Annotated in this window: 115 protein-coding genes (2 of these 115 running past the window's edge); 43 read left to right on the top strand and 72 right to left on the bottom strand. The window is 63.1% G+C overall.

The window, feature by feature from the left end; genetic code table 11:
* The 28 genes from urtB to FQV27_RS13245 form a co-directional block, all read right to left on the bottom strand.
* On the bottom strand, window positions 1-85 hold the beginning of the coding sequence (gene urtB, locus FQV27_RS13380) for an urea ABC transporter permease subunit UrtB (protein ID WP_147099359.1). 1,817 nt of this gene lie to the left of the window's left edge; 85 of the gene's 1,902 nt are visible here — the first part of the coding sequence; the start codon lies at window positions 83-85; its stop codon lies beyond the left edge, outside the window.
* 54 nt (window positions 86-139) lie between these two features.
* Window positions 140-1,423 carry an urea ABC transporter substrate-binding protein gene (urtA, locus tag FQV27_RS13375; RefSeq protein WP_147099356.1) on the bottom strand — a complete coding sequence of 428 codons (1,284 nt, stop codon included), beginning with the start codon at window positions 1,421-1,423 and terminating at the stop codon, window positions 140-142.
* Window positions 1,424-1,708: 285 nt separating this feature from the next.
* A complete protein-coding gene (ureG, locus tag FQV27_RS13370) occupies window positions 1,709-2,326 on the bottom strand; it encodes an urease accessory protein UreG (RefSeq protein ID WP_147099354.1) in 618 nt (205 codons plus the stop codon).
* On the bottom strand, window positions 2,323-2,994 hold the full coding sequence (locus FQV27_RS13365; RefSeq protein ID WP_147099353.1) for an urease accessory protein UreF: 672 nt from the start codon (window positions 2,992-2,994) through the stop codon (window positions 2,323-2,325). Before FQV27_RS13365 ends, ureG begins: the two co-directional genes overlap by 4 nt.
* Window positions 2,966-3,433 (bottom strand): urease accessory protein UreE, encoded by a 468-nt coding sequence (locus tag FQV27_RS13360; protein ID WP_147099351.1) that lies wholly within the window; start codon window positions 3,431-3,433, stop codon window positions 2,966-2,968. Before FQV27_RS13360 ends, FQV27_RS13365 begins: the two co-directional genes overlap by 29 nt.
* Window positions 3,434-3,445: 12 nt before the next feature.
* Window positions 3,446-5,149: an urease subunit alpha gene (ureC, locus tag FQV27_RS13355; RefSeq protein WP_147099348.1), complete on the bottom strand. Its 1,704-nt coding sequence runs from the start codon at window positions 5,147-5,149 to the stop codon at window positions 3,446-3,448.
* A complete protein-coding gene (locus FQV27_RS13350; protein ID WP_147099347.1) occupies window positions 5,149-5,454 on the bottom strand; it encodes an urease subunit beta in 306 nt (101 codons plus the stop codon). The genes ureC and FQV27_RS13350 overlap by 1 nt, the downstream gene beginning before the upstream one ends.
* Before the next feature lies 1 nt (window position 5,455).
* Complete coding sequence (locus FQV27_RS13345) at window positions 5,456-6,007, bottom strand: HupE/UreJ family protein (protein ID WP_147099345.1); 552 nt, start codon at window positions 6,005-6,007, stop codon at window positions 5,456-5,458.
* Window positions 6,008-6,015: 8 nt separating this feature from the next.
* Window positions 6,016-6,318 carry an urease subunit gamma gene (locus FQV27_RS13340; protein ID WP_147099342.1) on the bottom strand — a complete coding sequence of 101 codons (303 nt, stop codon included), beginning with the start codon at window positions 6,316-6,318 and terminating at the stop codon, window positions 6,016-6,018.
* A 9-nt stretch (window positions 6,319-6,327) separates the two neighbouring features.
* Window positions 6,328-7,131, bottom strand: coding sequence for an urease accessory protein UreD (locus tag FQV27_RS13335; RefSeq protein ID WP_147099340.1), 804 nt, complete (start codon window positions 7,129-7,131; stop codon window positions 6,328-6,330).
* Window positions 7,132-7,281: 150 nt separating this feature from the next.
* A complete protein-coding gene (locus FQV27_RS13330; protein ID WP_147099338.1) occupies window positions 7,282-7,950 on the bottom strand; it encodes a DUF2848 domain-containing protein in 669 nt (222 codons plus the stop codon).
* Window positions 7,951-7,965: 15 nt separating this feature from the next.
* Complete coding sequence (locus tag FQV27_RS13325) at window positions 7,966-9,249, bottom strand: TRAP transporter large permease (RefSeq protein WP_147099336.1); 1,284 nt, start codon at window positions 9,247-9,249, stop codon at window positions 7,966-7,968.
* The gene (locus FQV27_RS13320) at window positions 9,246-9,791 is read right to left on the bottom strand and encodes a TRAP transporter small permease subunit (RefSeq protein ID WP_147099334.1); all 546 of its coding nucleotides are present in this window, start codon (window positions 9,789-9,791) and stop codon (window positions 9,246-9,248) included. The genes FQV27_RS13325 and FQV27_RS13320 overlap by 4 nt, the downstream gene beginning before the upstream one ends.
* A 26-nt stretch (window positions 9,792-9,817) precedes the next feature.
* Window positions 9,818-10,852 carry a TRAP transporter substrate-binding protein gene (locus FQV27_RS13315; RefSeq protein ID WP_147099332.1) on the bottom strand — a complete coding sequence of 345 codons (1,035 nt, stop codon included), beginning with the start codon at window positions 10,850-10,852 and terminating at the stop codon, window positions 9,818-9,820.
* Window positions 10,853-10,870: 18 nt separating this feature from the next.
* Window positions 10,871-11,695: a putative hydro-lyase gene (locus FQV27_RS13310; RefSeq protein WP_246133104.1), complete on the bottom strand. Its 825-nt coding sequence runs from the start codon at window positions 11,693-11,695 to the stop codon at window positions 10,871-10,873.
* A 91-nt stretch (window positions 11,696-11,786) separates the two neighbouring features.
* Window positions 11,787-12,668: a LysR family transcriptional regulator gene (locus FQV27_RS13305; RefSeq protein ID WP_147099330.1), complete on the bottom strand. Its 882-nt coding sequence runs from the start codon at window positions 12,666-12,668 to the stop codon at window positions 11,787-11,789.
* A gap of 51 nt (window positions 12,669-12,719) precedes the next feature.
* Window positions 12,720-14,063 (bottom strand): alpha,alpha-trehalose-phosphate synthase (UDP-forming), encoded by a 1,344-nt coding sequence (locus tag FQV27_RS13300; protein WP_147099328.1) that lies wholly within the window; start codon window positions 14,061-14,063, stop codon window positions 12,720-12,722.
* A 12-nt stretch (window positions 14,064-14,075) separates the two neighbouring features.
* Window positions 14,076-14,798 carry a trehalose-phosphatase gene (otsB, locus tag FQV27_RS13295; RefSeq protein ID WP_147099326.1) on the bottom strand — a complete coding sequence of 241 codons (723 nt, stop codon included), beginning with the start codon at window positions 14,796-14,798 and terminating at the stop codon, window positions 14,076-14,078.
* 93 nt (window positions 14,799-14,891) lie between these two features.
* A complete protein-coding gene (locus FQV27_RS13290; RefSeq protein WP_147099324.1) occupies window positions 14,892-15,179 on the bottom strand; it encodes a DUF1330 domain-containing protein in 288 nt (95 codons plus the stop codon).
* 49 nt (window positions 15,180-15,228) lie between these two features.
* Window positions 15,229-16,212 carry an ABC transporter substrate-binding protein gene (locus FQV27_RS13285; protein WP_147099322.1) on the bottom strand — a complete coding sequence of 328 codons (984 nt, stop codon included), beginning with the start codon at window positions 16,210-16,212 and terminating at the stop codon, window positions 15,229-15,231.
* A 35-nt stretch (window positions 16,213-16,247) separates the two neighbouring features.
* Window positions 16,248-17,084, bottom strand: coding sequence for an ABC transporter permease (locus tag FQV27_RS13280; protein WP_377768729.1), 837 nt, complete (start codon window positions 17,082-17,084; stop codon window positions 16,248-16,250).
* Window positions 17,081-17,944, bottom strand: coding sequence for an ABC transporter permease (locus FQV27_RS13275; protein ID WP_147099319.1), 864 nt, complete (start codon window positions 17,942-17,944; stop codon window positions 17,081-17,083). The genes FQV27_RS13280 and FQV27_RS13275 overlap by 4 nt, the downstream gene beginning before the upstream one ends.
* Complete coding sequence (locus tag FQV27_RS13270) at window positions 17,941-18,405, bottom strand: GNAT family N-acetyltransferase (protein ID WP_147099317.1); 465 nt, start codon at window positions 18,403-18,405, stop codon at window positions 17,941-17,943. Before FQV27_RS13270 ends, FQV27_RS13275 begins: the two co-directional genes overlap by 4 nt.
* 87 nt (window positions 18,406-18,492) lie before the next feature.
* On the bottom strand, window positions 18,493-19,281 hold the full coding sequence (locus FQV27_RS13265) for an ABC transporter ATP-binding protein (RefSeq protein WP_147099314.1): 789 nt from the start codon (window positions 19,279-19,281) through the stop codon (window positions 18,493-18,495).
* Window positions 19,278-19,700 (bottom strand): VOC family protein, encoded by a 423-nt coding sequence (locus FQV27_RS13260; RefSeq protein WP_377768730.1) that lies wholly within the window; start codon window positions 19,698-19,700, stop codon window positions 19,278-19,280. The genes FQV27_RS13265 and FQV27_RS13260 overlap by 4 nt, the downstream gene beginning before the upstream one ends.
* Window positions 19,700-21,151 (bottom strand): dihydropyrimidinase, encoded by a 1,452-nt coding sequence (gene hydA, locus FQV27_RS13255; RefSeq protein WP_147099312.1) that lies wholly within the window; start codon window positions 21,149-21,151, stop codon window positions 19,700-19,702. The genes FQV27_RS13260 and hydA overlap by 1 nt, the downstream gene beginning before the upstream one ends.
* A 22-nt stretch (window positions 21,152-21,173) precedes the next feature.
* On the bottom strand, window positions 21,174-21,545 hold the full coding sequence (locus tag FQV27_RS13250) for a hypothetical protein (RefSeq protein ID WP_147099310.1): 372 nt from the start codon (window positions 21,543-21,545) through the stop codon (window positions 21,174-21,176).
* The gene (locus tag FQV27_RS13245; protein WP_147099309.1) at window positions 21,542-22,786 is read right to left on the bottom strand and encodes a Zn-dependent hydrolase; all 1,245 of its coding nucleotides are present in this window, start codon (window positions 22,784-22,786) and stop codon (window positions 21,542-21,544) included. The genes FQV27_RS13250 and FQV27_RS13245 overlap by 4 nt, the downstream gene beginning before the upstream one ends.
* Before the next feature lie 96 nt (window positions 22,787-22,882).
* On the opposite strand from FQV27_RS13245, the gene FQV27_RS13240 reads away from it, so the two are divergent.
* On the top strand, window positions 22,883-23,494 hold the full coding sequence (locus FQV27_RS13240; protein ID WP_147099307.1) for a TetR family transcriptional regulator C-terminal domain-containing protein: 612 nt from the start codon (window positions 22,883-22,885) through the stop codon (window positions 23,492-23,494).
* Between the two features lie 14 nt (window positions 23,495-23,508).
* On the opposite strand, the gene preA is transcribed toward FQV27_RS13240, so the two are convergent.
* Together preA and FQV27_RS13230 are read right to left on the bottom strand one after the other, a co-directional pair.
* Window positions 23,509-24,807, bottom strand: coding sequence for an NAD-dependent dihydropyrimidine dehydrogenase subunit PreA (gene preA / locus FQV27_RS13235; RefSeq protein WP_147099305.1), 1,299 nt, complete (start codon window positions 24,805-24,807; stop codon window positions 23,509-23,511).
* Window positions 24,800-26,140: an NAD(P)-dependent oxidoreductase gene (locus FQV27_RS13230; protein ID WP_147099302.1), complete on the bottom strand. Its 1,341-nt coding sequence runs from the start codon at window positions 26,138-26,140 to the stop codon at window positions 24,800-24,802. Before FQV27_RS13230 ends, preA begins: the two co-directional genes overlap by 8 nt.
* Window positions 26,141-26,383: 243 nt before the next feature.
* On the opposite strand from FQV27_RS13230, the gene FQV27_RS13225 reads away from it, so the two are divergent.
* Window positions 26,384-28,462 carry a 3-hydroxyacyl-CoA dehydrogenase NAD-binding domain-containing protein gene (locus tag FQV27_RS13225; RefSeq protein WP_147099300.1) on the top strand — a complete coding sequence of 693 codons (2,079 nt, stop codon included), beginning with the start codon at window positions 26,384-26,386 and terminating at the stop codon, window positions 28,460-28,462.
* Between the two features lie 3 nt (window positions 28,463-28,465).
* On the opposite strand, the gene FQV27_RS13220 is transcribed toward FQV27_RS13225, so the two are convergent.
* The 8 genes from FQV27_RS13220 to pobA are packed head-to-tail and all read right to left on the bottom strand — an operon-like array spanning window position 28,466 to window position 35,073.
* Entirely contained in the window at window positions 28,466-29,200 is a 735-nt protein-coding gene (locus FQV27_RS13220; protein ID WP_147099298.1) for a sulfite exporter TauE/SafE family protein, read from the bottom strand.
* A 2-nt stretch (window positions 29,201-29,202) separates the two neighbouring features.
* Window positions 29,203-30,498 carry a lyase family protein gene (locus FQV27_RS13215; protein WP_147099296.1) on the bottom strand — a complete coding sequence of 432 codons (1,296 nt, stop codon included), beginning with the start codon at window positions 30,496-30,498 and terminating at the stop codon, window positions 29,203-29,205.
* Complete coding sequence (locus tag FQV27_RS13210; RefSeq protein ID WP_147099294.1) at window positions 30,498-31,337, bottom strand: 3-oxoadipate:acetyl-CoA acetyltransferase; 840 nt, start codon at window positions 31,335-31,337, stop codon at window positions 30,498-30,500. The genes FQV27_RS13215 and FQV27_RS13210 overlap by 1 nt, the downstream gene beginning before the upstream one ends.
* Complete coding sequence (locus tag FQV27_RS13205; RefSeq protein WP_147099291.1) at window positions 31,330-32,022, bottom strand: protocatechuate 3,4-dioxygenase subunit alpha; 693 nt, start codon at window positions 32,020-32,022, stop codon at window positions 31,330-31,332. Before FQV27_RS13205 ends, FQV27_RS13210 begins: the two co-directional genes overlap by 8 nt.
* Before the next feature lies 1 nt (window position 32,023).
* A complete protein-coding gene (pcaH, locus tag FQV27_RS13200) occupies window positions 32,024-32,746 on the bottom strand; it encodes a protocatechuate 3,4-dioxygenase subunit beta (protein WP_147099289.1) in 723 nt (240 codons plus the stop codon).
* Window positions 32,743-33,123, bottom strand: a complete 381-nt coding sequence (gene pcaC / locus FQV27_RS13195; RefSeq protein ID WP_147099286.1) for a 4-carboxymuconolactone decarboxylase — start codon at window positions 33,121-33,123, stop codon at window positions 32,743-32,745. The genes pcaH and pcaC overlap by 4 nt, the downstream gene beginning before the upstream one ends.
* Window positions 33,116-33,904 (bottom strand): 3-oxoadipate enol-lactonase, encoded by a 789-nt coding sequence (gene pcaD, locus FQV27_RS13190; RefSeq protein ID WP_147099283.1) that lies wholly within the window; start codon window positions 33,902-33,904, stop codon window positions 33,116-33,118. The genes pcaC and pcaD overlap by 8 nt, the downstream gene beginning before the upstream one ends.
* Window positions 33,904-35,073 (bottom strand): 4-hydroxybenzoate 3-monooxygenase, encoded by a 1,170-nt coding sequence (gene pobA / locus FQV27_RS13185; protein ID WP_147099281.1) that lies wholly within the window; start codon window positions 35,071-35,073, stop codon window positions 33,904-33,906. The genes pcaD and pobA overlap by 1 nt, the downstream gene beginning before the upstream one ends.
* Before the next feature lie 89 nt (window positions 35,074-35,162).
* On the opposite strand from pobA, the gene pcaQ reads away from it, so the two are divergent.
* The 3 genes from pcaQ (at window position 35,163) to FQV27_RS13170 (ending at window position 38,361) form a co-directional block, all read left to right on the top strand.
* A complete protein-coding gene (pcaQ, locus tag FQV27_RS13180) occupies window positions 35,163-36,080 on the top strand; it encodes a pca operon transcription factor PcaQ (RefSeq protein WP_147099278.1) in 918 nt (305 codons plus the stop codon).
* Between the two features lie 122 nt (window positions 36,081-36,202).
* Window positions 36,203-36,832: a glutathione S-transferase family protein gene (locus FQV27_RS13175; protein ID WP_147099274.1), complete on the top strand. Its 630-nt coding sequence runs from the start codon at window positions 36,203-36,205 to the stop codon at window positions 36,830-36,832.
* A 2-nt stretch (window positions 36,833-36,834) separates the two neighbouring features.
* Window positions 36,835-38,361, top strand: a complete 1,527-nt coding sequence (locus FQV27_RS13170; RefSeq protein WP_147099271.1) for a VOC family protein — start codon at window positions 36,835-36,837, stop codon at window positions 38,359-38,361.
* Window positions 38,362-38,412: 51 nt separating this feature from the next.
* Here the strand turns inward: FQV27_RS13170 and FQV27_RS13165 are convergent, their stop codons facing one another.
* From FQV27_RS13165 to FQV27_RS13155, 3 genes are all read right to left on the bottom strand, one after another.
* Window positions 38,413-38,949: an NADPH-dependent FMN reductase gene (locus FQV27_RS13165; protein ID WP_147099267.1), complete on the bottom strand. Its 537-nt coding sequence runs from the start codon at window positions 38,947-38,949 to the stop codon at window positions 38,413-38,415.
* A gap of 166 nt (window positions 38,950-39,115) precedes the next feature.
* Entirely contained in the window at window positions 39,116-40,306 is a 1,191-nt protein-coding gene (locus FQV27_RS13160; RefSeq protein ID WP_147099264.1) for an MFS transporter, read from the bottom strand.
* Window positions 40,307-40,335: 29 nt separating this feature from the next.
* Window positions 40,336-41,160 carry an aldo/keto reductase gene (locus tag FQV27_RS13155; RefSeq protein ID WP_147099262.1) on the bottom strand — a complete coding sequence of 275 codons (825 nt, stop codon included), beginning with the start codon at window positions 41,158-41,160 and terminating at the stop codon, window positions 40,336-40,338.
* Between the two features lie 129 nt (window positions 41,161-41,289).
* On the opposite strand from FQV27_RS13155, the gene FQV27_RS13150 reads away from it, so the two are divergent.
* On the top strand, window positions 41,290-42,189 hold the full coding sequence (locus FQV27_RS13150; RefSeq protein ID WP_147099259.1) for a LysR family transcriptional regulator: 900 nt from the start codon (window positions 41,290-41,292) through the stop codon (window positions 42,187-42,189).
* A gap of 12 nt (window positions 42,190-42,201) precedes the next feature.
* Here FQV27_RS13150 and FQV27_RS13145 read toward each other — a convergent pair whose 3' ends face one another.
* Both FQV27_RS13145 and FQV27_RS13140 read right to left on the bottom strand, forming a co-directional pair.
* Window positions 42,202-42,858 carry a YggS family pyridoxal phosphate-dependent enzyme gene (locus FQV27_RS13145; RefSeq protein ID WP_147099257.1) on the bottom strand — a complete coding sequence of 219 codons (657 nt, stop codon included), beginning with the start codon at window positions 42,856-42,858 and terminating at the stop codon, window positions 42,202-42,204.
* 68 nt (window positions 42,859-42,926) lie between these two features.
* Window positions 42,927-43,934, bottom strand: coding sequence for a porin (locus FQV27_RS13140; RefSeq protein ID WP_186827304.1), 1,008 nt, complete (start codon window positions 43,932-43,934; stop codon window positions 42,927-42,929).
* A 298-nt stretch (window positions 43,935-44,232) separates the two neighbouring features.
* On the opposite strand from FQV27_RS13140, the gene FQV27_RS13135 reads away from it, so the two are divergent.
* The 5 genes from FQV27_RS13135 to FQV27_RS13115 all read left to right on the top strand — a co-directional run bounded on the left by FQV27_RS13135 (window position 44,233) and on the right by FQV27_RS13115 (window position 50,030).
* Window positions 44,233-44,706 (top strand): DUF3576 domain-containing protein, encoded by a 474-nt coding sequence (locus FQV27_RS13135; protein WP_147099253.1) that lies wholly within the window; start codon window positions 44,233-44,235, stop codon window positions 44,704-44,706.
* 67 nt (window positions 44,707-44,773) lie between these two features.
* A complete protein-coding gene (leuS, locus tag FQV27_RS13130) occupies window positions 44,774-47,311 on the top strand; it encodes a leucine--tRNA ligase (RefSeq protein ID WP_147099251.1) in 2,538 nt (845 codons plus the stop codon).
* The gene (gene lptE / locus FQV27_RS13125; protein WP_147099249.1) at window positions 47,298-47,783 is read left to right on the top strand and encodes an LPS assembly lipoprotein LptE; all 486 of its coding nucleotides are present in this window, start codon (window positions 47,298-47,300) and stop codon (window positions 47,781-47,783) included. Before leuS ends, lptE begins: the two co-directional genes overlap by 14 nt.
* Window positions 47,784-47,793: 10 nt before the next feature.
* Window positions 47,794-48,822, top strand: coding sequence for a DNA polymerase III subunit delta (gene holA / locus FQV27_RS13120; RefSeq protein ID WP_147099246.1), 1,029 nt, complete (start codon window positions 47,794-47,796; stop codon window positions 48,820-48,822).
* Window positions 48,819-50,030 carry a TIGR03862 family flavoprotein gene (locus FQV27_RS13115; protein ID WP_147099244.1) on the top strand — a complete coding sequence of 404 codons (1,212 nt, stop codon included), beginning with the start codon at window positions 48,819-48,821 and terminating at the stop codon, window positions 50,028-50,030. Before holA ends, FQV27_RS13115 begins: the two co-directional genes overlap by 4 nt.
* Here the strand turns inward: FQV27_RS13115 and FQV27_RS13110 are convergent.
* Window positions 50,006-50,593 (bottom strand): glutathione S-transferase family protein, encoded by a 588-nt coding sequence (locus FQV27_RS13110; RefSeq protein WP_147099242.1) that lies wholly within the window; start codon window positions 50,591-50,593, stop codon window positions 50,006-50,008. The genes FQV27_RS13115 and FQV27_RS13110 overlap by 25 nt on opposite strands.
* Before the next feature lie 124 nt (window positions 50,594-50,717).
* On the opposite strand from FQV27_RS13110, the gene FQV27_RS13105 reads away from it, so the two are divergent.
* On the top strand, window positions 50,718-51,959 hold the full coding sequence (locus tag FQV27_RS13105) for an MFS transporter (protein ID WP_147099240.1): 1,242 nt from the start codon (window positions 50,718-50,720) through the stop codon (window positions 51,957-51,959).
* A gap of 64 nt (window positions 51,960-52,023) precedes the next feature.
* On the opposite strand, the gene FQV27_RS13100 is transcribed toward FQV27_RS13105, so the two are convergent.
* Complete coding sequence (locus FQV27_RS13100) at window positions 52,024-52,464, bottom strand: PaaI family thioesterase (RefSeq protein WP_147099238.1); 441 nt, start codon at window positions 52,462-52,464, stop codon at window positions 52,024-52,026.
* A 101-nt stretch (window positions 52,465-52,565) separates the two neighbouring features.
* On the opposite strand from FQV27_RS13100, the gene FQV27_RS13095 reads away from it, so the two are divergent.
* Window positions 52,566-53,252, top strand: coding sequence for an RluA family pseudouridine synthase (locus FQV27_RS13095; RefSeq protein ID WP_147099236.1), 687 nt, complete (start codon window positions 52,566-52,568; stop codon window positions 53,250-53,252).
* A gap of 68 nt (window positions 53,253-53,320) precedes the next feature.
* Entirely contained in the window at window positions 53,321-54,715 is a 1,395-nt protein-coding gene (locus FQV27_RS13090) for an L-serine ammonia-lyase (protein WP_147099234.1), read from the top strand.
* A gap of 6 nt (window positions 54,716-54,721) precedes the next feature.
* Here FQV27_RS13090 and FQV27_RS13085 read toward each other — a convergent pair whose 3' ends face one another.
* Entirely contained in the window at window positions 54,722-55,117 is a 396-nt protein-coding gene (locus tag FQV27_RS13085; RefSeq protein ID WP_147099231.1) for a hypothetical protein, read from the bottom strand.
* A gap of 10 nt (window positions 55,118-55,127) precedes the next feature.
* Window positions 55,128-55,442, bottom strand: a complete 315-nt coding sequence (locus tag FQV27_RS13080; protein ID WP_147099229.1) for a hypothetical protein — start codon at window positions 55,440-55,442, stop codon at window positions 55,128-55,130.
* 298 nt (window positions 55,443-55,740) lie between these two features.
* On the opposite strand from FQV27_RS13080, the gene lepB reads away from it, so the two are divergent.
* Genes lepB through FQV27_RS13060 form a run of 4 tightly spaced genes read left to right on the top strand, consistent with a single transcriptional unit; the run spans window position 55,741 to window position 58,453 of the window.
* Window positions 55,741-56,529, top strand: a complete 789-nt coding sequence (lepB, locus tag FQV27_RS13075; protein WP_147099227.1) for a signal peptidase I — start codon at window positions 55,741-55,743, stop codon at window positions 56,527-56,529.
* Window positions 56,526-57,206: a ribonuclease III gene (gene rnc / locus FQV27_RS13070; RefSeq protein ID WP_147099225.1), complete on the top strand. Its 681-nt coding sequence runs from the start codon at window positions 56,526-56,528 to the stop codon at window positions 57,204-57,206. The genes lepB and rnc overlap by 4 nt, the downstream gene beginning before the upstream one ends.
* A 4-nt stretch (window positions 57,207-57,210) precedes the next feature.
* Complete coding sequence (era, locus tag FQV27_RS13065) at window positions 57,211-58,125, top strand: GTPase Era (protein WP_147099223.1); 915 nt, start codon at window positions 57,211-57,213, stop codon at window positions 58,123-58,125.
* On the top strand, window positions 58,118-58,453 hold the full coding sequence (locus FQV27_RS13060) for a DUF1491 family protein (RefSeq protein ID WP_147099221.1): 336 nt from the start codon (window positions 58,118-58,120) through the stop codon (window positions 58,451-58,453). Before era ends, FQV27_RS13060 begins: the two co-directional genes overlap by 8 nt.
* 172 nt (window positions 58,454-58,625) lie before the next feature.
* Here FQV27_RS13060 and FQV27_RS13055 read toward each other — a convergent pair whose 3' ends face one another.
* The gene (locus FQV27_RS13055) at window positions 58,626-59,024 is read right to left on the bottom strand and encodes a pore-forming ESAT-6 family protein (RefSeq protein WP_246133103.1); all 399 of its coding nucleotides are present in this window, start codon (window positions 59,022-59,024) and stop codon (window positions 58,626-58,628) included.
* Window positions 59,025-59,181: 157 nt separating this feature from the next.
* On the opposite strand from FQV27_RS13055, the gene rarD reads away from it, so the two are divergent.
* A complete protein-coding gene (gene rarD, locus FQV27_RS13050) occupies window positions 59,182-60,114 on the top strand; it encodes an EamA family transporter RarD (protein ID WP_147099219.1) in 933 nt (310 codons plus the stop codon).
* An 8-nt stretch (window positions 60,115-60,122) separates the two neighbouring features.
* On the opposite strand, the gene acpS is transcribed toward rarD, so the two are convergent.
* The 6 genes from acpS to FQV27_RS13020 form a co-directional block, all read right to left on the bottom strand.
* Window positions 60,123-60,530: a holo-ACP synthase gene (gene acpS / locus FQV27_RS13045; RefSeq protein ID WP_147099217.1), complete on the bottom strand. Its 408-nt coding sequence runs from the start codon at window positions 60,528-60,530 to the stop codon at window positions 60,123-60,125.
* Window positions 60,527-61,015, bottom strand: coding sequence for a hypothetical protein (locus FQV27_RS13040; protein WP_147099215.1), 489 nt, complete (start codon window positions 61,013-61,015; stop codon window positions 60,527-60,529). Before FQV27_RS13040 ends, acpS begins: the two co-directional genes overlap by 4 nt.
* Complete coding sequence (locus FQV27_RS13035; RefSeq protein WP_147099213.1) at window positions 61,012-61,746, bottom strand: pyridoxine 5'-phosphate synthase; 735 nt, start codon at window positions 61,744-61,746, stop codon at window positions 61,012-61,014. Before FQV27_RS13035 ends, FQV27_RS13040 begins: the two co-directional genes overlap by 4 nt.
* A 20-nt stretch (window positions 61,747-61,766) precedes the next feature.
* Entirely contained in the window at window positions 61,767-62,600 is an 834-nt protein-coding gene (locus FQV27_RS13030; RefSeq protein ID WP_147099211.1) for a 4-(cytidine 5'-diphospho)-2-C-methyl-D-erythritol kinase, read from the bottom strand.
* Entirely contained in the window at window positions 62,597-64,516 is a 1,920-nt protein-coding gene (locus FQV27_RS13025) for a tetratricopeptide repeat protein (RefSeq protein ID WP_147099209.1), read from the bottom strand. The genes FQV27_RS13030 and FQV27_RS13025 overlap by 4 nt, the downstream gene beginning before the upstream one ends.
* A gap of 91 nt (window positions 64,517-64,607) precedes the next feature.
* The gene (locus FQV27_RS13020; RefSeq protein WP_147099207.1) at window positions 64,608-66,266 is read right to left on the bottom strand and encodes an electron transfer flavoprotein-ubiquinone oxidoreductase; all 1,659 of its coding nucleotides are present in this window, start codon (window positions 66,264-66,266) and stop codon (window positions 64,608-64,610) included.
* Window positions 66,267-66,572: 306 nt separating this feature from the next.
* Here FQV27_RS13020 and greA point away from each other — a divergent pair, with 306 nt between their 5' ends.
* The 4 genes from greA to FQV27_RS13000 all read left to right on the top strand — a co-directional run bounded on the left by greA (window position 66,573) and on the right by FQV27_RS13000 (window position 69,206).
* On the top strand, window positions 66,573-67,043 hold the full coding sequence (gene greA / locus FQV27_RS13015) for a transcription elongation factor GreA (protein ID WP_147099205.1): 471 nt from the start codon (window positions 66,573-66,575) through the stop codon (window positions 67,041-67,043).
* On the top strand, window positions 67,043-67,990 hold the full coding sequence (locus FQV27_RS13010; protein ID WP_147099204.1) for a hypothetical protein: 948 nt from the start codon (window positions 67,043-67,045) through the stop codon (window positions 67,988-67,990). The genes greA and FQV27_RS13010 overlap by 1 nt, the downstream gene beginning before the upstream one ends.
* Before the next feature lie 110 nt (window positions 67,991-68,100).
* Complete coding sequence (locus FQV27_RS13005) at window positions 68,101-68,883, top strand: AzlC family ABC transporter permease (protein WP_147099202.1); 783 nt, start codon at window positions 68,101-68,103, stop codon at window positions 68,881-68,883.
* Complete coding sequence (locus FQV27_RS13000) at window positions 68,880-69,206, top strand: AzlD domain-containing protein (protein ID WP_147099200.1); 327 nt, start codon at window positions 68,880-68,882, stop codon at window positions 69,204-69,206. The genes FQV27_RS13005 and FQV27_RS13000 overlap by 4 nt, the downstream gene beginning before the upstream one ends.
* On the opposite strand, the gene FQV27_RS12995 is transcribed toward FQV27_RS13000, so the two are convergent.
* The 4 genes from FQV27_RS12995 to FQV27_RS12980 are packed head-to-tail and all read right to left on the bottom strand — an operon-like array spanning window position 69,194 to window position 72,808.
* Window positions 69,194-69,829, bottom strand: coding sequence for a hypothetical protein (locus tag FQV27_RS12995; RefSeq protein WP_147099198.1), 636 nt, complete (start codon window positions 69,827-69,829; stop codon window positions 69,194-69,196). The genes FQV27_RS13000 and FQV27_RS12995 overlap by 13 nt on opposite strands.
* Window positions 69,829-70,020, bottom strand: coding sequence for an aa3-type cytochrome c oxidase subunit IV (locus tag FQV27_RS12990; protein WP_147099196.1), 192 nt, complete (start codon window positions 70,018-70,020; stop codon window positions 69,829-69,831). The genes FQV27_RS12995 and FQV27_RS12990 overlap by 1 nt, the downstream gene beginning before the upstream one ends.
* Window positions 70,021-70,077: 57 nt before the next feature.
* Window positions 70,078-71,142, bottom strand: coding sequence for an MBL fold metallo-hydrolase (locus FQV27_RS12985; protein WP_147099194.1), 1,065 nt, complete (start codon window positions 71,140-71,142; stop codon window positions 70,078-70,080).
* The gene (locus tag FQV27_RS12980; protein ID WP_147099192.1) at window positions 71,120-72,808 is read right to left on the bottom strand and encodes an acyl-CoA dehydrogenase family protein; all 1,689 of its coding nucleotides are present in this window, start codon (window positions 72,806-72,808) and stop codon (window positions 71,120-71,122) included. Before FQV27_RS12980 ends, FQV27_RS12985 begins: the two co-directional genes overlap by 23 nt.
* Window positions 72,809-72,952: 144 nt before the next feature.
* On the opposite strand from FQV27_RS12980, the gene FQV27_RS12975 reads away from it, so the two are divergent.
* The gene (locus tag FQV27_RS12975; protein ID WP_147099190.1) at window positions 72,953-73,906 is read left to right on the top strand and encodes an L-threonylcarbamoyladenylate synthase; all 954 of its coding nucleotides are present in this window, start codon (window positions 72,953-72,955) and stop codon (window positions 73,904-73,906) included.
* An 82-nt stretch (window positions 73,907-73,988) separates the two neighbouring features.
* Here FQV27_RS12975 and FQV27_RS12970 read toward each other — a convergent pair whose 3' ends face one another.
* Complete coding sequence (locus tag FQV27_RS12970) at window positions 73,989-74,552, bottom strand: YqgE/AlgH family protein (RefSeq protein WP_147099188.1); 564 nt, start codon at window positions 74,550-74,552, stop codon at window positions 73,989-73,991.
* Window positions 74,553-74,666: 114 nt separating this feature from the next.
* Here FQV27_RS12970 and FQV27_RS12965 point away from each other — a divergent pair, with 114 nt between their 5' ends.
* Window positions 74,667-75,440, top strand: coding sequence for a protein-disulfide reductase DsbD domain-containing protein (locus FQV27_RS12965; protein ID WP_147099186.1), 774 nt, complete (start codon window positions 74,667-74,669; stop codon window positions 75,438-75,440).
* A gap of 4 nt (window positions 75,441-75,444) precedes the next feature.
* Here the strand turns inward: FQV27_RS12965 and argF are convergent, their stop codons facing one another.
* The 5 genes from argF to FQV27_RS12940 all read right to left on the bottom strand — a co-directional run bounded on the left by argF (window position 75,445) and on the right by FQV27_RS12940 (window position 79,496).
* Window positions 75,445-76,371 (bottom strand): ornithine carbamoyltransferase, encoded by a 927-nt coding sequence (argF, locus tag FQV27_RS12960; RefSeq protein ID WP_147099184.1) that lies wholly within the window; start codon window positions 76,369-76,371, stop codon window positions 75,445-75,447.
* A gap of 100 nt (window positions 76,372-76,471) precedes the next feature.
* Window positions 76,472-76,948 (bottom strand): GNAT family N-acetyltransferase, encoded by a 477-nt coding sequence (locus FQV27_RS12955; protein ID WP_186827303.1) that lies wholly within the window; start codon window positions 76,946-76,948, stop codon window positions 76,472-76,474.
* Window positions 76,941-78,119, bottom strand: coding sequence for an aspartate aminotransferase family protein (locus FQV27_RS12950; RefSeq protein WP_147099180.1), 1,179 nt, complete (start codon window positions 78,117-78,119; stop codon window positions 76,941-76,943). The genes FQV27_RS12955 and FQV27_RS12950 overlap by 8 nt, the downstream gene beginning before the upstream one ends.
* A gap of 166 nt (window positions 78,120-78,285) precedes the next feature.
* Window positions 78,286-78,681, bottom strand: coding sequence for a VOC family protein (locus FQV27_RS12945; protein WP_147099178.1), 396 nt, complete (start codon window positions 78,679-78,681; stop codon window positions 78,286-78,288).
* The gene (locus FQV27_RS12940; RefSeq protein ID WP_246133102.1) at window positions 78,678-79,496 is read right to left on the bottom strand and encodes an ABC transporter permease; all 819 of its coding nucleotides are present in this window, start codon (window positions 79,494-79,496) and stop codon (window positions 78,678-78,680) included. Before FQV27_RS12940 ends, FQV27_RS12945 begins: the two co-directional genes overlap by 4 nt.
* A 109-nt stretch (window positions 79,497-79,605) precedes the next feature.
* Here FQV27_RS12940 and FQV27_RS12935 point away from each other — a divergent pair, with 109 nt between their 5' ends.
* From FQV27_RS12935 to FQV27_RS12925, 3 genes are read left to right on the top strand one after another with little or no spacing between them, the layout of a single operon-like run.
* Window positions 79,606-80,235: a GcrA family cell cycle regulator gene (locus tag FQV27_RS12935; protein WP_147099176.1), complete on the top strand. Its 630-nt coding sequence runs from the start codon at window positions 79,606-79,608 to the stop codon at window positions 80,233-80,235.
* Window positions 80,235-80,747, top strand: coding sequence for a DUF2478 domain-containing protein (locus FQV27_RS12930; protein ID WP_147099173.1), 513 nt, complete (start codon window positions 80,235-80,237; stop codon window positions 80,745-80,747). Before FQV27_RS12935 ends, FQV27_RS12930 begins: the two co-directional genes overlap by 1 nt.
* Window positions 80,744-80,989 carry a sulfurtransferase TusA family protein gene (locus FQV27_RS12925; RefSeq protein ID WP_147099171.1) on the top strand — a complete coding sequence of 82 codons (246 nt, stop codon included), beginning with the start codon at window positions 80,744-80,746 and terminating at the stop codon, window positions 80,987-80,989. Before FQV27_RS12930 ends, FQV27_RS12925 begins: the two co-directional genes overlap by 4 nt.
* Window positions 80,990-80,998: 9 nt before the next feature.
* On the opposite strand, the gene FQV27_RS12920 is transcribed toward FQV27_RS12925, so the two are convergent.
* From FQV27_RS12920 to FQV27_RS12905, 4 genes are read right to left on the bottom strand one after another with little or no spacing between them, the layout of a single operon-like run.
* A complete protein-coding gene (locus FQV27_RS12920; protein WP_147099169.1) occupies window positions 80,999-83,278 on the bottom strand; it encodes an NADP-dependent malic enzyme in 2,280 nt (759 codons plus the stop codon).
* 53 nt (window positions 83,279-83,331) lie between these two features.
* Entirely contained in the window at window positions 83,332-86,388 is a 3,057-nt protein-coding gene (locus tag FQV27_RS12915; protein WP_147099167.1) for an efflux RND transporter permease subunit, read from the bottom strand.
* Entirely contained in the window at window positions 86,388-87,539 is a 1,152-nt protein-coding gene (locus FQV27_RS12910; RefSeq protein WP_147099165.1) for an efflux RND transporter periplasmic adaptor subunit, read from the bottom strand. Before FQV27_RS12910 ends, FQV27_RS12915 begins: the two co-directional genes overlap by 1 nt.
* Entirely contained in the window at window positions 87,536-88,606 is a 1,071-nt protein-coding gene (locus FQV27_RS12905; protein WP_246133101.1) for an efflux RND transporter periplasmic adaptor subunit, read from the bottom strand. The genes FQV27_RS12910 and FQV27_RS12905 overlap by 4 nt, the downstream gene beginning before the upstream one ends.
* 261 nt (window positions 88,607-88,867) lie before the next feature.
* On the opposite strand from FQV27_RS12905, the gene arfB reads away from it, so the two are divergent.
* The 6 genes from arfB (at window position 88,868) to FQV27_RS12875 (ending at window position 94,569) form a co-directional block, all read left to right on the top strand.
* Complete coding sequence (arfB, locus tag FQV27_RS12900; RefSeq protein ID WP_147099163.1) at window positions 88,868-89,293, top strand: alternative ribosome rescue aminoacyl-tRNA hydrolase ArfB; 426 nt, start codon at window positions 88,868-88,870, stop codon at window positions 89,291-89,293.
* Window positions 89,283-89,756 (top strand): NUDIX hydrolase, encoded by a 474-nt coding sequence (locus FQV27_RS12895; protein ID WP_246133100.1) that lies wholly within the window; start codon window positions 89,283-89,285, stop codon window positions 89,754-89,756. The genes arfB and FQV27_RS12895 overlap by 11 nt, the downstream gene beginning before the upstream one ends.
* A gap of 63 nt (window positions 89,757-89,819) precedes the next feature.
* On the top strand, window positions 89,820-91,253 hold the full coding sequence (locus FQV27_RS12890; protein ID WP_147099161.1) for an inorganic phosphate transporter: 1,434 nt from the start codon (window positions 89,820-89,822) through the stop codon (window positions 91,251-91,253).
* Between the two features lie 80 nt (window positions 91,254-91,333).
* Window positions 91,334-91,876, top strand: coding sequence for a L,D-transpeptidase family protein (locus FQV27_RS12885; protein ID WP_147099159.1), 543 nt, complete (start codon window positions 91,334-91,336; stop codon window positions 91,874-91,876).
* A 150-nt stretch (window positions 91,877-92,026) separates the two neighbouring features.
* Complete coding sequence (locus FQV27_RS12880) at window positions 92,027-93,409, top strand: bifunctional enoyl-CoA hydratase/phosphate acetyltransferase (protein WP_147099157.1); 1,383 nt, start codon at window positions 92,027-92,029, stop codon at window positions 93,407-93,409.
* Entirely contained in the window at window positions 93,406-94,569 is a 1,164-nt protein-coding gene (locus FQV27_RS12875; protein WP_147099154.1) for an acetate/propionate family kinase, read from the top strand. The genes FQV27_RS12880 and FQV27_RS12875 overlap by 4 nt, the downstream gene beginning before the upstream one ends.
* 18 nt (window positions 94,570-94,587) lie before the next feature.
* Here the strand turns inward: FQV27_RS12875 and dnaJ are convergent, their stop codons facing one another.
* The 3 genes from dnaJ to FQV27_RS12860 all read right to left on the bottom strand — a co-directional run bounded on the left by dnaJ (window position 94,588) and on the right by FQV27_RS12860 (window position 98,690).
* Window positions 94,588-95,754 (bottom strand): molecular chaperone DnaJ, encoded by a 1,167-nt coding sequence (dnaJ, locus tag FQV27_RS12870; protein WP_147099152.1) that lies wholly within the window; start codon window positions 95,752-95,754, stop codon window positions 94,588-94,590.
* A gap of 68 nt (window positions 95,755-95,822) precedes the next feature.
* Window positions 95,823-97,736: a molecular chaperone DnaK gene (dnaK, locus tag FQV27_RS12865; RefSeq protein ID WP_147099150.1), complete on the bottom strand. Its 1,914-nt coding sequence runs from the start codon at window positions 97,734-97,736 to the stop codon at window positions 95,823-95,825.
* Window positions 97,737-97,937: 201 nt separating this feature from the next.
* The gene (locus FQV27_RS12860; protein ID WP_246133099.1) at window positions 97,938-98,690 is read right to left on the bottom strand and encodes an ABC transporter permease; all 753 of its coding nucleotides are present in this window, start codon (window positions 98,688-98,690) and stop codon (window positions 97,938-97,940) included.
* A gap of 204 nt (window positions 98,691-98,894) precedes the next feature.
* Here FQV27_RS12860 and cysQ point away from each other — a divergent pair, with 204 nt between their 5' ends.
* The 9 genes from cysQ (at window position 98,895) to FQV27_RS12815 (ending at window position 109,032) form a co-directional block, all read left to right on the top strand.
* Window positions 98,895-99,698: a 3'(2'),5'-bisphosphate nucleotidase CysQ gene (gene cysQ, locus FQV27_RS12855; RefSeq protein ID WP_147099146.1), complete on the top strand. Its 804-nt coding sequence runs from the start codon at window positions 98,895-98,897 to the stop codon at window positions 99,696-99,698.
* Window positions 99,698-100,498 carry a 3-deoxy-manno-octulosonate cytidylyltransferase gene (locus FQV27_RS12850; protein WP_147099144.1) on the top strand — a complete coding sequence of 267 codons (801 nt, stop codon included), beginning with the start codon at window positions 99,698-99,700 and terminating at the stop codon, window positions 100,496-100,498. The genes cysQ and FQV27_RS12850 overlap by 1 nt, the downstream gene beginning before the upstream one ends.
* Window positions 100,495-101,706: a glycosyltransferase family 2 protein gene (locus FQV27_RS12845; protein ID WP_147099142.1), complete on the top strand. Its 1,212-nt coding sequence runs from the start codon at window positions 100,495-100,497 to the stop codon at window positions 101,704-101,706. Before FQV27_RS12850 ends, FQV27_RS12845 begins: the two co-directional genes overlap by 4 nt.
* Window positions 101,707-101,804: 98 nt before the next feature.
* A complete protein-coding gene (locus FQV27_RS12840) occupies window positions 101,805-102,698 on the top strand; it encodes a UTP--glucose-1-phosphate uridylyltransferase (protein WP_147099140.1) in 894 nt (297 codons plus the stop codon).
* Window positions 102,698-103,702 (top strand): UDP-glucose 4-epimerase GalE, encoded by a 1,005-nt coding sequence (gene galE / locus FQV27_RS12835; RefSeq protein WP_147099138.1) that lies wholly within the window; start codon window positions 102,698-102,700, stop codon window positions 103,700-103,702. The genes FQV27_RS12840 and galE overlap by 1 nt, the downstream gene beginning before the upstream one ends.
* A complete protein-coding gene (locus tag FQV27_RS12830; protein WP_147099136.1) occupies window positions 103,692-104,969 on the top strand; it encodes a glycosyltransferase family 4 protein in 1,278 nt (425 codons plus the stop codon). The genes galE and FQV27_RS12830 overlap by 11 nt, the downstream gene beginning before the upstream one ends.
* Window positions 104,947-105,972, top strand: a complete 1,026-nt coding sequence (locus FQV27_RS12825) for a glycosyltransferase family 2 protein (RefSeq protein WP_246133098.1) — start codon at window positions 104,947-104,949, stop codon at window positions 105,970-105,972. The genes FQV27_RS12830 and FQV27_RS12825 overlap by 23 nt, the downstream gene beginning before the upstream one ends.
* Window positions 105,969-107,648, top strand: coding sequence for a DUF5927 domain-containing protein (locus FQV27_RS12820; RefSeq protein ID WP_147099133.1), 1,680 nt, complete (start codon window positions 105,969-105,971; stop codon window positions 107,646-107,648). The genes FQV27_RS12825 and FQV27_RS12820 overlap by 4 nt, the downstream gene beginning before the upstream one ends.
* Window positions 107,641-109,032: a hypothetical protein gene (locus FQV27_RS12815; RefSeq protein WP_147099131.1), complete on the top strand. Its 1,392-nt coding sequence runs from the start codon at window positions 107,641-107,643 to the stop codon at window positions 109,030-109,032. Before FQV27_RS12820 ends, FQV27_RS12815 begins: the two co-directional genes overlap by 8 nt.
* A gap of 12 nt (window positions 109,033-109,044) precedes the next feature.
* Here FQV27_RS12815 and FQV27_RS12810 read toward each other — a convergent pair whose 3' ends face one another.
* Window positions 109,045-109,762, bottom strand: the 3' portion of a protein-coding gene (locus FQV27_RS12810) for an alpha/beta fold hydrolase (protein ID WP_147099129.1). Its footprint extends 263 nt past the window's final position; the window shows 718 of its 981 coding nt (coding positions 264-981); its start codon lies beyond the right edge, outside the window; the stop codon is at window positions 109,045-109,047.

Raw genomic sequence — 109,762 nt, 5'->3', positions numbered from 1 at the left:
GATTGGCATCAAGCACCGATTGCAGATCCTGCGCCCATGCAGGCGCGGCGATCAGCAGAAGAAGGCAGAAAAGCAGTCGGCGCATGGCGGCCCTTTCGGTTCAGGTCGGTCGGGGCAGCACGAGGCCGCCCCGCGCCGGTCAGTAGTTCGACTGCAGCTGCACGCAGCTGTTCGTGTCGGTGTTGAACATGCCGCATTCCTTGCCCGGCCAGTCGGCATCCAGCACGGCCGATTCCGGCAGGAAGTCGGTCCATGCATCGCCCGGAACCGGATCGGTCTCGCTGACGATGTCAAACTGGCCGTCATCGCGGATTTCACCGATCAGGACCGGCTTGGTCAGGTGGTGGTTCGGCAGGACCGTCGCCATGGTGCCGGTCAGGTTCGGCACCTCGACACCCACGATCGCATCCAGCACGGCGTCGGTGTCGGTGCTGCCCGCCTTTTCAACCGCCGCAACCCATGCGTTGAAGCCGATCATCGTGGCTTCCATCGGGTCGTTGGTCACGCGCTTGTCGTCGCCGGTGAACTTGTGCCATTCCTCGATGAAGGCGGCGTTTTCAGGCGTATCGGCGCTTTCGAAGTAATTCCAGGCGGCCAGATGCCCGACAAGGTTCGCGGTATCCAGACCCGAAAGCTCTTCCTCGCCCACGGAAAAGGCCATGACCGGAATGTCATCGGCGGACACGCCCGCCGCTGCGAGCTCCTTGTAGAAGCCCACATTCGCATCGCCATTGATGGTGGATACCACGCCGACCTTCTTGCCGTCCTTGCCAAGCGCCACGACGTCGGCCACGATCTTCGACCAGTCGGAATGACCGAACGGCGTGTAGTTCACGAAAATGTCGTCCTGCGTGGTGCCGTTATCCTTCAGATAGGCTTCCAGAATTGTGTTCGTGGTGCGCGGATAGACATAATCCGTGCCCAGAAGCGCCCATTTCTCGACGCCCAGTTCGTCACGCATGTAATCCACCGCCGGGATCGCCTGCTGGTTCGGGGCGGCACCGGTATAGATGACGTTCTTCGACGATTCTTCGCCCTCGTACTGAACCGGATAGAACAGCAGCCCGTTCAACTCCTCGATCACCGGCAGCACCGATTTGCGGCTGACGCTGGTCCAGCAACCGAAGATCGCATCGACACCCTGATCGGAAATCAGCTCGCGCGCCTTTTCGGCGAACAAGGGCCAGTCCGAGGCCGGATCGACGACCACCGCCTCGATCTGCTTGCCCAGAACGCCGCCCTTGGCGTTCTGCTGTTCGACCATCATCAGGACAGTGTCCTTCAGCGTGGTTTCCGAAATCGCCATTGTGCCAGACAGTGAATGCAGCACGCCGATCTTGATCGTGTCGTCCTGCGCCCATGCGCTGCCGGCCAGCAGCAGACCCAGCGCCGAGCCTGCCATTATTGATTTCAAACCCGTCATCTTCTTCCCTTTCGGGCCGCACCGATCTGCCCGCTTCCGGCCGGGCCGCAGCGGTGGTAAATGGTGACGGCAACATTGTTGCACCCGTGCGGCGGCATCGTTTCCAAGGCGTTTGGCCGTCGCACACTTCCAGCCACTTCGGGCCGTTCGCATCTGCAGAAAAACGGCTGCCGCGCTTTCAGGCAATCATGCGAGGCGGGTTCGACCCTGCCGTCCTTTCAATTGGCGTCAAATTGGCCAGACTGGCGCGACTTTGCCTGAAATATCGGCATTCGCCGCGCGAAGTCAGGCCCGAGGGGTCAGCCCGCCCTCTCGGATGATGAATTCCGCGACATCTGCCGCGCCTTTGGCCTGCCGCAGCGCAGCCATGACGACCGGGCGCGTCCCGCGCGCGGTTTTCGCATCGCTTTCAAGCAGTTCCGCATCGACGCCGACATAGGGCGCAAGATCGGTCTTGTTCACGACCAGCAGATCGGACCGTGCCAGCCCCGGCCCTTTCTTGCGCGGAATGTCCTGCCCGGCCGCCGTGTCGATCACATAGATCGTCAGATCGGCCAGTTCCGGGCTGAAGGTCGCGGCCAGATTGTCGCCGCCTGATTCGATCAGCACCAGATCCAGATCCGGCAGCTTTTCGTTCAGGTCGGCAATCGCGGCCAGATTGATGCTGGCATCCTCGCGAATCGCGGTATGGGGGCAGCCGCCGGTTTCGACGCCGCGAACGCGGTCCTGCGGCAGAACCTGCGCGCGCATCAGCGCCTCGGCATCCTCGCGGGTATAGATGTCGTTCGTCACCACCGCCATCGACAGGCGCGGGGCCAGCAGGCGGGAAAGTTCGATGGTCAGCGTGGTCTTGCCGGCACCGACGGGACCGCCGATGCCAACGCGAAGGGGGCCGTTCTTCATGTGCGGAATATCCTGACTGTCATTGTTTCGTGTCGCATCTGGGCAATTTCCGCGCCAATGGCACAGCCGCCCAGATCGTCTTCGGTCGCGTCCGCAGCCAATGCCGAAAGGCGCAGGATCACGGGCGACAGGCTGGCAAGGATGCGCTGACCTTCGGCCTGTCCCAATGGCATGAACCGAACCGCCGCCTGAATAAGATTCAGTGCCAGCCCATGCAGGTAAAGCCCGATGACTTCGGCCCGCGGCAAGCCGAAACCCGCAAGCGCCCGACCGACCGAGACGGGCAGCGCAACCGGCATGCTATCCGCCCCGGTAATCGGCGCGGCAGTCGAGGCGAAGGCCGCGCCCTGTTCCAGCGTCTCGGTCAACCGCTCGGATGTCAGGCACATCGCGCGGGCCAACTCGTCCAGCGCCGCATGATCCGCGCCCGGTCGCAGGGCCAGCGACAGGATCACCGCATCGGACCAGCCCGCGCCATATTCCAGCACATCAGCGATCCACGCGGCCAGCGTCGCCGCATTATTGACGCTGCCCTGATCCATCGCCCATTCCAGCCCCTGCGCATAGGCGAAGGCCCCGGTCGGGAAGGCCGGGGACAAAAGCTGCACGGCCAGCAGGCGCGCCCCCTGCTGGTTGGCCTCAGTGGGAATGGCCGAAGGTCCGTCCATGACCGTAAGCACCGCCTTCGGGACGGAAGGGCGCATAACCCTTCGCAATATTCGCACCAAGCTTGCGAAGCATGTCTTCCAGCACCGGATCTGCGCGGATAATCAAATGGTCATCCGCCATTTCGCAGGGGCAATGCCGGTTGCCGATATGCCAGGCAAGTCGCGCCAGATCGCCCTCGATCCGCAGCACGGGTTCATGCGCCTCGACCACCTCGATCGCATTGCCGTCCGCCAGCGCAAAGGCCGCGCCGGGGTCGAGGCTGACGGTCTGTGGCAAGTCCACCATGAAGGCCGCGCCGCCTTCGGTCGACAGGCGCTTTCGGCGCAGGCAGCGCGCTTCGTAATCGAGAACCACCCGGCCCACGACCTTGCGACCGTGATCCGCCGGAAGGATCGCCACCGCGACCCCTAATTCGTCTCCGTTAGCCAGAAAATGCATCGCAGCCCCCTTTCAATACAGGAAATAGCGTTGCGCGAGCGGCAATTCCGTTGCCGGCTCGCAAGTCAGGATCTGCCCGTCTGCGCGGACCTCATAGGTTTCGGGATCAACCTCGATTTCGGGCGTGGCGTCGTTCAGGCGCATGTCGCGCTTGCCGATGCCGCGTGTGCCTTCGACGGCGACCGCCTGCTTCATCAGCCCGTCGGCCGCACCAGCCTCGACCCCTGCCTTTGACACGAAATGCACCGCCGCCTGCCCGACCGCGCGGCCCAGCGCGCCGAACATCGGGCGCGAATACATCGGCTGCGGCGTCGGGATGGAGGCATTGGGATCGCCCATCTGCGCCATGACGATCTGCCCGCCGATCAGGCTCATCTCGGGTTTGGCACCGAAGAAGGCAGGCGACCACATGACCAGATCGGCGCGCTTGCCAACCTCGACGCTGCCGACATGGGCGCTGATCCCATGCGCCACAGCGGGGTTGATGGTGTATTTCGCGACATAGCGGCGGGCGCGCAGGTTGTCGTTTTCCCCCGCCTCACCGTCCAGCCGCCCGCGCTGCATCTTCATCTTGTGGGCGGTCTGCCATGTCCGCGTAATAACCTCGCCCACCCGTCCCATGGCCTGACTGTCCGAGCTGATGATGCTGAACGCGCCCAGATCGTGCAGAATGTCTTCGGCGGCAATCGTCTCTCGCCTGATGCGGGATTCGGCGAATGCAACATCTTCCGGGATCGCCCGGTCAAGGTGATGGCACACCATCAGCATATCCAGATGCTCTTCGATGGTATTCACCGTATAGGGCCGCGTCGGGTTGGTGGATGACGGGATGACATTCTGCGTCCCCACCACACGGATGATGTCCGGCGCATGGCCGCCACCCGCGCCTTCGGTGTGATAGGCATGGATGGTGCGCCCGGCGATGGCTTTCAGCGTGTTTTCGACAAAGCCGGATTCGTTCAGCGTATCGGTGTGGATCATGACCTGAATGTCATGCTCCTCGGCCACGGTCAGGCAGCAGTCGATGGCGGCGGGCGTGGCGCCCCAATCCTCGTGCAGTTTCAGCGCGCAGGCGCCGGCGCGGATCTGTTCCAGAAGCGCCTCGGGGCGGGACGCATTGCCCTTCCCGGCGAGGCCGATATTCATCGGCAATCCGTCGGCGGCTTCCAGCATCCGCCGGATATGCCACGGCCCCGGCGTGCAGGTGGTGGCGAGCGTGCCATGCGCAGGCCCCGTGCCGCCGCCGATCATCGTGGTGATGCCGGAATGCAGCGCGTCGTCCACCTGCTGGGGGCAGATGAAATGGATATGGCAGTCGATGCCGCCAGCGGTGATGATCCGGCCCTCGGCCGCGATGATTTCCGTCCCCGGCCCGATGATGATGTCAACGCCCGGCTGCGTGTCGGGATTGCCGGCCTTGCCGATGGCGGCGATGCGACCGTCGCGAAGCCCGATATCCGCCTTGTAAATGCCCGAATGGTCGAGGATCAGCGCATTGGTCAGCACCGTATCCATCGCCCCGCCTTCGCGCGTGATCTGGCTTTGCCCCATCCCGTCGCGAATGACCTTACCACCGCCGAATTTGACCTCCTCGCCATAGACGGTCAGGTCACGCTCGACCTCGATAATCAGGTCGGTATCGCCAAGGCGGACGCGGTCGCCGGTCGTGGGACCGAACATATCGGCATAGGCGGCGCGAGAGATTGAAGCAGGCATTACAGCGCCCCCATGACGTGTTGGTTGAACCCCCAGACCTGCCGGTCGCCCGCGAAGGGAATCAGCCGCACCTCGCGCCGCTGACCCGGCTCGAACCGGATCGCGGTGCCTGCGGCGATGTCCAGACGCATGCCCCGCGCGGCATCGCGGTCGAAATCGAGGCCCGGATTGGTTTCGGCGAAGTGATAGTGGCTGCCCACCTGCACCGGGCGGTCGCCTGTGTTGGCGACCATCAGGGTGGTCGCCTGCCGCCCCTCGTTCAGGGTGATGCTGCCCTCTGCGGGGATGATCTCACCGGGGATCATGTCAGCCCGCCACGGCAAGGGTCACGCCCGCGAGCGCCGCTGCGAAACCCGCCAGACGGATCGCCACCGCCGGAATTGCTTTTCCCGCCACAATGCCCAGCCCGTGCAGCAGTGCCGTCGCCACCGCGAAGCCCGTCGCATAAACCGCCAGACCACTGGCAGGGCCTTCCGCGCCATGCGCCCAGCCATGCGCCGCACCGAAGAACGCCGTGCCAGCCAGCGTCAGCCACATCGGCAATTTCACCGCCATCGCCACAAGCGCGCCGAGGATGATGCAGGATGCAAGGATCGTCGGCTCGACCGCCGGGAAAGGCATTCCGCCAGCACCCAGCGCACCACCAACCAGCATCGCGGCCACGAAGGTCAAAGGCAGCGCCCAGACGCCGCGACCCCCGACCTGCATGGCCAGCAGGCCAAGGGCGACCATGGCCAGCATGTGATCCGCACCACTGAACGGGTGGCCAAAGCCGCTGTGGAAGCTGCCGACCTCGTGCCCGGCATGGGCAAGTGCGGCAGTGGGCATCAGGGCAAGAAGGCAAAAGGTCTTTTTCATCGGTCTTCCTAACGGATCGGGTGGTGGACGGTGACGAGCTTCGTGCCGTCGGGAAATGTGGCTTCGACCTGCACGGTCTCGATCATGGACGGCACGCCATCCATGCACTGATCGGCGGAGATGACGCTGGCACCCGCCGACATCAGGTCGGACACGCTGCGCCCGTCGCGCGCGCCTTCGACGACGTAATCGGTAATCAGCGCGATTGCCTCGGGGTGGTTCAGCTTGACGCCGCGTTCCAGCCGTCCGCGCGCGACCATCGCAGCAAGGCTGACCAGCAGCTTGTCCTTCTCGCGGGGGGTCAGGTTCATTCGTAACTCCTAAGACTGCCAGACGCGCGGCAGCCCGCCCGGTCGCAAGATCTGTATCAGCCGCGCCATCTGCTGGCGCAGCGGCCAGGCATCCGCGGCAAGCGCGCGCAGGATCAGCCGCCCCGGCATGGCCGAGGCCGCAATTTCGACGCCCGGCTCGACCTCGGCGGCGCGCATATCACCCAGCCTGTCCTCCGCAGCGGGCGCGGACAGGATCAACACCGCAAAGGCGCGCGCGCCGTTCAGAAGCGCCGGGCCGGCGGCACGGCTTAGTGCGGCGCTGTCCAGCCGGAAGGGGTCGAGCAGTTCCAGACGCCCGTCCCGGCGGATGCGGCGCGTGTCACGAAAGCAGGCCCGCGCGACCGTCTCGCCCATCGCGGCGCGCCCGAGAACGACCGTCTCGACCCCAAGGAAAGCTGCGTCACCTTCCAGATCCACCTCGGTTTCGCGCGACAAAGCAGAGCCGTCGAACAGGATCGTTTCCTGCGGCAACCAATCAAGCGCGCCGCCCGCGCCGACCCGCAGCCTGACCCCGGCCCGCGCCGTGCCGCCTTCGGCGCGATAAGCGCGCTCTGCTGTCTGGGTTGTGGCGGTGGCGCGGGTGCCGGGAGCCAGATCAATCTCGTAATCCAGCCGGTCGCCTGCGGTCAGCCCGCCAGAGGTATTCAGGAACACGATTTCCGGCACTGCCCCGTGGGTCCGGGGCAGCATGGCCTTGGCGCTGCCGGATTGCGACAATCCGGTCAGTCTTGCGCGATCCACGGCGACGCACGCCGCGCCAGCGCTGCGTTGCATGTCCACGGCGTCAAGCATGGCCCGACCCTAGAACTGCGCCCGCCGCAATGTGAGGCGGGGCGGGCAAATATTGTGCAGTTCCGGCCGGTGGAATGCCCGTCCTGCACCGAAACACGACAGGCTGCCGAAATCATGGGCATTCTGAAAACGCCGGTTATGCGGCGGCGATCAGGCGATGACGGGCAGCGCGACGGTTTCGTATTCGTGGGTGATCTCTCGTCCCAGAACAGAATCGCTCAGCCGCATGCGGAAACGCGCCGCAGGCCGCACCCCGCCCTTCGCGCCGAACGTGCCGCACATCATCGCGGCAGGCGCCCCGGACGACAGCTGCCCCAGATCAGAGCCGTCGATCAGATCGGCCAGCGGACGTATCGCCGCCAGCGTGCCATCCTGATAAGGCACCCAGACGCCGCCTTCCTCGATCCAGCTTTCAAGGCGCAGGTCGTCAAGCCGGTCGGCGACCGTCTCCCATTGCCACAGCGCGGGCGCACAGGGTTTTGCGCAGACCTGTTTCGACGCCGCGACCGAATACGCCTCCAGCTCCCGGTCGGTATGGTCCGAACCCAGACCAAGCCAGCGCTGACCGCTCGCCTGCAGGATCATCGGCTCGACCTCGCCCGAGGTCGCGGTGCCCACCACCTCGATCCTTGATGCGGTCGTCAGCAAGGCTGCGGACACGCGGTAAAACAGCGGCGTCGCCGAGGGCGGCGTGACGCCAAGCGCTGCCAGCTCGTCTATATGGTGGCGGATCGCGGCCTCATCCCGGCCCGTCCAGCCCGCGATGACAAGGTTTTCCGGCACCAGTTCAACGGGCGCGTCATCGACCGTAAAACGCATCTTGCTATTCCTTCTTCAAAGCTTCGAGGGCAGCCACAGCGCCAGCCCCGGCACGGCGATCAGCAGCGCGATCATGCAGATCATGACCAGAACATAGGGAATCGCGCCCATGATGACCTCGCTGATAGATCCGGATTTGCGCGCGCCCTGCACCACGAACAGGTTCAGTCCGACCGGCGGCGTTATCAGCGCCATTTCGATCAGCACGATCATCAGGACGCCGAACCAGATCTTGTCATAGCCAAGCCCGGCCATGATCGGCACGATAATGGGGATGGTCGCGACCATCAGCGACAGCGTTTCGATAAAGAAGCCCAGCACCAGATACAGCGCGACAACCAGCAGAAGCGTGCCGAAAGGCGACAGACCCGACCCCTCGATCAGCTCGGTCAACTGCCGGCCCAGGCCCGCCGAGGTCATCGCGAAATTCAGAAACGATGCCCCGGCGACGACCAGCATGATCATTGCCGAAATGCGGATCGTGCCGTGCAGGGCCTCGGACAGTGCCTTCGGGCCAAGCCCGTCGCCCAGCAGGACCGCGATCAGCCCGGCCATGACGACGCCGATCGCCGCTGATTCCGTCGGCGTCGCCCACCCCGCATAGATCGAGCCGATGACGACCATGAACAGCAGCACGATCGGCAGAAGCTGGGTCAGACTGCGCGCACGCTCTGCCCAGCTGAAGCCGCGCGAGGGACCGCCAAGTGCGGGGCGCAGCCAGCAGATCACCGCCGTCACGGCGACAAAGGCAAGCGCCATCAGCAGCCCCGGCACCAGCCCGGCCGAGAAAAGGCGCGGAATCGATGTCTCGGTCAGGAAGCCGTAAACGATCAGGTTGATCGAGGGCGGGATCAGGATGCCAAGCGTGCCACCCGCCGCAATGGCGCCCGAAAACAGGCGCGGATCGTAATTCAGCCGCTCTGCCTGCGGCATGGCGACAGTGGCGACGGTCGCCGCCGTTGCGACCGATGACCCCGACGTCGCCGAAAACATCGTCGCGGTCGCGATATTTGCGTGAACCAGCCCGCCCGGCATCCATGACAGCCATTTGTCGAGCGCCGCATAGGTGCGTTCGGCCACGCCGCCGCGCACGAGGATTTCGCCGAGCAGCACGAAAAGTGGTATGGCGATCAGGGTCGAGGAATTGGACGACGACCAGACCACCTGCCCCAGCCCGCGCAGAAGCGGGAAGGCCGAATAGAACTCTCCGACGCCGATCCCAAGGATGAACAGCACGATCCCGACCGGGATCGACAGGGCCATCAGGCCCAGAAGCGATATGGCGACGGTCCAGATCATTCCCCGACCTCCGATCCGATGCCAAGCGTCGCTTCGAAATCCGCATGTTTCCCGCGCAGCAGATAGGCCACACCGATCAGGCTCAACGCCGTTGCGGTCAGCGCGAACCACAGCCAGCCGGCGAACCAGATGCCCTGCGGGATCCAAAGCGGGGTTTCCAGCGGCGTATTCGCACGCGATCCGCGTTCCAGCGTCTTTTGCAACACCGGCCAGCAATACCACGCGATCAGCACCACGACGCCATTCGTGACGATCATCGCGAACAGATCCATCGCCGCACGGCCCGGCCCGGCCAGCATCTGCCGGATCACGTCGATGCGGACATGCGCGCGCTCGATCAGCGCGCATGCCAGCCCCCAGCTTGCGACCGCCGCCATGACATAGCCCGAAATCTCGTCAGAGCCGCCAAGCGAGCCCCAGCCGAATTTCCGCATCACGACATCGCCAAGGATAAAGGCCACCGTCAGCAGAAGCGCGATGCCAAGCAGCAGCGCAACGACGCGGTTGATCCGTCCCAGCCAGTCCTGAATCCGTTCTGTCATGGCAGCAGCCCCGTTTCTGGTTCAGCTTATTCGATGGTGACGCCAGCGGCCTTGCCGACGCTGTCATTCCAGCGCGTCACCCAGTCCGCACCGGCGCGGCCCGCCCAGTCGGGCAACACTTCTTCGGTCAGGATCTTGCGCGCGGCGTCGTTATCCTCGGCTGACGGCTCGACCAGCGTCATCGACGCGGCCTCGCCTGCGGGGCATTCGCCATTGCCGGTCAGGCAGGCAATATCGGTCGCAAGCCCGCCCTCGGCCGCATCCCAGGCCGGGACTTCCAGCCCCTCGACAACGGCGTTTGTCAGCGTCTGCTGCTGCTCGGCGCTCAGCCCGTCATAGCGATCGCCGTTCATCGCGATCACAACCGGGTCCCAGCCACCCAGCGGGATCGTCATCAGCGTGTCCGAGACTTCCCACCAGCCGGCGGAATAGCCCGACCCGGCCCCCGTCACCGCGCAGTCGATCACCCCGCGTTCCAGCGAACCGGGGACTTCGGAGAACGCGATATTGATGCCCTCGGCGCCAAGCGCCTCAAGGAATTTCGTGGTCATCCGGCCAGAGCCGCGGACCTTCTTGCCTGCCAGATCCGCCAGCGATCCGACCTCGCCCCGGCAGAACACGACTTGGGGCGGATAAGGCGCGATGCCCAGCACCTGCGCGCCGAAACGCTCGCGCATGATGTCGCTGACCATCGGGCGCGCTGCCTCGACGATCTTGCGGGCATCGGCGGCGCTGGTGGCCAGCAGCGGCACATCAAGCCCCTCCAGTTCGGGCGCATCGCCGACGGTGTAATCGGCCACGGTCGCGCCGATATCGAACACCCCGTCGCCAAGCATGCGGAACACATCCGCACCGGCAATGCCCATCTGGTCGAAGCTGGTCAGTTGCGCGGTGAACTCTCCGCCCGTCATCTCGGGCAGCTTCTCGGTCCAGAACGGCGTCTCGTAATCCTGATAAAGCGGCAGGTTGGACCAGCTTCCGACGACCGCGAGGTCCTCGGAAAACGCGGGCATGCCGGTCAGCGCGGTGCCTGTGGCAAGAACGATTGCGAGCGTCTTCATTGTTTTCTCTCCTGTTGGTTATGTGATTGTCGGGCGGATGCCGGTCAGAATGGCCTCTGCCCGGTCGGCGGGAATGTCGGTGACAAGCATATGTCCGGGCGCATGGGTGATCGCGATGTCGGGCCGCGCCTCGACGATGGCGGCCTGCGGGGTGACACCGCAGGCCCAGAAAACCGGAATGTCGCCGTCGCGAATATCGGGCGGGTCGCCGTAATCGGGCGCTGCCAGATCGGCGATGCCGATCAGGGCCGGATCGCCAAGGTGAACCGGCGCGCCGTGGGCAAGCGGATAGCGCGCGCAGATCTGCACGGCCTCGATCGCGTCGGCGGCGGGCATGGCGCGCATCGACACCACAAGCGGTCCGGAAAAGCGGCCCGCCGGGCGCGTTGGGATATTCGTGCGATACATCGCAACATTGCGCCCCGCGTCCTGATGGCGCACGGGAATGCCCGCATCACTCAGCGCGGCCTCGAAACTGAACGAACAACCAAGCGCGAACGACACCATATCATCCCGCCACAGATCGGCGATATCCGTGCGCCTTTCGGCGAGTTCGCCGGTTTTCCAGACGTGATAGCGCGGCAGATCATGGCGCAGGTCGATCCCCTCGCCCAGTGCCGGCAGCGACGGATCGCCCGGCGCACCGACGGCCAGCAACGGGCATGGGCGGGGATTGGCCTGACAATAGCGCAGGAAATCGGCGGCATCGGCCGCGCCAAGGATCACCAGATTGGCCTGAAGCGCATCGCCCCCGACGCCCGCTGTCGGCGCATCGAAGCGCCCGGCGCGAATTTCTGCGCGCAACCGGCGAGGGTCGGAAAGGTCCGCTTCGGCCATTGCCATCAATGCTTCTCCCTTGTCGGGATAAGGATTCCGCAGGACGACCGATTAGATCAATAGGCCAGTGTTACTCAGTATTGATCTTCTCAGGGCATCAGTCACGGCTGGCACGAACCGCTGCGGCGGCGACCTCTCGGCCTATTTCCTCATTTCTTTCAGGCATATAGCAGATCGCGAAATCCAGATCCTGCAGGCGCGCTTCGCGATGAACCTCTATCTGCCTCAGTCCGGTATCGGGCCATGCGCTGACAATATCATGCGGAATCGTCCCGATTCCGAAGCCCTGCCCGACCAGATGCAGCATCGTCGCCAAAGATGCCGAACCGTGGATCGCGACTGCCTGCCGACGACCGGGCGACAGCAGGTCAAGCACGCGACGATGCGGCAGCGTGTTCTTGGGGAAAGAGATGATTGGCAGCGCCGCCAGATCGTCCAGCCGCGCCGGGCGCGGCAAAGTGAAATGCGCGGGCGCGACATACCAGCCCAGCCCGACCGAGGGCAGCGGCGTGAAATCGACGCCGCGCGGCACCTGATCGCGCATCAGGATCGCAACATCCAGTTCGTCATTGCACAGCATCCGCGCAAGCTGGTCAGAGGTATCGACCGAAATTTCGAACCGCAGGCGGGGATGAAGGGCGCGAAGATCGGTCAGCATCGGGGGCAGCAGCGTATGGGTGATCGTCTCGGCCACGCCCAGCCTGACGACGCCCGCAACCACGTTCTGCGTCAGTTCGCCCAGAATGCGGTCGCGTTGGGCGACAAGCACCTCGGCTTCCTCCAGCAGCCGCCGTCCGATCGCCGTCAGCCGCACGCCCCTGCCGTCGCGTTCGAAAATCGCCACGCCCATGCGATCTTCCAGATGCCGGACCCGGCGCGAGATCGCCGATTGCGCGATCCCAAGCGCATCCGAGGCGGCGCGAAAGCCGCCCTGCCGCACGATGGCGCGAATAACCTCGATGTCGCGAAAGCCGAACATGGGGACAGGTTGCGGATGCCGGGCCGACGCCGTCAAGGCATGATTGCGCGATCAGCCGAGCGTCTGAAGATAGCGGTCAACCCACCAGCTGACATCGTGTTCGACGACATCCTGCAGCAATGCCGCGTGACGGCGGCGGCGTTCGTTCGGCGTCATCTCGATCGCGCGCTTCATCGCGGCGGCCATATCCCAGGGATCATGCGGGTTCACGATGACTGCCTCGGTCATGTCCTCGGCGGCACCGGCGAACCGCGACAGGATCAGCACGCCCGGATCGGCGACATCCTGTGCCGCGACATATTCCTTTGCGACCAGATTCATACCGTCAGCCAGCGGCGTGACCAGCCCGACATTGGCCTGCCGGTAAAGCCCGGCCAGCTCGTGGCGCGGAATCGGGCGGTGAATGAAGCGGATGGGCGTCCAGTTGACGGTGGCGAACTGGCCATTGATGCGTCCGGCCAGATGCTCTGTCTCCTCGCGGATGTTCTGATAGGCCTCGACCGATTCGCGCGTCGGCGGCGCGATCTGCAACAGCATGACCTTCTCGATCAGGTCAGGATTGTTTTCCAGCAGCAACTGGAAGGCCCGGAACCGCTGCGGGATGCCCTTGGAATAATCCAGCCGGTCCACGCCGATCATCATCTTGGAATCGGTCAGGCTGCGCATCCGGTCTTCTTCGCGCGCGCCCCGTGCCTCGTCGATGAAACCGGCGGCGTCGATTCCGATGGGAAAGGCCCCGGCGCGGGTTTCGCGCCCGCACAGGCGCAGGCGCTGATCGTCCAGCGGCTCGGCCTGCGAAAGCTGCCGCGCGCCTTCGATGAAATTGCGCAGATCGCGGCGCGCCTGAAACCCGATCAGGTCGTAATTCGAAAACCAGCCAAACATCTCGCCGGGATTGGGCAGCGCCGCACAGATCGCCGGGTCCGGGAACGGGATATGCAGAAAGAAGCCGATGCGGTTCGTCACGCCGCGTTCGCGCAACGCTGCCGCCAACGGAATAAGCTGGTAATCCTGAATCCAGATCCGGTCATCGGGCTTCAGGTGCGGCAGCAGCAGGTCCGCGATGCGATCATTGACGCGGCGATAGCCCTGAAGATATTCGGGCTTGATCTCGATCAGGTCGGCGCGCCCATGAAAGGCCGGCCACAGGACAGAGTTCGAAAAGCCAAGATAATAGCTTTCGTAATCCTCGGCCGTCAGATCGAAGGCCGCGCGGTCGAAGCGCGCGCCGTCATGGAATTCCAGGCTGTCCTGCGGCGCATCCGACGGCTCGCCGGAAAAGCCGACCCACAGCCCGCCGGAATCGCCAAGCGCGTCCTGCAACGCCACGACCAAGCCGCCCGAGGGATTGTCCCCCAGCGGCAACCGGTTCGAAACGGCGACGAGTCGATGCATGGCGCTACCCTGTCATTGCTGCAGCGCCCTGTCCAGCCAGCGCGCCAGCGCCGGCGGATCAGCCAGACGATAGCGCGCAACGCTGTCTCCCTCGCCGATCTTGATCGCGAAGCCGCCGCGATCCTGCGCCGCCGTCATCGCCGGCTCGTCCGTCAGATCGTCGCCCACATAAACCGGCACACGCCCCTGAAACGGGGCCGCACTCATCAGACGCCCAAGCGCGCCATCCTTTCCGGCATCCTCGGGCTGAAGCTCGACCGCCATTTTCGCGGGCTGCAACCGGGTGCCGGGAAACTGCGCCTCAAGCTCGCGCATGGCGGCATCGACAAACGCGGCAAGCGCCGGCTCGGCGCGGTAGTGCATGGCGACGCCCAGCGGCTTTTCCTCGACCAGAATAGTGCCATGCGCGGCGGCCAGATGATGCGCCGCCGCGTGAATGGCCGCGATGTCCAGTGCCGCGCCCGATGCCAGATCGACGCGGTCGCCATGCGCCATTTCGGCCCCGTGGCTGCCCGCGATCACCCCCGCAAAGCGCGGCAGATACCGCCGCAGATCGGCGACATGGCGGCCCGATACCAATGCCAGCGCCCCATCAAGCCGGTCGTGAAGCCGGTCCAGCCGATCCTGCAGCGCGGGGGGCACCTGTATCGCGTCCGGGCTGGCGGCGATCTCGACCAGAACCCCGTCGAAATCAAGGAAAAGCGCGGCTCGGTCAGGCAGGGCTGGCGGACGCATGGCGGTCTCCGGCTTGGGCTATCGGTGTTGATGCTTCCGAAACCCAACCCGCAACACGCCGAATGGTTCACGCCGCGCGGACGGCGGCGCGCCCTAGACGCCTTCGACGAAGGTGATCTGCGCCACGCTGCGGCCTTCGCGATGCTTGCGGGCGTTCTGATAGGTGTCCGAGTGATAGCAGGCGAGCGCGTCTTCCATGCTGTCGAATTCAATCACCACGTTGCGGGGATGGCCCTCGCCCTCCATCTGCTGGGCAGGGCCGCCACGCGCCAGCACCCGCGCGCCGAATTCGCGAAAGGCTTCGGACGCGCCTTCGGCATACAGCTTGTAAGGCTCGGGATCGGTGACGGTTACATGGGCGATCCAATAGGCTTTCGGCATGACACTCCTCCGGGAAAGGCGCCGGACCGTCGGGCCCGGCGCGAAGGCTTTACTGGGCAAGCGCCTTGTCGGTCACGACCGAACTCCACGCCCCTTCCGGTTCCTTCGAAATCACCGGATCGGACCCGCCCGCCATCAGGATCTTGACCGTGCGTTCGGCATCCGCCGGATCAAGCGCGCCGTTGGAACCGGCCGTCAGCTTCGCGACCTCGGCCATCATGCGCTTCTGATGTTCTTCGGTCTGGGCGCCCGTTTCGTCGTTTTCCAGAACGATTTCGGCGGCCTCGTCGGGGTGTTCCTCGGCGTATTTCCAGCCTTCCATGCTGGCCTTCACGAAGCGCGCCATCTTGTCGACAAAGGCCGGGTCGGACAGTTTGTCCTCCATGACGTAAAGCCCGTCTTCCAGCGTCGCCACGCCTTCATCTTCATATTTGAAGGTCAGCAATTCCTCGGGCGTCATGCCGGCATCAATCAGCTGCCAGTATTCGTTATAGGTCATGGTGCTGATGCATGCGGCCTGCTGCTGCAACAGCGGATCGACGTTGAAGCCCTGCTTCAGCACCTCGACCCCGTCCGCGCCGCCTTCGGTTGGCAGACCCAGCGTCCCCATCCAGCTGAGGAAGGGATATTCGTTCCCGCCGAACCAGACACCCAGCGTCTTGCCCTTGAAATCCGCAGGCGTCGCCACGCCGCTATCCTTGCGGCAGGTCAGCATCATCCCGGAACTTTTGAACGGCTGCGCGATATTCACCAGCGCCAGCCCCTTTTCCCGCGCCGCCAGCGCCGAGGGCATCCAGTCAACCATCACATCGGCCCCGCCGCCTGCCATGACCTGCGGCGGCGCAATATCCGGGCCGCCCGGCTTGATGGTGACATTCAGGTCCTCCGCCTCGTAAAACCCCTTGTCGAGCGCGACGTAATAGCCCGCGAACTGCGCCTGCGTGACCCATTTCAGTTGCAGCGTCACGTCATCGGCCGCGAATGCCGTGGCGGGCAGCAAGGCCGCCGCAAGGCCGGTCAGAAGGTATTTCATTTCTAGCTCCCTGTTTTGTGGGGTCGCTGCCCCGGTTATGTCCGCTGGCTTGGATGCCAGAAGGTCAGCCGCGCCTCGATCAGCGCGACGATGCCGTAAAAGGCCGATCCCGCCAGTGCGGCCACGACTATTTCAGCCCAGACCAGCGGCATGTCCAACTGTCCCACCGCGGTCGAAATGCGGAATCCCATGCCCCGCGTGGGACTGCCGAAAAACTCGGCAACGATAGCGCCGATCAGCGCCAGCGTGGTGGAAATTTTCAGCCCGTTGAAAATGAAGGGCAGTGCTGCGGGCAGGCGCAGCTTCCACAGCGACTGCCAGTAACCCGCGCTCCAAGTGGCGATCAGATCGCGTTGCAGGGCGTCGGTCGCGGCCAGCCCGGCGATGGTGTTCACAAGGATCGGGAAGAACACCATGACCACGACCACCGCCGCCTTGGACTGCCAGTCAAAGCCGAACCACATGACCAGAATGGGGGCGATGCCGACAATGGGCAGGGCCGCGACGAAATTCCCGATGGGCAGCAGGCCCCTTTGCAGGAAGGGGCTGCGGTCGATGGCAATGGCGGTGCCAATGGCCGCCGCAGCCCCGATCAGCCAGCCCGACAGCGCGCCTTTCAGGATGGTCTGAACAAAGTCGATCCAAAGCGTACGCGTATTGCTGGCAAAGCTTTCCGCGATCTGGCTGGGCGCGGGCAGGATGACGGCGGGCACATCGTAAGCGCGCACGATCATCTCCCACAGGATCAGGATGGATGCACCGAAGATCAGCGCCACCAGCACCCGCGTCAGCCGCGTATCGAACCGCGAAAGCCAGGCATTCAGCCCCCAGCTTCCCAGCCAGACCGCAAGGATAGGCAGCGCCGCCATCATCGCGCCAGCCCCATGCGTTTCAGCGTCAACCGCTCGATCCAGCCGATCATCAGCACCAGAAGGCCCGCAAGTGCTGCGGCGGTGAACAGCGCCGACCAGATCTGCACTGTCTGCCCGTAATAGCTGCCCGACAGCAGCCTTGCGCCCAGCCCCGCCGTGGCACCCGCCGGCAATTCACCCACGATTGCGCCCACAAGGCTGGCCGCAATCGCGACCTTCAGGCTCGCGAACAGATAGGGCATGGCCGATGGCAGCCGCAGCCGCCAGAAGACCTGACTCGCGGACGCATTCCACGACCGCATCAGGTCAAGCTGCATCGCATCGGGCGTGCGCAGCCCCTTCACCGTGCCGACCAGCACCGGAAAGAAGGACAGCCACGCGGAAATGATCGCCTTCGGCAGCAGCCCCGTCACCCCGACGCTGGCCATGACCACGATCACCATCGGCGCAATCGCAAGGATCGGCACCGTCTGGCTGGCCACCGCCCAAGGCATGACCGACTGGTCCATCGCCCGGCTATGCACGATCCCGACCGCCAGCAGGATGCCCGCCAGCGTCCCGATGGCAAACCCCGCCAGCGTCGCCGAAAGCGTCACCCAGCCATGCCAGACCAGACTGCGTTTCGAGGTGATCTTCTGCCCCGCAAGCCCGTCCCACAGCCCGACCGCAACCTGATGCGGCGCGGGCAGGACGGGGCGTTCTTGCGCCATGGTGTTGTTGAACAGCGCGGAAAATGTCGGCTCGATCCCTTCCCGCGCAAGCTGCTGCGTCGCCCAGTTCAGGTTCAGGAAATAGGCCGCGACATACCAGACAGCGATGATCGCCAGCAGAACCGTCAGCACGGGCAGAACGCGCTTCATGCGGCCTCTCCCCTACGCCAGCCCAGCCTGACATCGGGCAGGGTTTCTTCATTGTCGCCCGTCGTCCGTTCCAACTCGGCGAAACCCCGCCGGGTATAGAAGCGCCGCGCGCCCTCGTTCCGCTGAAAGGTCCACAGCCAAAGCCGCGCATGGCGGTCCTGCGCATCAAGCATCAGCGCGGTGCCTATGCCGCGCCCGCGCGGCCCGACGAACAGCGCGGTGATCTCCTCGGTCGGCTCGTCCACCGACAGATAGCCCGCGACCTCTCCACCCAATTCCGCGACCAGAATGCGGCGTTTGACGAAAGCCCCCTCGCGATAGTCCCGCGCCATCTCCCCGGTCGAGCGTGTTCGCGGCGGCATCCACTCGGTCGTGTCGATCCAATCGCTGTGAATGGCGGCACAAGCGTCCATATCCTCCAACCGGGCCGGACGGATCAGCGGGGCGGTCGCGCGCGTCATATCGCCCCCTTCGGCCGCAAGGCCGTGTATCTACGGATTATATACGGGTTATATACGCGTTCTATACGCCTTGCGCAGTGGGCCCGCTTAGTCATAGCTGTGCCCCTCTCGCAGCCCTTCGCGGACCTCATGGGCGATAGCGATGAACTCCTGCGAGTCGCGGATTTCCAGCGGTCGGACACGCGGAAGCGGGCTGTCGATCACCTTGGTAATCCGCCCCGGACGCGGCGACATGACCACGATCTTGGTCGAAAGATAGACGGCTTCGGGGATGGAATGTGTAACGAATCCAATGGTTTTCCCGGTCCGCGCCCACAGATCCAGCAGCGCCTCGTTCAGCCGGTCGCGCACGATTTCATCCAGCGCCCCAAAGGGTTCATCCATCAGCAGAATGTCGGCATCAAACGACAAGGCCCGCGCAATACTGGCCCTTTGCTGCATCCCCCCCGACAGTTGCCACGGATATTTCCCGCCAAAGCCGCCCAGATCGACAAGCTCCAGCACCCGCTGCACCCTCTCGGCCCGATCAGCCTTAGAAAACCCCATGATTTCAAGGGGAAGCGCGATATTCTGCGCAATCGTCCGCCACGGATAAAGCCCCGGCGCCTGAAAGACATACCCATAAGCCCGCGCCTTCCGCGCCTCATCCGGGGTCATCCCATTAACCGTCAGCCCCCCCCCGGTCGGCGTCTCCAACGCCGCAATCGTCCGCAAAAGCGTGGTCTTCCCGCAGCCCGAGGGCCCGATAAAACTGACGAAATCGCCTTGATTTATGGTCAAATCAACGCCCTTCAGCGCATGGACCGGGCCATCGGCGGTCTGGAAGGTCAGGTCAACTCCGCGCGCTTCGACGACGGGTCCGGCGGGGTCTGTCATTCAGGCATCTCCCACAGTTTGGGCGAGGCAAACTCCACGGAATTTCCAGCAGGATCACGGACATAGACCGAACGCGCTCCGTTCGGCCAGATAAAGTCGCTTTCAATCGCGACGCCTGACCCCTGCAGGCGCTCCACCCAATCATCTAGCGCAGCCATTGGTACCGAAAAGCACAGATGCCCCGCACCTTCAGCCCCATGCGGCGGCACCGGCAGCGCCGTATCTGGCGGCGGTGGCTCGCGCGTGGCCTCGGCGCGGAACACGAGAACCACGGTCTTTTCACAGCGGAAGAAGACATGCCGCCCCTCTCTGGCTGTCATGACCTCAAGCCCGACAACATCGGCGTAAAAACGACGCGCAGCCTCAAGATCATCCGCATAAAGCGCGGCTTCCAGAACGCCAAGCAGAGGCGGCATCATTACACCCCCGTCGCCGGTATCCCCGACCGTTCGACCGGTCTTGGCGCGCTGAGTTCCTTCCATTGCGACAAGGCGCGGTTCACGGTGCCACGTGGTTCGCGGGCGACGAATTCGCCGTGGCCCTCGCGGCTGTCCACCTTGCCTTCGGTCACAGCCACCACGCCGCGCGTCAAGGTATAGCGCGGCAGACCCTTCACTTTCTGCCCCTCGAACACATTGTAATCAATCGCGGATTGCTGGGTGTCTGCGCCGATGGTCTTTTCCGCCTCGGGGTCCCAGACGACCAGATCGGCGTCGCTGCCGACCAGAATCGCGCCCTTCTTCGGATACATGTTCAGGATCTTGGCGATATTGGTCGAGGTCACAGCGACGAATTCATTCGGCGTCAGCCGCCCGGTATTCACCCCATGCGTCCACAGCATCGGCATCCGGTCCTCTAGCCCCCCGGTGCCGTTCGGGATCTTGGTAAAATCGCCGACTCCGGTGCGCTTCTGCTCGGTCGTGAAGGCGCAGTGATCCGTCGCCACAACCGACAGACTGCCCGATTGCAGCCCCGCCCAAAGGCTGTCCTGATGCAGCTTGTTCCGGAACGGGGGCGACATGACGCGCCGCGCGGCATGGTCCCAATCCGGGTTGAAATATTCGCTTTCGTCCAGCGTCAGATGCTGAATCAGCGGCTCTCCCCAGACGCGCTTGCCCTGCTGGCGCGCGCGGCGGATCGCTTCATGACTGTCCTCGCAACTGGTATGGACGACATAAAGCGGCACCCCCGCCATATCGGCCACCATGATGGCGCGGTTGGTCGCCTCGCCTTCGACCTGCGGGGGGCGCGAATAAGCATGAGCCTCGGGCCCGGTATTGCCCTCGGCCAGCAGCCGGGCAGAGAGTTCCGCGACCACATCACCATTCTCGGCATGTACAAGCGCAATCCCGCCCAGATCGCCGACCCTGCGGAAGCTGGCGAACAACTCGTCATCATTCACCATCAGCGCGCCCTTATAGGCCATGAAATGCTTGAAGCTGGTGATGCCGCGCTTCACCACCTCTTCCATCTCATTGAAAACCTGCTCGCCCCACCAGGTGATCGCCATGTGATAGCTGTAATCGCAATGCGCGCGGCCCGACTTGTTGTCCCACATCTGCAGCGCATCCAGCAGCCCCTGACCGGGCGAGGGCAGCGCGAAATCCACTACCATCGTGGTCCCGCCCGCCAGCGCCGCACGGGTGCCGCTTTCGAAATCATCGGCGGAGTAGGTGCCCATGAAGGGCATTTCCAGATGCGTATGCGGGTCGATCCCGCCCGGCATGATGTAGCAGCCGGTGGCGTCGAGTTCTTTATCGCCGGAGAGGTTCTCGCCAATCGCCGCGATCTTGCCGCCCTCGATCAGCACATCGGCCCTATAGGTCAGATCGGCGGTGACGATGGTTCCGTTTTTGATGACTGTGGTCATGGAATTCCCCTGCATCCTTCGCTCAGTTCGGCGCTTCAATCAGCGGCAGCTTGTTATAGAAAGCCAGCACATGCCCCAGGACCAGCTCGGACGGTTCGGCCTGGCAGGCCGCCACCGTATCGGCGAATAGGGCAGAGGGTTGCGTCGCCAAGCCGGCCAGGTCGCGCATCGGCTGTTTGGTTGCTTGAGCGCGGACCATGTTCATCGCGGTAAAGTAGCCATAGGCCCAGCTGGCAATCTCCTTCTGGACTAGTGGATCATGGCGGCCTTCCCAAAAGGTGGCGCAATCAAGGGCGCCTATGCCCTTTGCTGATTCCTGCGCGTTGCATGGGCCCGCGAACGCCGCTATTGCGGCGCAAATTGCGGTCATCTTGTGCATCACCTTCACGGTCACCGTACCACCTCCGCCGCTTCGAGCACCGCGTGAAGCAGCACATCCGCCCCCGCACTCGCCCATTCCGGGCTGATCTCCTCGGCTTCGTTATGCGAAAGCCCGTCAACGCAGGGGCACATGATCATCACGGTCGGCGCGACGCGGTTGATCCAGCAGGCGTCGTGGCCCGCGCCAGAGACGATGTTCATGTGGGAATAGCCCAGATGCTCGGCGGCGCTCCGCACGACCTCGACCAGCCCCGGATCGAAGGTCACCGGGTCGAAATGGCCGACCGGCTCGATCTCGATCCCGAGACCGAGTTCCTCGGCGATCTTCGGGGCTTCCGCCTCGATCTCGGCGCGCATGGCGTTCAGCTTTTCCAGCTCCGGGGACCGGATGTCGATGGTAAACACAGCCTTGCCGGGGATCACGTTGCGGCTGTTCGGATAGACATTGGCCTGCCCAACCGCGCCCACCGCGTCAGGCTGGTGAGCCATCGCCACCCGATGCACCATTTCGATGATCCGCGCCATGCCAAGGCCCGCATTCACCCGCATGTTCATCGGCGTGCTGCCGGTATGCGCATCCTTTCCGGTCAGCGTGACCTGCAACCACCACAGGCCCTGCCCGTGGGTCACGACACCGATCTGCTTGTTCTCGGCTTCCAGAATTGGCCCCTGTTCGATGTGATATTCGAACATCGCATGCATGGGACGCCCGCCAACCGGATCGTCGCCGCGCCAGCCGATGCGGTCCAGCTCATCGCCGAACTTCTTGCCGTCCGCATCCTCGCGGCTATTGGCGAAATCCTCGTCATGGATGCCCGCATAGACGCCGCTTGCCAGCATTGCGGGCGCAAATCGCGTGCCTTCCTCATTCGTCCAGTTGGTGACGACGATGGGGCGGCGGGTTTTCAGGCCCATGTCGCGGATCGCCCGGATCACCTCCAGCCCCGAAAGCACGCCCAGCACGCCGTCATATTTGCCGCCCGTAGGCTGGGTATCCAGATGGCTGCCGATATAGACCGGGTCGGCGTCCGTGTCCGTGCCCTCATGACGCATGAACATATTGCCCATGCGATCGACGGACATGGTCATGCCCGCATCCTCGCACCAGCCTTGGAACAGGCGGCGACCTTCGGCATCGGCGTCGGTCAGGGTCTGGCGGTTATTGCCACCCGCGACGCCGGGGCCGATTTTCGCCATTTGCATCAGGCTGTCCCACAGCCGCGCGCCGTCGATCCGGATATTGTCGCCTTCCATCGCTTACCCCTGTCTTTCGTCAGGCAGCCAAGGCTTTGACCTTGCCCGCACATTCACGCTAACTGCGCCTGAATAGTTGTCAACATGCCCGGCCCGATGACCAAGCCCGCCCCGCAAACCCGCATCCGAAAGCGCAATACGCAGGCAATCCTTGCCGCCGCGCTGGATGTGTTTTCGGCCCATGGGTATCGCGGCGCGACGCTGGATCAGATTGCCGAGGCGGCGGCGCTGTCGAAGCCCAACCTGCTGTATTACTTCCCCTCGAAACAGGCGGTTTATCTGGCGCTTCTGGAACACGCGCTGGAGGATTGGTTGAAGCCCCTGCGCGCCATCGACCCGGACGGCGAGCCGGTCGAGGAGATGCTTGCCTATATCCGCGCCAAGCTGCGGATGAGCAAAAGCCACGCCCGCGAAAGCCGCCTGTTCGCCGGCGAGGTGCTGAGCGGTGCCACGCATATTGGCACGGTTCTGGGCGGTTCGTTGCGTGAACTGGTAGATGAAAAGGCGGCGCTGATTGGCGGATGGATGGACGAAGGGCGGCTGGCCCCGTCCGACCCGCATCACCTGATCTTCTCGATCTGGGCGTTGACGCAGCATTACGCCGATTTTGCACCGCAGGTACGCGCGGTTCTGGGCAAAAGGCGCGATCCGATCAGGGAAGGTCAGGAGTTCGCCGAGACGCTGTATCGGCGAATGCTGACCCCCTGATCGCGCCAGTCGCTTCATTCGGCGGCCTTGGCCATCGGGTTGTTGGGGTGGGTCGTCCAGTTTCCGAACTCGACCACCTTCTGCCCGGTACGCGGGTCCGTGTCGCCCAAGGGCAGCTCTCGCATGGTGATGCAATCCTCGACCGGGCAGACATCGACGCACAGGTTGCAGGCGACGCATTCGTCGTCCTTCACCTCGAACACGCGGCCCGGAAGCATGGCGATGGCCTGATGGCTTGTATCCTCGCACGCGGCATAGCAGCGCCCGCATTTGATGCACAAATCCTGGTCGATCTGTGCCTTGGTGACATAGTTCAGGTTCAGATATTGCCAGTCGGTGACGTTCGGGACCGCACGTCCGATCAGGTCGTTCAGGGTGATGTCCTTGTCGTCCAGATACTGGCCGAGGCCAGAGATCATTTCCTGCACGACCTTGAAGCCATAGGTCATCGCCGCCGTGCAGACCTGCACATTGCCCGCGCCAAGCGCCATGAATTCAGCCGCATCGCGCCAAGTCGTCACGCCGCCGATTCCGCTGATCGGCAGGCCCCGCGTTTCCGCTGACCGCGCGATTTCGGCCACCATATTCAGCGCAATCGGCTTCACCGCCGGCCCGCAATAGCCGCCATGCGCGCCCTTGCCGTCAATGGTCGGTTCCGGCGCGAACAGGTCCAGATCGACCGAAGTGATACTGTTGATCGTGTTGATGAGACTGACCGCGTCGGCCCCGCCGCGCTTCGCGGCCTCGGCCGGTTTGCGGATGTCGGCGATGTTGGGCGTCAGCTTCACGATGCAGGGCATGCGCGAGTATTGCTTGACCCACCGGGTCACCATCTCGATATATTCCGGCACCTGGCCGACGGCAGAGCCCATACCGCGCTCGCTCATCCCGTGGGGGCAGCCGAAGTTCAGCTCCACCCCGTCGGCGCCGGTGTCTTCAATGGCGGAAAGGATGGCTTTCCAGCTGTCTTCGTCACAAGGGACCATCAGGCTGATGACAAGCGCGCGGTCGGGATAGTCGCGCTTGACCTGCTTGATCTCGCGCAGGTTCACCTCCAGCGGCCGGTCGGTAATCAGCTCGATATTGTTCAGCCCCAGCACCCGGCGATCGGCGCCGTGGATGACGCCGTATCGCGGGCCGTTGACGTTCACGACCGGCGGCCCTTCCGCACCGAGCGTCTTCCACACCACGCCGCCCCAGCCAGCCTCGTAAGCGCGGCGGACATTATATTCCTTGTCGGTGGGCGGGGCAGAGGCCAGCCAGAACGGGTTAGGGGATTTGATCCCCACGAAGTTCGAACGCAGATCAGCCATTTTTCCCTCCCATCAGGTAGGTGTGCATATCTTCGGCGGCGTCGCGACCCTGAGCGACGGCGCTGACGGTCAGATCCTCGCCTTCCGCGGTGCAGTCGCCGCCCGCCCAGATACCCGCAACCGTGCTGCGGCCGGGTCCGGTAACGGCGATCTTGCCGCCTTCTACGACCAGCCCGTCAGGCATCGCGTGCAGCCGCTGGCCTATGGCCGAAAGCACCTGATCGGCGCGAAGGCGAAAGGTTTCGTCAAGCTTCTGCAGCCCGCCGGGTCCATCCTCGGTATAGGCGAACTCAATCTCGGCACCCTGATCGCCCGTGTGGATCGCAACCGGCGTCGCATTGGTGCGGATGCGCACGCCCGCGCCTGTCGCGTGATCCTGTTCGTGGTCGGATGCCGACATCGCCTCTTGCCCGCGACGATAGACGATGGTGACATTCTCTGCGCCCAGAAGCCGGGACTGCACGGCTGCGTCCACGGCTGTCATGCCGCCGCCGATCACCACAACGTCGCGCCCGACGGGAAGCGAGGTCAGGTCTTCGGTCTGGCGCAGCTCGGCGATGAAATCGACCGCATCGCGCAGCACGCCATTCGCCGCACCAAGGCCCGGATCGTTGACACCGCCAAGGCCCACGCCAAGAAAAACCGCATCGAAATCGTCCTGCAACTGCGTCAGCGTCACATCGCGACCCAGTGCCTTGCCGCATTCCATCGTTATGCCGCCGATCGGCAGCAGCCAGTCGACCTCTCGCTGCGCGAAGGCGTCGGTCGCCTTATATGCGGCGATGCCGAATTCGTTTAAACCGCCGGGCTTGGGGCGTGCTTCGTAAACCGTCACATCGTGGCCATGCATCGCCAGCCGGTGCGCGCAGGCCAGCCCCGCAGGCCCCGCACCGACCACGGCGACGTGCTTGCCGGTCGCAGCCGCCCGCGCAAATGGCTGTGGAGCCGTCATCGCGACATCGGTAGCATAACGCTGCAAGCGCCCGATCTCGACCGGCTTGCCCTCGGCGGTTTCGCGCACGCAAGCCCCCTCGCACAGCGTTTCTGTCGGGCAGACCCGCGCGCACATGCCGCCAAGAATGTTCGATGACAGGATCGTTGCCGCCGCCGCCTCCGGCGTGTCGGTCGCGATCTGGCGAATGAACAGGGGGATGTCGATGCCCGTCGGACAGGCATCCACGCAGGGCGCGTCATAGCAGAAGTAGCAGCGATCTGCGGCGACGGCGGCCTCGTGCGGATCAAGCGGTGGTTCATGGTCCGAAAAACCGGCTGCAATCGCGTCGGCCGGAAGGCGCGCGGCTGCAAGACCGGGCGTAAGGGGCGAGTTCGTCACGTGTGGCTCCCTTTTCTTGTCTGGGTGGCTGTCAACAGGATGCCACGGATGATTTTTTTATCAATTGGTAAAATTACATGCCTCGGACGGCGACCCTCGCTGGCCCCTCAAGACGCCTCGCAACCGGGCGCGACGCCTTGAAATCGGGCAGTGCGGTAGCCGCGCGGCTAAACTGTGCTATAGCTGCCTGAGGGACCATTTCCCCATCAGGGTTCCGTCCCGGCTCTGCTGAAAGGCCCGTTCATGTCCAACCCCATCCGCCAGGAATTTCGCGGTAACGCCCTTGTTCTTACGGTCGATAACCCGCCGGTTAACGTGATCTCGCAATCCGTGCGCGCGGCGTTGCTGGCGGCTTGTCAGGACGCAAAGGCTGCCCTGCAGACGGGGCGGATCGACCGGGTCGTCATCACAGGCGCGGGGCGGGCTTTCGTGGCCGGAGCCGATGCGAAGGAGTTTGACGGGCCAGCACTTGATCCGCAGCTGCCCGATGTGCTGAACGCGCTTGCCGAACTTCCCGCCATCGCCGCGATAAACGGTGCTGCACTTGGCGGGGGCTATGAAATCGCGCTGTCCTGCCGATACCGCATCGCTGCGCCATCGGCGGTTCTGGGACTGCCAGAGGTCACGCTTGGCGTGGTTCCGGGGTCGGGCGGGACGCAGCGGCTGCCACGTCTGATCGGGCTGGAAAAGGCATTGCCGTTGATCTCGACCGGAAAGACGCTGAAAGGCAAGGCGGCGCTGTCGGAAGGCATGGTCGATGCGCTCGCCGATGATCCGCTGGCAGAAGCGCTCGCGCTCGACCTGAGCCGGCTTCGCCCCGCCATTTCCGATATGCCTGCCCCCGCGCCCGCACCTGTGGCGGCGCAAGCCGCGCGCGAGACGGCGCAGAAGCGGATGCGCGGCCAGACCGCCCCGCTGAAGGCGATCGAGCTGATGGAGCAGGCTGCCACGCTTCCGCTCGCCGAAGGTATGGCGGCTGAACGTGCCGCATTTCTGGACCTGCGCGCCGGTGAACAGGCCCGCGCGCTGCGCCATATCTTCTTTGCCGAGCGCGGGGCGGGTGCGTCACGCGATTTGCGGAAACTGGACCCTAAGCCGGTCGATCATGTGCTTGTGGCAGGCGGCGGCACGATGGGCGCGGCGATTGCCTATGCGCTCAACACCGCCGGCATCGAGATCACGCTGCTGGAAAACGATGCCGAGGCAGAGGCGCGCGCCCGTGCCAATGTGGCCAAGCTGTTTGCCGATGCCGTCAGTCGTGGCAAGCTGGAACAGGCCGAATCCGACCGCCGCCAGTCCGATACGTTCCAATTCATCAGTGGCCACGACGCCGAACTGCCCGCAGCAGATATGGTGATCGAGGCCGTTTTCGAAGATCTTGACGTCAAGCGCGCCCTGTTCACACGCTTGGCTGGGGCGCTGCCGGGCGACACGATCCTTGCCACCAATACCTCATATCTTGATGTGAACCGGATTGCCGAGGTGGTGCCTGATCCCACTCGCTTCCTCGGCCTGCATTTCTTTGCGCCCGCCCATTTGATGAAACTGGTCGAGGTGATCCGGGCCGAAGGCACTTCGGCGCAGACGCTCGCCACCGCTTTCGCGCTGACCGGCCGACTGAACAAGATCGCGGTCGAGGCAGGTGTCTGCGACGGCTTTATCGGCAATCGTATCCTGACCCGCTATCGCCAGACCGCGGATGTCCTGCTGCTCGAGGGCGCGCTGCCGGCGCAGGTGGACCGCGCGATGATGGCGTTCGGCATGGCGATGGGTCCATATGCGGTGCAGGACCTGTCTGGCCTCGATATCGCTTATGCCAACCGCAAGCGCAAACGCGATGCGGGGATCGAATTCACCGGGCGCTATGTTCCCGTGGCCGACAGGTTGGTCGAAGACCACGCACGCCTTGGCCGCAAGACCAAGGCCGGCTGGTATGATTACCCCGATGGCAGGCCCGTCCCCTCAGAACTGGTCGATAACGAGGTGCGCCGCGCATCGGAAGAAGACAAAGTCACCCGCCGTGAATTTACCGATGACGAGATCGCGCGCCGGCTTGCGCTTTCGATGATCGCTGAAGGCGCGGAGATCGTCGACGAAGGCATCGCCAACCGACCTGCAGATGTGGACCTCGTGCTGGTCCACGGATACGGATTTCCGCGTTGGCGTGGCGGGCCGATGCGCCTGGCGGATGAATGGGGCCTTCCCGAACTGGTCAGGGAATACAAAGCACTTGTGGCAGAAGATGCGAAAAGCTGGTCCGTGCCGCCGCTTGTCGAACGTCTGGCACGCGAAGGGCGCAGCTTCAGCGACCTGAACGGCTGACGTTCAGAGCGATTCCAGCAGCAACATTCCCGCGATGACGACCAGCAGGGCCATTATCATCCGGTCGAATGCCTTTGCGCCCACGCGCCGGACCATCGCCGCGCCGATCGGCATGCCCACGAAAAGCGGGATGCATGCAAAAATGCTGACAAGAAATATCTGCCAGGTCATGATCCCGACCGCGACAAGCGAAGGAAGCTGAACGATCGACATCGCCGCAAACATCGACGAGATGGTGGGTATAAAGCGATCACGCGGCAGGTGGATCGCATGTAGATAGGTCAGCGACACCGGCGCAGAGATCCCGGCAGCCCCCTGCAACACGCCGCCCAGAAACCCGGCAGGTGCCGCCAGCACCCGCGCCACGCCATAGTTCAGTTGCCAGTCCGGCTTCATCAGGCGGAAGGCCACGTAGAACAGCGCGAGCAGGGCGACGATGATCGACAGCCATTTCGACGGAAGCGCCGCCAGAAGGAGCGTGCCGATCAGCGCGCCAATCGCGGCTGCGATTACAAGCCGCCATACGAAGCCTCGGTCACGCAGATTGTGCCGATAGCTCCATCCCTGCCAGATGTTCGAGGCGAGTGCGGGGACAGCAAATACCGCAACAGCATAGGGCACGTCATAGTAGATCGACAGAATTGGTATGACGACGACTGGCGTTCCTGCACCGATCGCACCCTTCAGGATGCCGCCCAGCAGAAAGGCCAGCATCGCGACCAGAAATATTGTGATCATGTTCAGTCCCCGGCTGCGCGCGCGATGGCCGGCGCCGCCCCCAGATTGCTTTCCGGCGCCAGTTCCGCCTGCCAATCCCGGCCCGGCGCAATCCTCTCCAACGCCGCGTCAAGCGTCAGGCTCTGATCCTTCTGCATCTCGGAAAGCGCGCGCGCAACAATCTTCAGCGCCTCTGACCGGGGCATGTCCTGTGCCAGCAGAAAGCCTGCAGCTTCGGCCATCATCATGCCGCGATCTGCGCTGAAGGCCTCCGCAATCCGATCCGGGTTCGCCCGAACTGTCTGTGCAAGGTCAAGCCCGATGCGCAAGCTTGCGGCAGTCCGTTCCAGCATCGCGGGCAGCACTGCCCATTCCATCTCCAGTGTTGCGCCATCGCGTTCATAGGCATGGATCATAGCCTGATGCAGTTCCCCCAGATCGCCTGCATTCAGCCGAGCCAGCGTCACCAGCGTTTCGGCCGCGACCGGGTTCGACTTCTGCGGCATGGTCGATGATGCACCGCCGGTGCCCGCCGTGACCTGCGCCAGTTCCGACTGACCAAGCAGAACCAGATCAGCACCCATCTTGCCAAGCGCGCCGGTCGTCAGCGACAGCCAGCCACCGAGTTCGGCGATCAGGTCACGGGTGCTGTGCCAGGGAATGTCAGGCGCGGCCAGATCCAGATCGTCGGCCATGATCTGCCGGACCTCGGAAACCCTTGGACCGAGCGCGGCAGACGTCCCCGCCGCGCCGTAAAGGGACAGGTTCAGCAGGCGCGGCAGCAGCTCGTCCAAGCGCTGCAACTGACGCGTCAGCGGAGCGCGCCAGACGGCGATCTTCGCGCCAAGCGTCGTCGGTGCAGCGATCTGAAAGCGGGTATGCGCAGGGATTGCCAGATCGGCATATTCACGGGCCTTCGTGCCAAGCAGATCGCTCAGACCCGACAACCGCGACCGCAGAAGCGCCAGCGCCTGCGACAACTGGATCATCAGCCCCGTATCGACGATGTCCTGCGAAGTCGCGCCGTAATGCACCCATCCCGCATGATCGCCCGCCGCCTGTTTCAGCGCGGTGATGACAGGCTGCGCGGTGATGCCAGCACGGGCGACGCCCGCTGCCAGACCCAACGGATCGGGGCGCAGGCTTTCGGCGGCACTCGCGATCGCAGTCGCCGCGTCTTCCGGGATGATCCCCAATCTGCCCTGCGCACGAGACAGCGCCGCCTCGGCACGAAGCATGGCCGAAATCGCTGCCTCATCACCCATCAGCGCCGCCATTTCGGCATCGCCAAGCAAATGCGCGAACAGGGTCGACACCATCAGGCCGCCCGAAGTCCCAGCATCTGACGTGCCTGCTGGAAGGTGGCGACGGGGCGTTCGTATTTCCCGCACAGATCGACCGCCCGTTTCACCAACGCCGCGTTCGAGGGTGCAAGACTGTCCTTGTTCAGACGCACGTTGTCTTCCAGCCCGGTGCGCGCATGGCCACCCGAGGAAATCGCCCATTCATTGATCACAAGCTGGTTCGAACCGATCCCGGCGGCGCACCATTCGGCATCATCACCGAACAGCCGCTTGACCGTGTGGATATAGTAATCGAACACATCGCGATCGACCGGCATGGCGTTCTTCACGCCCATGACGAATTGCACATAGGGCGTATCCTTGATCTTGCCCGCCTTATGCATCGCCCCCGCCTGCAGGATGTGGCTAAGGTCAAACGCCTCGATTTCCGGCTTCACATCGTATTTCAGCATCTCGGATGCCAGCCATTCGACCAGATCAGGCGGGTTCTCGTAAACGCGGGTCGGGAAGTTGTTTGACCCGACCGACAGGCTGGCCATATCCGGCGCAAGGGACAGCATGCCCCCTCGTGCATTGCCTGCGCCGGACCGCCCGCCCGTCGAGAGCTGGACGATCATGCCGGGACAGTGCTTTTCCAGCCCCTCTTTCAGCGCAGCGAACCGGTCCGGGTCGCTGGTGGGTTTGCCTTCGTCGTCGCGCACATGGCAATGCGCGATGCTCGCGCCCGCTTCGAACGCTTCCTGAGTGGACTCGATCTGTTCCGCGATGGTGATCGGGACTGCAGGATTGTTTTCCTTGGTTGGAAGCGACCCGGTGATGGCGACGCAGATGATGCAGGGTTTGTTGTCAGACATCGAAGAACACCGTCTCATTGTCGCCTTGCAGGCGGATTTCGAAGCGATAGACCGGGACACCGTCGCGTTCCCCGTCGCGTTTGGCAAGCAAAGTCGCGCGGCGGTTTTCCCATTCGATCAGGTTCAGTACGGGATCGGTGGCGTTGGCCTCCTTCTCATCCTCGAAATACATACGGGTGTTCAGGCCGATATTGATGCCGCGCGCGACGATCCACAGGTTGATATGCGGGGCCATTGGCGCATGGCTTTCCATGCGGCCCTGCCAGTCCGGGCTGTTGGCCGCGACCTTGTCGGACACGCCTGATCCCAGCTTGACCCGCGCCTTGACCGCGCCCGGCTTTACGGTGTCGAAACCCCATTCGCCGGTGGCGAAATCGGTGATGACGCGCCCCCAGCCGCGAAAGCCGTCCTCGACCTCTCCACCACCTTCTGGATGGGCGTAGATGCCTTCGGAATTGGCCTGCCAAGCTTCCAGCAGCACGTCCTTCACAGGGCTGCCCATGCCGTCGATGACCAGCCCTTCGACGCGGATGCGTTCGCCCCTGGCGTTTGGCCCGGCAATATCGCGGCCCAGTTCCTCGCGGTAGATGTCGAAGCCCGCAGCGCCCGGTGCAAGGCCGATATGGACGTAAGGTCCCGCGGTCTGGGACGAGGATTCCTTCAGGTAATCAAGCTTCTGTGTCATCTCAGTTCCCCGCCAGCCGGTTTTCGAACAGGGTGGACCGCCGCCCGCGCAGCACGATGTCGAACTTGTAGGCGATACAATCCAGCGGCACCGAGGCGTTCATGTCCAGCCGCGCGATCAACTGCCCAATGGCATCAGGATCGGGGATCGTGGCCACGATAGGGCACAGTGGGATCAACGGGTCGCCTTCGAAGTAAAGCTGCGTAATCAGCCGCTGGCAGAAGCCCGATCCGAAAACCGACACATGGATATGCGCGGGTCGCCAGTTGTTGACCCAGTTGCGCCAGGGATAGGCACCGGGCTTGATGGTGCGGAAATAATAATAGCCGTTCTCATCCGTGATCGTCCGCCCGCAACCCCCGAAATTCGGGTCGAGCGCGCCAAGATAGGTATCCTTCTTGTGGCGATAGCGCCCGCTGGCATTTGCCTGCCATATCTCGACCAGCGTGTTCGGCACGGGGCGGGCATTTTCGTCCAGCACGCGGCCATGAACGATGATACGCTCGCCCACCGGGTCCTGATCCTTGGCGTAGTTCTTGATAAGATCGTTATCTATCGGGTCGATGTCGCTATGGCCAAAAACCGGCCCGGTGATTTCGGATACGGACTGCTGCAGCGAAATCATGCTGTAGCGGGGCGAGCGCGCCACCGATGTCTTGTAATCCGGGGTCAGCGCCGGCGGCTGGCGGCGGCGGTCGCGTTGATAATATTCGGCAGGCTTCATTGGCTCCCCTCCATTTCGGCATAGGTTTGCTTGGCCAGTTTCAATGCGTGGTTCGCGCGGGGGACGCCCGCGTAAATGGCGACATGCTGAAACGCCTCCAGCACATCGCGCTTGCTTGCGCCCGTGCGGGCGGTGGCGCGGATATGCATGGGGATTTCTTCGAAATTGCCGGTCGCGGCCAGCAGGGCCAGCGTCAGCATGGACCTTTCGCGGCGACTGATGCCGTCGGAGGCCCAGACATTCCCCCATGCGCCTTCGGTAATCAGCGTCTGGAACGCCTCGTCGAAATCCGTCTTTGCCCCCTCGGCGCGGTCGACGTGGGCGTCGCCCAAAACCTCTCGACGGACCTTCATGCCAGTGTCGAAACGATCAGACATGACCAACCTCTTTCAAAAATGCGTTCAGGATTTCTGCGTATTTCTGCGGCGCCTCGACGCAGGGCAGATGGCCTGCGCCGTCGATTTCGGCATAGCGCGCGCCTGGGATCAGCTTGCCCGATGCCCGCACCAGTTCCGGCGGGGTCGACCCGTCAAGGCTGCCCGCGATCATCTGCACCGGCAGCGTCAGCTTTTCGACCTCGCGGCGCAGATCAGCACCCGCAATGGCTTGGCAGCAACCGATATACCCGTCCTGCGGCTGTCGCGCCAACATGCGTTCCCACAGCCCGACTTGCGGAGTTGACCGGAACGCGGGCGAGAACCAGCGCTCCATCGTGGGGGCTGCGATGATCTTAACCCCGCCCTCGCGGATGGCGGCAACGCGGTCATTCCACATCTGGTCGGTCCCGATCTTGGCAGCGCTGTTCGAGATCACCAGAGCCTTCAGCAGATCCGGCCGCCGCAACGCAATCGCCTGCCCGATAAGCCCTCCGATAGACAGCCCGACGAAGACCACGTCCTTCAGCCCGAGGCCCTCGATCAGACCCGCCGCGTCATCGGCAAGCTGGTCAATGCTGTAGGGGGAAGGTGTCTCCTCGCTCAGCCCATGACCGCGTTTATCATAGCGCACCAGGCGCAGGCTGTCCGGCAGCAGGGGCAAAAGCGCGTCCCAAAGCCGCAGATCCGTGCCCAGAGAATTCGCAAAGACGACTGCCTTGCCGTCCTTCGGTCCCTGATCGGCATAATGCGTGCCGATCCCGTTCGTGTTGATCGTCAGCATCAGTATGGCAACCCCACATAATTTTCCGCGAATGCGCGCTGCTGCGCCTCGTTGTCGCGCAGGAAAGCGATGTCCGCTGCCTGCATCTTCAGGTCGAACTCGCTCATATCCGGGTAGCGGTGCAGAAGTCCGCTGAACCACCAACTGAAGCGTTCGGCCTTCCAGACACGAAGCAACGCCTTTTCCGAGTAGCGGTCAATCCCGTCGCTGTCCTTGTCATGATAGTGCTGGACGAGCCCGTGATACAGGTAATGCACATCACTGGCCGCAGTATTCAGCCCCTTCGCGCCGGTCGGCGGCACGATATGGGCTGCGTCGCCGCACAAAAACAGCCGCCCCCACCGCATAGGTTCGGTCACGAAAGACCGCAGCGGAGCGATGGATTTTTCGATGCTTGCACCAGTCACAAGCTTGTCGGCAATCTCGTCTGGAATGCGATGCTTCAGCTCGCTCCAGAAGGCCTTGTCGGTCCAGTCCTCGGCATGATCGGACAACGCGCATTGGATATAATACCGAGAGAGGTTCTCGTTGCGCATTGAACACAGCGCGAAGCCGCGTTCCGAGTTGGCATAGATCAGTTCGTCATGCACCGGCGGGGTTTCAGACAGAACACCCAGCCAGCCGAACGGATAGGTCTTTTCGTATTCACGCCGCACATTCAGCGGGATCGTATTGCGGCTGACGCCGTGAAAACCGTCGCAGCCGGCGATGAAATCGCAATCTATCCGCTTCGTCTGTCCGTTCTGCTCATAAGTGACATGGGGCTTGTCGCTGTCGGCGTCGTGGATGACGACATGATCGACCTCGAACTCGGTCCGGGCACCCGCCGCCTCGCGTGCGTCATAAAGATCGCGCGTCACCTCGGTCTGGCCATAGACGATGACGGGCGTTCCGGTCAGCGCCATGAAATCGAGGTGAAACATCTCGCCGCCGAAGGCAATCTGCGTCCCGTCATGGACATAGCCTTCCTTGTGCAGCCGATTAGCGACGCCGGCCTCTTCCATCAGGTGAACAAGGCCGGTTTCAAGCACCCCCGCGCGTATTCGACCCAGAACATATTCGCGGGTCTTCCGCTCCAGCACGACGGCCTCGATGCCCTGCTTGTGCAATAATTGGCCAAGCAGCAGCCCCGACGGCCCTCCGCCGATAATGACGACTTGTGTGCGCATTCGAGATCCCCCTCAACGCGAGGATTGCATATGGAAATCGTCATGAAAAATGACATTATGCGCGAAATAGTTATCAAATAAGGCAAGTAATGGATCGCCGGATCAAGCTGCGCCATATCGAGGCATTCGTCGAAATCATCCGCGCGCGCAGCCTGAAACGCGCGGCAGAGCGGCTGAACCTGACCCAGCCCGCCATTTCGCGCACGCTGGCCGAACTTGAAGCGATCCTTGGGGCGCGGCTGCTGACGCGGGGGCGTGGCGGGGTGGAACTGACGGCGCAGGGCGAGGTGCTGTTCGATTTTGCGCAGGCCGGGCTAGGCTCGATACAGCGGGGACTTGACGGCGCGTCCGACCAGATGCGCGAAAGTGCGCCACGTCTGCGCCTCGGTGCGCTGCCCTCGGTTGCGGCGCGGCTGCTGCCGGAACTCGTCACGCTGCTAGGCGCAACTGCGCCCAACCTGCTTTTGACGATCGCGGACGGCTCCCACGAACATCTGACCGACCAATTGCGTGCCGGTAGCGTCGATCTGGTGCTGGGACGGCTTGGCGCACCTGATACGATGCGCGGCCTCAGCTTTACGCAGCTTTATCTTGAGGACGTGATCTTCGTTACGAGGCCCGGCCACCCGATCCTGTCGAACCCCGACCTGCAGCGGCTCACCGACGAATTCACCGTGATTTTCCCGCCGCCCTGGGCCGCGATACGCCCCTTTGTAGAGCGCTTGCTGATTGCCGAGGGCGTGACCATTCCGTCGCGCCGAATTGAAACCGTATCGGGCGCATTCGGGCGTATTCATACGGCGCAAAGCGATGCCGTCTGGGTGATTTCCTCTGGCGTCGTCGCGAATGAAATTGCGGATGGACGTCTGGTGCGCCTGCCGTTTTCGACCGCCGGAACCGAAGGGCCCGTCGGATTGATGCGCCGCGCCGCAGATCGCGAAACCGCTGAGATGCGCCTGCTGGCACGCGCCGCCGCCGATGCTGTTGAGCGGCTCGGGCTCAGCTGAGCGCGACGCATGTGCTGGGGCGTGCTGTATCGTGCAACACGGTGTTCGCATGGCGGAACATTGACTTCGCGAACCGAAAGAACTTGCTTTGTGGGCAGGCACACATGCCAATGGAGCTTTTCATGCCAACGCTTTTTTACGCCACCGGCGCATGTTCGCTGGCCCCGCATATCGTCCTTGAATGGATCGGCGAACCTTACGAGGCTGTGAAGGTGCAGTTCGGATCGAAGGAATTGCTGGCGGTGAACCCTGCGGGGGCCGTGCCGACGCTGCGCGAGGATGATGGCTGGCTGCTGACGCAGGCCGGCGCGATCCTTGAATATCTGGCCGCAAGTCATCCCGATGCCGGCCTGTCCGGCGGCGACAGCCTGCGCGAGCGCGCCGAGGCACATCGCTGGTCGGCATTCTTCACGAGTGATCTTCACGCGGCGTTCTGGCCGATTTTCACACCGCAGCGATATACCACCGATCACAGCGATGATGCGAAAAAAGCCGTCGTCGAGTCAGGTGTGAAGCTTGTGCAGAAGCAGCTTGGGACGTTGAACGATCATCTCGGCGAACGAGACTGGATCTTGGGTGAAGGGCGAGGCACACGCTCTGTCATCGACGCCTATGCTTTTCCGATGATCCGTTGGGCGATCAGGATGCTGCCGGGCGGGATCGACGCATTTCCAAATATTCAGCGCCTTCATGACGCGTTGGCGGCGGACCCGGCGGTTCAGAAAGTTCTGGCAGACGAAAAGGCGGGCTGAAGATGACAACAGGTATCCATCACGTCACCGCCATCACCAGGCGGGTGCAGGACAACATTGATTTTTACGTCGGCTTTCTGGGCCTTCGGCTGGTCAAGCAGACAGGCGGCTATGAAGATGCCGAACAGCTTCACCTGTTTTACGGTGACGCGGCGGGCAGCCCGGGCAGCATCGTCACCTTCCTTGTCTGGGAGGACGGCTCTCCGGGCCGGACGGGACTTGGACAGGTCAGCGAAATCGCGCTCGCGGTCCCGGCAGACAGCATCGGTGACTGGCTGCAGCGCGCGATGGCCGCGCGCATACCGATCGAGGGACCAAGCCGCGAATTCGGCGAAACGGTGCTGCGCCTGAAGGATAAGGACGGCATCATCGTCAAGCTGGTTGGCGTCGATATGGCCGCGGCCGCGCCGCTGCCGGACCCGATTGCGCCGACACGCGTCAGGGGTGTCACCGTTCTGACTGACGATCCTGATGCGACAGCAGAGTTCACCGCCCGCTTCGGCTATCGCACCGACGCGACCGAGGGGAACAGCCGTCGTATGATCTCTGACAGCGGTGACGCGGTCGATATCCGCGATGCGCGCGGCTATTTTCCCGGCATTCCGGGCGCTTCCATCTTCGATCACGTCGCCTTTCGCGCGCCCGATGCGGATGCCGTCCGAAAGATGCGGCTGTCGCTGAAGGATGTCGAAAGCGCGACAAATGTTCATGACCGCAAATACTTCCTGTCGCTTTACGTGCGCGAGCCTGCCGGCACGCTTTATGAATATGCGACCGATGCGCCCGGCTTCACGGTGGACGAGCCGCTTGAACATCTGGGCGAGAGGCTGATGATCCCACCCGCCGATGCTGGCAGGGCCGCCGATCTGAAACTGATGCTGCCGCAATTCGCCCTGCCGGGCGAGGAAAGGATGCCGATGCGCGACCTGCCCTTCATTCACCGCTTCCACACGCCCGAAGACCCTGACGGCAGCGTGATCGTCCTGCTGCACGGCACGGGCGGAAACGAGACAGACCTGATGCCTTTGGCCGCAAAGCTGAACCCGCGTGCCACGCTGCTGGGTCTGCGCGGACGCTCGACCGAGGAGGGCATAAATCGCTGGTTCCGCCGCTTCGACGCGGTGACTTACGACCAGCCAGACATCATCGCCGAATCCGAAGCCTTGGTCGGCTTCGTCGAAGGCGCGGTCCGTGGATATGGGCTTGACCCCGACAAGCTCAGCTTTCTGGGCTATTCCAACGGCGCGAACCTGCTGGGGGCGGTCATGCAATTGCATCCCGGCACTGTCCGTCGCGCCATACTGCTGCGCCCCGTGCAGGTGCTGGAGGCGCCACCAGAAGCAGATCTTGGCGGCACCGAGGTGTTGATGTTGACCGGAAACCACGATCCGTTCAGCCGTATGGCGCCCGTGCTTGAAGAGGCGTTGCGCAAGGGTGGGGCCGATCTCGATTCGCGGATAGTCGACGCCGGACACGAACTGTCGGCTGCCGATCTGACCGCCGCATCGGATTGGCTGGCCAAAGCCTGATCGCATGCCCTAGCGCGGCGCGGATTAACGCGCCGCGCTAGGGCAAGCCGTCTAAAGGCTGTCGGCGAAACCGCTGACCAGACCTCGCAGCATATCGCGCGTCTTGTCGTCGGTCAGATTGCCGTCGTCATCGAAAAGCTGCCCGGCGCGCGATACCATCATCCGTCCCTCCCACAGCTCTGTCTTGAGGGTGCGCAGCACGGGCAGCCAACCGTTCTGCGCCAGGATCGTCCCGAAACCGCCCGGCGACGCGCCAATCAGCATGACGGGCTTGCCGACGAACATCTTCAGCCCCGGCCCGCGTGACATCCAGTCAATCACGTTCTTGAAAACGCCAGGCACACCGTTGTTGTATTCCGGCGTGACCAAAAGCAGCCCGTCAGCTGCGTCAAGCTGCGCCTGCAGGGTCTTTACCGAAGGCGGCAGGCCCGATACGGTTTCCTCATCGGCGTTATACAGCGGGACGTCGTGAATGCTGCCAATATCAATACTGGTGCCGTCCGGCGCGAGATCGCGCGCGGCGCGAAGCAGTCCTGCATTGTAAGACGCCTTGCGAAGGCTTCCCGATAGGCCAAGGATCTTGGGCATGTCCGATCTCCCATTTCCGGTTGTGTCGAAGTCTGCGTGGCAGCGCGTTTGATACAAGCCCTAATCGCCGCAGCAATCGAGCCGAGGATACAGGCCGCGTTAAAAAAGCCGCCGGGGTTTCCGGCGGCTTTTGACTCGTAAACATACGCGCGTTCGCACATAGAAATCACATCTCGCAGGCTTGGGTTCCATTGACGTTGCGGAAGCTTTTCAGCGCGATAAGTGCCAACCCGCTGGCGGCAAGCAGCCCGCCGATGACCGGAACCGCCGCATATCCTGCCCCGGCAGAGATCACCGCACCGCCTGCCGCCGCGCCAATCGCATTGCCAAGATTGAACGCGCCGATATTGACGGACGACGCCAGACCGGGTGCGTCGGCGGCCTCTTTCATGACACGGGTCTGGATCGGCGGGACGATGGCAAAGGCGGCAGCACCCCAAACCAGCAGAATCGCGGCAGCGCCGAGATGGGTTCCAAGGAAAAGCGGCATGGCGATCATGATAACCGTGAGCGCAGACAGGAAAATCGACGCGGCACCGTCCAGCGACCAGTCGGCCAGGCGGCCACCCAGAATGTTGCCGAGCGTGAAGCCAACGCCGACCAGCACCAGCGACAGCGTGACAAACCCCTCGGACGCGCCGGTGATCCGTTCCAGCATCGGCGCCACATAGGTATAGAGCGTGAACATCGCGCTGGAACCAAGCACTGTCGTCAGCAGCGCTGCCAGCACCGCGGGCCGGGTCAGAACCCCCAACTCGAATTTCAGATCGGGACGCTTGCCGGTCATTCCCTTCGGCAGCGCGAGTGCCAGCGAGATGATCGCAACAACGCCAAGCAGTGCGGTCCCTGCAAATGCCATGCGCCAGCCGATCTGCTGGCCAAGCCAGGTCGCGGCGGGGACGCCGCCGATATTCGCGATTGTCAGGCCCATGAACATTGTCGCAACCGCGCTTGCCTGACGCTCACGAGGGACAACACTTGCGGCAACGACGGCGCCAAGCCCGAAAAACGCTCCGTGGTTCATGCTGGTCACGACGCGGGACAGCAGCAGCGTCCAGTAGCCGGGCGACATGGCGGACATCAGATTGCCGATCGTGAAGATGGTCATCAGCATCATCAATGCCTGGCGTTTTCCGAAACGGCTAAGCAGCAATGTCATGACCGGTGCGCCGATCATCACACCGATCGCATATGCGCTGACCAGCATCCCGGCCGTCGGGATCGACACATCGACCCCGTCGGCGATCACCGGCAGCAAGCCCATGGGCGAAAATTCGGTCGTTCCAATCCCGAAGGCCCCGATGGCAAGCGCCAGCAGAGGCCACGTCCCGCGGGACGTGGTGTCAACTTGTGTCATCTTTTATTCTCCTGAAGGTGCCGGGCGGCTTAAGCCGCCCAGTCCGGCGCAAGCCCTTTCGGATCGACGATGCGTCCATCGGGGCGGGACAGGCCCGCGATGATCTGCATGTCAGCGGGGCTGAGCGTGAAATCGAAAATGTCGAAATTCTCTGCAACGCGCGCGGGTCTGGCGGTTTTGGACAGGGCGATATAGCCCTGCTGAACCAGCCAGCGCAGCGCGACCTGCGCGGCGGTCTTGCCGTATTGCGCCCCGATCTTCTGCAAAGCCTCATCCTTCGGCACTGCACCATCGGCCATGCCGTAATAGGCAGTGATCGCTATCCCCAGCTCCTGCGCGGCCTGCGCCAGGCGCGACTGGTCGATATAGGGATGAAGTTCGACCTGATTGGTGACGATCGGCGCAGGACTGACCCGAGCGCTTTCTCGCAATTGCGAAACATTCTGGTTGCTGACCCCGATAAAGCGCGTCTTGCCGGCGGCCTGCACCTCATTGATAAGCGCGACCTGTTCGGGGACCGGAACGCTGTCGCCCGGCCAGTGCAGCAGAAGCAGATCGACCTTATCGACACCCAGCTTGTCCAGGCTTTCATCGACCGAGGCCGCGAACTGGCCCTTGGCATACTTGTCCACCCAGACCTTGGTGGTCAGGAACAGCTCGTCGCGTTTTGCGCCTGCCGCATCAAGCGCGCGCCCAAGCGCCGCCTCGTTCTTATAGATTTGCGCCGTATCGAAATGCCGGAAGCCAGCCTCCAGCGCGGCGGGAACGACTGCTTCCACCTCTGCGTCCGACATGCGGAAAACACCGAAGCCGAGCGCCGGAATCCTTGCACCGTGAGCCGTGACATATTCCATAATCTTGACCTTTCCTGATGCCGACGTGGCCGTCGTTGCGTGTCCCTTAGTTAGCGCGTCAATCTGCGCTTGATAACCGCGCGGATCGCCACATTATCTGTGAAGTGATTTCACAGACAGGGCATATGAATGGACAACCGCGCGGGCGAGATGCAGGTCTTTCTAAGCGTTGTGGACAGCGGCAGTTTTTCGGCCGCGGCTCGGCAGATGCGCATGACGCCATCTACCGTCAGCAAACTGATCGGACGGATCGAGGCGCGGCTTGGCGTTCGCCTTCTGGAACGATCTACACGGCGATTGTCGCTGACCGACGAAGGGCAGGCCTATTACGAGCGCAGTCAGGCGCTGCTTGCCGAGCTGGAAGAGATCGAGGCAGAGCTGTCGCGCGGTTCCGCAGGCATGGGCGGCACGGTGCGGGTCAGCGCTTCGGTCGGGTTCGGCATGGTGGCGATACAGCCGCTGCTGCCGGATTTCTGGAACGAATACCCGAACATCACCATTGATTTGTCGCTTTCCGACGAAATCGTGGACCTGTACCTTGAACGGACGGATATCGCGTTCCGCGTCGGGACCCTGACCTCATCCAGCCTTACCGCGATCAAGATCGGCACATCGCCGCGCAAGATCATCGGCTCGCCCGACTATCTGAAAGCACGCGGCGTTCCGAATACGGTCGAGGACCTGGCCGGGCACGACTATCTTGGCATGAACTTCAGGCGCACATCGCCGCTCTGGCCGCTGCGCGAGCAGCCGGGATTCACCGATGGGCAAAGCGGCAGACTGCTTGCGAATAACGGCGAATCGGTGCGGCGGCTGGCGCTGGCGGGCATGGGCCTCGCGCGGATGGGAGAGTTTCATATTCGCGACGATCTGCGCAACGGTCGTCTGGTCGAGGTGCTTTCCGATGTCGCAATCGGCGATACCGAGGACATTCACGCGTTGTTCATCGGCGGCAGCAGGATGCCGCATCGGGTGCGCGCCTTTCTCGATTTCATGACCCCGCGCTTGCGTGCGTATATGGATGGATAACGCCGAAGGCTGTTATGCAGAATAATCGCGCTTGCCGAAAATCGCGCTGCCGACGCGCACATGCGTCGCGCCTTCGGCAATGGCGCTTTCGAAATCGGCGCTCATCCCCATCGACAGTTTTTCCAGCCCTTCAGCCTCGGCAAGCTTGCGCAGCAGGCGGAAATGCGGGGTCGCGTCCTCGCCCTCGGGCGGAATGCACATGAGCCCCTGCGGATCGAGACCAAGACCGCGCAACTGAGTGATGAATCCCGGCAGTTCATCGGCGAGGATGCCGGCCTTCTGCGGCTCGTCCCCGGTATTGACCTGCACGAAAAGCTGCGGCAGCCGGCCCTGCGCCTCCGCGGCCTGCGCCAGCTTGCGGGCCAGCGACATCCGGTCCAGCGTGTGGATCGCGTCGAACAGCCCGACTGCGACCTTCGCCTTGTTCGACTGCAACGGCCCGATCATGTGCAACTCAACACCAGGCCAGCGTTCGCGCCAATCGGGCCACTTGCCCTGCGCTTCCTGCACATAATTCTCGCCAAAGACGCGCTGCCCGGCGTCCAGCACGGCCTCGACCCGCTGATCGGGTTGCACCTTGCTGACCGCAATCAGCGTGACCGAGCCTTCGGGCCGCCCCGCCGCTGTTTCTGCCGCGCGAATGCGGCGCGTGATGTCATTCAGTTCCATGGCGCGACGTTCACAAAAGAAAAGAGCGGGCGCAAGGCCCGCTCTTTCCATAAAACATTCAGGTTCGATTAGAACGTGAAGTTCAGACCGATATCGACCAGCGTGTTGTCGTAGTCGGTTGCGCCGAAGTTGCTCGAGGTATCGACGATACCACCTTTCAGCATTGCGCCGCCGCCCAGATCGTAGTTGGCGCCGATGCCGAACGCGCGACCTTTCACGTCGACGTTCTTGAAGTCGTTCTCACGCCAGAAAGCGTTCAGAGCAACACCGTTGGCCATTTCGTAGCCAGCACCCAGACCGTACTGAGCGTAATCCCAGTTGTCGTTGTCCGAGTTGGTTTTCAGGTAGGCAGCCTTGAAGGTGATGCCGTTGATCGAGGTGCCACCCGAGATACCCCAGGTATCCGAGTCAGCGCCGTCGCCCAGCGGACCGAAAACGGTTTCGAGCGTGTCTTCGTCGTCGATCACGAACGGGTTGATCGTGTAGTCCGACTGTTCGTAACCGATGCCGAAGGTGTAGTTGCCGAGGTCGTAGCCGACACCGACGCCCCAGGACTGGGTGTCACGTTCGTCATCCGAGTTGTCGTAGTAGGCGTCAGCGAACGAAGCGTACAGGTTGGCGTTGCCGATGCTGTATTCATACAGCAGCGAAGCGTCGCCATCGACTTCTTCCGAGGTCGAGTAGGCGAATTCGTTCCAGTAGTCGAGGCCCGACAGACCGACTTCCGGCAGGTCGCCAACGGCTTTTTCCAGTGCGCCGTCGATGTCACCCGCGGTCAGTTTGCCGTAAGCACCCGACACCCAGACATAGCCGTCGGTGCCCGAGTTGTTGTCGCCAGCCGAGTCATTCTGGTCCGAACGGATTTTGGCGCCGAACGAGATGCCCGAGTCCGATTCGCCGGTCAGGGTGAAGTGGACGCGGATACGGTTGACGACGTTGTACGAGTCGCTGCCGGTATAGCTGGTGTCGGTTTCATAACGCAGACCCAGACGTGCTTCGCCGGTCACGGCGACTTCAGCCGAAGCGACGCCAGCGGTCATGACGAGCGCGGTGGTCGCAAACAGAACCTTTTTCATGGTGTTCCCTCTTGTCTCTCGAAGTAATCCCCAATCGTGCTGCTTGCCGTTGGGTATGGACGATGTGTCGCTCGTTCCCCCATGCAATGCAATGAAAACGCCCAACTCCATCCGCATTGGGAATTGTGTGGTGCTTATAGGTCACACCCCGGTGAAGGGAAATGATGGAACCGGATCGGACCCCCTGCGACAGCGGCGCATGGTCGGCCGATGTTTCGGGAAAAGCTTGTCCGCGCAGCCCGATCCGCGCTAATGAGCAGCAAGGCCGTAAAGGCCACCATTGGATAAGGACAGTGTCATGACCCGCTTCGCGCTCCGCTCCGCTGCGACCCGTTCAGCTGCGACACTTCTGCTGAGCCTTTCGCTGGCTGCATGCGGCGCGGGCGGCGGCAGCAATCAGCAATCGCAGCAGCCAGAGCAGCGACAGTCCACGATCTGGGACCTGTTCTCGAACCGCAGGGATTCAAATGACACGGTGGCGGTCAACAAATACCTGTGGAATGCCAGCCTAGATGTGCTGAACTTTCTGCCGATTCAGTCGGTCGATCCGTTCACGGGCGTGATCGTGACCGGCTATGGCACCCCGCCAGGCGGTGGCCGTTCATATCGCGCCACCATCCACATTACGGACCCCGCGCTTGACGCCCGGTCGCTTCGTCTGTCGCTTCAGGGTGCCGGCGGCTCGGCCGTGGCCCCTGACACGGTCCGCGCGGTAGAGGACGCGATCATGACACGCGCCCGTCAGCTTCGCGTCGCCGATGGCAAGCTGTAAGTAAGGACTTACTTCTCTTGCGCGCGAGCGTTAAACCCTTCGGGCAATAAACACGCCCGGAGTCACCATGTCCTATACCCCCGCGACCAGCGAACCGCATTGGCAGAAGGCCTGGGCCGATGCCGAAAGCTTCCGCGCCGTGCGGGACGAGCGGCCGAAATATTACGTGCTGGAGATGTTCCCCTATCCGTCGGGGCGCATCCATATCGGGCATGTCCGCAACTATACGATGGGCGACGTGGTGGCGCGGTTCAAACGCGCGCAGGGGTTTTCCGTGCTGCATCCGATGGGTTGGGACGCCTTCGGAATGCCGGCCGAAAACGCCGCGATGGAAAATGGCGGACATCCGCGCGACTGGACCTATGCCAATATCGCCACGATGCGGGACCAGCTGAAGCCGCTGGGGCTGTCCATCGACTGGTCCCGCGAATTCGCCACCTGCGATGACGACTATGTCGCGCAACAGCAGGCGCTGTTTCTTGATATGCTGGACGCCGGGCTGATCACCCGCAAATCGGCGCAGGTGAACTGGGACCCGGTCGATATGACCGTGCTGGCCAATGAACAGGTGATCGACGGCAAGGGCTGGCGGTCCGGGGCCGACGTCGAACGCAAGGAACTGACGCAATGGTTCTTCCGCATCACCGACTTTGCCGAGGAATTGCTGGACGCCATCGACAAGCTTGACGGCTGGCCGGAAAAGGTCCGGCTGATGCAGCAGAACTGGATCGGCAAGTCGCGCGGTCTGCAGTTCCGGTTTGCCACTGTGGATGCGCCCGAAGGTTTCGGCGAGATTGAGGTTTACACCACCCGCCCCGACACCCTGATGGGCGCAAGCTTCGTGGCGCTGTCGCCCGATCATCCGCTGGTGAAGCAGCTGGCCGAAACGAACCCCGCCGTTGCGGAATTCGTCGAGGAATGCCGCCGCATCGGCACGACCGAGGAGGCCATCGAAACCGCCCCGAAAATGGGGTTCGATACCGGGCTTACCGTCACGCATCCGCTTGATCCTGAATGGAAACTTCCGATCTGGATCGCGAATTTCGTGCTGATGGATTACGGCACCGGGGCTATCTTCGGCTCTCCCGCGCATGACGAACGCGACCATGAATTCGCCACCAAATACAGCCTGCCGATTCGCGCCACCTTCGGTGAGAAAGGCATGACACTGGATCAGGCGGATGAGTTTGTCAGCAAAGCGCCCTATGTGCCTGCGAAAACCGAAGTCGTGACCTATGTCCGCGGCTTCGCGGGCGAGGCAGACCAGACCGGCGACGCCGCAGTCCCCGCAGCCATCGCTGTCGCCGAACAACAAGGATGGGGCGAAGGCGTCACGAAATTCCGCCTGCGCGACTGGGGCATCTCGCGCCAGCGCTATTGGGGCTGCCCGATTCCCGTCGTCCATTGCGAAAAATGCGGCACCGTACCGGAAGCCAAGGAAAACCTGCCGGTCCTGCTGCCGCTTGACGTGACATTCGACGTGCCCGGCAACCCGCTTGACCGGCACCCGACATGGCGTCAGGCGACCTGCCCCGTCTGCGGCGGCGAAGCCACGCGCGAAACCGACACGATGGACACCTTCGTCGATTCCAGCTGGTATTACGCGCGTTTCACCAGTCCCCATGCCGACACGCCGACGACGCAGGCCGATGCCGATTACTGGATGAATGTGGACCAGTATATCGGCGGGATCGAGCATGCGATCCTGCACCTGCTCTATTCCCGCTTCTTTGCCCGTGCGATGCAGAAGACCGGCCACCTGCCCGAAAAAGCAATCGAGCCGTTCAATGCGCTGTTCACGCAGGGCATGGTCACGCATGAAATCTACATGACCCGCGACGAAAAGGGCCGCCCGGTCTATCATCTGCCCGAAGATGTGACCGACGGTAAGCTGGCCGATGGCACGAAGGTGGAAGTCATCCCTTCGGCCAAGATGTCGAAATCCAAGAAGAACGTCGTTGATCCGGTCAATATCGTCGCGAATTTCGGCGCCGATACCGCGCGCTGGTTCATGCTGTCCGATTCGCCGCCCGAACGCGACGTGGAATGGACCGCCGCCGGGGCCGAGGCCGCGAACAAGTTTCTGTCCCGCGTCTGGCGTCTGGCCGACGAATCGCCGGAAGGCGAGGCCGATCCCGAACTGACCCGCGCGGCGCATCGGGCAATTGCCGATGTCACCAAGGCGATCGAGGGCTTTGCCTTCAACAAGGCGGTGGCGAAGCTGTATGAACTCGCCAACGCGATCGGCAAATCCAAGGCAGGCGGCGAATCGCGGCGCGAGGCGCTGCGGATCATGGCTCAGCTTCTGTCGCCTTTCGTCCCGCATCTGGCCGAGGAGGTCTGGACCAAATCGGGCGGCGAAGGTCTGGTCATCGACGCGGCCTGGCCGAAGGCAGACCCCGCGCTGCTGGAAGATGACAGCGTGACGCTGCCCATCCAGATCAACGGCAAGCGGCGGGCGGAAATCTCGGTTCCCAAGGCGATGCCGACGGAACAGATCGAGGCGTTGGTGCTGGCCGATGAAACCGTGCAGCGCTTCCTTGACGGTGCCGCGCCGAAGAAGCTGATTGTCGTGCCGGGAAGGATCGTCAATGTGGTTGCGTAACCTGATCGCCGTCGCCGCCTTGGCGGTGACCGCCGCCTGCAACATGACGCCTGCTTACGGTCCGGGCGGCACGGGCACGGCACTGCACGGAAGGGTGCAACTGCGCGAGCCCGCGGATGTCGACAGCTTCGCGCTGAACCGGCGCCTCTCGGAACGACTTGGCCCTGAAGCGGCGGCGAGCTATGCGCTGGATTACCGCCTGACCACCGCCAGCGTGGCGCAGGGCATCACGCCCGACGACGTAACCACCCGATATTCGCTGAACGGCACCGCGGATTTCGCGCTGACCGATATTGCAACGGGCGCTGTGCTGACACAGGGCCGCGTCAGCAACTTCACCAGCTATTCCGCCGTTGGCACAACCATCGCCACGCTGGCAGCAGAACGTGACGCGCATGAACGACTGATGGTCATGCTGGCCGATCAGATCATGACCCGCCTGCTGGCAACTGGTCCGAAACCCGCGCCGTGATACCCGCCCGATGATCCTGAAAGGCGCAGAGATCAGCCGCTATCTGACGAAGCCCGATCCGACGCGGCCGGCGCTGCTGATCTATGGTCAGGACGCGATGCGCGTCGCGCTGAAACGGGCAGAGGCGATTGCTGCGCTGACCGGCCCCAATGCCGACGAAGAGATGCGCCTGACCCGCATCCCCGGTGCCGATCTGCGCAAGGACGCCGCACTGGTGCTGGACGCGATAAAGGAAGTCGGCTTTTTCCCCGGTCAGCGTGTGGTCTTTGTCGAGGACACGCCCGATGCCGCAGCGCCGGCGCTGAAAGCCGCGCTGGAAGAATGGGCGCATGGCGATGCGGTCATCGTGGTGACGGCGGGCGGGCTGACCAAGTCATCCGCGCTGCGAAAGCTGTTCGAACCCCACCAGAGCGCCGTCGTCACCCCCATCTATGACGACCCGCCGGGCGAGGAGGAGATTACCCGCTGGCTGAAGGAGGCCGGTCTGACCGAGGTGCCGCAGACAGCGATGCGCGACCTTCTGGCGCTGTCACGCGCGCTCGACCCCGGCGATTTCCGCCAGACGGTGGAAAAGATCGCGCTGTATAAGCACGGCGATCCCGAGCCGCTGACCCAAGAAGACATCGCCCTCATGGCCCCCGCCACCATCGAGGCAGAGGTGGACGAGCTGATCGACGTGGTAGCCGACGGAAAGTCCGACGCCTTCGGCGCGCTCATGCGCCGGATCGAGGCGCAGGGGATCGCCCCGGTCACGCTGTGCATCGCGGCCCTGCACCATTTTCGCGCGCTGCACGCGGCGGCAGCCGATCCGGGTGGCCCGCAGGCCGGGTTGTCGCGGTTGCGCCCGCCGGTTTTCGGGCCGCGTCGCGACCGCATGGCGCGGCAGGCACAATCATGGGGCATGCGCAATCTTGAGGAGGCCGTGCATCACCTGCTGGATACCGACCTTCAGCTGCGCAGTTCGTCCCGCGCCCCACAAATGGCGCTGATCGAACGCGCATTGATTCGGCTGGCGATGATGCCGCGCGGGTCGCGGTGAAGGGCGCCCTTGTCATCGGCGCCGGCCCGGCCGGGCTGATGGCAGCGGAAGAGATCGCCCGCAGCGGCCACCCGGTGACGGTGGCAGAGGCGATGCCGACCCCTGCGCGGAAGTTTCTGATGGCCGGGAAGTCGGGACTGAACCTGACGAAAGACGAGCCGCCAGAGGCTTTTGCCCGCCATTTGATGCTGGGAACTGGGGGCTACGCGCCCCCGGACCCTGCGGGATATTTCTACCAGAATGAAAGCGCTTTCGGACCCGCAGAGGTGATGGAATGGGCGCAAGGTCTGGGGATCAGTCTGTTCACCGGCTCTACCGGGCGGGTGTTCCCAGTGGGGATGAAGGCCTCTCCCCTGTTGCGGGCATGGCTGGCGCGGCTGCGCGGAATGGGGGTCGAGTTGCGGACCCGTTGGCGCTGGCAGGGATTCGAGGGTGATGCGCTGAACTTCGACACGCCTGAGGGGCGGCAGCTTTTACGGCCCGAAGTCACCGTGCTGGCGCTTGGCGGGGCAAGCTGGCCGCGCTTGGGGTCGGATGCGGCATGGCTGCCTTGGCTGGCAGCGAAGGGGGTCACGATTGCCGAGTTGAAGCCCGCGAATATGGGGCTGCGGGTGGATTGGTCCGACGCGATGGCGCAGTATTTCGGCCAGCCGGTCAAAGGCACGGCACTGCATGCCGGCGGGCAGAGCAGTCGCGGTGAATGGGTGATTTCGAAATCCGGAATGGAAGGCGGTGGCATCTATGCCTTGTCCGCCGCTCTGCGCGACGGGGCAGAGGCGACGCTGGACCTCGCGCCGGACATGGATGCCGAGGCGGTTCAGGCACGGTTCACGAAGCCACGCGGAAAGCTGTCGATGGGGAACTGGCTTCGCCGCGCCGTGGGTGATCCGGTCAAGGTGGCGCTGCTTCTGGAATGGGGCAAGCCTTTCCCCGACGACCCCGCCGGATGGGCAGGACGCATGAAGACCTTACCGATCCATCATCGGGGTCCGATGGGGCTCGAGCGCGCCATTTCGTCGGCGGGTGGCATTCGGCTGGATGCGTTGACCGAGAATCTGGAGCTCCGCGCCCTGCCCGGCATCTTCGCTGCCGGCGAGATGCTGGATTGGGAAGCCGCGACGGGCGGCTATCTGCTGACACACAGCCTTGGCACAGGCCGATGGGCCGGGCGGGCTGCGGCGGATTACCTTGCCTCGGCGCGTTTATAGGCAGGGCGTTCGCGCATGATGTCCCAGTATTTGCCCAGCCAGCATTCCTTGATCGGGAAATGCGCCGCCTGACCCCATTCAAGGCAATGGGTCAGTATAATGTCGGGCACAGTCATCATATTACCCATAAGAAACGGGCCGTCACCGGCCCGTTGCTTCAGGATCTCCTGGCTGCGCTGAAATTCCCAACGCAGCGTGTCCTTGATGCCGGATACGCGCAGCTCGGCCGGCAGCACGAAGGTGTGGCGCGCGGCGGTCCACAGGACTGCGTCATATTCATCAAGCAGAAACTGCGTCAGGCTGTCCTGCCGCGCACGTTCCAACGTCCCGGCCTTGTGGGTCAGTTTGCCGTGGCGGTCGGCCAGATACTGGATGATCGCCGTTGAATCCGTAATCGGGGTTCCGTCGTCAATCAGCACGGGGACCTTCCCGGAAGGGTTGAACTCTACCACTCCGTTTGAACGGGGCGCGGCATGGACCGACTCGAATGGCTGCGCCAGCTCTTCCAGCATCCACATCACGCGGAAGGCGCGGGTGTCTCGCGTCCCGATCAGCTTATACATTGAACTCCCCTGTTTGGCGCAGGCTAGGCGCTGTCCGCGCCAGCCGCAACCCGCGGTTTTCGTCGGGTCTTGACCTTGGCGCGTCACCCGCCCAAAGCTGCGGCACGGAAGCGGAGTTTCTGTCATGTCCCAGCCAACAAAGCTTATGACCCCGATCCTGATCGGGGGATGCATCATCCTGCTGATAAACTTCTCGTTGCGGGCGAGTTTCGGTGTGTTTCAGATTCCCGTGCAGGAAACATTTGGCTGGCCGCGGGCGGAGTTCTCTCTTGCCATCGCGATCCAGAACCTCGCCTGGGGAATCGGGCAGCCGATTTTTGGTGCGCTTGCGGAACGCTGGGGGGATCGTTGGGCAATCATCCTTGGCTCGATCCTGTATGCGCTTGGTCTTATCATGTCGACCATGGCCACCACGCCCGAGGCGATGCAGCTTTGGGAAGTCGCCGTGGGCTTCGGGATCGCGGGCACCGGCTTTGGCGTCATCCTCGCCGTCGTGGGCCGTGCCGCCAGCGATGATAACCGCAGCCTTGCGCTTGGTATCGCCACGGCTGCCGGGTCCGCCGGTCAGGTCGTCGGTGCGCCGCTGGCCGAGGGCTTGCTGTCGCTGATGAACTGGCAGGGCGTCTTTCTGGTCTTCGCCGCCATAGCGATGACGATGATCCTGTTCATCCCCATGCTTGGCAAAGGCAAACCCGCCTCGCCTTCCGAACTGGAAGAAAGCCTCGGCAGCGTGCTGAAACGCGCCTTCCGCGACCCGTCCTATCTTATGATCTTCGCAGGCTTCTTTTCCTGCGGCTATCAGCTTGCCTTCATCACCGCCCACTTCCCGGCCATGGTGACAGAGATGTGCAGCCCCATCGCGCCGGGCAGCCTGCTGGCCAATCTGGGCATCACCACGACATCCGCGCTTGGGGCATGGGCGATTGCGGTGATCGGGGCGGCGAATATCGGCGGCTCGATCTTCGCGGGATGGCTGGGCAAACGCTATACCAAGAAATACCTGCTGGCCGGCATTTATACCCTGCGCACGATTGCAGCGGCGGCCTTCATCCTGACCCCGATCACGCCCGGCACGGTGCTGCTGTTCAGTGTCGTCATGGGCGCGCTGTGGCTTGCCACAGTGCCGCTGACCTCTGGCCTTGTCGCCTATATGTATGGGCTGCGTTATATGGGCACGCTTTACGGCTTTGTCTTCCTGTCGCACCAGCTTGGGTCGTTCCTTGGCGTCTGGCTGGGCGGGACGATGTATGACCAATTCGGCGATTACACCTATGTCTGGTGGATCGGCGTGGGCGTCGGCGCGTTTTCAGCCCTCATCCATCTGCCGATCAAAGAGGCGCCGACGCGCCTGCCAGCAGCGGCCTGACGCGCCTGCTGCGACAAGAGGCATTCGCCGCGCATCTTCTCGCTGCGCGGCGTCCGGGACAGGCTTAGCCGCCTGCCGGTTCCTTCCACTCGATCGTCATCTGGGTTTGTGTCACTTGCGCCGCCAGTTTGCCGTCAAGGCGGGTGACGGCGATCTGCCAGATCTGTGTCGTGTTGCCGATATGTATCGGGGTGACGGTCGCGCGGGCGACGTCGCCGATGCGGATCGGACGCAGGAAATTCACCTTCGATTCGAGCGTCACGGTGTTCTGGCCCGGATTCAGGTTGATCGACGATGCGGTGCCGCCGGCATTGTCTGTCAGGCCTAGGATCGCGCCGCCATGCATCACACCATTCCGGTTCGACAGTGCCTCCGTCACCGGAAGCTCCATCACCACGCGGCGCGGCGTCGCCTCGATCAGCGCGATTCCAAGATAGCGTGCAAACTCTGGCTGATGTCTCGCGACCTGCCCGGCCAGATCCTGATCTTCTGCATCCTGCGTCATGTCGTCCCCGCTTAGGCTTTGCGGGCAGATCATCCGGCGGCAGCCCGGAAATGACAAGACGCCCCCTCGCCAAGATCGGAAGGCAACGCTAAGCAGGCCGGATGACAAGCGACAGCCCCGAACCACAGACGCGCACCGGGCAGGGTTTTGTTTACGCACCGCCCCCGGACCCGCCCGTCATCTTGCACCACGATCATGAGATCCTCGTCGTGGACAAACAATCCGGCCTGCTGTCCGTGCCGGGACGGGGCGAGGATAAGGCCGATTGCCTGATAAGCCGGCTTCGCGGGGCCTTCCCGACGGTGCTGCTTGTCCATCGGCTGGATCTGGACACATCGGGCGTGATGGTGTTCGCGCTGACGCCACATGCACAGCGCCACCTGTCAAAGCAGTTCGAAGAGCGGCGGACCAAGAAAACCTATCTCGCCCGCGTTGCCGGCCGCGTCACGGAAAACACCGGCACCGTCGATCTGCCGCTGACGGTCGACTGGCCGAACCGACCGCGCCAGAAGGTGGACTTCGACAGCGGACGGCCCGCAACAACGGACTGGCGCGTGGTCAGGGCCAGCGATGACGAAACCCGCATACGCCTGATGCCGCTGACCGGGCGCAGCCATCAGTTGCGCGTCCACATGGCCGAGACCGGCCATCCGATCCTTGGCGATCCGCTTTATGCGACAGGCGCGGCGTCGGGCTATCCCCGGCTTATGCTTCATGCGGAATCGCTGCGCTTCAAGCATCCCGAAACCGGCGTCCAGATGACGTTTTCGGCCAAGGCTCCGTTCTGATCTGAACGCTTGTCGGTGCGCGGAACTGCGTAGATAGTAGGCAGAACAGCGACCACTTGAAGGCAGCAATGTTTCTTTCCGTATTCGACCTGTTCAAGATCGGGATCGGGCCCTCCAGCTCTCATACGATGGGACCGATGACCGGGGCGGCGATGTTTCTGGATGCGGTCGCCGCGCTGCCCGAACCTCCCGACAGGATCAGCGCCAGCCTGCACGGTTCGCTGGCCTTTACCGGCGTCGGGCACGCATCCGATCGCGCCGTGATCCTTGGTCTGGCCGGCGAACGTCCCGAAACCGTCGATCCCGAGCGGATGGAGGCGATCACCGCAAAGGTTCGCGCCAGCGGCCGCGTCACCCCTCCGGGTCATGCGGGTTTCGACTTCGTGCCAGATCGCGATCTTGTCCTCGACCGCAAGGTGACGCTGCCGGGACACCCGAACGGGATGATTTTCTGCGCGCATGACGCCACGGGAATCCGGCTGCGCAAAGTCTATTATTCGATCGGCGGCGGGTTCGTCGTCGCCGAAGAGGATATGAACGAAATCGCCAAGCTTGCGCCGATTGCCAATCATGACCCCGTTCCCTACCCCTTCACCACCGCCGCCGAGATGCTTCGCATGGCCGCCGAAAGCGGGCTTTCGATCGCCGAGATGAAGCGCCGGAACGAGACGGTTTTCATTTCGCCCGCCGAACTGGATGCAAGATTGGACGAAGTCGCCGCCGTGATGCACGGTTGTATCGACCGCGGGCTGTCGCAGGACGGCACCCTGCCCGGCGGTCTGAAGGTGGCGCGGCGGGCGCGCATGCTGCATGACAAGCTGGTCGAAGACAGCCGCCGCAGCCTGCCAAACCCCCTGCTGGCCAATGACTGGCTGGCCGTCTTCGCCATGGCCGTGAACGAGGAAAATGCCGCAGGCGGTCGTGTTGTGACCGCCCCGACGAATGGCGCTGCGGGTGTTATACCGGCGGTGCTGCGATACATCCGCGACATTCATCCCGCGACCGCTGCGGGCGAAAGCGGTGAAAGCGGGCATCGCTGCTTTCTTCTGACCGCCGCCGCGATCGGCGGGATCATCAAGCACAACGCCTCTATTTCCGGGGCAGAGGTCGGATGCCAGGGCGAGATCGGCTCGGCCTCGGCGATGGCGGCGGCGGGGCTGGCAGCGGTCATGGGCGGCACGCCAGAGCAAATTGAAAACGCAGCCGAAATCGCGCTGGAACATCACCTTGGCATGACCTGCGACCCTATCGGCGGTCTGGTGCAGGTTCCCTGCATCGAACGCAACGCCTTCGGCGCGGTCAAGGCCGTAACGGCGGCATCCATGGCCTGCAAATCCGATGGCCGCCATTTCGTGCCGCTTGATGCCTGCATCAGCACGATGCGCCAGACCGGCATCGACATGAGCGAGAAATACAAGGAAACCAGCCTTGGCGGTCTGGCGGTCAGCCTTCCCGAATGCTGATTGGTCCTAAAGCAGGCGTTTGCACAGCCATGTCGCGGCCGGGTCAGTGCATTCCTGCCCTGCATAGGCGAAAAGCGCGACGAAGATGATACCGATGAAGAAGGCCAGCAGGTGGATCGTCATGAAGAACCGGATCTTGCCGGTATAGATATGCGGCGCGCCGGGGATTTTCGGACGCGCGAGCTCCCCTGTCAGCGACATGTAAGCGAAAAAACCGAACAGGATGCAGACGATGAAACTCGCCCAAGAAATGAACATCACCTGAAACACATCCGCACTGGCGGAGGCGAACAGAAACTTCGCAGCCGACACGGTGACCGCGATAATCGCCGATGACAGCGTCAGCACCTGCTTGATAAGATCCGCCGCGAAATCGAATGATTTCCGTTCTTCCTCCAGCATCGCCATCGCCCTAGCAGAACGGGAAGAAACCGGGGCAAAGGAGACTGAACGCCTTTGCGATGATGCTTTTGCCGATGACCTTTTCATCACCGCTGGCCTTCTGCAGCCTGGCGATTTCCTGCCCGAGACGTCTGCTGTTCTCGCGAAACTCCGCAAGGCGCGATTCCTCGGCGGTCAGCGCCTGCCGGAACCCATCGGCCACCCGGGTATGCAGAATATCGGCCGCCTCTGATGAAAGTCTGAAGTCCGAAAGCTGCGCCAGAACCACATCGAGGAACTGTTCATATCCCTCGCCGCCAGACATCTGCATTGCTGTCGCCGCCATCGCACCCTCCGCAAACAGTTCAGTTTATTAAACATCCTTAATCGTTTCAGATCAATAGGTTTAGCGCTCTCAGGGCCAAGCGAGGGGTTAACGACCCTGGATTTCCACACCTCGTTCATGCCGCGATGGGTGACGTCACCCCGGCGCAACACCGCGCAAAGACCTTCAGCGCCTTGCCAAACGCCGGGACCGGTCCCTGAAATCGCCCCGTCATGTCCGCGGCCGCACTGCCGGATCGCTTGACTTTCAGCACCCCCGGCACCATTCACCCAGTGCAGACTAGCCCGAAGGACGGATCATGGTTGCCAAGGCCAAAAACAACGACAGCATCTGGGAAACGGTCAAGACCGTCATCTCGGCGCTGATCATCGCGGGCATTTTCCGCACGCTGTTCTTTCAGCCCTTCTGGATTCCATCGGGCAGCATGAAAGACACGTTGCTGATCGGCGACTTTCTGTTCGTCAACAAGATGGCCTATGGTTATGCCGCCGTCTCCTGCCCGTTTTCGATGTGTCCGATCTCGGGACGTCTGCTCGGCTCTGACCCAGAGCGTGGCGATGTAGTCGTTTTCCGGCACCCGACGCGGGGCGTCGATTTCATCAAGCGCGTGATCGGGCTTCCCGGCGACCGGATTCAGATGGTGGACGGCAAGCTCATCATCAATGGCGAGCCGGTGAAATACGAACAGCAGCCCGATTTCGTCGAACCGAAGCTGCCGCAGGGCGGGCAGGAACTGGTGCCGCGCTGCGCCAATGATCCGGTGCCGGAAGGCGGCGATTGCATCAAGCTGCGCTATACTGAAACGCTGCCGAACGGCGTCAGCCATGACGTATTGGATATCAGCCCGGACTGGATCGCCGATAACACGCCCGTCTTCACCGTCCCGGAAGGCCAGTATTTCTTCATGGGTGACAATCGGGACAATTCCGAAGATTCGCGCTTCCCGGTCGCCACAGGCGGTCTGGGTTTCGTGCCGGCGGAATACCTGATCGGGCGCGCGGACCGGATCATGTTTTCTTCCGCCGGGAAGTCGCTGCTGTATTTCTGGACATGGCGCGGCGACCGGTTCTTCAAGGCGATCCATTGAAGGTCTCTGGCGAGCTGCGCGATTTCATGGCCCGGCTGGGGCATGACTTCGCGCATCCTGAATTGCTGGTTCGCGCGCTGACCCACGGCTCTGTCGCCTCGCCCACGCGACCGGACAATCAGCGGTTGGAGTTTCTGGGTGATCGCGTCCTGGGCCTTACCATCGCCGAGGCCCTGTTTGAGGCCGACAAGTCCGCGTCCGAGGGACAGCTTGCCCCGCGCTACAATACGCTTGTCCGCGGCGAGACCTGCGCGGAAATCGCGCGCGAACTCAACCTCGGCGCGGTGCTGAAGCTTGGCCGGTCCGAGATGATGTCGGGTGGACGCCGCAAGGAGGCGTTGCTTGCCGACGCGATGGAGGCGGTGCTGGCCGCGATTTATCTCGATGCCGGTTTCGAGACAGCGCGCCGGGTCATCCTGCGCCTCTGGACCGACCGCCTGAACAGCGTTGAAGAAGACGCCCGCGACGCCAAGACAGCGCTGCAGGAATGGGCGCAGGCACAGGGAATGACGCCGCCAACATACGCCGTAACGGGTCGCACGGGGCCGGACCACGCGCCCGAATTTCAGATTACCGTGACGCTTGACGATGGTCGCAACGCGGTTGCGACCGGCAAGGGAACCAAACGCAGCATCGAACAGCTTGCCGCGACCGAGCTGCTCAAGAAACTGGGCTAGATCTATGACCGAAGATTCCGAAACCCGCGCAGGCTTCGTTGCCCTGATTGGCGAGCCGAATGCCGGAAAGTCCACGCTTTTGAACCGAATGGTCGGGGCAAAGGTCTCTATCGTGACGCATAAGGTGCAGACCACCCGAACGCGCATTCGCGGCATCGCGATGGAGGGAGACGCGCAGATCGTCTTCGTTGACACGCCCGGCATCTTCCGCCCGCGACGCCGCCTTGATCGTTCGATGGTCGCCGCCGCCTGGGGCGGTGTGTCTGACGCCGATATCATCGTGCTGCTGATCGAAGCGCAGCGTGGGCTGACCGACGGGGTTCAGACCATACTCGGGCAATTGAAGGAAATCGCCGGCGAACGCCCGGTTGCGTTGGCCATTAACAAGATTGATCGCGTGAAGGCTGAACATCTGCTGGCCCTTTCTGCGCAGGTGAACGAGGCCTACCCGTTCGCCCAGACCTTCATGATCTCTGCAGAAAAGGGTTACGGCTGTGACGATCTGAAAGCATGGCTTGGTGCCGAACTGCCGGCGGGCCCGTGGCTTTACCCCGAAGATCAGATCGCCGATCTGCCGATGCGCATGATCGCAGCCGAGATCACGCGCGAGAAGCTTACCCTGCGGCTGCATGAGGAACTGCCCTATCAGCTGACCGTCGAAACCGAAAGCTGGGAAGACCGCAAGGACGGCTCAGCCAAGATCGACCAGATCATCTATGTCGCCCGCGACGGTCATAAGGGCATCGTCCTGGGCCACAAGGGAGAGGCGATCCGTGCCGTCGGCAAGGCTGCACGAGAGGAGCTGTCGGAATTTCTCGACCGTCCGGTCCATCTGTTCCTGACCGTCAAGGTCCGCGAGAAATGGCTGGACGAGAAAGAGCGCTTTACCGAGATGGGCCTCGATTTCAACGATGGCTGAGGCGCGGCTGGCGGCGCATGTCTGGGTCGGCGCCTATCTGCGTCGTCTTTCGCTGGCGGACATCCCGGCCTATGTGACGCGCCACGGCGACGACACAGCAGGCGCGATCATGGTCAAATGCGCGACGCTGGACGGAAATGCCACATTGTGGCGGCGCGAATGGGACTTCGAAAGCGATACGCGGCCTTGGACACAGATGGACGCCGGAACAGAGCGTGATATCGACCAGATCACCCGTCGAGAAGCCAGCTTCGACCCTGATCTATGGGTGATCGAGATCGAGAGCAGAGATGGGCTTACCCTTCTCGACCAAGACGGGCTGGTCTGATCCACGCTGCCGCAGCAGCGCGTCGGGGCGCTGTCGCAATCATGCGAAGACAGCGGCAAATTTTGTGAGGCGTTTGCCTCCCGCTATCGCGCTTGGACTGGCCACGATCATCGGCATTAAAAAGCCGCCGGAGAACGCTGTCCCCGGCGGCCCGATATTGATCTGGTCAGACTTACTTCGGAAGCTGCGCACCGGCCTGTTCGACCATCTGCGCAAGCTGTCCACAAAGCGCGGCCTCATCAGCGCCTTGAGCGGTCGCGGCATCGGAAAGCGTCTGTTCAACGCCCATTGCGCTGACGGTGCCTTCCTTGCCTTTTTCATAGGCCGCATCGACCGCAGCCTGATCCTGCGCTGCGGGAAGCATTTCCATCATTTTCGTCTGAATCTCGACGGAATCGCCTTCGATATGCCCTTGGGCCACGCAGTATTCCAGAACACCAAGCTGATTCTTGGCGGCCGAAACTGCAGCATCCGGGCTGGGCGCGTCAGTCGCGGGGGCCTGCGCATCCTGCGCGAACGAAACTGTGCCGGCCATGGCCAGCGAAGCGGCGAGAACAACGGTTTTAAACATCTTGTACCCTTTTTTCTCAAAGTGTCGGCATTAAACGCGACCAGACAAGGTTGGTTGCGGCGCCGCAATCTCGCTCTGGCAAATCGGAGGATTTTCGCCGACAAGAAGCGAGCGGATCAGGCACCTCCGCACACCCACTGCCGAAAGTCTGATACAGATGTCAAACCAGGCCCAGCTTGCCGACGCACCGAAAGGCTATCTTTACGCGCTTGGCGCCTATGTGACATGGGGGCTGCTGCCGCTTTACATGAAGGCGCTGGCGCATATTCCGCCGACCGAGATCATCGCCCACCGCGTGATCTGGTCGCTGCCGATTGCCGGTGCCGTGCTGGTTTGGCAGGGCCGCGCTGGCGATGTAGGCGCCGCAATCGCACGACCAAGGCTGCTGGCGATGGCCGCGCTGACCGCAACGCTTATCACGGTGAACTGGCTGATCTATGTCTGGGCAATCGGCAGGGACCACGCGCTAGAGGCAGCGCTTGGTTACTATATCAACCCGCTGTTCTCGGTCTGCATCGGCGCGATTGTCCTTGGCGAAAGGTTGAGCCGGACGCAGTTTGCCGCCGTTCTGCTGGCCGCGCTTGCTGTCGTCATCCTCACCATCGAGGCCGGAAGCCTGCCCGCTGTGGCTGTCGGATTAACCTTTTCATGGGGCCTATACGCGCTGTTCAAACGCAGCCTGCCGCTTGGGCCCAATCAGGGCTTCACGCTGGAAGTCATGCTGCTGACCCTGCCCGCGCTTGCCTATATTGTCTGGCTGGTCGCCAGCGGCAATTCGCATTTCGGCCATAACTGGAAGGACACATTGCTGCTGATCGGCTGCGGGCCGGTGACGGCGATACCGCTGATGTTCTACGCCAATGGCGCAAAGCTTCTGAGGCTGTCGACCATCGGCATCCTGCAATATATCACGCCCACAATGATCTTCCTGATTGCGGTCTGGCTGTTTGGCGAACCGTTCGAGGGCGCGAAGCGCGTCGCCTTCCCGATGATCTGGGTGGCACTGGCGCTCTATTCGTTCACGCTGATCAGCGCGGCGCGCAGTCGTCGCCGCGCAAAGCAGCTCGAAACCAGTTTGCGTCCTGAATAGGTGTCTGCTCAGCTATCGGGCTGACGCAGCGCCTCGATCACCACGAATGCCTGCGCCCAGGGGTGATCGTCGGTCAGCGTGACATGCACGGTCGCGCGATGGCCTTCGGGGGTCATCTTCGCCAGACGTTCGGCGGCCCAGCCTGTCAGATGCATGACCGGCTGGCCGGTCCGAAGATTGCTGACAGCCATATCCTTCCAGCTTATCCCCATGGCAAGCCCGGTGCCGAGAGCCTTCGAACATGCCTCCTTGGCGGCCCATCGTTTCGCGAGTGTCCCGGCCTCGTCCTTGCGCCGCGCTGCCTTGGCCAGTTCGACGGGCGTAAAGACACGCTTGCGGAAGCGGTCGCCGTGGCGGTTCAAAACGCCCTGTATCCGTTCGATATTGGCCAGATCGGTCCCGATGCCGAGGATCATTCTGCCGTGACCTTCGCGGTTATTTCGCCGGTCGATTGATTGATCGTGACCGACAGCAGCGCCCTGTCAGCGCCGCCGGTCGAAGCTTCGTAGGTTTCGACCGGCAAGCTCAGCGTCAGCCCATCCACTTCGTCATAGCGCGCGCTGCGGCCGCTGAAATCGATGTTGAGAAAGCCCGACGGCCAGCCGCCGTCAGAGCGTCCGTCGAGAGAAATCACCCGGCACTGCCGCCCGCCGATTTCATCAAGCGGCGGCGACAGGATCATCAGGTGAACGGCAGCCGCAGCCGGTTCCACCGTGTCCAGAACGGCGATGCGGACGCGACCTTCAGCGTAAGTGGCGGTGTGATCCTCCCAAGGCTCTGCGATATTCCGGGCAGAGGTCCACTCGCCGCATTCCCCGACGGATTGGGCCGCGACCGGCATTGCGGCCAGTGTAAGAACCGTGGCCAGACCGGCAAGCCCCGCATGCGCGCGCGCCGTCATGCCCGCGCCTCATCCATGCGGCGGCGCATCTCTTGGATTGCAGCGGGCAAGCCAGTGAAAACCGAATCGGCGATCAGGAAATGGCCGATATTCAGCTCCATGATCTCGGGGATGGCGGCGATCGGGCCGACCGTGTCGAAAGTCAGGCCGTGGCCGGCATGAACCTCCAGCCCCAGGCTCGCGGCAAGGGCGGCACCCTCTTGCAGGCCCTTCAGTTCTTCGTCGCGCTCGGCCAGGTGGCCTTCGGTATCGAAGTCGCAATAGGCGCCGGTATGCAGTTCGACCACCGCCGCACCGATCCGGGCGGCGGCGCGGATCTGCGCCGGCTGATGACCGATGAACAGCGACACGCGGCAGCCGGCATCGCGCAGCGGTGTGATATAGTGACCAAGCGCGATGTCATTTCCGGCCACGTCCAGCCCCCCCTCGGTCGTCCGCTCCTCGCGCTTTTCGGGGACAAGGCATATCGCATGCGGCTTGTGCCGTAACGCGATCGTCTGCATTTCCGCCGTCGCCGCCATTTCCAGATTCAGCGGCAGGCGCAGCCCATCCATAAGCGCGTCGATGTCGCGATCCGTGATGTGGCGGCGATCCTCTCGCAGATGCGCGGTGATGCCATCGGCCCCGGCTTCTTCCGCCAGCAGGGCGGCCCGCAGAGGATCGGGCCAAGGCGTGCCGCGCGCGTTTCGGATTGTCGCAACATGATCGATATTGACACCAAGCCTCAACATTTCGGGCACACTCCTTCGGGTCATGGCTGGATCGGCACGGGCGCAGATGAAAGCTGCGTGGCCTTGATCCACCAGCCTTCATATTCCGTGCCAAGCCGGTAGGCCGCAAGGCCTGCTGCGGCTGCATCACCGAATATTCCGAAGCATGTCGCGCCAGAGCCTGACATCCGCGCAAGCAATGCGCCCTCCGCCTCAAGCGCCTGAATTACGCTGGAAATTTGCGGGCAAAGCGCGGCAGCAACGGGCTGCAGATCGTTCCGGCAGGTGCCCAGATAGTCAAGCAGACCGGGACGGTCAAAGCTATCTGGCATGGGTGGAAGCGGGCTGTTGGTCTTGTTCGTCAATGCCCTGAACACGTCTGGTGTCGATATGCCAACGCCGGGATTGACCAGCACCAGATGAAGGTCCGGCAGGCCTTGCAGCGGCGTCAACTGCTCGCCCACGCCGCCCATCCGCGCGGGGCGCGACGCAAGGCAGACCGGCACATCCGCCCCGAGCCTTTCTGGATGACGTGGCATTCCTGCGCCCATCCGCGCCAGACCGCGCAGCACGGCCGCCGCATCCGCCGAGCCACCGCCGATGCCAGACGCCACGGGCAGGTTCTTGACCAGCGTGATCGCGACATCCCGCCCCGCCAGCCGTGCCGCATCGAGGCACAGATTGTCCTGTTCCGAAAGCCCGGCGGCAAACGGACCTTCAATCTTCAGCGAAAGCGGGCCGGGCGACAATCTGACGACATCGCCTGCCCCGGCGAAAACAACCAGCGAATCCAGTAAATGGTGCCCGTCAGGCCGTTGGCCTGTGACATGAAGCGCAAGGTTCAGCTTGGCCGGTGCCGGTTCCGTGACGATCATTCGGCGGGCGGCACAGCGTCGGTGCCGTCGTCGCCCTCATCGGTCGGTTCCGGCGCGGGCGGGGGCAGCAGCTTGCCACCGTTTTCGGCCTCCTCGGCCAGCACGGCGTCCAGTCCGCGTTCCAGCTTGCTGCGGATGCGCCAGGACTCCTCCTCTGTTTCGGGCTTGAAGCTCAGCGCCCGCATCCACTGGATTTCGGCCTCGCGTTTGCGCCCGACCATCCAGTAGATATCGCCAAGATGGTCGTTGACCAGCGGATCGCTTGCCATCGCCGCGACCGCCCTTTCCTGCGGGGCGACCGCTTCGTCGTACCGGCCAAGCCGATAAAAGACCCAGCCCAGCGAGTCGAGGATATAGCCGTCGTCGGGCGACAGATCGACGGCGCGCTGGATGAGGCGCAGCGCCTCGTCCAGATTCTCGCCACGATCGACATAGGAATAGCCAAGATAGTTCAGCATCTGCGGGTTGTCGGGCTGGATTTCCAGCGCCGCCTTCAGATCCGCCTCGGCCTTGTCGAACTGTCCGTCGCGCTCATGCGCGATGCCGCGCGCATATAGCGGGAACCACAGCGCGTCCTTGTCGGCCGGGTCGGTGTGTTCGATCGCACGGTCATATGACACGATCGCCTCGGCCCATTGATCCTGCTGCCGCTGAAGATCGCCAAGCGCCATCCATGCCGCCGCCATTTCCGGCTTGGCCTCGGTCAGCGCAATCGCCGCGCTCATTGCTTCGTCCGAGCGTTCGGCACGGGCGAGGGCGTCGATCCGCGCAAGTTCCGACATCGGGCGCATCTGGCCGCTGTCACGCAACGTGTTGAACTCGCTTTCCGCGGCATCGAACTGACCAGCCGCCTGAAGCATCTGCGCAACCATCAGCCGCGCATCGGCCATGTCAAGCGACAAATAGCTGGCCAGCCGCGCGTGAACGAGGCTGAGCGGCGTCGGATCAACATCGTTGGAAAGCAGCGTCGCGAAGGTCAGAAAAGCCTGCGCAATACCGTCGCGCGGGTCCTTGATCACGTCGAAAGCGACAGGCTCGCCCGCTTCAAGTTGCGCTTTCAGGGCCGAGGCCGCATCATCGACACCATCAAGCTGCACGGATTCGAGCACCTTGATCGCGTCGTCACGCCGGTCAAGCTGGGAAAGCACCTGCGCCTCGAATATGGCACCGACGATGCTGCGCTGCTGATCGCCGGAAGCCAGAAGGTCTGCCGCGCCCTCGAAATCCCCGACGAGCGCCTTGGACAGCGCCCTGTGATAGCCGACCAGACCCCCGACGCCGGGAATCTTTGCGGTTTCCAGAAACGCTTCGTCAGCATCTGCGGCCCGTCCCGCACCCAGAAGCGCCCACGCGCGCATGATCCCGTCAAGCAGGCGGCGTTCGCCATCGCCCCCATTCCGCGAGGCGTCGATCATGACCAGCAAAGCATCCCAATCCTGTGCCTTCGCAAGCTTCGCGCGCTCGATCAGGCCGGCAATCGCCGATGGTGAAACCGCGGAATCCGCCGCGAACATCTTGTCCGCCATCGCAATCGCCTGGTCGACCTGACCAGCGGCGACCAGAGACACCAGCGTACTGTCATTCAGGAAAGGCGAAGTCGGGTCCTGCTTCAGCGCCTTGATGTAATAGTCCGCCGCCGCCGCGAAATTGCTATCCGTCGCGGCGACACGACCGGCCAGATATGGGCCGGCCAGACCCTTCGTCAGCGGCGCTTCCCCCGTGTCGTCGGCACTCTGCGCTGCGGCGTCGGGTGCATCCGCTACCGGAGCAGAGGGCTGGGCGGGTGGCGTCTGGGGCGCGCTATCGCCGCCCCGCTGCGGGCGCGGCGGCGGGGGCGCGGCGTCCTGCGCAACCGCCGGAAGGGCGGGCGGAAAGGCGATCAGGGCGGCAAGCGCGAAAGAGTGCAGAAGCTTCATCAACAGGTCCCGATTTCCGGTGTCGGGCCGACCCTAGCCGTGCGGCTGGGCACACGCAACGCCACCCCCTTCGCTGACCGGACGCTCCCGATCACATATTCGGGTAATTCGGCCCGTCACCGCCCTGCGGGGTTGTCCAGACGATGTTCTGGCTGGGGTCCTTGATGTCGCAGGTCTTGCAGTGGACGCAGTTCTGGAAGTTGATCTGGAAGCGCGGCTGGCCGCCTTCCTCGATAACCTCGTAGACGCCGGCCGGGCAATAACGCTGCGCCGGTTCGGCATATTGCGGCAGGTTCACGTCAATCGGGATCGACGGATCTTTGAGCTTCAGATGGCAGGGCTGGGCCTCTTCATGGTTGGTGAAGCTGAAGCTGACATTGGTGAGCCGGTCGAAGCTCAGCTTGCCGTCGGGGCGCGGATAGTCGATGGGCTGGAAATCCGCCGCCTTGCCGGTCGCTTCGGCATCCGTCTTGCCGTGCTTCCACGTCCCCAGTGGGTTCCAGCCGGTCAGGTTCGCCACCCACATGTCGAAACCGCCAAGCGCCAGCGACGCCCACAGGCCCATTTTCGACCAGAGCGGTTTGACGTTGCGCACCGGCTTCAGATCCTTGGCGATGGGGCCAGACCGCAGATCGTCTTCATAGGCGGTCAGCTCATCGCCCTCGCGGCCCTCGGCAATGGCCGCCGCCGCCGCATTGGCCGCCGCGATCCCCGAGAGCATCGCGTTATGATTGCCCTTGATGCGCGGCACATTGACCAGCCCGGCCGAACAGCCAAGCAGCGCACCGCCCGGAAAAGTCAGCTTCGGGATCGACTGCCAGCCGCCTTCGGAGATCGCGCGGGCGCCGTAAGCCACGCGCTTGCCGCCCTCCAGCAGCTCGGCGACCATCGGGTGATGCTTGAAGCGCTGGAACTCCATGTAAGGGTAAAGATGCGGATTGGCATAGTTCAGGTGGACGACGAATCCCACCAGAACCTGATTGTTTTCAAAATGATAGATGAAACTGCCGCCGCCTGCATTCTTGCCGAGCGGCCAGCCCATCGTGTGGGTCACGGTCCCGGCCTTGAATTTGGCCGGGTCGATTTCCCAGATCTCTTTCATGCCGAGGCCGAATTTCTGCGGCTCGTGCCCGTCCGAAAGGTTGTATTTCGCCATCACCTCTTTTGACAGCGATCCGCGAACGCCCTCGGCCAGCAGCACGTATTTGCCGCGCAGCTCCATCCCCGGCTCGTATTGCGGGCCGGGCGTGCCGTCGGCGTTCAACCCCATCTCGCCCGCGATCACACCGGCCACGCGATCACCATCCATTACAAGCGCGGAACAGGCCATGCCGGGGAATACCTCGACGCCCATCGCCTCGGCCTGTTCGGCCATCCAGCGCGTCACATTGCCCATGCTGACGATGTATTTGCCGTGGTTCGACATCAGGGGCGGCATCGGCCAGTTCGGGACGCGCATCTGCCCGCCCTCGCCAAGAATATAGAAATTATCCTCGGTCACTTCCTGCGTGATCGGCGCGCCTTTTTCCCGCCAATCCGGGATCAGCGCATCAAGACCAGAGGTGTCCAGCACCGCCCCCGACAGGATATGCGCCCCGATTTCCGATCCCTTTTCCAGCACCACGACGTTCAGGTCTTCGTCGATCTGTTTCAGGCGGATCGCCGCTGAAAGACCGGCAGGCCCGCCCCCCACGATCACCACGTCGAAATCCATCGCCTCACGTTCGATGACACTTTCCTGATCGCTCATGGCTGGCCCTCCTGCTCGCAACTATTTGACATGTCCTAAACTCTCGCAGGCCCGCAGGCAAATGTTACGCGGCGATTCAGGCCTATGTTAACGCAAACTGCGCAAACTTCGTGCCAGCATCCCGACCGGAATCAGCCAAGATTCAGCGATCCGCTGCCGGTCGCGCGCGTAAGACTTGCATTATGGGTACGGATCAGGGAACGCTTGCGGCAACGGAATCATGCCCCTGCCATTCAATTGGCGGGGGCTTTGTCCAAACCGATTGCGCGGACAGGCCGCGCCCAGTGACGCAAGACAGGAAGAACGATGGAAAAGATCCCGATGACCCGCGCCGGCTATGAACAGCTTGATGCAGAGCTGCGCGATCTCAAGGGGAAGGAACGTCCCGCCATCATCGCGGCAATCGCCGAGGCCCGCGCGCATGGTGACTTGTCCGAGAATGCGGAATATCACTCGGCCCGCGAGAAGCAGAGCTTCATCGAGGGGCGCATCAGCGAACTTGAGGCCGTGCTTTCACGGTCGGAGGTTATCGACCCCGCAAAGCTGTCGGGCGGGATCAAGTTCGGCGCGACCGTCGAATTGCTGGACGAGGATACGGACGAAGAAAAGACCTATCAGATTGTCGGCGAACACGAAGCCAGCCTTGAGAAGGGACTGCTGAACCTGCGATCACCGCTCGCGCGGTCGCTGATCGGCAAGGAAGAGGGCGATATCGTCGAGGTGCAGACCCCCGGCGGCCTGAAAACCTACGAAATCCTCTCGGTCCGATTCGTCTGATGCCAGATTGGCCTCAAACCGGGCGGCACGCGAACCGGGCGCTGGTGATCGGCGCGGGACTGACAGCGCTTTGGGTGCTGATGCTGCTGGTGTTCTGGCTGACCTCTGGCGGCGCGACGACAGGGCCGGCACGCTGGGTTTCGGTCGTGGCAGCACTGATGCCGCTGGCGCTGATCTGGCTGGCGGTCAGCCTCGCCCGTGCAATCGACACCCTGCGCGAAGAAGCTGACACGCTGCGCGCGACCCTGGAACGCGAGCGTGCGGCAACCGACAGGCCGCGCAACCAAGGCGCGTTCCCGGCGCCGTCCACGCAGACCGCGCGCCCTGTCACGCAGGTGCAGCGCGCCGCGGCGGCAGCCGCGGCGCGAATTCCGGGCCGCGTTCAACCCGGCGGATCAACCGCGCCGGGCGATCCGCGGCAGACGAGCCTTGGCTTCGATACGCCTGATCCGGTCGAGCTGCCGACCGAGGTGACGATCCGCGCGCTGAACTTTCCCGATGGACCGGACGATCAGGATGCCATCGCGGCCCTGCGCGAAGCCTTGCGCGACCCCGATCAGGCGCGCCTTATCCGAAGCGCACAGGATGTGATAACCCTGCTGGCGGATCGCGGCATCATCACCGATGATCTCGACCCCGAAACGACCGAAATCGCTGCCTGGCGCCGTTTCGCTGACGGGCAGCGCGGTCACGCCGTCAGCGGCGTCGGCGCGGTGCGCGACCCGGACATGCTGGAGGCCGCGACCGCCGCGATGCGCGGCGACGAGGTTTTTCGTGACGCTGTTCATCATTTTCTGCGGTTGTTCGACCGCAGTGTGACCGAGCTCATGCCACGTCTCAGCGATGACGAGATCCTGTGGCTGGCGGAAACCCGTTCGGCAAGGGCCTTCATGCTGCTTGCCCGCGCGGCCGGGCTGTTCGGGCAGCAAGAACCGCCGGTCACCTGATCCGATCCGGCATCCGGACGCCGGCGAAATCGGTGCAAGGCCGATCAATCCGTCCTTGCACCGGCCAGCCGCGCGGCTAAGTTGGGCGCGAAATCCGCAGGCCCGTAACCATGACCAAAGCCCCGAATGCCCCGTCGCGCAGGGCAGCCGCGCTGGAAGCCTCTCGCGCCCGCGCCCTGTCCCGCAAGCCGTTCCAGAGCATGATCCACGGCGCGACGCAGTCGCTGCCCTTCCTGCTGGTCATGGTGCCTTTCGGCATGCTGTTCGGCGTCGTCGCGACTGCGGCGGGCTTTGATCTGGCGCAGGTGATGGGGTTCACCGTTCTGGTGCTGGCCGGGGCCTCGCAATTCACGGCCGTCCAGCTACTGAGCGATCACGCGCCGATATGGCTGGTCATCCTCTCATCCCTTGCGGTCAATCTGCGCATGGCGATGTATTCCGCTTCACTGGTGCCGTGGCTTGGCGGGGCATCGCAACCCGCGCGCGCGGCCGTTGCCTATTCACTGATCGACCAGACCTATGCGCTGTCCATCGACTATTTCCAGAACACCCCGAAGCTGAGCTTTGCGCAGCGGCTTGGCTATTTCGCGGGTGCCGCCGTGGTGATGTGCGGGGCGTGGATGGTGTTTTCCTTCATTGGCGCAACAGTGGGTCGTGCGATCCCTGAAAGCGTGCCGCTGGATTTCGCGGTCCCGATCACCTTTCTGGCCATGATCGCGCCCGCATTGCGCAGCCTTCCCCATGCAGCGGCGGCGACGGTTGCGGTGATCGTATCGCTGCTGCTTGCGGGATTGCCTGCCGGCGTCGGGCCGATGATCGCGGCTGTCCTTGCCATGCTGACCGGTGCGGCAACCGAGACATGGATCGTGCGCAGACACGGAGGCCGGGCATGACTTACAGCAGTGCGGAAATCTGGTTCACGATCATCGTGCTGGGGCTGGGGACATTCCTGCTTCGCTACAGCTTCCTGGGCGCGATCGGCAATCGCCAGATGCCGGAATGGTTCCTGCGGATGCTGCGCTATACCGCCGTAGCCGTGCTGCCCGCACTTGCCGCGCCACTGGTGCTGTGGCCCGCGGCCACCCACGGGCAACCCGATCCGGCGCGGCTGGCGGCAGCGGCCGCAACGGTGGTTGCCGGAACTGCCACGCGAAACACGCTGGCCGCCATCCTTGCGGGGGCGGCCACGCTGCTTATCGGGCTTTATCTGTCATAGGCGTGTATCGTGCCGTCCTTCATCCGCAGAAGGTCGCCATGCACCAATCGGGGATCGTTGTCCCGATACTCGGTTGATTGCACGCCCGGAAGGGTCAGGAACCAGCTTCGCATCCGTATCGGGCTGAACCCGCCCGGCGCACCCTGAAAACCGGGAACCTGCCGCAGAACCGCCGTCGTCGCGTTCGCGCAGAATGCCTTATTGGCAGGGCCATTCGCCTCGGCCGCGCGTATCGCTGCATCTGCGACCGCCCGCGTAACAGGCACGGTGTCGACAGTAACGTAATACCGCTCTCCCGGCAGATCGCGCGCGTGATAGTCGATATAGACGTTCCGCATCTGCGGGGTGATGCCATACAGGACGTCATGCCGTTCTGGCGCGCGCGGATGTTCGAAGCTGCCGGCAGGATCGAAGATGATCTGCTGGCTGCCGTTGATCAGAAGCGCAGAATGTCCGCCTTCGCCGCGCGGAATACCGATGACTGTCATCAGCGAGATCGACGGCTGCTCGTTCGAGGTATAGCGCGCGGCGCGGACCGCCTCGTCACTGGCCCATTTGTTATCGGCGCCGCAGGCCGCAAGAAACAGCGGCAGCGCCAGCGCAATCAGGATACGGCGCAGCATCAGGAATTCGTCAGCGCCATGAAGATCAGAACCGCGCCTGACAGGATGCACACCCAGGTTGCGAGGCGCACGAAACCGGCAAAGGTCTTTTCATGGTCCCGGACATCCATGCTTCCATGCACGTGTTCGCCGGTGGCGTGGGCGTGCTCGGTCGCAACATGCGGGTGATCGGTTGTTTTCTGTTCGGCCATCGCCTGTCCCTCGGAACGGTTCGTTTCCGACTTGCATATCCGATTGGCAGGGCGCTGTCACCCGGCGCTTCGCCACAAGTGGCCACCATCGGGATCGACGCCCGCCGGCACGATCCGCCCGCGAATCGAGAGGTAATTCAGATGCGCCACGGCCTCGACCAAAGCCAATCCGAATTCTCCGGGGCCGATCGGGCGCCGGAACAGCGCCGGGAAACACCCGACTGCGGTTTGCGGCGCCTGTTTCAGCAGCTCCTCCATCCGGCCAAGCGCCGAGAGGTGATTCTCGTTCATCTGGCTCAGCCGCAGGGGCAGACCTGTGAAGGGAAGCTTGTGTCCCGGCAGAACAAGGTGGCGATCTTCGGCCATGTCGGCGAAACGCGCGCAGCTTTCCAGCCATTCACCGACCGGATCGGCACCCGGCTCTGTCGGATAGACGCCCAGATTGGGTGAAATGCCGGGCAGCAACTGGTCGCCCCCGATCACCAGATCGTCGTCGAGCGACCAGAATGTCGCATGCTCGGGTGCGTGGCCATTGCCCATCGCGACCAGCCATCGCCGCCCGCCGATATCGACGATCTGCCCTTCCGTCAGGCGGGTGAAGCCCGGCGGAAACGGATGCACCATATCCGCAAAGTTGAAAGGCCGTTCGGTCGCGCGCGCAGCCAGCAGGTCGGCCGGCATCCCCGCCGCGCGCCAGAAGGCAATGGCTTCGGGGACCGGCGCAGGCTGAAAATCCAGCACCAGCATCCGGGCTGTCAGCCATGCCGTACGCGTCGTCCAGAATTCGGCCCCGCGTTCCATGAACCAGCCCGCAAGACCCAGATGATCGGGATGATGATGGGTCGCGATCACGCGCCTGACGGGTTTACCGCCAAGCGGGCCGTCCAGAAGCATCTGCCAGATCGCACGCCCCTTGCCGCTGTCGAAGCCTGTGTCGATCAGCGTCCATGCATCGCCGTCATCCAGCGCGTAGACATTGACGTGATCGAGCTTCATCGGCAGCGGCAGCCGCATCCACAAGACGCCCGGCGCGATCTCGGTCGCGTTTCCAGGCGCCGGGGCATCGACCCAGGGATGGCGGATGCCGGGGGGCGTGCCGTCAGGCAAGGCCAAGCGCCCCATCGCTCAGCATGTTCAGGTCTTCGACGCCAGCTTCCAGCTCTGCCAGATCGGCGGCATTGCGCGGCAGAATGCGGTGAATGAATATCCGGCACAGAGCCTTCTCGTCCTCGCCGCCCGCATCTGCGGCGCGGAGATGGTAATAGGCACCAAGCACCCGCGCGAAGGCCGAGAGATACGGAACCGCGCCGGCGAAACGATCCTGCATGTCCATTTCCGCTAACTTCGCGGTCGATTCGGAAAGGGTTTGCGCGGCTGTCCAGACAGCTTCGGAACAGTTCGGGATCGCCGCGCTGATCTTGCGCGCCTCGTCCTGGATTTCGTCCAGAAGCGCCTGTGCTGCCGCGCCGCCATCCATCATCTTGCGCCCGACAAGGTCCATCGCCTGAATGCCGTTCGTGCCTTCGTAAATCGGCGTGATGCGCACATCCCTCAGATACTGCGACGCCCCGGTTTCCTCGATATAGCCCATTCCGCCGTGAACCTGCACGGCGGTATCGGCGACGCGACAGCCCACATCCGTGCCGTAAGTCTTCGCTATCGGCGTCAGAAGCGCGGCGCGTGCGCCCCAGTCCTCGTCGCCGGTCGCCTCGGCCAGATCAAGGGCGGTCGCGCAGGCCAGGCAGATCGCACGCGCGGCAAAGACCTCGGCGCGGGACGTGGCAAGCATCCGGCGCACATCGGCATGGCGAATGATCGGGCCGAACTGCTCGCGCTCGGCAGCATAGGCGACCGCTTTCTGAAGCGCCGCCTCGGCCACGCCGACGCCCTGCACACCGACGCCGAGCCGGGCTGCATTCATCATCGTGAACATCGCGGCCATGCCACCATGTTCCTGGCCGATCAGCCAGCCGGTCGCACCTTCATAGCTCATCACGCAGGTCGGGCTGCCGTGAATACCCATCTTATGCTCAAGCGAGACGACCTTCAGGCTGTTCGCCGTGCCGGGCTTGCCATCCGCGTCAGGCAGGTATTTCGGCACCATGAACAGGCTGATCCCCTTTGTGCCTTTGGGTCCGTCGGGCAGCCGCGCCAGCACGGCGTGGCACACGTTTTCGGTCAGATCGCAATCGCCCCAGGTGATGAAGATCTTCTGCCCGGTGATCGCATAGCTGCCGTCGCCGTTAGGTTCTGCCTTCGTCTTCAGCGCGCCCACGTCCGAACCGGCACCCGGCTCGGTCAGGTTCATGGTTCCGCTCCACTCACCCGAGATCAGCTTGGGCAGGTAAAGGGCCTTCATCTCGTCATCGGCGTGGTGTTCCAGTGCCTCGATCTGGCCTTGCGTCAGCAGCGGGTTCAACTGAAGCGCAAGGCAGGCGCCGGCCATGAATTCTGCCACGGCCATGTTCACCGCCTGCGGAAGCCCGGCGCCGCCGAAATCGGGGGCCGCCGAAAGCCCGATCCAGCCGCCCTCTGCAATGGCCTGAAAGCCCTTCTCATAGCCCGGCGACGACCGCAGAACGCCATTCTCCAGCCGCGCCGGGGTCTGATCGCCCGATTCGTTCAGCGGCGCCAGAACCTCTGATGCCATGCGCCCGGCCTCACCCAGGATCGCATCGACCATGTCGGTCGACGCCTCTGCGAATGTTTCCGTCCCGGCGACGGCATCGAAGGGGACAATATTCGCGAGGATGAAACGGATCTGATCGACGGGGGCGCGGTAAGTCATCGGTGTTCCTTGTGCTTTCCCGATCCGCTTGCCGGATGGGGGCGCGACGGCTATGCAAGGTTACGTTTCTGCCAGCTTACTAGGCATATGCCTTGCGGCAACCCGTCCCTGAAAAAACCTTGCGTAACAAACCCGTCTCTCGCCATGCCAGCCAAAACCCGCCTACTCACACCGGACTCGGAGCATATTGCCTATGCTGCCATGATGCTGGCGCAGGGAAAGCTGGTCGCGATCCCGACCGAGACGGTTTACGGGCTTGCCGCCGACGCACGAAATCCGACCGCCGTCGCGGGGATCTATGACGCGAAATCGCGCCCCAGTTTCAACCCGCTGATCGTCCACGCGCCTGATCTGGAAACTGCGGCACAGATCGGTGTGATTGATGGGCAGGCAAAGCGCCTTGCCGAGGCATTCTGGCCAGGCGCGCTGACGCTGGTCGTGCCACTGCGAGAGGGTGCCGGGATTGCGTCGCTTGTTACTGCGGGACTTGGCACCGTCGCGATCAGGGTCCCCGCCCATCAGGTCGCGCAGGATCTGCTGCACGCCTTTGGCGGCGTGGTCGCGGCCCCATCGGCAAATCCGTCAGGGCGAATCAGCCCGACCACCGCCGCGCATGTTCTGGCCGGGCTGGACGGAAAACTGGCGGCTGTTCTGGATGCCGGACCGTCGCCGGTCGGCGTCGAATCGACCATCATCGGATGGCAGGGCGGCCTGCCGACATTGCTGCGCCCCGGCGGCATCCCGGCCGAGGCGATTTCCAACTGCCTTGGCCAGCGGCTGGCAATGCCTGCGGCCAATGTCGATGCGGAACGGCCCGCCGCGCCGGGAATGCTGTCAAGCCACTATGCGCCGCGCGCGAACCTGCGCCTGAACGCCAGAACCGCATCGCCCGACGAATTTCTGATCGGCTTCGGCGCTGTCAGCGGCGAGGCGACCCTGTCGGAATCGGGCGATCTGGTCGAGGCTGCGGCCCGTCTGTTCGACGTGCTGCACATCGCCGATGCGACGGGGCGGCCCATCGCCATCGCACCAATTCCCGATCACGGTATGGGCCGCGCCATCAATGACCGCCTGCGCAGGGCCGCCGCGCCGCGCTGAGCGGTTCCGGGACTGCACACTGTCCGCGCTTGTCAGCAGACAGGCCCGCCGAAACATCGCACGCGCTTCTGATTTGCGCAGATCAGGCCCGCCCTGCTGCGCCGGACAACGACAGGGGATCGACGCCCAGGGATTGCAGGGCGCGCATCCAGGCTTCGGCAGGATCGCCAAAGGCATAATCCGGGTCCATATTGGCGGTCAGCCAGCCATTCGCACGCAGTTCGTCATCAAGCTGACCCGGCCCCCAGCCGGAATAGCCGAGCGCGAGCATCGCCTGACTGGGCCCGCGCCCTTCGGCAAGTTCGACCAGAATGTCGCGGGTGGTCGTAAGCGCCAGACCGTTGCCGACATCCATCGACCCATCCTCCAGCGCGCCCTGTTGCGGATGCAAAACAAAGCCGCGCACCGGCTCGACCGGGCCGCCGACCCGAACCGGCAATTCAAGCGCGCCATCCGCCGGCTCGATGCCAAGCATGTCCAGCAGTTCCGGGATGCCCATGCCCTGCATCGGCTGGTTCAGGACAATTCCCATCGCACCCTCGTCAGAATGCGCGCAGACCAGCACGACAGATCGCTGGAAACGCGGATCGCCCATTTCGGGCATGGCAATCAGTATCTTTCCGGTCAGATCGCTGTCATGTTGCATCGCGTCCCTCCTTCCTAAAGGATCGGCATTGTGCGGGCATTCGGCAAGGGTTCGTCGGAATCCATATCGAAAAGGTGATTTCAGACGGCCTGCCGTTCAGGCTAGCGTCGCGCCATGAAACAGCTTCTTCGCGCCGCCATTTTCGGCATTATCCTCCCTGCCCTTCCCGCCCTTGCACAACCGCTTCCCGAGGGCCTTCGTTCGGCACGTTTCCTGCCCGGCTGGACCGATCAGAATGGCGGCCGGGTGGCAGCGCTGGAACTCGTTCTGGAACCGGGCTGGAAAACCTATTGGCGCAGCCCCGGCGATGCAGGATTGCCGCCGGAATTCGATTGGCAGGGCAGCAATATGGGCGATGTCGTGTTTCATTGGCCTGCGCCCGAAGTGTTCCTGTCGGACGGCATGCGCACGCTTGGCTATCACGACCGTCTGGTATTACCGTTCACTATCGCGCCGCGCGATGCGCAGAAGCCGGTCGGGTTGTCGGCGCATATCAGCTTCGGCCTGTGCGAAAAGGTGTGCGTGCCTGCCAGTATCGACCTTGTGGCGGATGCGGCGGGCACAGCCCGCGATCCCCAGATCGAGGCCGCGATGAAGCTTGTTCCTGCGCTTTCGACGCAGAAGCCCGCCTGCGAGATCGGAGAGATCGAGGACGGCATGACCGTCACCCTTTCGCTGCCCGAACCGGGCGCGGATGTGGCGATCGAACACAGTGCCGACCCGAAAATCTGGGTTTCCGCGCCCGAGATTTCCGCCGACGGCACCGAAGCGACGGCCGATTTTGTCACCCCGGAAGGCAAGCCCTTCGCACTCGATCCTGATGCGGTTGTGCTGACCGTTCTCGGCAAGGATGGCGCGGCCGAATATCGCGGCTGCACCACCGGCTGACGCGTCAGACACCCAGGCACCAGCGCATGATCGCCTTCTGGGCGTGAAGGCGATTCTCGGCCTCGTCGAAGATGACCGAATGCGGGCCGTCCATGATGGCGCTTGTCGCCTCGTCATTGCGATGGGCGGGCAGGCAATGCATGAACAGCGCATCCGGCTTTGCCTTCGACATCAGATCCTCGTTCACCTGATATCCGCGAAGCTGGTTGTGCCGGCGTTCCTTGGCCGATTCCGGGTCATGCATGCTGACCCAGGTGTCGGTGACGACCAGATCCGCGCCCTCGACGGCCTTGTGAGGATCACGTTCGATCTGAGCGCGGACCCCCTGGGCGCGCGCAAAGCCGATCCATTCGGGTTCGGGGTCCAGCGGCATCGGGCCGGTAAACGTGAAATCGAAGCCGAACTGACCGGCAGCGTGCAGGAAGCTGGCGCAGACGTTGTTGCCGTCCCCGGACCAAACCACCTTCTTGCCGGCGATGGGACCGCGATGTTCCTCATAAGTCAGAACATCGGCCATGATCTGGCAGGGATGTGTGCGGTTGGTCAGCCCGTTGATGACCGGAACGGTGGCGTGTTCGGCCATTTCGTGCAGGGTCGCCTCCTCGAATGTGCGGATCATGATGAGATCGACATAGCGCGACAGCACGCGGGCGGTATCGGCGATGGTTTCACCGTGACCAAGCTGCATTTCCTTGCCTGACAGCACCATCGTCTCGCCGCCCATCTGGCGCACGCCCACATCAAAGCTGACACGCGTCCGGGTCGAGGGCTTTTCGAAGATCAGCGCGACCATGCGGCCTGCCAGCGGCTGTTCGTCGTCCCGCGTGCCCTTGGGGCGACCGTTCCGCGCATCCTTCATGACGCGCGCATTGTCGATGATCGACCGCAGATCATTCTTGTCGGTGGTATGAATGTCGAGGAAATGGTTCATCTGTCTGTCTTTCGGCTGGATCGGGCCAGCAAGCCCATAAGTCTTTGCGGGGTCAAGAGGTCGAGGCCCCACGCGCATGCGTCGATAACCTGTCAGCGAGTTATCGTCGGCGCGTCATGACCAGCACCGGCTTGCCGTCGGCATCGGGCCGGATCACGTCACCATCGAAGCCCGCCTTGCGATAGGCGCGCACGGCAGCAACGTTGTCGGTCGTCGGGTCGATCGCCAGCATGGAGACCTGTTCCAGCAGTTGATCGCCCAACTGCCGCAGCCATTCCCCGCCATGCCCGAACCCGATCGGCCCGCTGAACAGATCCAGCGCAATCGTGTCATGTGGCAGATGCCCGAATTGCGGCGCGGGCCAGCGGCGGGCCTTGTAATGCTGGACATAGGCGATGGGATCATCACCCAGGCTGACGATCAGCGGGGTGATCGACGGATCGCCAATATGGTCGCGGATATGGGCGATCTGATCGGCGCCATTGGGCCACCAGCGGCTGACCTGCAACTGGTTAAGCCAGCCCGACAGCATGGTCAGGTCGTTGCCCGTCACCGACCTGAAGGCATACTCACCCATCAAGCGCCCCTGCGGCCTTGTCCAGCCGGTCGACGGCCTCGGCGATTTCCTCATCAGTGATGGTGAGGGGTGGCAGCAACCGCAGCACGTTATCGGCAGCGGCGACGGTCAGGATTTGCGCGTCATAGCCCGCCTTGACCAGATCGCCGGGCGCGATCCTGCATTTCAGCCCTAGCATCAGCCCCTGCCCGCGCACCGATTCAAAGACATCGGGATGGGCTGCGACCAGCCCTTCCAGTTTCTGCCGCATCAGCGCGCCCTTGCGGCTGACCCCGGCGAGAAAATCGGGATCGGCGACGATTTCCATGACCCGCGCTCCCACAGCGCAACCCAAGGGATTGCCGCCATAGGTCGACCCATGCGTCCCTGCGACCATCCCCGACGCCGCCTTCTGCGTCGCCAGCACGGCACCCAGCGGGAAGCCCCCGCCGATGCCCTTCGCGACCATCATGATATCGGGCGCAATGCCGGCCCATTCATGCGCGAACAGGCGCCCAGTGCGGCCCATACCGCATTGCACCTCATCCAGAATCAACAGCGCGCCGGTCTGATCGCAAAGCGCGCGGATTTCCTTCAGATCGGCATCGGGCAGCGGGCGGATGCCGCCTTCGCCCTGAATGGGTTCGATCATCACCGCACAGGTCCTGTCGCTGATCGCGGCACGCAGCGCATCCATATCGCCGAAGGGAAGCTGCCGGAAGCCCGGCATCAGCGGCCCGAAGCCCTTGACCATCTTTTCCGATCCCGCCGCAGCGATTGCGCCAGTGGAGCGGCCGTGGAACGCGCCTTCGAAGGTCAGGATCTCGACCCGTTCGGGCTGGCCTTCATGGTCCCAGTATTTCCGCGCCATCTTGATCGCCAGCTCTGCTGCCTCGGTCCCGGAATTGGTGAAAAAGACCGTGTCGGCAAAGGTGTTCTCGACCAGCAGATCGGCCAGCTTTTCCTGCTGCGGAATCTTGTACAGGTTCGAGACATGCCAGATCTTGCCTGCCTGTTCGGTCAGCGCGGCGACAAGATCGGGGTTCGCATGGCCAAGCGCGTTGACCGCGATGCCCGCCCCCATATCCAGATATCGCGTCCCGTCCTGGGCAATCGCCCAGACCCCCTCGCCACGCTCGAAAGCCAGCGGCGCACGGTTATAGGTCGGCAGGACATGGGGGAATTCGGACATGAACAGGCTCCTTCAACTGGCCTTGGTCGGAATAGCAGATGGATTGCGCCCGTGTAACCGCCGGACATGCGGGATCGCGCGCCTTAACGGCGTCGGGGACGGGCAATAAGGGCGGTCCGTGCGATCATGCGGATTTCTTGGGGCAAATCTTCCGCGACGGCAAGTGTTATTTTCGCTGCCACAGATCCCAGCGATTGCCCCAGAGGTCACGGAATTTCGCAACGCGGCCATATTCGGTGTCGCGCGGCGTTTCCTCGAAATGCACGCCTTCGGCCAGCATTCGCGCATGATCGGCGTCATAGTCATCGGAATGCAGAAAAAAGCCGACGCGCCCGCCGGTCTGGTCGCCGATGAAGCTTTCCTGTCGTGGTCCATCGGCACGCGCCAGCAGAATGGCACAGCCTCCGCCCTTCGGGGCCACGACCACCCAACGCTTCGGGCGGCCGTCATCGGTCAGGGACGGGCTGTCCTCGACAAGATCGAATTCGAGCGCCCGGCGGAACCAGTCGATCGCGCGGTCGTAATCGTCGATGACAAGGGTAATCAGGGCCAGCCGGCTCATGGTTTCAGCCGGTATCCGGTGCGCAGCAGCCACCATGCCAGCGTGCAGACGCCCGCGACGACGACAAGGCAGAAGACGAAGCCCAAGGCCGGGCTGGCGTCGCTGACGCCGGTAAAGCCATAGCGCGCGCCGTCGATCAGGTAGAAGATCGGATTCATATGGCTGATCGCGCGGAAGAACGGCGGCAGGGCCTCGATCGAATAGAACGTTCCGGACAGGAACGACAGCGGCGTCACAATGAAGTTCGAAATCGCCGCCATCTGATCGAATTTCTGCGCGAGAATGCCGCCGACCAGCCCCAGACCGCCCATCAGCAGCGCCCCGAGGATGATGAACGCCAGTGCCACCAGCGGGTGCGCGGGGAAATGGTGGATCAGCAGCGCCATGCCAAGGCCGATCACGACCGCGACCAGCCCCGCCCGCGCCACGGCGCCGATCAGGTAGCCGGCAAGGATTTCCCCGCCAGACAGCGGCGGCATCAGCGTATCGACGATGTTGCCCTGCATTTTCGACGCGATGATGCTGGAGGACGTGTTCGCGAAGCTGTTCTGGATCACCGACATCATCAGGATGCCGGGACCGAGAAAGGCGAGATAGGGCAGGCCCATAACCTCGCGATCGCCACGGCCAAGCGCCACCGAAAACACGATGACGAACAGCCCCGCCGTCATCAGCGGCGCAAAGACGGTCTGCTGCCAGACGGACATGAAGCGCATGATCTCTCGGCGCGAAAGCGTGTATAGCCCCAGCCAGTTGACCCGACCGAAGCGGCGCGCGCCCATGGGTTGTTGCGTGATCTGGTCAGATTCAGTCATGGCGGCTTCTTGAATTGGCAGGACGGGCAGGATATTTCTGGGCATTCCCGGTTTGACCGGGGACGTCTGAAATTGCAAGATCGGCGGAGCGTCCGCCAGAAAGGCCGAAATGTCCTGGACCGACGAACGTGTCGAAACGCTCAAGCGGATGTGGTCCGAAGGCCAGTCCGCCAGCCAGATCGCGAAGGAACTGGGCGGCGTGACGCGCAATGCGGTGATCGGCAAGGTCCACCGGCTTGGCCTGTCGAACCGCGACGAGGGGACCGAGGCAGAAGCCACGCCCGCTGCCGCCGCGCCAGAACCCGCCAAGCCAGAAGGCAAGGCGAAGCCCGCGCCCAAGGCCAGACCCGCCCAGAAGGCGGAGCCGGCGAAGGCCGAGGCCAAGCCCGCCGCCCCGACAGAACCAGAACCTGCGACCCAATCGGCTGAACCCAGTGCCCCGGCCGGCTTCTCGAACCGCCGGCCCATCGTGCCTGCGGGCCAGCCGCTGCCGCCGCAGCCGTCGGCGAACGAGATCAGCCCCGAAGCGCTTGCCAATGTGCGCGAGGTCGAAAAGAAGGCCCGCAAGCTGACCCTGATGGAGTTGACTGAGCGGACCTGCAAATGGCCGATCGGCGATCCGGCGACCGAGAAATTCTGGTTCTGCGGCCTGCCCAGCCAGGCCGGCAAACCCTATTGCGAGGCCCATGTCGGCGTTGCCTTCCAGCCGATGAGCTCGCGCCGCGACCGGCGGCGCTGATGCTCGGCTGGCTGGACCAGGCCGAAACCGGCGGCGGTGACGGCGCGCATCGCCTGATGCGAGAGATCGCGCTGCGTCTGGAATCGTCAGGCGTGCCGGTGCGCGGCGCGGTCCAGTCGAATGACCGCGTCGATGACTGCCATTGCGACATGACCTTGCAGGTTCTGGGCGATACCGGACCTGATGTCGTGATCTCGCAGAATCTCGGGCCGTCCGCGACCGGCTGTCGTCTGGATGCCGGGGCGCTGGAATCGGCCGCTCAGCGCGTGCTGAACACGCTGCCGGATGCGAAACTTGTGGTCGTGAACAAATACGGCAAGCAAGAGATCATGGGCCGCGGCATGGTCGCTGTGATCGCCGACGCGCTCGACCGCGACCTGCCTGTGCTGATTTCGGTCGCGCCACAGCAGCAGGCGGAATTTGTTGCTTTCGCGGGCGATCTGGCGGTGAAGCTGTCGCCCGCCCAAGCGGAAGGCTGGTGCCGCAACGCCGTGCAGGCAAGGGCCGCATGACCGAAATCGACGCGCGCGGGATGCTGTGCCCCCTGCCCGTCCTGCGGCTTCGCAAGGTGCTGATGTCGCAGCCCGTCGGCAGCCGCGTCACGTTGATTGCCACGGACAGGATGGCAGCCGTGGACGTGCCGCATTTCTGCGCCGAGGGCGGGCATGCGCTGCTGTCGGTCACCGAAGCGGACGGCGCCACCCGCTACGAGGTGATGCGCGGCGATCCGTTTGCCTGCCGCGCCCCGGCCTGACAGGACCGGCTAGCGAACCTGCCCCAGACGCCCCGCCGCAATGGCCGCCATGTTCAGAATGTCGCTGACCGTGGACGAGGTCGAGCAGATCTGAATCGGCTTGTCGACCCCGGTGAGGATCGGCCCGATCACCGTCGCGCCAGCCATTTCCTGCATCAGCTTCACTGAAATCGACGCCGAATGCCGCGCCGGCACCACCAGCACATTCGCAGGCCCGGTCAGGCGCGAGAAGGGATATTTCGCCGCCTGTTCCATGTTCAGCGCAACATCCACGGTCATCTCGCCCTCATATTCGAAATCGACACCGCGCTGATCGAGAACATGCGTCGCCTCGGCCATCTTCTCTGCCCGTTCGCTGACCGGATAGCCGAAATTCGAGAATGACAGAAAGGCAACGCGCGGTTCAAGACCCAGATGACGTGCCACATGCGCACCGCGAATGGCGATATCGGCCAGATCGTCGGCCTCGGGCCATTCATGGACCAGCGTGTCACCGATCAGCACGATCCGGCCTTTGTGCAGCACGGCGGTGATCCCAACAGCACCGTCCTGCGGGCGCGCGTCAAAAACCTGTGCAATCTGGGCAAGCACATGGGCGTTCTTGCGCGTGGCACCCGTCACAAGCCCGTCGCCGTGGCCATGCGCCAGCATCAGCGAAGCAAAGATATGGCGGTCGCGATTGACCTCTTTATGCGCATCCTCACGGTCCACGCCTTTTCGCTGCAAACGGGCATAAAGGAAGTCGTGATAGGCATCGAGATTTCGGGTATTCGCCGCGTTCACCACGGTCAGCTCGCGAACCGCATCGCCAAGGCCCGCCGCCTCCAGCTTCTCGCGCACATCGCTTTCCTTGCCGACGACGATGGACGACCCCATGCCGCCGCGCTGCCATGCGACGGCGGCCCGCAATACGCGCGGATCGTCACCTTCCGCAAAGATCATGCGCGCCTGATTCTGCCGCGCGCGGGCATGGATGCCTTGCAGGATCGCAGCGGTCGGGTCCATCCGGGCCTGAAGCGCATGGCGATAGGCGTCCATGTCGATGATGGGGCGGCGGGCGACGCCGGTATCCATGCCCGCCTTTGCCACGGCTGGCGGAATGACATGGATCAGGCGCGGATCGAACGGTGTCGGGATGATGTAATCGCGACCGAACTGCAGCTTGCGGCCATAGGCCACTGCAACTTCGTCGGGTACATCCTCGCGGGCGAGTTCGGCAAGGGCCTGCGCGCAGGCAATCTTCATCTCGTCATTTATGGCGCGGGCGTGAATGTCCAGGGCCCCACGGAACAGATAGGGAAATCCCAGCACGTTATTTACCTGATTGGGATAGTCGCTGCGCCCCGTCGCCACGATCGCGTCGGGGCGGACGGCATGGGCGTCTTCCGGGGTGATTTCGGGATCGGGATTGGCCATGGCGAAGATGACCGGATTTTCCGCCATGCTTTCGACCATTTCCTGCGTCACCGCGCCCTTCGCGGACACACCAAGGAAGACATCCGCGCCCTTCATCGCCTCTTCCAGCGTGCGCGCATCGGTGACGGCGGCATGCGCGGATTTCCACTGGTTCATGCCCTCGGTGCGGCCCTGCCAGATGACGCCCTTGGTGTCGCACATGATGCAGTTATCGTGCCGCGCGCCCATCGCCTTCAGCAGTTCCAGACAGGCAATCCCTGCAGCCCCCGCGCCGTTCAGCACGATGCGTACATCCTCGATCCGCTTGCCCGAAAGCTCCAGCGCATTTATCAGCCCCGCCGCACAGATCACCGCCGTGCCGTGCTGATCGTCGTGGAAAACGGGTATGTCCATCACCTCTTTCAGGCGCTGTTCGATGATGAAGCATTCTGGTGCCTTGATATCCTCAAGGTTCACGCCGCCGAAGGTCGGTCCCATCAGACGCACGGCCTGAATGATTTCGTCAGGGTCTTCTGTATCCAGTTCGATATCTATGGCGTTCACATCGGCAAAGCGCTTGAACAGCACCGCCTTGCCTTCCATCACCGGCTTCGAGGCAAGCGCGCCGAGATTGCCCAGACCAAGGATTGCCGTCCCGTTCGAGACGACGGCGACCAGATTGCCCTTGGTTGTGTAATCATAAGCCGTCTCTGGCCGGTCGGCGATGGCCTGCACGGGAACCGCGACGCCGGGCGAATAGGCCAGCGACAGGTCGCGCTGCGTCGCCATGGGGGTCGACGGAACCACATCGAATTTTCCGGGACGCGGTTCCATATGATAGGACAGCGCGTCTTCAGGCGTTATGCGGGCGGTGCGGGGCTTCTTGTCGCTCATCGGTCCTCCGGCCATGTCTGGCGTCTGTGTAAGCGGTGGACCGGGGGCGTCAATCAGTTTGCGCCATCATCCTTTGGTGGTTTCACACCGAAGACAGCGCAATACAGTGCCGGGACAAACAGCAGCGTAATCAGCGTGCCCGCGATGATGCCGCCCATCATGGCATAGGCCATCGGCCCCCAGAACACCTGCCGTGCAATCGGGATCAGCGCCAGGCTGGCGGCTGCGGCCGTCAACAGGATCGGTCGCGCGCGGCTGTCCGAGGCTTCGTAAACTGCCGACCAGCGGTCATGCCCCTTTTCGATCAGCACCTGCACCTCATGGACAAGGATGATCGAGTTGCGGATCAGAATGCCGGCAAGCGCCAGGATGCCAAGGATCGCGACAAAGCCCATTGGCACGCCGAATCCCGCCAGAACCGTGACCACCCCGATCAGGCCAAGCGGTGCCGCCGCAATGACAATCGCGGACAGGCGGAAGCTTTGCATCTGAACCATGACCAGGAATGCCATAATCAAAAGCATCAGAGGCACAACAGCCGCGATCGGGCCCTGACTGTCGGCGGAACTTTCGACCGTGCCGCCGATCTCAATCTTGATCGACGAGGGCAGCGTCTTTTCAAATTCCGCAATTCGGCCGGCCATCGCATTGACCAAAGTCGCAGGCTGATCGGCCGAGGCAATCGCCGCCTTTACCGTCACCGTCGGCAAGCCGTCACGCTGCATGATAAGCGGCTGCTCGGTCCCGTATTCCAGACGCGCAAGGCTCGCCAGCGGGATAGCGCCGTTAGGTGTGGCCAGCTGAAGGTTGCGCAACGTGTCGATTGAGCTGCGCTCATCGGCGTCACCGCGACTGACCACGTCGATGAGGAATTCGTCGTCGCGCAACTGCGTGACCGTCCGTCCCGAGAACATCGTCGCGAGAGCGCCCGCGATATCGGAAGAACTGATGCCAAGCCGGCGGGCCTGATCCTGACTGACCTGCAAGCGGACGACGCGCGCCGGCTCGTTCCAGTCGAGCGCCACGTCGGTAAGGCGCGGTTCTGTCGCCAGAACGGCGGCAAGGTCGCGCGCCGCATCGCGCGTCGCCTCGATATCGGGGCCGGAAACGCGATACTGGACCGGCTTACCGACAGGTGGCCCGATTTCCAGATTCTTGACGTAGATATCGGCACCGTAGAAATCACGGGGCGCTATCTCGTTCAGCTTGGCTTTCACGCGGTCGCGCGCCTCCAGATCCGGGGTCTGTATCAGGATCTGGCCGACATGCGGGCCAGGCGTCTGCACGTCCATCGCCAGCACGAAACGCGGCGCGCCATTCCCGACATATGACGTCCAGAACAGCACATCCGGGTCGTCCTTCAGATGCGATTCAAGCTGATCCATCGTGTCGCGCGTCGCCGTGATCGACGCATTGTGGCGCATGCCGATATCGACAAGGATCTCTGGCCGGTCGGAGGTCGGGAAGAATTGCTGCTCGACAAAGCGCATCCCATAGATCGAGGCCCCGAAGGCGAGCATCGTGATCGCGATCGTTATCCATTTGAACCGCATCGCCAGCCGCAGGACGCGGTGAAAACTGCGACGCAGCCAGCCGGTCTTTTCGGCGTCGTGTTTCATGGATTTGGGCAGGAAGGTCACACCCAGAAGCGGCGCGAACAGCACCGCTACGACCCAGCTGACCAGCAGCGATACCGCGATGACCACGAAAAGCGAGAACGTGAATTCGCCCGCGGCGGAACTGTTCAGCCCGATGGGGATGAAGCCCGCCACCGTGACCAGCGTGCCGGTCAGCATCGGAAACGCGATGGAGGTCCATGCATATGAAGCCGCGTCGGTCAGCGTCTCGCCCAGCTCCAGCCGCGAGATCATGGTTTCGATGGCGATCATGGCGTCATCGACCAGCAGCCCAAGCGCGATAATCAGCGCGCCGAGCGAGATCCTTTGCAGGGTAATGCCGAAATAATCCAGGAAGACGAAGGTGATTGCCAGCACCAGCGGGATCGTCATCGTGACGACCATTCCTGCCCGCAGCCCGAGGCTGATGAAGCTGACGATCAGAACGATCACCACGGCCTCGACCAGGGCGCGAACGAAATGGCCGACGGCCTCGTCAACGACATGCGGTTGATCGGCGAATTTCGCCATTTCGATCCCGATGGGCAGATCGGCCGCGACGCCATGCATGAGCGCGTCCACCTGCTCGCCGAATTCCAGAATATTGCCGCCAGCCTTCATCCCGATCTGCAGTCCGATGGCAGGCTTGCCGTTATAGCGGAACAGGCTTTGGGGCGGGTCTTCATAGCCGCGCACCACGGTCGCGACGTCAGTCACGTTGAAGAAGCGGTCGCCCACACGCAGGTTGACCGCGGCAATCGCATTGGAATCGTCGAACTCTCCATCGACGCGGACCAGCACCCGTTCTGACCCGGATTCAATGACCCCTGACGGCGCGATCGCGTTCTGGTTGGCCAACGTGGCCATGACCTCTTCCTGGTTAAGGCCAAGCGCTGCCAGCCGCGACGGAGAGAATTCAAGATAAATCTTCTCGTCCTGCTCGCCCAGCAGTTCCACCTTGCCGGCCAGAGGCAGCGCCTGCACGAGATCGCGGATGTCGTCCACACGGTCGCGCAGTTCGCGCGGGGTGAACCCGTCGGTCGTGAAGGCATAGATATTGCCGAACACATCGCCGAAATTGTCGTTGAACTGAAAACCGGCAAATTCGGATGGGAAGTCGGGCCGGATGTCGGACATCATGTCGCGCACGCGCTTCCAGACCTCGGGGACACGCGCGCCGCGCACTGTCGGGTCAAGCTCTACATAGACAATCGCCTGACCGGGCATCGTCACGGACCGGGTGAAATCAAGCTCGTCCAGTTCCTCCAGCTTGTTTTCTATCCGTTTCGTGACCTGATTGAGGGTTTCGTCCGTGGTCGCGCCCGGCAGGGCTGCGCTGATGACCATGACCTTGATGGTAAAATTCGGGTCCTCCTCGCGGCCGAGGTTGATGTAGGAAATCGTCCCCGCGATCATCGACACGATCAGCAGGAACCAGACGAAGCTGCGATGTTTCAGCGCCCAGTCCGACAGGTTGAATCTCAGCCCGTGCATCACGGCTCGACCCTTTCGCCCACGGCCTGCCCGTCCTTCAGCGAATGGACGCCGCGCACCACTACTTCTTCACCCACCTTCAGACCAGATGCGACAGCGGCAAGACCGTTCACGCGCAGCCCGATCGTGACCGGCCTGAGTTCCACCGTCGCGCTGCCATCGGGCTGGCGGGACACGATCCAGATGCGGGGATCTTCCTTCGTTCCGGCGATAGCACTGTCCGGCAGCGCCAGCAGCATGTCACGTTCGCCACCGCGTTGCGCGCGGATCAGCGAGCCAAGGCGGAAGTTGTCGGGATTGTCCATCGACATGTGAACGCGTCGCGTGCGCGTGGCAGCGTCGGCAACCGCCTCGATACGTATGATCTGACCGGTGCTGCGGGTCCGGTCGTCGGATTCCAGCCAGATATCGACATCCGTGCCGACCGGCATGGCCGACAGTACCGCCTCGGGAAGGTCGATCACGGCCTCGCGCGTGTTGACATCGGAAAGTGTCACGATGGGGGTGCCGGCACTGACAACCGCGCCGGGCGTTTCGGACACGGCCGAAATCACCCCGCTGAACGGCGCGAGCAGCCGCGCAAAACCTTCGGCGTCTTCAGCCCGCGCAAGTTCCGATTGCGCCTGCGCCAGACCGGCTTCGGCGGCCTTCAGGCCGCGCTCGGCCTGTTCAAGCTGCGCACGGGTCGCGACACTCCGCTTTGCCAGATCGCGTGTCCTCTCGGCCGTCGCCTGCGCCGTTTCCAGCGTCACTTCGGCCGCATCAACGGCCGAACGCGCGGCGCGAACATTGTCCTGCAGATCGTCGGGCGTCAGTTCCGCCAGCAGATCGCCGGTTTCCACGTCGTCGCCGACATCCACAGGTCGCATCGACAGCCGTCCCAGCGTCTGAAAGCCAAGCTCGACCTCGGTGCCGGCCTCGACGACGCCGGGGAAACTGCGCAGCGCCGATGGCAGATCGCTGGCGATTGCGGTCACGACGGGTCGCGGCGGAAGCTCCGGCGCCTCCTCTTGCTTGGCGGTCCATGGAAGCTCGATAGCGGCGGCAGGCAGTGAAACGCAAAGCGTAAGCGCCGCGATGCCGAGAAGCCGCGTGATATGCGATGCCACGCCGACCGACGCGGGGCAGGCAACCCTGAAGGACAAAGTCATGACTTATCCCCAGCCACAACCGGGCGACCGGGATAGAGCTTTTGCGACCCCGCCCCGACCACGACTTCGCCAGCCTCGACCCCGCCTGACAGAAGCACGCTTTCATCGTCGAAACGCTCGATCTCGACTGCTCGCAGTTCCGCCTTGCCGTCCCGGACAACCCAGACCGAGGGCGCACCTTCACCCGACGTCAGGGCGGTCCACGGAATTTCAAAGGCCTCGCCTGTGCTCAGCTTCAGGCGCCCACGAACAGATGCGCCAAGCAGGTCCAGCTCTCCGGGAACTTCTGAGACTTTGGCGCGCACCCGGACAGAACCGGTCGTCGGATCGACCAGGGGAGAGATTTCCGTCACGGTGCCAGTCATTGGCGGCGCGGCAATGTCCAGCGTCGAGAGCGCGATGCTCTCGCCCATCGCGTCGTTGAGGAACACGAGATCTGGGGTCATGAACACGGCCTCGACACCGTCATTCGCGGCCAGCGACAAAACCGACTGCGCCGCGCCCACAACCTGGCCCGGCTCACCCGTGCGCGAAGTCACGACACCGTCGAACGGCGCGCGCAATTCGGTGTTCTCGACCGAACGGCGGGCTTGATCCAATGTGCTTTGCGCCTGCTGGGCCTCTGTCTCGGCCGCGCTAAGCTCCTGACGGGCGGTGTCACGGGCGGCGCGGGTGCCGACACCGCGATCCAGCATGGCCTGCGCGCGCTCGGCCGCCTGTCGGGCCTGATCCTCGGTCGCGCGTGCTGCGTCCAGAGACGCGCTTGCCACGTTCAGCGCCTGTTGCAACTGCAGCGGGTCGATACGGCCCAGCACCTGGTTCTTCGCGAAATGGTCGCCCTCGCTGACGAGGATTTCGGTGACGCGCCCGCCTTCCCGAAAGCCAAGTTCGACCGTGTCGAGCGCTTCCAGCGTCCCCGTCAATTCGATTTCCAGATCGCTGCCGCGCGGCGCAACCTCGATGAACTCGACAGGCAGGGGCTGGTCGGCGCGTGCTGGCACCACCCCCAAAAGCACGAGATAAATAAATACCGCGCCACATCTCAAACCGACGGCCAAGCCGTACATCACGTTGTTTCCTCCGTGCACCCGGCGACGATTGCCCGAAACATGAGGGCTTGAAAAGCCCTGTCTGCCACTCTGCCGCAGCGTCAATTTGTCATGGGATCGCAAGCTTTGTCCGGTCCGCGAACGCGGAACACGCGAATTGTCATGCGCCTGTTTCAGATCGGTGCTTTGATCGGTCGATGAAAACGCTTTGCCCCCATGCCTTTTTCGGCCAGTCTCACGAACCTATATTGTGGCGGAATTACCGGGTTCATAGCGATTATGTTACGCATTAACGATCACATCACCATCGAGGAATGGGAGCTTCTGGAAAGCTTTACCAGGTCGCAGGGACCGGGTGGCCAGAACGTGAACAAGGTCGAAACCGCGGTCGAACTGCGCTTCGAGGCCGCGCGTTCGCCGAATCTGCCCGATCCCGTGAAGCGACGCCTTCAGCGCCTGGCCGGGCGGCGATGGACCTCGGACGGGGCGGTCGTGATCCTGGCGCAGGAAACGCGCAGTCAGGCCCGCAACCGTGAACTCGCACGCGACAGGATGGCCGATCTTATCCGGCGTGCAACGGTGGCGCCAAAACGTCGTATCGCGACGCGACCGACACTTGGCAGCCAGCGCCGGCGGCTGAAAGCGAAGTCGGTGCGTGGAAACGTCAAGGCTTTGCGCGGGCGGGTAGATACGCATGATGAATGATCTGCTTCGCGGCGCGCTCGGCAAGGCTCTTGGGCGACGCCCCCCCGCATTACAGGTGGCCGCTTTGTGTGTCAGCGCCGAAACCGGCAAGGTGCTGCTGATAACCAGCCGGGGCACAAAGCGCTGGATCATTCCGAAGGGCTGGCCGATGACCGGGCGCAGTGCCGCCGGCGCAGCGCTTCAGGAAGCCTGGGAAGAGGCCGGCGTACGCGGCAAGGTCGATGAGGTCGCCTTTGGCGAATACAGCTATCTGAAGCGACTGCCCGGCGGCATCAGCCAGCCGGTCATTGCGCAGGTGCATATGGTCCGCGTCACCTCGCTGGTGCGCGACTATCCAGAACATCGCCAGCGCCAGCGCAAGTGGTTCTCTGCTGCCAAGGCAGCGGAACTGGTCGACGAGGATGGGCTGAAGGCGCTTATCGGCAGGCTGGAAGGCGAGGCAAAGCCCGGCAAGAAAGGCTGACAGCGCCGTCCGGCAGGTCGCCGCGCGAAAAGAATTGCGCTTGTCGTAACGTGGCAATGACCTATGTTTCGGCCCATGCAGCAGGGCCGCGATTTTCGTATTCTCGACAAGGATCTTGACCGCCTCGGCCATGCCGAGGGGGCGGGCCGCGTGGCGTCGAGGCCATTGCGTCGCATGGGCCTTCTGATGGGCATGGTGCTGAGCGTCATCATGATCGCTGCTTTCGCGGGCATGAGCATGCCGGGTCATGCGGCCCTGATCGCAGGCTTTTCCGTGGCGCTTTACCTCGGCCTGAATATCGGTGCGAACGATGTCGCCAACTCTGCCGGGGCGGCAATCGGCGCGCGGACGCTGCCGGTCGGGCTGGGCCTTGCGCTGGTGGCCGCTGCGCAGCTTGCCGGGGCGTTGCTGGCAGGGGACACGGTGACACAGACGATTGCGCGCGACATCCTCGCGCTTGGGCGCATCGCGCCGGACGCACATCCGGGGCGGATCATGGCGGCAGCACTTGTGGGCGCGGGCATCTGGATCACGCTTGCAAACTGGGCGCGCGCGCCCGTCTCGACCACGCATAGCGTCATCGGAGCGGTGGCGGGTGCAGGCATGGCCGGGCTTGGCACCGCGGCAATAGATTGGCAGGTGGTTGCAGGCATCGCGCTTGGCTGGATGATCGCGCCGGTTGCCTCGGCGATGCTGGCGGCGGCGCTGCTGGGGCTGCTGCGCTGGCGGGTGCATTTCGCGGCTGATCCGCGTCGCTCAGCCCGCCTGTGGCTGCCTTCGCTGATCGGTGCGACGGCGACGATCTTCGCGCTATACCTGCTGACGCTTACTGCCCATCAAATGCCGCCGATCGGGGCCTTCGCTGCATGCCTGTCGCTGGGGATCATTGCCTTCGTGATCGCGCGGGCGCAGCTTGACCGGCAGATCGCCGCAGAGCGGCCCGAAGACCTGGCGCTGAAAAACCTGTTATCTGTCCCGCTGATTGCCACGGCGATCCTGTCGGGCTTCGCGCATGGTGCGAATGATGTTGCCAATGTGGCCGGCCCGCTTTCCGTGATGCTCAGCGATATCGACGCCAGCGCCCTGCCGCTTTGGGTACTCGGCCTTTCGGGGCTCAGCGTTGCGGCGGGTTCACTGATCTTCGGACGCAGGCTTGTCAGGATGGTCGGCAGCTCGGTGACGCGGCTTAACCCGGTGCGCGCCTTTTGCGCCTCGCTCGCGGCTGCGGCGACGGTGCTGGCATGTTCGGCTGCGGGCTTGCCCGTTTCGACCACACATTGCGCGGTCGGCGGCATATTCGGTGTCGGCTTCTATCGTGAATGGGAGGACCGCGCCCGCAAGAAGACCCGCAAGTCGTTGCCACCAGAAGAACAGCGCCGCCGCCGCCTTGTGCGTCGCAGCCATGTCTGGACAACGCTGGCGGCATGGGCCGTCACCGTACCGGGTTCCGGATGCGTGGCAGCGGCGTCCTATGCCGTATTTTCGCTCGCCGGTTGATCCGAATGTTTCTGGCGAGAATCCGCCGAACATGCTAGTTCATATGTCATCAACGCGGCAAACAGCGTGACGAGGCAGTGATGATTCGGACATTTCGGGCGTTTCTCGCCCTGACTATCGTGGCTTTCCTTGCAGCCTGCGGCGGCGGAGACAGCGCGCCAGGTGCTACGGCACCGCCGCGTTTCCTCAGCTATAGCGGGCCGCCTGTGACGCAGGTGGTCATCAACAAGTCTGACCGCATGATGTATCTGCTGTCGGGCACGACGATCCTGCGGTCCTACAAGGTCGGGTTGGGCAATCAGCCAATCGGGGCCAAGCAGTTCGAAGGCGACGGGAAAACGCCCGAAGGCATCTATTTCATCGACCGCTTCAACCCGCGCAGCACCTATCACCTGTCGGTCGGCGTCAGCTATCCCAATGTGCAGGATACCGCGCGCGCGCTCTCCGTCGGCCTTAGACCGGGTGGCGATATCTTCATCCACGGACGTGGGCGCGAAGGGGCAATCGCGAAGTCGAAGAAGAAGGACGACTGGACCGCCGGCTGCATTGCGGTCGAGGACAGCGAGATCGAAGAAATCTATGCCATGCTGCAAGGTGGCGTGCCGGTGGTCATCAACCCCTGAGCCCATCGCCCCGCTCAGACAGATCACCCAGACAGATACCGGCCGCGTCCGCGCAGGCCGGTTTTTCATGACCGCATCACTAGCTTGACCCCGCCGCGCCCTGCCCGCACAACTTCTGGCGCAGACAATCTGGCAGGTAGGGTATCGGGTATGCGCGTCGAAAACAGAACCTTGGATGAGCTGAAGATCGGCGACAGCGCCGAATTGCGGCGACTGGTCACGATGGACGACCTGCTGGTCTTTGCATCGGCATCTGGCAACCATAACCCCGCGCATCTGCCCGGCTTCGACACTGACGGCGATGGCCGCCCCGACGAAATCGCGCCCAGCATGTTTGTCGCGAGCCTGATTTCCGGTGTCCTCGGCTCTCTTTTGCCGGGACCGGGGACGCTTTACCGCGGCCAGAGCCTGAATTTTCTGGGCCGCGCGCGCGCAGGCGACGAACTTCTTGCCCGTGTTACCGTGACCGATATCCGCGCCGATGACATCGTGGTGTTGCGCACCGAGGTTCTCCGTGAAGCGGACGACAGCCTGATCGTAGAAGGCGCCGCAGAGGTCATCCCCCCGCAGCGCAAATTCAGTGCCGAGGATGTTCATGTCCCCGGCCTGATCGTGCAGCGTCACCGGCATTTCGAACGACTGATCGAACAGGCCGCGCCCCTGCCGGAACTGGTCACCGCTGTCGTCTGCCCGACCGAGGACGAGGCGCTTCGCGGCGCCCTTCTGGCCGCTGACGAGGGGATCATCACCCCGGTCCTGATCGGGCGCGCCGCCGCGATCACAGACGCAGCGGCACGTATCGGGCGCGACATTTCCGGTTTCGAAATCGTGGATGAGGCCACCGACAGCGAGGCCGCGATCCGCGCCTGCGCATTGGTTCAAGAGGGCCGGGCGAGTGCCGTCATGAAGGGGCACCTCCACACTGACGACCTGCTGCGCGCCATGATCGACAAGGATCGCGGGCTGCGCACCGGGCGGCGGTTCACGCATGTCTTCGTCATGGACGTGCCGGGCGAGCCAGAGCCGCTGCTGGTCACGGATGCCGCCATCAATATCGCGCCGGACCTGAAAACGAAGACGGACATTACCCAGAACGCAATCGACCTGGCCACATCGCTAGGGCTGACGCCGCGTGCTGGGATCCTGTCTGCGGTGGAAACAGTGAACCCTGAAATCCAGTCCTCGGTCGATGCGGCTTTGCTGTCGAAAATGGCCGAGCGCGGGCAGATCAGGGGCGGCGCGGTCGATGGGCCGCTTGCGATGGACAATGCCGTGGACATGGGCGCAGCGCGCACCAAGGGTCTGGCGGGCGAGGTTGCGGGCCGCGCGAATATCCTTGTCGTACCGGGGATCGACGCAGGCAATATGCTGGCCAAGCAGCTTGCCTATATCAGCCATGCCGAAGCCGCGGGGATTGTCGTGGGTGCAAAGGTTCCGGTTATCCTGAACTCGCGCTCTGACGGCTCGATGTCGCGCCTTGCCTCTGCCGCCGTCGCGGCGATCCATCATTTTCACCAGCGGAACCCGGTATGAGCGGCGAGACGCTGATCCTCAACGCAGGCTCGTCCTCGCTGAAATTCGCGATCTATATCGACGAGGATGACACGCCAGAGGTGAGCGGCCTGATCGACCGGATCGGCGCGGGCGAGGCCGAAATCGCGCTGAAGGACGCATCGGGCCAGCCGCTTCCTGCGGGCGCGCCGGGCAGCGTTGCCGATCATGGCGAGGCCCTGATGGTCGCGATCCGCGCGATGGCGAAGCATTATCCCGATCACACGATCAAATCCGTCGGTCATCGCGTCGTGCATGGCGGCCCCGAATTCGCTGCACCCGTGCTTATCGACGACGCGGTCGAGGAAAAGCTGATGGCGCTGACACCGCTGGCGCCGCTGCACCAGCCGCATTGTCTGGCCGGAATCCGGGCCGCCCGCGCGGCGTTCCCGGACGCACGCCATATCGCCTGTTTCGACACTGCCTTTCACCGCAGCATGCCGCGGTTGAACGAGCTTTATGCCATTCCCCGCGAGCATTTCGACGCCGGTATCCGCCGCTATGGATTTCACGGGCTAAGCTATGACTATATCGCAAACGCCTTGCGGGATCGGCATCCCGATCTCTCTCAGGGTCGGGTCATCGTGGCGCATCTGGGCAACGGGGCATCGCTTTGCGCAATGCGGGATGGCAGATCGGTCGCGACCAGCATGGGCTTCTCGGCGCTTGACGGCCTTGCCATGGGCACGCGCTGCGGCAATATCGATCCGGGCGTTCTGCTGTATCTGATGGATCAGGGCATGAGCAGCGCCGAGCTGTCCGACATGCTGTATCGCCGCTCTGGCCTGCTGGGTCTGTCTGGCACATCAAGCGACATGCGCACGCTTCTGGCCAGTTCCGCACCGGAGGCCGCCGAGGCTGCCGCCTATTTCGTGCAATCGGTCAGGCGCGGCATCGCCGAACTCGCGGCGATGCTTGGCGGGCTGGAGACACTGGTCTTTACGGCGGGGATCGGTGAGAACGCAGCCGCAATCCGCGACGCCATCTGCGCGGAAATGGGCTGGATGGGCATTCGTCTGGACACTGCCGCAAACGATCAGGGAGAGCCGATCATCTCTGACAGCGAAAGCGGCGTGCAGGTGCTGGTGATCCCGACGCGAGAGGACCTGACAATCCTCAGCGCGGTGCGGGCGGGCGGCTGACGGCCCGGCAATGACGGGTCAGGTTCCCGTCATGCCGTCCCAGAAATTCTTGACCTTGTCGAAGAAGCCGCTTGATTGTGGCGAGTTATCCGCCTTGATCTCGTCGAATTCGCGCAACAGCTCTTTCTGGCGCGCGGTCAGGTTGACCGGGGTCTCAACGACAAGCTCGATCAGCATGTCGCCCGCTTCGTCATTGGCACGCGCGCCGTGACGCAGCGGGGGCATGCCCTTGCCGCGCAGTCGCATCTGGCGGCCCGTCTGGCTGCCAGCGGGCACCTTCACGCGGGTGCGCCCGCCGTCGATCGTCGGCACCTCGACCTCTCCGCCAAGCGCGGCAGAGGCCATGCCGACAGGCACCTGACAGGCCAGCGTCTTGCCGTCGCGCAGGAATATCTCGTGTTCCTTGACGGTGACGAAGATGTAAAGATCGCCCGCAGGTCCGCCGCGCAGGCCGGCCTCGCCCTCGCCGGCAAGGCGGATACGCGTGCCGGTTTCGACACCGGCGGGGATGTTCACCTGAAGGGCGCGCCGCTGCTCGACGCGGCCCTGTCCGTGGCAGGTATCGCAGGGGTTTTTAACCATCTGTCCCTGGCCGTTGCAGGTCGGGCAGGTCCGTTCCACGGTGAAGAAACCCTGGCTTGCACGCACCTTGCCCATGCCGGAACAGGTCGGGCAGGTCACGGGCTCGACCGCACCTTCCGCGCCCGTGCCTTCGCATTCGGCGCAGGTGACGGAGCCGGGGACGTTAATCTGCTTTTGCGCACCCTCGAACGCCTCTTCCAGCGTGACCGCAAGGTTATAACGCAGATCCTGCCCTCTTGTCGGGCGGGTACGGCCACCGGCGGCACCGGCGCGGCCAGCGAAATCGCCGAACAGATCCTCGAATATATCGGCGAAGGCAGAGCCGAAATCGCCCTGTCCGCCGCCCCTGCCGAAGCCGCCGTAACCACCGCCCGATCCATCGAAGGCACCGTGACCGAAGCGGTCATAGGCAGCTTTTTTCTGAGGGTCTTTCAGGCAGTCATACGCCTCGTTTACGTCCTTGAACCTGGCTTCCGAAGTCGGGTCAGAGCCGTTGCGGTCCGGATGCAGCTCTTTCGCCTTCTGACGATAGGCTTTCTTGATTTCGTCGCCATTGGCGCCTTTCGCGACGCCAAGCGTTTCGTAATAGCAGCGTTTCGCCATTGCGTGCCCCTTACGCGGGAAGCCGGCCCGAGCGTCTGACCCGGACCGGCTCCGCCAGTCATTTACGCTTACTTGCGCTTGTCGTCGCCAAGATCTTCGAAGTCGGCATCGACAATATCGTCATCCACGTCGCGCGGCTGATCGGCATCCGCGCTTGCATCGCCTTCTTCGGACTGCTGCGATTTGTAAATCGCCTCGCCAAGCTTCATCGAAGCGTCCATCACGTTCTGGATGCCGCCCTTGATCTTGCCGGGATCTTCCGACTTGAGCGCCTCTTCCAGCGCACCGATGGCCAGTTCGATCGCCTCGACCGTGGAGCCGTCGACCTTGTCGCCATGCTCGTCCAGCGATTTCTTGGTCGAGTGGATCAGGCTTTCGGCCTGATTCTTGACCTCGACCAGCTCGCGGCGGGACTTGTCGGCCTCGGCATTCGCTTCGGCGTCCTTCACCATGTTCTGGATTTCTTCATCGGACAGACCGCCCGACGCCTGAATGGTGATGTTCTGCGACTTGCCGGTGCCTTTGTCCTTGGCGTTGACCGACACGATGCCGTTGGCGTCGATGTCGAACGTCACCTCGATCTGGGGCAGGCCGCGCGGTGCAGGCGGAATGTCCTCAAGGTTGAACTGACCGAGCAGCTTGTTGTCGGCCGCCATCTCCCGCTCGCCCTGGAACACACGGATCGTCACGGCGCTCTGGTTATCCTCGGCGGTCGAGAAGATCTGCGATTTCTTGGTCGGGATCGTGGTGTTGCGGTCGATCAGGCGCGTGAACACGCCGCCAAGCGTCTCGATCCCCAGGGACAGGGGCGTCACGTCAAGCAGAACCACGTCTTTCACGTCGCCCTGAAGAACACCGGCCTGAATGGCAGCGCCAAGGGCCACGACCTCGTCAGGGTTCACGCCTTTATGGGGTTCCTTCCCGAAGAAGCCCGAGACTTCCTCGATCACCTTGGGCATGCGGGTCATCCCGCCGACCAGAACGACTTCGTCGATATCGGCTTTCGACAGGCCAGCATCCTTCAACGCCGCCTTGACCGGGTCCATGGTTTTCTTGATGAGATCGCCAACCAGGCTTTCCAGCTTGGCGCGGGTCAGTTTGACGACCATGTGCAGCGGCGTGCCGGAGTTCTTGTCCATCGAGATGAACGGCTGGTTGATCTCGGTCTGGGTCGAGCTGGACAGTTCGATCTTGGCCTTTTCAGCGGCCTCTTTCAGGCGCTGAAGGGCCATCTTGTCTTTCGTCAGATCGACGCCGTGTTCCTTTTTGAACTCTTCAGCCAGATAGTTGACGATGCGCATGTCGAAATCTTCACCGCCAAGGAACGTGTCCCCGTTGGTCGATTTCACCTCGAACAGGCCATCGTCGATTTCCAGAATGGTGATGTCGAAGGTGCCGCCACCAAGGTCATAGACCGCGATGGTTTTCGATTCCTTCTTGTCCAGACCGTAAGCCAGCGCGGCTGCAGTCGGCTCGTTGATGATGCGCAGGACTTCAAGGCCCGCGATCTTGCCCGCATCCTTGGTCGCCTGACGCTGTGCGTCGTTGAAATAGGCGGGCACGGTGATGACGGCCTGGGTGACGGGCTCGCCCAGATAGCTCTCGGCGGTTTCCTTCATCTTGCCCAGGATCATGGCGCTGATCTGCGCGGGCGAATATTTCTCGTCACGGACCTCGACCCAGGCGTCGCCATTGCCGCCATCGACAATCTCATAGGGGACCAGCTTCTTGTCTTTCTCGACGGCCGGGTCGGTGACACGACGGCCGATCAGGCGCTTGACGGCAAAGACAGTGTTGCTGGGATTGGTCACGGCCTGCCGCTTGGCGGGCTGGCCGACAAGGCGTTCACCTTCGGTGAAGCCGACAATCGAGGGGGTCGTGCGCGCACCCTCGCTGTTTTCGATCACCTTGGGCTGGCTGCCGTCCATGATGGCGACAACGCTGTTGGTGGTGCCCAGGTCGATCCCGATGACTTTTGACATATTCAAACCTTTCTTACGGCGATTTCCGCGGCCCGCGGGTCCAAGTTCGGCCCCCGAAGGCCTGATCCCTTTGTTTGACCGGCTGACACAATGGCCAGCTTCGAAGGGCTATATAGGAAGGCGTTTTTCGCGCTGCAAGAACCGCAATGCATGCTGAGGGGGTCGATTTTCATCAATCCCGGCAACAGTTTCCAACCCCGCCTAACGACCGGCGGACCAGCTTATTGAAACGCTGTTGCGGCTGACGAATTCGCCCATAAGGCCGATCATCGCCAGCGAAAGCGAGACATAGACCGGATACATGATGCTGGAATTGTGCGGCGTATAGTTCACGAAAGCGAAGCCCCGCGTCTGGTCGATGACATGAAACAGCGGATTCCAGTCGAACATCCGCAGCATGAAATGCGGCAATGTATTCGCCACGACCATCTTGCCTGACGTGAACATGTTCAGACGCATGTAGAACTGGCTGAGAATCAGGACCCCGCGCGGCCACCAAGGCTGCGCGGCGCGAAAGACGAGCCCGATACAGCAGCCGGAAAACCACGCGAGCAGGAACATCGCCACACAGGGCAGCAGATGTTCGATATTAACCGGCTCAAGAAAGGTGTTGGTGAACAGAAGCAACACCGTGCAGGCCAGAAACTGCTTGTAAAGAGCCGCGAGCGCGCCCGAACTGATCGAGATTGCGGTGTTCATCGGCGCATGTTTCATCAGCGCCGATACCGGCCCCTCGGCCGACATCACGGCCTGGATGCCCGCGTTATGGGTCATGAACATGAAGATACCGGTCATGATATAGACGATGAAATTGCCGCGGATGGGCGAGGTCCGCACGCCCAGAACCGTGAACAGGATATAAAACATCGTCACCATGATCAGCGCGCGCACGACCGTCATCAGCAGGCTGGCAACCGCGCTACGCTCGTCCTTGCGCAGTTTGTAGACGGTCATATGGAAAATCAGCGCGAGCGTCGTCAGCGCTGCTTCGAAAAGATTGTTCGTCCTGCGCTGCTGAAACAAGCTGACCTCACCCCACCGGCCGGCAGCGCGTGCCGCTTGCCCTGAACCCGACTGCAGATCATAAGGGGCGAAATCGTTCGGCACAATCGGACGAACCATACATGATGAACGAACGTTTAAGACGTGGAGGCCGGAATGGATTTCGAAAAGCTCACCACCGAGATGCGGCGGCTGGCACTTGAGGCAGGCGCGCGGATCATGGAGATCTACGGGGCCGACGATTTCGAGGTGCGCTCGAAATCGGATGATTCCCCCGTGACCGAGGCTGACGAGGCCGCAGATGCCCTGATCGCCGCGGGCTTGCGTGCCGCGTTCCCGGACCTGACGCTCGTGACCGAAGAACAGTCCGAAAGCCATTCCGAAAGCGCAGATACGTTCCTGATCGTGGACCCGCTGGACGGCACCAAGGAATTCGTGCAGCGGCGCGGGGACTTCACGGTCAATATCGCCTATGTCGAAAACGGCGTTCCGTTGCGCGGGATCGTCTATGCGCCCGCGAAGCAGCGGCTGTTCTATACCACCGCCGATGGCCGCTCGGTCGAGGAAACCGGACCGTTCGGCGACACGCCGGGCGAGACACATCCGATCGGGGTGAACCCGATGCCTGACAATCGCGGCCTTATGGTCGTCGCCTCGAAATCGCATCGCGACGCCGCGACCGATGACTATATTGCCAGCTACAAGACGCGCGACATGACTTCTGCCGGGTCGTCGCTGAAATTCTGCCTTGTCGCGACCGGCGAGGCCGACCTTTACCCGCGTCTCGGCCGCACGATGGAATGGGACACCGCTGCCGGCGATGCGGTGCTGCGCGGCGCGGGCGGCGAGGTCGTACGTTTCGACGACCACACGCCCCTGGCATATGGCAAACCCGGTTTCAAGAACCCCTTCTTCATCGCCTACGCGCCCGGCGTCCTGCTTGTCAAAGACCCATCCTGATGACCGTCGCGCTGATTATCCCGGCCCGCTTCGCCTCGACCCGCTATCCGGGCAAACCGCTTGCCATGCTGCGTGGCGTGGGCGGCAAGGCAGCCTCGCTGATCGAACGAAGCTGGCATGCCGCGAATGATGTGGCCGGGGTGGACCGTGTGGTCGTCGCGACCGATGACGACCGCATCCGCGATGCCGCGCAGTCTTTCGGGGCCGAGGTGGTGATGACCTCTTCGGAATGCCGCAACGGGACAGAGCGCTGTGCTGAAGCCGTGCAGAACATGGGCATAACGCCGGAAATCGTCGTGAACCTGCAAGGGGACGCGCCGCTGACCCCAGCCTGGTTCATCGAAGATCTGATCGCCGGGCTGCGCGCCGACCCGGATGCGGGGCTGGCAACGCCGGTGCTGCGCTGTTCGGGACAGATGCGGGCGGACCTGCTGGCCGAACGTGCGGCCGGTCGCGTCGGCGGCACGACGGTCGTGTTCGGGGCGCAGATGCAGGGGCTGTATTTCTCGAAAGAGGTGATCCCTTTCGCGGGCGGGCATTACGCGCCGGACGATCCCACACCTGTCTTTCACCATGTCGGCGTCTATGCCTATCGCCCCGATGCGCTTGCGGCCTATCCGACCTGGCCGGAGGGCAAGCTGGAGAAACTTGAAGGGCTGGAACAGCTTCGCTTCCTTGAGAATGGCCACCGCGTGCTTTGCGTTGAGGTCGAGGGGCGCGGCCGGCAATTCTGGGAACTGAATAACCCCGAGGACATTCCACGCATCGAGGCCATGCTGGCGGAGATGGGCGCGGCGTGACCCTGCCGCAGACAAGTGTCATCGTCGTCTCACGGGGGCGCGCTGACCATCTGCGGCTCTGCCTTCTCTCTCTCTCGATGCAGGATCATCCCGATTTCGAGGTGGTTCTGGTCGCTGATGCCGCAGGTCTGGCACAGCGCATGGATCTGCCGCTGAAGCGGGTCACCTTCGACGTGCCCAATATCTCGCTGGCCAGAAACCTTGGGCTTGCGCATGCAGCGGGCGCGGTCGTGGCGTTTATCGACGACGATTCCGTGGCAGAGCCGCGCTGGCTGTCGCGACTGGTCGCACCATTTGACGATCCGAGCGTCATGGCGGCGACCGGCTGGACGCGCGCGCGCGACGGCTTCAGCTGGCAAACCCGGACGGACCGTATCGACGCACGCGGCCTGCCTCTGTCAGAGCCCAATCCGGCCCGCGAGACACGGCTTCTGGGGGCCGAAGCCGGCACCGTGCCCAGCACGCTTGGCACGAATTGCGCGTTCCGCACCGTGGCGCTGCGCCGGATCGGCGGATTCGACCCCGCGTTTTCCTATCATCTCGACGAATCGGACGTGAACATGCGCATGGCGGCCGCTATGCCCGATGCGCTGACCGCCGTGGTCCCATCGGCGCAGGTCATTCACGCGCAGGCCGGTAATGCGGGACGCGACAAGGCGGCGGTGCCACTTGATCTGTCGGTGCAAGGCCGATCTGCCGCGATCTTCGCGCGACGTTATGCCGGCAAGGTGCCTGAGGCAGAGATCATCGCACGCTATCGCCGGCGTCTCATCCGCCAGGTTCTGGACGCAAAGCTCGATCCATTCCGCGTTGGGGCGATTCTCGAAAGCCTGCGCAGCGGGCTGGCCGAAGGTGGCGACATGGCGCCTCCCGCGCCGCCGCCGCCCGGTATTGAAACCGCGTCAGCGGGTTTTCGCCGCATGCCCGTCCTGCACCGTCCGGGTCCGGTTCTGGGCGGCTGGCACTGGCAGGCCGCGACGCTTCGCGCGCAGGCGTCGGACATGGCGAAGGACCATCTTATTCCCACGATTGTTCTTCTCAGTCCCAGCTTTCTGCCGCACCGGCTTCGGCTGACGGAGGCTGGCTGGTTCGAACAGACAGGCGGATTGTGGGGACAATCGGAACCCGGCGATTCGCCGCTTGCGACGTGGCGGCTGCGTGATCGCATCGCGCATGAGGCGAATTTGGCGACCAATCGCCGGAACTAACCCTTTCCGCAAACGTTGGCGCGCCGCGCTTGCCCGGGCTGTGCTCTTGGGCGTAAAAGAATATCAGCGGCTACCGCTATCTGAAGGGAACGACCGCCATGAGCCGGAAAGTTACAAAAGCTATTTTTCCTGTCGCCGGACTGGGGACCAGATTCTTGCCAGCCACCAAGTCGATCCCGAAAGAGATCATGACACTGGTTGACCGGCCTCTTATTCAATATGCCATTGACGAGGCCCGCGCCGCCGGGATCGAAGAGTTCATCTTCGTCACCTCGCGCGGCAAAGGTGCGCTGGAAGACTATTTCGACCACGCACATGAACTTGAGGCCAACCTGAAGCGCAGCGGCAAGAACGACCTGCTGGACGTGCTGCGGGCGACCAACATGGATTCGGGCGCGATCGCCTATGTCCGCCAGCACAAGGCGATGGGCCTTGGCCATGCGGTCTGGTGTGCACGCCGTCTGGTGCCGGACAACGAACCCGTTGCTGTCATCCTGACCGACGACGTCATCATGGGCGATCCGCCCTGCCTTCAGCAGATGATCGAGGCGCATGCCGAAACCGGCGGCACGATGGTCGCGACCATGGAAGTGCCGATGGAAAAAACCAAATCCTACGGCGTTCTCGACGTCGCCGAGGATATGGGCGCCATCGTCAAGGCACGCGGTCTGGTTGAAAAGCCCAAAGACAATCCGCCGTCGAACCTTGCGGTGATCGGGCGCTATATCCTTGCGCCGACGGTGCTGCAGAACCTGAACAAACTGCGCGAGGGTGCGGGCGGCGAGATCCAGCTGACCGATGCCATCGCTGACGAGATCCTGGAAGGCCGTGATGTGTTCGGCCTGCGCTTCCGCGGCCAACGCTATGACTGCGGCTCGAAAGCCGGCTTCCTTCAGGCAACCGTGGCCTACGGGCTGGAGCGTGGCGATCTGCGCGACGAATTCCTGGAATACCTGCACGAAATCGTTTCCCTGCAGCGGGCCGCCGAATAATGCCCGCTGAAAAGGTACTTGTAACCGGCGGCGCCGGTTACATTGGCTCGCATGCGTGCAAGGTATTGCAGGCGGCGGGATTCGTTCCGGTGACTTATGACAGCCTGGTGACCGGCTGGCGCGACGCGGTAAAATTCGGCCCCTTCGAACAAGGCGATCTGATGGACCGCACGCGGCTGGATCAGGTCTTTGCCGAACACAAGCCCGTCGCGGTCATGCATTTCGCCGCCCTCAGTCAGGTGGGCGAGGCGATGAACCAGCCCGGCAAATACTGGCGTGGCAATGTCTGCGCTTCGCTGAACCTGATCGAAGCGACAATCGCGGCGGGTGTGAAGGATTTCGTCTTTTCGTCGACCTGCGCCACCTATGGCGATCAGGACGGCGTCGTGCTGGATGAAAACAGCCCGCAAATGCCGCTGAATGCCTATGGCGCCAGCAAGCGCGCGATCGAGGATATGCTGACCGATTTCGGCAATTCCGACGGGCTGAACAGCGTGATTTTCCGTTATTTCAACGTCGCGGGCGCTGACCCGGATGGTGAGGTAGGAGAGTTTCACCAGCCTGAAACCCATCTTGTGCCACTGATCCTTGATGCGATTGACGGTCGTCGCCCCGCGCTGACAATCCACGGCACCGACTACCCGACCGAGGATGGCACCTGCATCCGCGACTATGTCCATGTCATGGACCTCGTCGATGCGCATGTTCAGGGCCTGAACTGGTTGCGTGCCGGGAACGGTCCGACGGCCGGCGGAACCGAGGTATTCTGCCTTGGCACGGGGTCCGGTTTTTCCGTGCGGGAGGTTGTTTCCGCTGCGGGGCATGTCACCAATCGCGAAGTTCCGATGGAGGATGGGCCGCGCCGCGCTGGCGATGCGGTCAAGCTCGTCTCGGGCTCGGCACGGGCGGGGAAAGTTCTGGGCTGGACGCCCGACCGCTCGACCATGCCGCAGATGATCCGCGATGCCTGGCGCTGGCACCAGAACGGCGGGTATGACGGCTAGGCCGCCATTTGTCCTGGACGTTTCGCGGCTGGTATCGCGGATCGGCACCGGCCCGCTGACCGGCATAGACAGGGTCGAAGCCGAATGGCTGGGACATTTGCAGGGGAAGCCGCATCTTCTGTTATGCCGGGTCCGGCGCGGGCAGGCGCTTTTGCCGCCCGCAGCCGGTCCCGCCATTCTGCGCTGGATAAGCGGCGACATGACCGGTCTTCCGTCGCGCGCGGGGTGGCGCGACCGCCTCGCGCGGCGAAACACTGCCCCTGCCCGCGCCGAGGCCGCGCTTCGTCGCATGGCGACGACAGTCGCGCCCGCATCCGGGCGGGGAATCGAAGCCGCAGCCCGCGCCTCGCTGACCGACGATGCCGTGTATCTGAACGTCGGTCACAGCAACCTGAGCCGCGACTTGCTGGCGAATCTCGCGGACTTGCGGCCTGCCGTGATGATCCATGACACAATTCCGCTGGACCATCCGGAATTCACGCGACAAGGACAGTCCGAGCGGTTTCGAAATCGGCTGATCGCCGCGCTGTCGCTGTCGAGCACGATCATCGCCATATCAGAGGCGACTGCCGACCGGATCGCACTTTGGCGCGGGCGGCTGGCCGTGACCGCGCGCCCGAAGATTGTCACGGCGCATATAGGCACCCGGCTGTCAGCCGCCGATCCAGCCGCTGTCCCACCGGAGATTGACCTGCAGCATCCGCTTTTCGTGACACTTGGCACGATTGAGCCGCGCAAGAACCATACCCTGCTTCTGGAGGTATGGGACCGCCTGTCGGAAAGCCTTCCGGCGGGACAGGTGCCGCGCCTGCTGATCGTCGGGCGGCGCGGCTGGGAAAACCGACAGGTTTTCGAAAGGCTTGACCGGCTGCCAGCCGGGGGGCCGATCACCGAGCTGTCCGGCCTTGGCGATGCCGCTGTCGCGGCGATCCTTGAACGAAGCCATGCCCTTCTCATGCCGTCTTTGGCCGAGGGGTTCGGCCTGCCTCTGACCGAGGCCGCAGGACGCGGTATCGCGATACTCTGCACGGACCTTCCATCCACGCGCGAGTTGCTTGGCGATTATCCGACCTATCTTCCAGCGGATTCGCCTGCGAAGTGGGTTGAACAGGTAACAGCTCTCGCGGCGCAGGGGCCATTGCGCAAGACACCTCTTGCAAGTCGTTCGTGGGAAAGGCATTTCAGACAAATAGAGCAGGCCGTTATGCCGGAGCATGATGAAAAACAAGACTTGGTGGTAGAGGGTGGCAATTCGACTGGGATCTAGCTGGAATGCGCTGCAATTGCGCGCAACCCGGCAGTGGTATCTCGGCCGTGCGTTACGCCGCCGCAAGCAGGTCAAGCCTGACAGACTGCGCACGAAAAAAATCGCCAGGGACGACATCCTGTGTTTCGTCACCCAGCGGAATGAACGTATCCGCCTGCCCTACTTCCTGGACTATTACCGCAATCTCGGCGTCAATCACTTTCTGATCGTCGACAATGATTCCGACGACGGAAGTGCGGGCTATCTTCGCAAGCAGCGCGACGTCTCGCTGTGGCATGCCAAGGGCAGCTACAAGGCAGCGCGCTTCGGGATGGATTGGATCAACTGGTTGCTGTTCCGATACGGCACCGGGCATTGGTGCCTGACGGTCGACCCGGACGAACTGCTGGTCTATCCCCATTGCGACACACGTCCGCTTCAGGCGCTGGTGCAGTGGATGGACGCGTCGAAGCTGAAGGCGTTTCCGGCAATGCTGCTGGACATGTATCCGAAGGGCAGAATCGGCGATCAGCCCTATCGAGAGGGCCAGAACCCGCTGGACATCGCCAGTTGCTTCGACCCTGCCAACTATATGATCCACAAGAACGGCCTTTACGGCAATCTGTGGATTCAGGGTGGCCCACGCGCCCGCAGCTTTTTCGGACGAACGCCTGATCTTGCCCCGGCGCTGAACAAGGTTCCGCTGGTCCGTTGGCAACGGCCTTATGTCTATGTCTCCTCTACGCACATGGCGCTGCCGCGCTCGCTCAATCAGGTTTATGACGAGGATGGCGGAGAGCGGATTTCGGGCGCGCTGCTGCATACCAAATTCCTGTCCACCTTCATCGCCAAATCGACCGAAGAGATGGAGCGGGGCGAACATTACGCCAACAGCCAGGAATACCGCGCGTATAATGCCGGCCTACAGAACGACATGATCCTGTATCACCCGGAATCGCGCGAGATCGAAGACTGGCGGCAACTGCAGGATCTCGGTCTGATCTCGCAGGGAAACTGGGCATGAGCGAGGGTGTCAACCTCGGCGTCGTATTCCTGTGCCACAACGAGCTTGAGGTCGCGGCAGCGATGGTGCGCATCTGGCACGATGGTGGCGCATCAGTCGCGATCCATGTCGACCAGCGCACCGACGAAGACGCTTACCAGCAGATGCAAAACGCGCTTGCCGATCTTGACCGGATTGTCTGGGTGGACCGTCACAAATGCGACTGGGGCATGTTTTCCATGGTCGAGGCGACCCAGGCAGCCGCACAGGCGCTGCTGGACGGTTTTTCCGATGTCAGCCACGTATTCGTGGCCTCGGGCGCCTGCCTGCCATTGCGCCCCGTCGCCGAACTTTGTGACTATCTGCGCCGCCATCCCCGCGTCGATTTCATCGAGAGCGTCAGCGCGCGCGATGTCGGCTGGACGATCGGCGGCCTGAACATCGAACGGTTCGAGCATTATTTCCCGTTTTCATGGCGCAAGCGGCGCGCGCTTTTCGATCTGACTGTCCAGTTGCAGCGCAAGCTGAACATCCGCCGCCGGATGCCGCGTGGACTGGTGCCCCATCTCGGGTCGCAATGGTGGTGCCTGACACGAGAGACGTTGTACGCCATTCTGACCGACCCGCGGCGCAGCGAATTCGAACGCTATTTCCGTTGGTCCTGGATCCCCGATGAAAGCTATTTCCAGACATTGACGCGACGCCACTCTACCCGGATCGAAAGCCGGACGCTCACCCTGTCGAAATTCGACTTTCAGGGACGCCCCTATACGTTCTATGGCGATCATCAGGAAATGCTGACGGTGTCACGATGCTTCGTCGCGCGCAAGATCTGGCCCGGCGCGCAGGAACTGATGAACGGCTTTCCGAAGGATCTGGGCCCGGAGCATATCGGGGACGAGCCCGATCCCGGCCGCATCGACAGGCTGATCGCGTCCACGGTGGCGCGCAGGCAATTGGGCAGGCCCGGACTTTACATGCAAAGCCGGTTCCCGAAGAAGGACCGTGAAAACGGCAAGACGGCAGGCCGGTATGCGGTGCTGCAAGGTTTCACTGATCTGTTCCCCGATTTCGAGGAATGGCTGCAGGCCCGCGTCGATGCCGATGTGCATGGCCATCTGTTTGACCGCCACTCGGTCGAGTTTCTGGGCCGGCAGCGCGTCGGGCCCGGCGGCATCCCCGCCTTCCCGGAATGCCGCGACTATGACCCGCATGGCTTCCTGACAAGCCTGATCCGCATTGCCGACCGCGAGCAGGTATTCCAGTTCAGTCCGCGCGACACGCAGGACATGAACTGGTTCATGGTGACCGACCCCAATGCGGTCATCCGCGTCGTGACCGGGGCCTGGGTCGTGCCGCTGATGCATTCGGACATGCCATTCGACGATATCCGAAATATCGCCGCGCGACTTCAGCATACCGAACTGGAACAGTTGAAAATCATGCGCTCGGTCTGGGTCAAGGCCGATATCGAGATATGGGAGCTGGCCGATTTTGTCGCCCGTCCCGCCGCGATCCTGCAGCGCGTCGTGCGCGACCTGACACCCGGAAGCTGGCCGCTTTACGATCAGCCGCCACCGCTTCGCGATCTGGACCAGCTTGGCCGCTTCCTGCAGCGTCTGCGCAATGCCGGGCTGCAACCGCGCCTGATGGGCGGCTTTCCGGCCACACGCTCGGAAGAGGAATGGAATGTCTGAGATCAACAGCTTCGTCATCTTCGCCGAAATGCGCACCGGCTCGAACCTGCTTGAGGCGACGCTGAACGCGATCAAGCACGTCACCTGCTTTGGCGAGGCGTTCAATCCCTATATGCTGGGCTGGCCCGGCACCGATCAGATCCGCGGCATAACCCGCGATGAACGAGAGGCCGACCCGATGCGGCTTCTGGATGCAATTACCTCTCGCGACGGTCATCTGTCGGGCTTTCGCTATTTCCACGATCACGACCCGCGTGTCTTCGACGCGATCATGGCCAACAGGCGCTGCGCAAAGATCATCCTGACCAGAAACCCCGTGGACAGCTTTGTCTCGACCGAACTCGCGCGCCAGACCAATCAATGGAAGCTGAACCAGACCGAGACGCCCATTCCCGCCGCGATCGAATTCGACGGCGCGGCCTTCCAGAAGACCCTGTCCGAGATTCAGGAATTTCAGGCCCGTATCCTGCGCGGCCTTCAGGTTTCCGGGCAGGCCGCGTTCTGGCTGAACTACGATGACCTGCGCGATGCCGAAGTGATGACCGGCCTTCTGCATTGGCTGGGCCGCACCGATCTGGCGCAGGTGAACCCCGCGTCGGATCAGGTCCCGCAGAACCCGCGTGAAATGTCGGGCAAGGTCAGCAATTTTGCGCAGATGCAGACCGAGCTTTCCGCGATGGATCCGTTCCAGCTTTCGCGCATCCCCACGTTCGAGCCGCGCCGCGGACCTGCCGTGCCAAGCTTCCTGACGGTCGAGACGGGCGGCGGCCTGCTGTATATGCCCATTCGCGGCGGTCCTGCCGACACGGTAACGGACTGGCTGCGCGCCACCGGGGGCGAGATTGCGCGCGACTTTAATCAAAGCACCCTGCGCGGCTGGTTGCGCGAACACCCTCAGCATCGCAGTTTTACTGTGCTGCGCCACCCGCTGCGCCGGGCGTGGTCGGCGTTCGGCCAGCTTCTCGGCGGGGCGGCCCCCGATCTGCGTCAGCAGATGCGAGAGATCCATCGTGTTCCCCTGCCGCCCGACGAGGCACTGTTCGAAATGTCCGAGGACGATCAGGCCCGGCTTTTCGCCGATTTTCTTGCGTTCCTCAGGCGCAGCATGAATGGCCAGACCAGCCTGCCGCTGCTGCCTGTCTGGGCGAGCCAGACCGAGGTGATCGCCGGCTTCTCGCGCTTTCTCAGCCCCGACATGATCCTTCGCGAAGATATGCTGTCGCGCGACTTTGGCTGGCTGGCCGAGGCTGCCGGTGTGACAGCGCCCGATGTCGGTGCGCCCGAAGCAATGCCCGATTTCCTGTCGGACAAGCCGCTGCAACAGGCCGCGCGCGCCGCCTATCTGCGCGACTATATTCAGTTCGGCTTCACCAACCAGCCCTGAGCCATCGCGCGTTCAGCAGCCGTGCTGCGACCTCAGGGCCTGCAAGGTCTCGCGCAACGAAGCGATGAAGGCAGCGGGCGACTCGATCTGCGGAATATGGCCGGTTTCCGGTATCAGGGTCAGGCTGCTTCCCGCGATCAGTCCGGTCAGCCTCTCGCCCTGCTGAACTGGCGTGATGCTGTCCTCGCTGCCCCAGATGATGCCGGTCGGCAGGCAAAAATCGCGATAGTTTGCCGGATCCGTGCTTCTTGCGCCCGCAGGCGGAACCAGAAGCGACGGCAACCAATCAGCGAAGGCGCGCGTGCTGCCGGCAATCCGCATAGGCCGCTGAAGGACTCGCACGACCTCATCAGTCGCCGCGTCCTTTACGTAAAGAAGCGATGCCAGCAGGCGTCGGGTCATCAGCGGATTGGTCGCCGTGAGCGCAACCGCGAGTTCCCGTAGCGGTCGCACGCGCAGCGGCAAAGGCATGGCTTTCGTCCCATCGCCCTCGGTCGGTTTTGCAATGCCGATTGCGCCATCGACGACGACCAGCCCGGCGAACCGTTCGGGCGCGATCATCGTTGCCTCGACACCGGCGCCCGCACCGAAGGAATGTGCGATCAGGACCGGCTTGATATGAAGGGCGTCGGCAAGCGCGATGACCCGCGCCGCCTGACGCTGCCTGCTATAATCCCCTTCAGGATCGCGATCCGAGAACCCGAAGGGCGGCATGTCCATGCCAACCGCG

The organism is Paracoccus aurantiacus (genome assembly GCF_007993065.1).
Taxonomy (GTDB): Bacteria; Pseudomonadota; Alphaproteobacteria; order Rhodobacterales; family Rhodobacteraceae; genus Paracoccus; species Paracoccus aurantiacus.
The sequence above is the reverse complement of the archived record's forward strand: the minus strand, read 5'-3'. Positions and strand labels throughout refer to the sequence as shown.

What these genes read in the sequence shown, in the direction of transcription:
- FQV27_RS13175 (WP_147099274.1), top strand. Translation starts at nt 36,203, where the DNA reads ATGCCAACGCTTTTTTACGCCACCGGCGCATGTTCGCTGGCCCCGCAT.
- FQV27_RS13280 (WP_377768729.1), bottom strand. Translation starts at nt 17,084, where the DNA reads ATGATGGCGGCGCTGCCTATCCTTGCGGTCTGGCTGGGAAGCTGGGGG.
- pcaQ (WP_147099278.1), top strand. Translation starts at nt 35,163, where the DNA reads ATGGATCGCCGGATCAAGCTGCGCCATATCGAGGCATTCGTCGAAATC.
- FQV27_RS13350 (WP_147099347.1), bottom strand. Translation starts at nt 5,454, where the DNA reads ATGATCCCCGGTGAGATCATCCCCGCAGAGGGCAGCATCACCCTGAAC.
- FQV27_RS13205 (WP_147099291.1), bottom strand. Translation starts at nt 32,022, where the DNA reads ATGACACAGAAGCTTGATTACCTGAAGGAATCCTCGTCCCAGACCGCG.
- FQV27_RS13135 (WP_147099253.1), top strand. Translation starts at nt 44,233, where the DNA reads ATGACCCGCTTCGCGCTCCGCTCCGCTGCGACCCGTTCAGCTGCGACA.
- FQV27_RS13055 (WP_246133103.1), bottom strand. Translation starts at nt 59,024, where the DNA reads ATGTTTAAAACCGTTGTTCTCGCCGCTTCGCTGGCCATGGCCGGCACA.
- FQV27_RS13170 (WP_147099271.1), top strand. Translation starts at nt 36,835, where the DNA reads ATGACAACAGGTATCCATCACGTCACCGCCATCACCAGGCGGGTGCAG.
- FQV27_RS12815 (WP_147099131.1), top strand. Translation starts at nt 107,641, where the DNA reads ATGTCTGAGATCAACAGCTTCGTCATCTTCGCCGAAATGCGCACCGGC.
- FQV27_RS13080 (WP_147099229.1), bottom strand. Translation starts at nt 55,442, where the DNA reads ATGGCGGCGACAGCAATGCAGATGTCTGGCGGCGAGGGATATGAACAG.
- FQV27_RS12875 (WP_147099154.1), top strand. Translation starts at nt 93,406, where the DNA reads ATGAGCGGCGAGACGCTGATCCTCAACGCAGGCTCGTCCTCGCTGAAA.
- FQV27_RS13005 (WP_147099202.1), top strand. Translation starts at nt 68,101, where the DNA reads ATGACCAAAGCCCCGAATGCCCCGTCGCGCAGGGCAGCCGCGCTGGAA.
- FQV27_RS13330 (WP_147099338.1), bottom strand. Translation starts at nt 7,950, where the DNA reads ATGCGTTTTACGGTCGATGACGCGCCCGTTGAACTGGTGCCGGAAAAC.
- FQV27_RS13220 (WP_147099298.1), bottom strand. Translation starts at nt 29,200, where the DNA reads ATGATCACAATATTTCTGGTCGCGATGCTGGCCTTTCTGCTGGGCGGC.
- FQV27_RS13090 (WP_147099234.1), top strand. Translation starts at nt 53,321, where the DNA reads ATGTTTCTTTCCGTATTCGACCTGTTCAAGATCGGGATCGGGCCCTCC.
- otsB (WP_147099326.1), bottom strand. Translation starts at nt 14,798, where the DNA reads ATGCGTCCGCCAGCCCTGCCTGACCGAGCCGCGCTTTTCCTTGATTTC.
- FQV27_RS13275 (WP_147099319.1), bottom strand. Translation starts at nt 17,944, where the DNA reads ATGAAGCGCGTTCTGCCCGTGCTGACGGTTCTGCTGGCGATCATCGCT.
- rarD (WP_147099219.1), top strand. Translation starts at nt 59,182, where the DNA reads ATGTCAAACCAGGCCCAGCTTGCCGACGCACCGAAAGGCTATCTTTAC.
- FQV27_RS12920 (WP_147099169.1), bottom strand. Translation starts at nt 83,278, where the DNA reads ATGAGCGACAAGAAGCCCCGCACCGCCCGCATAACGCCTGAAGACGCG.
- FQV27_RS13035 (WP_147099213.1), bottom strand. Translation starts at nt 61,746, where the DNA reads ATGTTGAGGCTTGGTGTCAATATCGATCATGTTGCGACAATCCGAAAC.
- FQV27_RS12925 (WP_147099171.1), top strand. Translation starts at nt 80,744, where the DNA reads ATGACCGAAATCGACGCGCGCGGGATGCTGTGCCCCCTGCCCGTCCTG.
- FQV27_RS12940 (WP_246133102.1), bottom strand. Translation starts at nt 79,496, where the DNA reads ATGACTGAATCTGACCAGATCACGCAACAACCCATGGGCGCGCGCCGC.
- FQV27_RS13060 (WP_147099221.1), top strand. Translation starts at nt 58,118, where the DNA reads ATGGCTGAGGCGCGGCTGGCGGCGCATGTCTGGGTCGGCGCCTATCTG.
- FQV27_RS13145 (WP_147099257.1), bottom strand. Translation starts at nt 42,858, where the DNA reads ATGGAACTGAATGACATCACGCGCCGCATTCGCGCGGCAGAAACAGCG.
- FQV27_RS13240 (WP_147099307.1), top strand. Translation starts at nt 22,883, where the DNA reads ATGACCAAGCCCGCCCCGCAAACCCGCATCCGAAAGCGCAATACGCAG.
- FQV27_RS13335 (WP_147099340.1), bottom strand. Translation starts at nt 7,131, where the DNA reads ATGCTTGACGCCGTGGACATGCAACGCAGCGCTGGCGCGGCGTGCGTC.
- FQV27_RS13000 (WP_147099200.1), top strand. Translation starts at nt 68,880, where the DNA reads ATGACTTACAGCAGTGCGGAAATCTGGTTCACGATCATCGTGCTGGGG.
- leuS (WP_147099251.1), top strand. Translation starts at nt 44,774, where the DNA reads ATGTCCTATACCCCCGCGACCAGCGAACCGCATTGGCAGAAGGCCTGG.
- FQV27_RS12860 (WP_246133099.1), bottom strand. Translation starts at nt 98,690, where the DNA reads ATGACCGTCTACAAACTGCGCAAGGACGAGCGTAGCGCGGTTGCCAGC.
- FQV27_RS12830 (WP_147099136.1), top strand. Translation starts at nt 103,692, where the DNA reads ATGACGGCTAGGCCGCCATTTGTCCTGGACGTTTCGCGGCTGGTATCG.
- FQV27_RS13320 (WP_147099334.1), bottom strand. Translation starts at nt 9,791, where the DNA reads ATGACAGAACGGATTCAGGACTGGCTGGGACGGATCAACCGCGTCGTT.
- holA (WP_147099246.1), top strand. Translation starts at nt 47,794, where the DNA reads ATGATCCTGAAAGGCGCAGAGATCAGCCGCTATCTGACGAAGCCCGAT.
- FQV27_RS12910 (WP_147099165.1), bottom strand. Translation starts at nt 87,539, where the DNA reads ATGACTTTGTCCTTCAGGGTTGCCTGCCCCGCGTCGGTCGGCGTGGCA.
- FQV27_RS12820 (WP_147099133.1), top strand. Translation starts at nt 105,969, where the DNA reads ATGAGCGAGGGTGTCAACCTCGGCGTCGTATTCCTGTGCCACAACGAG.
- era (WP_147099223.1), top strand. Translation starts at nt 57,211, where the DNA reads ATGACCGAAGATTCCGAAACCCGCGCAGGCTTCGTTGCCCTGATTGGC.
- FQV27_RS13315 (WP_147099332.1), bottom strand. Translation starts at nt 10,852, where the DNA reads ATGAAGACGCTCGCAATCGTTCTTGCCACAGGCACCGCGCTGACCGGC.
- FQV27_RS13340 (WP_147099342.1), bottom strand. Translation starts at nt 6,318, where the DNA reads ATGAACCTGACCCCCCGCGAGAAGGACAAGCTGCTGGTCAGCCTTGCT.
- ureG (WP_147099354.1), bottom strand. Translation starts at nt 2,326, where the DNA reads ATGAAGAACGGCCCCCTTCGCGTTGGCATCGGCGGTCCCGTCGGTGCC.
- FQV27_RS13245 (WP_147099309.1), bottom strand. Translation starts at nt 22,786, where the DNA reads ATGGAAGGCGACAATATCCGGATCGACGGCGCGCGGCTGTGGGACAGC.
- FQV27_RS13310 (WP_246133104.1), bottom strand. Translation starts at nt 11,695, where the DNA reads ATGGCAATGGCCGAAGCGGACCTTTCCGACCCTCGCCGGTTGCGCGCA.
- FQV27_RS12965 (WP_147099186.1), top strand. Translation starts at nt 74,667, where the DNA reads ATGAAACAGCTTCTTCGCGCCGCCATTTTCGGCATTATCCTCCCTGCC.
- FQV27_RS13110 (WP_147099242.1), bottom strand. Translation starts at nt 50,593, where the DNA reads ATGTATAAGCTGATCGGGACGCGAGACACCCGCGCCTTCCGCGTGATG.
- argF (WP_147099184.1), bottom strand. Translation starts at nt 76,371, where the DNA reads ATGAACCATTTCCTCGACATTCATACCACCGACAAGAATGATCTGCGG.
- FQV27_RS13300 (WP_147099328.1), bottom strand. Translation starts at nt 14,063, where the DNA reads ATGCATCGACTCGTCGCCGTTTCGAACCGGTTGCCGCTGGGGGACAAT.
- FQV27_RS12880 (WP_147099157.1), top strand. Translation starts at nt 92,027, where the DNA reads ATGCGCGTCGAAAACAGAACCTTGGATGAGCTGAAGATCGGCGACAGC.
- FQV27_RS13290 (WP_147099324.1), bottom strand. Translation starts at nt 15,179, where the DNA reads ATGCCGAAAGCCTATTGGATCGCCCATGTAACCGTCACCGATCCCGAG.
- FQV27_RS12840 (WP_147099140.1), top strand. Translation starts at nt 101,805, where the DNA reads ATGAGCCGGAAAGTTACAAAAGCTATTTTTCCTGTCGCCGGACTGGGG.
- FQV27_RS13105 (WP_147099240.1), top strand. Translation starts at nt 50,718, where the DNA reads ATGTCCCAGCCAACAAAGCTTATGACCCCGATCCTGATCGGGGGATGC.
- FQV27_RS12915 (WP_147099167.1), bottom strand. Translation starts at nt 86,388, where the DNA reads ATGCACGGGCTGAGATTCAACCTGTCGGACTGGGCGCTGAAACATCGC.
- cysQ (WP_147099146.1), top strand. Translation starts at nt 98,895, where the DNA reads ATGGATTTCGAAAAGCTCACCACCGAGATGCGGCGGCTGGCACTTGAG.
- FQV27_RS13270 (WP_147099317.1), bottom strand. Translation starts at nt 18,405, where the DNA reads ATGACGCGCGCGACCGCCCCGCTGATCCGTCCGGCCCGGTTGGAGGAT.
- FQV27_RS13010 (WP_147099204.1), top strand. Translation starts at nt 67,043, where the DNA reads ATGCCAGATTGGCCTCAAACCGGGCGGCACGCGAACCGGGCGCTGGTG.
- FQV27_RS13030 (WP_147099211.1), bottom strand. Translation starts at nt 62,600, where the DNA reads ATGATCGTCACGGAACCGGCACCGGCCAAGCTGAACCTTGCGCTTCAT.
- FQV27_RS13260 (WP_377768730.1), bottom strand. Translation starts at nt 19,700, where the DNA reads ATGATGCCGCCTCTGCTTGGCGTTCTGGAAGCCGCGCTTTATGCGGAT.
- hydA (WP_147099312.1), bottom strand. Translation starts at nt 21,151, where the DNA reads ATGACCACAGTCATCAAAAACGGAACCATCGTCACCGCCGATCTGACC.
- FQV27_RS13040 (WP_147099215.1), bottom strand. Translation starts at nt 61,015, where the DNA reads ATGACGGCGCGCGCGCATGCGGGGCTTGCCGGTCTGGCCACGGTTCTT.
- arfB (WP_147099163.1), top strand. Translation starts at nt 88,868, where the DNA reads ATGTTACGCATTAACGATCACATCACCATCGAGGAATGGGAGCTTCTG.
- FQV27_RS13160 (WP_147099264.1), bottom strand. Translation starts at nt 40,306, where the DNA reads ATGACACAAGTTGACACCACGTCCCGCGGGACGTGGCCTCTGCTGGCG.
- FQV27_RS13085 (WP_147099231.1), bottom strand. Translation starts at nt 55,117, where the DNA reads ATGCTGGAGGAAGAACGGAAATCATTCGATTTCGCGGCGGATCTTATC.
- FQV27_RS13285 (WP_147099322.1), bottom strand. Translation starts at nt 16,212, where the DNA reads ATGAAATACCTTCTGACCGGCCTTGCGGCGGCCTTGCTGCCCGCCACG.
- preA (WP_147099305.1), bottom strand. Translation starts at nt 24,807, where the DNA reads ATGGCTGATCTGCGTTCGAACTTCGTGGGGATCAAATCCCCTAACCCG.
- pcaD (WP_147099283.1), bottom strand. Translation starts at nt 33,904, where the DNA reads ATGCTGACGATCAACACGAACGGGATCGGCACGCATTATGCCGATCAG.
- FQV27_RS13360 (WP_147099351.1), bottom strand. Translation starts at nt 3,433, where the DNA reads ATGCATTTTCTGGCTAACGGAGACGAATTAGGGGTCGCGGTGGCGATC.
- acpS (WP_147099217.1), bottom strand. Translation starts at nt 60,530, where the DNA reads ATGATCCTCGGCATCGGGACCGATCTGGCCAATATCGAACGGATACAG.
- FQV27_RS12975 (WP_147099190.1), top strand. Translation starts at nt 72,953, where the DNA reads ATGCCAGCCAAAACCCGCCTACTCACACCGGACTCGGAGCATATTGCC.
- FQV27_RS12905 (WP_246133101.1), bottom strand. Translation starts at nt 88,606, where the DNA reads ATGTACGGCTTGGCCGTCGGTTTGAGATGTGGCGCGGTATTTATTTAT.
- FQV27_RS13345 (WP_147099345.1), bottom strand. Translation starts at nt 6,007, where the DNA reads ATGAAAAAGACCTTTTGCCTTCTTGCCCTGATGCCCACTGCCGCACTT.
- FQV27_RS12890 (WP_147099161.1), top strand. Translation starts at nt 89,820, where the DNA reads ATGTTTCGGCCCATGCAGCAGGGCCGCGATTTTCGTATTCTCGACAAG.
- FQV27_RS13210 (WP_147099294.1), bottom strand. Translation starts at nt 31,337, where the DNA reads ATGTCTGACAACAAACCCTGCATCATCTGCGTCGCCATCACCGGGTCG.
- pobA (WP_147099281.1), bottom strand. Translation starts at nt 35,073, where the DNA reads ATGCGCACACAAGTCGTCATTATCGGCGGAGGGCCGTCGGGGCTGCTG.
- FQV27_RS13225 (WP_147099300.1), top strand. Translation starts at nt 26,384, where the DNA reads ATGTCCAACCCCATCCGCCAGGAATTTCGCGGTAACGCCCTTGTTCTT.
- FQV27_RS13150 (WP_147099259.1), top strand. Translation starts at nt 41,290, where the DNA reads ATGGACAACCGCGCGGGCGAGATGCAGGTCTTTCTAAGCGTTGTGGAC.
- FQV27_RS12930 (WP_147099173.1), top strand. Translation starts at nt 80,235, where the DNA reads ATGCTCGGCTGGCTGGACCAGGCCGAAACCGGCGGCGGTGACGGCGCG.
- FQV27_RS12970 (WP_147099188.1), bottom strand. Translation starts at nt 74,552, where the DNA reads ATGCAACATGACAGCGATCTGACCGGAAAGATACTGATTGCCATGCCC.
- FQV27_RS12950 (WP_147099180.1), bottom strand. Translation starts at nt 78,119, where the DNA reads ATGTCCGAATTCCCCCATGTCCTGCCGACCTATAACCGTGCGCCGCTG.
- FQV27_RS12945 (WP_147099178.1), bottom strand. Translation starts at nt 78,681, where the DNA reads ATGAGCCGGCTGGCCCTGATTACCCTTGTCATCGACGATTACGACCGC.
- FQV27_RS13025 (WP_147099209.1), bottom strand. Translation starts at nt 64,516, where the DNA reads ATGAAGCTTCTGCACTCTTTCGCGCTTGCCGCCCTGATCGCCTTTCCG.
- galE (WP_147099138.1), top strand. Translation starts at nt 102,698, where the DNA reads ATGCCCGCTGAAAAGGTACTTGTAACCGGCGGCGCCGGTTACATTGGC.
- lptE (WP_147099249.1), top strand. Translation starts at nt 47,298, where the DNA reads ATGTGGTTGCGTAACCTGATCGCCGTCGCCGCCTTGGCGGTGACCGCC.
- FQV27_RS12895 (WP_246133100.1), top strand. Translation starts at nt 89,283, where the DNA reads ATGATGAATGATCTGCTTCGCGGCGCGCTCGGCAAGGCTCTTGGGCGA.
- FQV27_RS13155 (WP_147099262.1), bottom strand. Translation starts at nt 41,160, where the DNA reads ATGGAATATGTCACGGCTCACGGTGCAAGGATTCCGGCGCTCGGCTTC.
- FQV27_RS13305 (WP_147099330.1), bottom strand. Translation starts at nt 12,668, where the DNA reads ATGTTCGGCTTTCGCGACATCGAGGTTATTCGCGCCATCGTGCGGCAG.
- FQV27_RS12885 (WP_147099159.1), top strand. Translation starts at nt 91,334, where the DNA reads ATGATTCGGACATTTCGGGCGTTTCTCGCCCTGACTATCGTGGCTTTC.
- FQV27_RS12955 (WP_186827303.1), bottom strand. Translation starts at nt 76,948, where the DNA reads ATGGGTGAGTATGCCTTCAGGTCGGTGACGGGCAACGACCTGACCATG.
- FQV27_RS12990 (WP_147099196.1), bottom strand. Translation starts at nt 70,020, where the DNA reads ATGGCCGAACAGAAAACAACCGATCACCCGCATGTTGCGACCGAGCAC.
- FQV27_RS13020 (WP_147099207.1), bottom strand. Translation starts at nt 66,266, where the DNA reads ATGAGCGATCAGGAAAGTGTCATCGAACGTGAGGCGATGGATTTCGAC.
- FQV27_RS13215 (WP_147099296.1), bottom strand. Translation starts at nt 30,498, where the DNA reads ATGGTGTCGACCCTGTTCGCGCATTTGCTTGGCGATGCCGAAATGGCG.
- FQV27_RS13140 (WP_186827304.1), bottom strand. Translation starts at nt 43,934, where the DNA reads ATGAAAAAGGTTCTGTTTGCGACCACCGCGCTCGTCATGACCGCTGGC.
- FQV27_RS13325 (WP_147099336.1), bottom strand. Translation starts at nt 9,249, where the DNA reads ATGATCTGGACCGTCGCCATATCGCTTCTGGGCCTGATGGCCCTGTCG.
- FQV27_RS12995 (WP_147099198.1), bottom strand. Translation starts at nt 69,829, where the DNA reads ATGCTGCGCCGTATCCTGATTGCGCTGGCGCTGCCGCTGTTTCTTGCG.
- dnaJ (WP_147099152.1), bottom strand. Translation starts at nt 95,754, where the DNA reads ATGGCGAAACGCTGCTATTACGAAACGCTTGGCGTCGCGAAAGGCGCC.
- FQV27_RS12985 (WP_147099194.1), bottom strand. Translation starts at nt 71,142, where the DNA reads ATGGGGCGCTTGGCCTTGCCTGACGGCACGCCCCCCGGCATCCGCCAT.
- lepB (WP_147099227.1), top strand. Translation starts at nt 55,741, where the DNA reads ATGGTTGCCAAGGCCAAAAACAACGACAGCATCTGGGAAACGGTCAAG.
- greA (WP_147099205.1), top strand. Translation starts at nt 66,573, where the DNA reads ATGGAAAAGATCCCGATGACCCGCGCCGGCTATGAACAGCTTGATGCA.
- urtA (WP_147099356.1), bottom strand. Translation starts at nt 1,423, where the DNA reads ATGACGGGTTTGAAATCAATAATGGCAGGCTCGGCGCTGGGTCTGCTG.
- dnaK (WP_147099150.1), bottom strand. Translation starts at nt 97,736, where the DNA reads ATGTCAAAAGTCATCGGGATCGACCTGGGCACCACCAACAGCGTTGTC.
- FQV27_RS13365 (WP_147099353.1), bottom strand. Translation starts at nt 2,994, where the DNA reads ATGGACGGACCTTCGGCCATTCCCACTGAGGCCAACCAGCAGGGGGCG.
- pcaH (WP_147099289.1), bottom strand. Translation starts at nt 32,746, where the DNA reads ATGAAGCCTGCCGAATATTATCAACGCGACCGCCGCCGCCAGCCGCCG.
- pcaC (WP_147099286.1), bottom strand. Translation starts at nt 33,123, where the DNA reads ATGTCTGATCGTTTCGACACTGGCATGAAGGTCCGTCGAGAGGTTTTG.
- FQV27_RS13095 (WP_147099236.1), top strand. Translation starts at nt 52,566, where the DNA reads ATGACAAGCGACAGCCCCGAACCACAGACGCGCACCGGGCAGGGTTTT.
- FQV27_RS13165 (WP_147099267.1), bottom strand. Translation starts at nt 38,949, where the DNA reads ATGCCCAAGATCCTTGGCCTATCGGGAAGCCTTCGCAAGGCGTCTTAC.
- FQV27_RS12980 (WP_147099192.1), bottom strand. Translation starts at nt 72,808, where the DNA reads ATGACTTACCGCGCCCCCGTCGATCAGATCCGTTTCATCCTCGCGAAT.
- FQV27_RS13265 (WP_147099314.1), bottom strand. Translation starts at nt 19,281, where the DNA reads ATGACAGACCCCGCCGGACCCGTCGTCGAAGCGCGCGGAGTTGACCTG.
- FQV27_RS12850 (WP_147099144.1), top strand. Translation starts at nt 99,698, where the DNA reads ATGACCGTCGCGCTGATTATCCCGGCCCGCTTCGCCTCGACCCGCTAT.
- FQV27_RS13100 (WP_147099238.1), bottom strand. Translation starts at nt 52,464, where the DNA reads ATGACGCAGGATGCAGAAGATCAGGATCTGGCCGGGCAGGTCGCGAGA.
- ureC (WP_147099348.1), bottom strand. Translation starts at nt 5,149, where the DNA reads ATGCCTGCTTCAATCTCTCGCGCCGCCTATGCCGATATGTTCGGTCCC.
- FQV27_RS12935 (WP_147099176.1), top strand. Translation starts at nt 79,606, where the DNA reads ATGTCCTGGACCGACGAACGTGTCGAAACGCTCAAGCGGATGTGGTCC.